At 70.6% G+C, this 109,524-nt stretch carries 123 protein-coding genes, 4 tRNA genes, 1 pseudogene and 1 riboswitch (2 of these 129 cut by a window edge); of the genes and pseudogenes, 29 read left to right on the top strand and 99 right to left on the bottom strand.

What is annotated here, in order from left to right:
* Window positions 1-368, bottom strand: the 5' portion of a protein-coding gene (gene tsaB / locus QEZ54_RS04945) for a tRNA (adenosine(37)-N6)-threonylcarbamoyltransferase complex dimerization subunit type 1 TsaB (RefSeq protein WP_281303249.1). The gene continues 346 nt to the left of window position 1, outside the view; only the first 368 of its 714 coding nucleotides appear in the window; the start codon lies at window positions 366-368; its stop codon lies off the left edge, out of view.
* A 96-nt stretch (window positions 369-464) separates the two neighbouring features.
* Here tsaB and alr point away from each other — a divergent pair, with 96 nt between their 5' ends.
* From alr to tsaE, 3 genes are read left to right on the top strand one after another with little or no spacing between them, the layout of a single operon-like run.
* Window positions 465-1,604, top strand: coding sequence for an alanine racemase (gene alr, locus QEZ54_RS04940; protein WP_281303248.1), 1,140 nt, complete (start codon window positions 465-467; stop codon window positions 1,602-1,604).
* Window positions 1,601-2,758 (top strand): alpha/beta hydrolase, encoded by a 1,158-nt coding sequence (locus QEZ54_RS04935; RefSeq protein ID WP_281303247.1) that lies wholly within the window; start codon window positions 1,601-1,603, stop codon window positions 2,756-2,758. The genes alr and QEZ54_RS04935 overlap by 4 nt, the downstream gene beginning before the upstream one ends.
* Window positions 2,755-3,231: a tRNA (adenosine(37)-N6)-threonylcarbamoyltransferase complex ATPase subunit type 1 TsaE gene (gene tsaE / locus QEZ54_RS04930; RefSeq protein ID WP_281303246.1), complete on the top strand. Its 477-nt coding sequence runs from the start codon at window positions 2,755-2,757 to the stop codon at window positions 3,229-3,231. Before QEZ54_RS04935 ends, tsaE begins: the two co-directional genes overlap by 4 nt.
* A 178-nt stretch (window positions 3,232-3,409) precedes the next feature.
* Here the strand turns inward: tsaE and QEZ54_RS04925 are convergent, their stop codons facing one another.
* The 3 genes from QEZ54_RS04925 to QEZ54_RS04915 form a co-directional block, all read right to left on the bottom strand.
* On the bottom strand, window positions 3,410-4,309 hold the full coding sequence (locus tag QEZ54_RS04925; protein ID WP_281303245.1) for a hypothetical protein: 900 nt from the start codon (window positions 4,307-4,309) through the stop codon (window positions 3,410-3,412).
* Between the two features lie 155 nt (window positions 4,310-4,464).
* Window positions 4,465-5,907 (bottom strand): NAD(P)H-hydrate dehydratase, encoded by a 1,443-nt coding sequence (locus QEZ54_RS04920; protein ID WP_281303244.1) that lies wholly within the window; start codon window positions 5,905-5,907, stop codon window positions 4,465-4,467.
* Complete coding sequence (locus tag QEZ54_RS04915; RefSeq protein WP_281303243.1) at window positions 5,904-6,278, bottom strand: holo-ACP synthase; 375 nt, start codon at window positions 6,276-6,278, stop codon at window positions 5,904-5,906. Before QEZ54_RS04915 ends, QEZ54_RS04920 begins: the two co-directional genes overlap by 4 nt.
* A gap of 23 nt (window positions 6,279-6,301) precedes the next feature.
* On the opposite strand from QEZ54_RS04915, the gene QEZ54_RS04910 reads away from it, so the two are divergent.
* From QEZ54_RS04910 to QEZ54_RS04900, 3 genes are all read left to right on the top strand, one after another.
* The gene (locus tag QEZ54_RS04910) at window positions 6,302-7,906 is read left to right on the top strand and encodes an amidohydrolase (protein ID WP_281303242.1); all 1,605 of its coding nucleotides are present in this window, start codon (window positions 6,302-6,304) and stop codon (window positions 7,904-7,906) included.
* A gap of 278 nt (window positions 7,907-8,184) precedes the next feature.
* Window positions 8,185-8,526 (top strand): type VII secretion target, encoded by a 342-nt coding sequence (locus QEZ54_RS04905; RefSeq protein ID WP_281303241.1) that lies wholly within the window; start codon window positions 8,185-8,187, stop codon window positions 8,524-8,526.
* On the top strand, window positions 8,523-10,100 hold the full coding sequence (locus QEZ54_RS04900; RefSeq protein ID WP_281303240.1) for an alpha/beta hydrolase: 1,578 nt from the start codon (window positions 8,523-8,525) through the stop codon (window positions 10,098-10,100). The genes QEZ54_RS04905 and QEZ54_RS04900 overlap by 4 nt, the downstream gene beginning before the upstream one ends.
* Here the strand turns inward: QEZ54_RS04900 and glmS are convergent.
* The gene (gene glmS, locus QEZ54_RS04895; protein WP_281303239.1) at window positions 10,087-11,955 is read right to left on the bottom strand and encodes a glutamine--fructose-6-phosphate transaminase (isomerizing); all 1,869 of its coding nucleotides are present in this window, start codon (window positions 11,953-11,955) and stop codon (window positions 10,087-10,089) included. The two genes, QEZ54_RS04900 and glmS, sit on opposite strands and share 14 nt — an antisense overlap.
* Before the next feature lie 116 nt (window positions 11,956-12,071).
* Here glmS and QEZ54_RS04890 point away from each other — a divergent pair, with 116 nt between their 5' ends.
* Complete coding sequence (locus tag QEZ54_RS04890; protein ID WP_281303238.1) at window positions 12,072-12,872, top strand: hypothetical protein; 801 nt, start codon at window positions 12,072-12,074, stop codon at window positions 12,870-12,872.
* 54 nt (window positions 12,873-12,926) lie between these two features.
* Window positions 12,927-13,472: a hypothetical protein gene (locus tag QEZ54_RS04885; RefSeq protein ID WP_281303237.1), complete on the top strand. Its 546-nt coding sequence runs from the start codon at window positions 12,927-12,929 to the stop codon at window positions 13,470-13,472.
* Between the two features lie 67 nt (window positions 13,473-13,539).
* Here the strand turns inward: QEZ54_RS04885 and glmM are convergent, their stop codons facing one another.
* The 3 genes from glmM to rplM all read right to left on the bottom strand — a co-directional run bounded on the left by glmM (window position 13,540) and on the right by rplM (window position 15,987).
* Entirely contained in the window at window positions 13,540-14,892 is a 1,353-nt protein-coding gene (gene glmM, locus QEZ54_RS04880; RefSeq protein ID WP_281303236.1) for a phosphoglucosamine mutase, read from the bottom strand.
* 148 nt (window positions 14,893-15,040) lie between these two features.
* Window positions 15,041-15,523 (bottom strand): 30S ribosomal protein S9, encoded by a 483-nt coding sequence (rpsI, locus tag QEZ54_RS04875; RefSeq protein WP_281303235.1) that lies wholly within the window; start codon window positions 15,521-15,523, stop codon window positions 15,041-15,043.
* A 20-nt stretch (window positions 15,524-15,543) separates the two neighbouring features.
* Window positions 15,544-15,987: a 50S ribosomal protein L13 gene (gene rplM / locus QEZ54_RS04870; RefSeq protein WP_281303234.1), complete on the bottom strand. Its 444-nt coding sequence runs from the start codon at window positions 15,985-15,987 to the stop codon at window positions 15,544-15,546.
* Between the two features lie 347 nt (window positions 15,988-16,334).
* Between rplM and QEZ54_RS04865 the strand changes: the two genes are divergently transcribed.
* The 3 genes from QEZ54_RS04865 to QEZ54_RS04855 all read left to right on the top strand — a co-directional run bounded on the left by QEZ54_RS04865 (window position 16,335) and on the right by QEZ54_RS04855 (window position 19,138).
* A complete protein-coding gene (locus QEZ54_RS04865; RefSeq protein ID WP_281303233.1) occupies window positions 16,335-17,678 on the top strand; it encodes a nitrate/nitrite transporter in 1,344 nt (447 codons plus the stop codon).
* A gap of 294 nt (window positions 17,679-17,972) precedes the next feature.
* A complete protein-coding gene (locus tag QEZ54_RS04860) occupies window positions 17,973-18,566 on the top strand; it encodes a malonic semialdehyde reductase (protein WP_281303232.1) in 594 nt (197 codons plus the stop codon).
* A gap of 53 nt (window positions 18,567-18,619) precedes the next feature.
* The gene (locus QEZ54_RS04855) at window positions 18,620-19,138 is read left to right on the top strand and encodes a MarR family transcriptional regulator (RefSeq protein ID WP_281303231.1); all 519 of its coding nucleotides are present in this window, start codon (window positions 18,620-18,622) and stop codon (window positions 19,136-19,138) included.
* Here QEZ54_RS04855 and QEZ54_RS04850 read toward each other — a convergent pair.
* Together QEZ54_RS04850 and QEZ54_RS04845 are read right to left on the bottom strand one after the other, a co-directional pair.
* Entirely contained in the window at window positions 19,135-19,428 is a 294-nt protein-coding gene (locus QEZ54_RS04850; RefSeq protein ID WP_217395154.1) for a type II toxin-antitoxin system PemK/MazF family toxin, read from the bottom strand. The two genes, QEZ54_RS04855 and QEZ54_RS04850, sit on opposite strands and share 4 nt — an antisense overlap.
* A complete protein-coding gene (locus tag QEZ54_RS04845) occupies window positions 19,418-19,678 on the bottom strand; it encodes a DUF6364 family protein (protein ID WP_281303548.1) in 261 nt (86 codons plus the stop codon). The genes QEZ54_RS04850 and QEZ54_RS04845 overlap by 11 nt, the downstream gene beginning before the upstream one ends.
* Before the next feature lie 427 nt (window positions 19,679-20,105).
* Here QEZ54_RS04845 and QEZ54_RS04840 point away from each other — a divergent pair, with 427 nt between their 5' ends.
* The 5 genes from QEZ54_RS04840 to QEZ54_RS04820 all read left to right on the top strand — a co-directional run bounded on the left by QEZ54_RS04840 (window position 20,106) and on the right by QEZ54_RS04820 (window position 25,546).
* Window positions 20,106-20,519: a hypothetical protein gene (locus tag QEZ54_RS04840; RefSeq protein WP_281303230.1), complete on the top strand. Its 414-nt coding sequence runs from the start codon at window positions 20,106-20,108 to the stop codon at window positions 20,517-20,519.
* Window positions 20,520-20,662: 143 nt separating this feature from the next.
* Window positions 20,663-23,158, top strand: coding sequence for a nitrite reductase large subunit NirB (nirB, locus tag QEZ54_RS04835; RefSeq protein ID WP_281303229.1), 2,496 nt, complete (start codon window positions 20,663-20,665; stop codon window positions 23,156-23,158).
* 2 nt (window positions 23,159-23,160) lie between these two features.
* The gene (gene nirD / locus QEZ54_RS04830) at window positions 23,161-23,505 is read left to right on the top strand and encodes a nitrite reductase small subunit NirD (RefSeq protein WP_281303547.1); all 345 of its coding nucleotides are present in this window, start codon (window positions 23,161-23,163) and stop codon (window positions 23,503-23,505) included.
* Between the two features lie 43 nt (window positions 23,506-23,548).
* Window positions 23,549-24,634, top strand: coding sequence for a uroporphyrinogen-III synthase (locus QEZ54_RS04825; RefSeq protein ID WP_281303228.1), 1,086 nt, complete (start codon window positions 23,549-23,551; stop codon window positions 24,632-24,634).
* Window positions 24,635-24,661: 27 nt separating this feature from the next.
* Window positions 24,662-25,546, top strand: coding sequence for a hypothetical protein (locus tag QEZ54_RS04820; protein ID WP_281303227.1), 885 nt, complete (start codon window positions 24,662-24,664; stop codon window positions 25,544-25,546).
* Between the two features lie 90 nt (window positions 25,547-25,636).
* Here the strand turns inward: QEZ54_RS04820 and thiC are convergent, their stop codons facing one another.
* The 10 genes from thiC to QEZ54_RS04770 form a co-directional block, all read right to left on the bottom strand.
* Window positions 25,637-27,169: a phosphomethylpyrimidine synthase ThiC gene (thiC, locus tag QEZ54_RS04815; protein ID WP_281303226.1), complete on the bottom strand. Its 1,533-nt coding sequence runs from the start codon at window positions 27,167-27,169 to the stop codon at window positions 25,637-25,639.
* Window positions 27,166-27,975, bottom strand: a complete 810-nt coding sequence (gene thiD, locus QEZ54_RS04810; RefSeq protein WP_281303225.1) for a bifunctional hydroxymethylpyrimidine kinase/phosphomethylpyrimidine kinase — start codon at window positions 27,973-27,975, stop codon at window positions 27,166-27,168. Before thiD ends, thiC begins: the two co-directional genes overlap by 4 nt.
* Window positions 27,972-28,604 carry a thiamine phosphate synthase gene (locus tag QEZ54_RS04805; RefSeq protein ID WP_281303224.1) on the bottom strand — a complete coding sequence of 211 codons (633 nt, stop codon included), beginning with the start codon at window positions 28,602-28,604 and terminating at the stop codon, window positions 27,972-27,974. The genes thiD and QEZ54_RS04805 overlap by 4 nt, the downstream gene beginning before the upstream one ends.
* Window positions 28,598-29,368 (bottom strand): thiazole synthase, encoded by a 771-nt coding sequence (locus QEZ54_RS04800; RefSeq protein ID WP_281303223.1) that lies wholly within the window; start codon window positions 29,366-29,368, stop codon window positions 28,598-28,600. The genes QEZ54_RS04805 and QEZ54_RS04800 overlap by 7 nt, the downstream gene beginning before the upstream one ends.
* 1 nt (window position 29,369) lies before the next feature.
* Window positions 29,370-29,573 (bottom strand): sulfur carrier protein ThiS, encoded by a 204-nt coding sequence (thiS, locus tag QEZ54_RS04795; RefSeq protein WP_281303222.1) that lies wholly within the window; start codon window positions 29,571-29,573, stop codon window positions 29,370-29,372.
* Window positions 29,570-30,634 (bottom strand): glycine oxidase ThiO, encoded by a 1,065-nt coding sequence (gene thiO / locus QEZ54_RS04790; protein ID WP_281303221.1) that lies wholly within the window; start codon window positions 30,632-30,634, stop codon window positions 29,570-29,572. Before thiO ends, thiS begins: the two co-directional genes overlap by 4 nt.
* Window positions 30,628-30,738, bottom strand: a riboswitch (TPP riboswitch). (Overlaps the previous gene by 7 nt.)
* A 137-nt stretch (window positions 30,739-30,875) precedes the next feature.
* Window positions 30,876-31,292: a hypothetical protein gene (locus tag QEZ54_RS04785; RefSeq protein ID WP_281303220.1), complete on the bottom strand. Its 417-nt coding sequence runs from the start codon at window positions 31,290-31,292 to the stop codon at window positions 30,876-30,878.
* Between the two features lie 49 nt (window positions 31,293-31,341).
* Window positions 31,342-31,974 (bottom strand): thiamine phosphate synthase, encoded by a 633-nt coding sequence (gene thiE / locus QEZ54_RS04780; protein ID WP_281303546.1) that lies wholly within the window; start codon window positions 31,972-31,974, stop codon window positions 31,342-31,344.
* Window positions 31,975-32,112: 138 nt separating this feature from the next.
* Window positions 32,113-33,813 carry an ATP-binding cassette domain-containing protein gene (locus tag QEZ54_RS04775; protein WP_281303219.1) on the bottom strand — a complete coding sequence of 567 codons (1,701 nt, stop codon included), beginning with the start codon at window positions 33,811-33,813 and terminating at the stop codon, window positions 32,113-32,115.
* Between the two features lie 17 nt (window positions 33,814-33,830).
* The gene (locus tag QEZ54_RS04770; RefSeq protein ID WP_281303545.1) at window positions 33,831-34,511 is read right to left on the bottom strand and encodes a methyltransferase; all 681 of its coding nucleotides are present in this window, start codon (window positions 34,509-34,511) and stop codon (window positions 33,831-33,833) included.
* 133 nt (window positions 34,512-34,644) lie between these two features.
* Between QEZ54_RS04770 and QEZ54_RS04765 the strand changes: the two genes are divergently transcribed.
* On the top strand, window positions 34,645-36,402 hold the full coding sequence (locus QEZ54_RS04765; RefSeq protein WP_281303218.1) for a hypothetical protein: 1,758 nt from the start codon (window positions 34,645-34,647) through the stop codon (window positions 36,400-36,402).
* A gap of 105 nt (window positions 36,403-36,507) precedes the next feature.
* Here the strand turns inward: QEZ54_RS04765 and truA are convergent, their stop codons facing one another.
* From truA to QEZ54_RS04495, 54 genes are all read right to left on the bottom strand, one after another.
* Window positions 36,508-37,353, bottom strand: a complete 846-nt coding sequence (truA, locus tag QEZ54_RS04760) for a tRNA pseudouridine(38-40) synthase TruA (RefSeq protein WP_281303217.1) — start codon at window positions 37,351-37,353, stop codon at window positions 36,508-36,510.
* 88 nt (window positions 37,354-37,441) lie between these two features.
* A complete protein-coding gene (gene rplQ / locus QEZ54_RS04755) occupies window positions 37,442-37,933 on the bottom strand; it encodes a 50S ribosomal protein L17 (RefSeq protein WP_281303216.1) in 492 nt (163 codons plus the stop codon).
* Window positions 37,934-37,972: 39 nt separating this feature from the next.
* Window positions 37,973-38,995 (bottom strand): DNA-directed RNA polymerase subunit alpha, encoded by a 1,023-nt coding sequence (locus tag QEZ54_RS04750; protein ID WP_281303215.1) that lies wholly within the window; start codon window positions 38,993-38,995, stop codon window positions 37,973-37,975.
* Between the two features lie 94 nt (window positions 38,996-39,089).
* A complete protein-coding gene (rpsD, locus tag QEZ54_RS04745; RefSeq protein ID WP_217395172.1) occupies window positions 39,090-39,716 on the bottom strand; it encodes a 30S ribosomal protein S4 in 627 nt (208 codons plus the stop codon).
* 15 nt (window positions 39,717-39,731) lie between these two features.
* Entirely contained in the window at window positions 39,732-40,139 is a 408-nt protein-coding gene (gene rpsK, locus QEZ54_RS04740; protein ID WP_212827702.1) for a 30S ribosomal protein S11, read from the bottom strand.
* Between the two features lie 46 nt (window positions 40,140-40,185).
* Window positions 40,186-40,566 carry a 30S ribosomal protein S13 gene (rpsM, locus tag QEZ54_RS04735; protein ID WP_217395173.1) on the bottom strand — a complete coding sequence of 127 codons (381 nt, stop codon included), beginning with the start codon at window positions 40,564-40,566 and terminating at the stop codon, window positions 40,186-40,188.
* 185 nt (window positions 40,567-40,751) lie between these two features.
* On the bottom strand, window positions 40,752-40,865 hold the full coding sequence (gene rpmJ, locus QEZ54_RS04730; protein ID WP_020520458.1) for a 50S ribosomal protein L36: 114 nt from the start codon (window positions 40,863-40,865) through the stop codon (window positions 40,752-40,754).
* 81 nt (window positions 40,866-40,946) lie between these two features.
* Window positions 40,947-41,168 carry a translation initiation factor IF-1 gene (infA, locus tag QEZ54_RS04725; protein ID WP_007073013.1) on the bottom strand — a complete coding sequence of 74 codons (222 nt, stop codon included), beginning with the start codon at window positions 41,166-41,168 and terminating at the stop codon, window positions 40,947-40,949.
* A gap of 409 nt (window positions 41,169-41,577) precedes the next feature.
* Window positions 41,578-42,429 (bottom strand): type I methionyl aminopeptidase, encoded by an 852-nt coding sequence (gene map / locus QEZ54_RS04720; protein ID WP_281303214.1) that lies wholly within the window; start codon window positions 42,427-42,429, stop codon window positions 41,578-41,580.
* A gap of 249 nt (window positions 42,430-42,678) precedes the next feature.
* Window positions 42,679-43,332, bottom strand: a complete 654-nt coding sequence (locus QEZ54_RS04715; RefSeq protein ID WP_281303213.1) for an adenylate kinase — start codon at window positions 43,330-43,332, stop codon at window positions 42,679-42,681.
* 70 nt (window positions 43,333-43,402) lie between these two features.
* Window positions 43,403-44,731, bottom strand: coding sequence for a preprotein translocase subunit SecY (gene secY, locus QEZ54_RS04710; protein WP_281303212.1), 1,329 nt, complete (start codon window positions 44,729-44,731; stop codon window positions 43,403-43,405).
* 316 nt (window positions 44,732-45,047) lie between these two features.
* Window positions 45,048-45,491: a 50S ribosomal protein L15 gene (rplO, locus tag QEZ54_RS04705; protein WP_281303211.1), complete on the bottom strand. Its 444-nt coding sequence runs from the start codon at window positions 45,489-45,491 to the stop codon at window positions 45,048-45,050.
* Window positions 45,491-45,673, bottom strand: a complete 183-nt coding sequence (gene rpmD, locus QEZ54_RS04700; protein ID WP_212827711.1) for a 50S ribosomal protein L30 — start codon at window positions 45,671-45,673, stop codon at window positions 45,491-45,493. Before rpmD ends, rplO begins: the two co-directional genes overlap by 1 nt.
* A gap of 2 nt (window positions 45,674-45,675) precedes the next feature.
* A complete protein-coding gene (gene rpsE, locus QEZ54_RS04695; protein ID WP_281303210.1) occupies window positions 45,676-46,308 on the bottom strand; it encodes a 30S ribosomal protein S5 in 633 nt (210 codons plus the stop codon).
* 17 nt (window positions 46,309-46,325) lie between these two features.
* Window positions 46,326-46,703, bottom strand: a complete 378-nt coding sequence (gene rplR, locus QEZ54_RS04690) for a 50S ribosomal protein L18 (protein ID WP_348650516.1) — start codon at window positions 46,701-46,703, stop codon at window positions 46,326-46,328.
* 8 nt (window positions 46,704-46,711) lie between these two features.
* Window positions 46,712-47,263 (bottom strand): 50S ribosomal protein L6, encoded by a 552-nt coding sequence (rplF, locus tag QEZ54_RS04685; protein ID WP_281303208.1) that lies wholly within the window; start codon window positions 47,261-47,263, stop codon window positions 46,712-46,714.
* A 12-nt stretch (window positions 47,264-47,275) separates the two neighbouring features.
* Window positions 47,276-47,683 carry a 30S ribosomal protein S8 gene (gene rpsH / locus QEZ54_RS04680; protein WP_217395180.1) on the bottom strand — a complete coding sequence of 136 codons (408 nt, stop codon included), beginning with the start codon at window positions 47,681-47,683 and terminating at the stop codon, window positions 47,276-47,278.
* Window positions 47,684-47,753: 70 nt separating this feature from the next.
* The gene (locus tag QEZ54_RS04675; protein ID WP_155374087.1) at window positions 47,754-47,939 is read right to left on the bottom strand and encodes a type Z 30S ribosomal protein S14; all 186 of its coding nucleotides are present in this window, start codon (window positions 47,937-47,939) and stop codon (window positions 47,754-47,756) included.
* Window positions 47,940-47,941: 2 nt separating this feature from the next.
* Window positions 47,942-48,511, bottom strand: a complete 570-nt coding sequence (rplE, locus tag QEZ54_RS04670) for a 50S ribosomal protein L5 (protein WP_217395181.1) — start codon at window positions 48,509-48,511, stop codon at window positions 47,942-47,944.
* Entirely contained in the window at window positions 48,511-48,828 is a 318-nt protein-coding gene (gene rplX, locus QEZ54_RS04665) for a 50S ribosomal protein L24 (protein WP_281303207.1), read from the bottom strand. Before rplX ends, rplE begins: the two co-directional genes overlap by 1 nt.
* Entirely contained in the window at window positions 48,825-49,193 is a 369-nt protein-coding gene (gene rplN, locus QEZ54_RS04660; RefSeq protein ID WP_203741712.1) for a 50S ribosomal protein L14, read from the bottom strand. The genes rplX and rplN overlap by 4 nt, the downstream gene beginning before the upstream one ends.
* Window positions 49,194-49,348: 155 nt before the next feature.
* Entirely contained in the window at window positions 49,349-49,627 is a 279-nt protein-coding gene (gene rpsQ, locus QEZ54_RS04655) for a 30S ribosomal protein S17 (RefSeq protein ID WP_281303206.1), read from the bottom strand.
* Between the two features lie 5 nt (window positions 49,628-49,632).
* On the bottom strand, window positions 49,633-49,863 hold the full coding sequence (gene rpmC / locus QEZ54_RS04650; protein WP_281303544.1) for a 50S ribosomal protein L29: 231 nt from the start codon (window positions 49,861-49,863) through the stop codon (window positions 49,633-49,635).
* Window positions 49,860-50,285, bottom strand: coding sequence for a 50S ribosomal protein L16 (gene rplP, locus QEZ54_RS04645; protein WP_212827724.1), 426 nt, complete (start codon window positions 50,283-50,285; stop codon window positions 49,860-49,862). Before rplP ends, rpmC begins: the two co-directional genes overlap by 4 nt.
* Before the next feature lie 4 nt (window positions 50,286-50,289).
* Entirely contained in the window at window positions 50,290-51,120 is an 831-nt protein-coding gene (gene rpsC / locus QEZ54_RS04640; protein ID WP_281303205.1) for a 30S ribosomal protein S3, read from the bottom strand.
* The gene (rplV, locus tag QEZ54_RS04635; RefSeq protein WP_281303204.1) at window positions 51,120-51,632 is read right to left on the bottom strand and encodes a 50S ribosomal protein L22; all 513 of its coding nucleotides are present in this window, start codon (window positions 51,630-51,632) and stop codon (window positions 51,120-51,122) included. Before rplV ends, rpsC begins: the two co-directional genes overlap by 1 nt.
* A gap of 33 nt (window positions 51,633-51,665) precedes the next feature.
* Entirely contained in the window at window positions 51,666-51,947 is a 282-nt protein-coding gene (gene rpsS, locus QEZ54_RS04630) for a 30S ribosomal protein S19 (protein ID WP_212827730.1), read from the bottom strand.
* Between the two features lie 13 nt (window positions 51,948-51,960).
* Window positions 51,961-52,800 (bottom strand): 50S ribosomal protein L2, encoded by an 840-nt coding sequence (gene rplB, locus QEZ54_RS04625; protein ID WP_281303203.1) that lies wholly within the window; start codon window positions 52,798-52,800, stop codon window positions 51,961-51,963.
* Window positions 52,801-52,816: 16 nt separating this feature from the next.
* Complete coding sequence (rplW, locus tag QEZ54_RS04620) at window positions 52,817-53,119, bottom strand: 50S ribosomal protein L23 (RefSeq protein ID WP_212827732.1); 303 nt, start codon at window positions 53,117-53,119, stop codon at window positions 52,817-52,819.
* On the bottom strand, window positions 53,116-53,760 hold the full coding sequence (gene rplD / locus QEZ54_RS04615; RefSeq protein ID WP_281303202.1) for a 50S ribosomal protein L4: 645 nt from the start codon (window positions 53,758-53,760) through the stop codon (window positions 53,116-53,118). The genes rplW and rplD overlap by 4 nt, the downstream gene beginning before the upstream one ends.
* Window positions 53,757-54,419: a 50S ribosomal protein L3 gene (rplC, locus tag QEZ54_RS04610; RefSeq protein ID WP_281303201.1), complete on the bottom strand. Its 663-nt coding sequence runs from the start codon at window positions 54,417-54,419 to the stop codon at window positions 53,757-53,759. Before rplC ends, rplD begins: the two co-directional genes overlap by 4 nt.
* 13 nt (window positions 54,420-54,432) lie before the next feature.
* Complete coding sequence (gene rpsJ / locus QEZ54_RS04605) at window positions 54,433-54,741, bottom strand: 30S ribosomal protein S10 (protein WP_007073037.1); 309 nt, start codon at window positions 54,739-54,741, stop codon at window positions 54,433-54,435.
* Window positions 54,742-55,200: 459 nt separating this feature from the next.
* Entirely contained in the window at window positions 55,201-56,394 is a 1,194-nt protein-coding gene (tuf, locus tag QEZ54_RS04600) for an elongation factor Tu (protein ID WP_281303200.1), read from the bottom strand.
* Window positions 56,395-56,548: 154 nt separating this feature from the next.
* Window positions 56,549-58,645 carry an elongation factor G gene (gene fusA / locus QEZ54_RS04595; RefSeq protein ID WP_281303199.1) on the bottom strand — a complete coding sequence of 699 codons (2,097 nt, stop codon included), beginning with the start codon at window positions 58,643-58,645 and terminating at the stop codon, window positions 56,549-56,551.
* Window positions 58,646-58,732: 87 nt separating this feature from the next.
* Complete coding sequence (rpsG, locus tag QEZ54_RS04590; protein WP_281303198.1) at window positions 58,733-59,203, bottom strand: 30S ribosomal protein S7; 471 nt, start codon at window positions 59,201-59,203, stop codon at window positions 58,733-58,735.
* Window positions 59,203-59,586: a 30S ribosomal protein S12 gene (gene rpsL / locus QEZ54_RS04585; RefSeq protein WP_120317147.1), complete on the bottom strand. Its 384-nt coding sequence runs from the start codon at window positions 59,584-59,586 to the stop codon at window positions 59,203-59,205. Before rpsL ends, rpsG begins: the two co-directional genes overlap by 1 nt.
* Before the next feature lie 490 nt (window positions 59,587-60,076).
* Window positions 60,077-60,664, bottom strand: a complete 588-nt coding sequence (locus tag QEZ54_RS04580) for a hypothetical protein (RefSeq protein ID WP_281303197.1) — start codon at window positions 60,662-60,664, stop codon at window positions 60,077-60,079.
* 29 nt (window positions 60,665-60,693) lie between these two features.
* A complete protein-coding gene (locus QEZ54_RS04575) occupies window positions 60,694-61,044 on the bottom strand; it encodes a hypothetical protein (protein WP_281303196.1) in 351 nt (116 codons plus the stop codon).
* A gap of 79 nt (window positions 61,045-61,123) precedes the next feature.
* A complete protein-coding gene (locus QEZ54_RS04570) occupies window positions 61,124-65,026 on the bottom strand; it encodes a DNA-directed RNA polymerase subunit beta' (RefSeq protein ID WP_281303195.1) in 3,903 nt (1,300 codons plus the stop codon).
* A 95-nt stretch (window positions 65,027-65,121) separates the two neighbouring features.
* Window positions 65,122-68,553, bottom strand: coding sequence for a DNA-directed RNA polymerase subunit beta (locus QEZ54_RS04565; protein ID WP_281303194.1), 3,432 nt, complete (start codon window positions 68,551-68,553; stop codon window positions 65,122-65,124).
* Window positions 68,554-69,005: 452 nt separating this feature from the next.
* Complete coding sequence (gene rplL / locus QEZ54_RS04560; protein WP_212827753.1) at window positions 69,006-69,386, bottom strand: 50S ribosomal protein L7/L12; 381 nt, start codon at window positions 69,384-69,386, stop codon at window positions 69,006-69,008.
* 79 nt (window positions 69,387-69,465) lie between these two features.
* Window positions 69,466-70,002, bottom strand: a complete 537-nt coding sequence (gene rplJ / locus QEZ54_RS04555; RefSeq protein ID WP_281303193.1) for a 50S ribosomal protein L10 — start codon at window positions 70,000-70,002, stop codon at window positions 69,466-69,468.
* Window positions 70,003-70,358: 356 nt separating this feature from the next.
* Complete coding sequence (rplA, locus tag QEZ54_RS04550) at window positions 70,359-71,069, bottom strand: 50S ribosomal protein L1 (RefSeq protein ID WP_281303192.1); 711 nt, start codon at window positions 71,067-71,069, stop codon at window positions 70,359-70,361.
* Window positions 71,070-71,157: 88 nt separating this feature from the next.
* Window positions 71,158-71,589, bottom strand: coding sequence for a 50S ribosomal protein L11 (rplK, locus tag QEZ54_RS04545; protein ID WP_281303191.1), 432 nt, complete (start codon window positions 71,587-71,589; stop codon window positions 71,158-71,160).
* 233 nt (window positions 71,590-71,822) lie between these two features.
* Window positions 71,823-72,530: a transcription termination/antitermination protein NusG gene (gene nusG, locus QEZ54_RS04540; RefSeq protein WP_281303190.1), complete on the bottom strand. Its 708-nt coding sequence runs from the start codon at window positions 72,528-72,530 to the stop codon at window positions 71,823-71,825.
* Between the two features lie 24 nt (window positions 72,531-72,554).
* Window positions 72,555-72,959 carry a preprotein translocase subunit SecE gene (secE, locus tag QEZ54_RS04535; protein WP_281303189.1) on the bottom strand — a complete coding sequence of 135 codons (405 nt, stop codon included), beginning with the start codon at window positions 72,957-72,959 and terminating at the stop codon, window positions 72,555-72,557.
* Window positions 72,960-73,161: 202 nt separating this feature from the next.
* A tRNA-Trp gene (locus tag QEZ54_RS04530) sits at window positions 73,162-73,234 on the bottom strand.
* Between the two features lie 150 nt (window positions 73,235-73,384).
* Entirely contained in the window at window positions 73,385-73,792 is a 408-nt protein-coding gene (locus tag QEZ54_RS04525) for a MaoC family dehydratase (RefSeq protein WP_281303188.1), read from the bottom strand.
* A 1-nt stretch (window position 73,793) separates the two neighbouring features.
* Window positions 73,794-74,243, bottom strand: a complete 450-nt coding sequence (locus tag QEZ54_RS04520) for a MaoC family dehydratase N-terminal domain-containing protein (RefSeq protein WP_281303187.1) — start codon at window positions 74,241-74,243, stop codon at window positions 73,794-73,796.
* A gap of 77 nt (window positions 74,244-74,320) precedes the next feature.
* Complete coding sequence (gene rpmG / locus QEZ54_RS04515; RefSeq protein ID WP_018347744.1) at window positions 74,321-74,488, bottom strand: 50S ribosomal protein L33; 168 nt, start codon at window positions 74,486-74,488, stop codon at window positions 74,321-74,323.
* 173 nt (window positions 74,489-74,661) lie between these two features.
* Window positions 74,662-74,734, bottom strand: a tRNA-Met gene (locus QEZ54_RS04510).
* A gap of 40 nt (window positions 74,735-74,774) precedes the next feature.
* Window positions 74,775-74,847: transfer RNA gene (locus QEZ54_RS04505), tRNA-Thr, on the bottom strand.
* Between the two features lie 115 nt (window positions 74,848-74,962).
* Window positions 74,963-77,440 (bottom strand): bifunctional diguanylate cyclase/phosphodiesterase, encoded by a 2,478-nt coding sequence (locus tag QEZ54_RS04500; RefSeq protein ID WP_281303186.1) that lies wholly within the window; start codon window positions 77,438-77,440, stop codon window positions 74,963-74,965.
* 99 nt (window positions 77,441-77,539) lie between these two features.
* Window positions 77,540-77,770: a hypothetical protein gene (locus tag QEZ54_RS04495; protein ID WP_281303185.1), complete on the bottom strand. Its 231-nt coding sequence runs from the start codon at window positions 77,768-77,770 to the stop codon at window positions 77,540-77,542.
* A gap of 243 nt (window positions 77,771-78,013) precedes the next feature.
* Between QEZ54_RS04495 and QEZ54_RS04490 the strand changes: the two genes are divergently transcribed.
* From QEZ54_RS04490 to QEZ54_RS04480, 3 genes are all read left to right on the top strand, one after another.
* Entirely contained in the window at window positions 78,014-78,235 is a 222-nt protein-coding gene (locus tag QEZ54_RS04490) for a hypothetical protein (protein ID WP_281303184.1), read from the top strand.
* A gap of 121 nt (window positions 78,236-78,356) precedes the next feature.
* On the top strand, window positions 78,357-79,223 hold the full coding sequence (locus tag QEZ54_RS04485; protein ID WP_281303183.1) for an MEDS domain-containing protein: 867 nt from the start codon (window positions 78,357-78,359) through the stop codon (window positions 79,221-79,223).
* The gene (locus QEZ54_RS04480) at window positions 79,213-79,674 is read left to right on the top strand and encodes an ATP-binding protein (RefSeq protein WP_281303182.1); all 462 of its coding nucleotides are present in this window, start codon (window positions 79,213-79,215) and stop codon (window positions 79,672-79,674) included. The genes QEZ54_RS04485 and QEZ54_RS04480 overlap by 11 nt, the downstream gene beginning before the upstream one ends.
* A 115-nt stretch (window positions 79,675-79,789) precedes the next feature.
* Here QEZ54_RS04480 and QEZ54_RS04475 read toward each other — a convergent pair whose 3' ends face one another.
* The 4 genes from QEZ54_RS04475 to QEZ54_RS04460 all read right to left on the bottom strand — a co-directional run bounded on the left by QEZ54_RS04475 (window position 79,790) and on the right by QEZ54_RS04460 (window position 81,577).
* Window positions 79,790-79,969, bottom strand: a complete 180-nt coding sequence (locus tag QEZ54_RS04475) for a hypothetical protein (protein ID WP_281303181.1) — start codon at window positions 79,967-79,969, stop codon at window positions 79,790-79,792.
* A gap of 78 nt (window positions 79,970-80,047) precedes the next feature.
* On the bottom strand, window positions 80,048-80,296 hold the full coding sequence (locus QEZ54_RS04470; RefSeq protein WP_281303180.1) for a hypothetical protein: 249 nt from the start codon (window positions 80,294-80,296) through the stop codon (window positions 80,048-80,050).
* A 99-nt stretch (window positions 80,297-80,395) separates the two neighbouring features.
* Entirely contained in the window at window positions 80,396-80,833 is a 438-nt protein-coding gene (locus QEZ54_RS04465) for a hypothetical protein (RefSeq protein WP_281303179.1), read from the bottom strand.
* A 216-nt stretch (window positions 80,834-81,049) separates the two neighbouring features.
* Entirely contained in the window at window positions 81,050-81,577 is a 528-nt protein-coding gene (locus QEZ54_RS04460) for a hypothetical protein (protein WP_281303178.1), read from the bottom strand.
* A 337-nt stretch (window positions 81,578-81,914) separates the two neighbouring features.
* Here QEZ54_RS04460 and QEZ54_RS04455 point away from each other — a divergent pair.
* A pseudogene (locus tag QEZ54_RS04455) lies at window positions 81,915-82,067 on the top strand (integrase); the annotation flags it as partial.
* A gap of 1,425 nt (window positions 82,068-83,492) precedes the next feature.
* Here QEZ54_RS04455 and QEZ54_RS04450 read toward each other — a convergent pair.
* The 3 genes from QEZ54_RS04450 to QEZ54_RS04440 all read right to left on the bottom strand — a co-directional run bounded on the left by QEZ54_RS04450 (window position 83,493) and on the right by QEZ54_RS04440 (window position 84,647).
* Window positions 83,493-84,089: a hypothetical protein gene (locus QEZ54_RS04450; protein WP_281303177.1), complete on the bottom strand. Its 597-nt coding sequence runs from the start codon at window positions 84,087-84,089 to the stop codon at window positions 83,493-83,495.
* Window positions 84,077-84,316 (bottom strand): type II toxin-antitoxin system HicA family toxin, encoded by a 240-nt coding sequence (locus QEZ54_RS04445; protein ID WP_281303176.1) that lies wholly within the window; start codon window positions 84,314-84,316, stop codon window positions 84,077-84,079. The genes QEZ54_RS04450 and QEZ54_RS04445 overlap by 13 nt, the downstream gene beginning before the upstream one ends.
* A gap of 247 nt (window positions 84,317-84,563) precedes the next feature.
* Window positions 84,564-84,647: transfer RNA gene (locus QEZ54_RS04440), tRNA-Tyr, on the bottom strand.
* Window positions 84,648-84,775: 128 nt separating this feature from the next.
* On the opposite strand from QEZ54_RS04440, the gene QEZ54_RS04435 reads away from it, so the two are divergent.
* Window positions 84,776-85,267 (top strand): YajQ family cyclic di-GMP-binding protein, encoded by a 492-nt coding sequence (locus tag QEZ54_RS04435; protein WP_217395215.1) that lies wholly within the window; start codon window positions 84,776-84,778, stop codon window positions 85,265-85,267.
* 332 nt (window positions 85,268-85,599) lie between these two features.
* On the opposite strand, the gene htpX is transcribed toward QEZ54_RS04435, so the two are convergent.
* The 9 genes from htpX to QEZ54_RS04390 all read right to left on the bottom strand — a co-directional run bounded on the left by htpX (window position 85,600) and on the right by QEZ54_RS04390 (window position 94,406).
* On the bottom strand, window positions 85,600-86,478 hold the full coding sequence (gene htpX / locus QEZ54_RS04430; protein ID WP_281303175.1) for a zinc metalloprotease HtpX: 879 nt from the start codon (window positions 86,476-86,478) through the stop codon (window positions 85,600-85,602).
* 176 nt (window positions 86,479-86,654) lie between these two features.
* Window positions 86,655-88,166 carry a proton-conducting transporter membrane subunit gene (locus QEZ54_RS04425; protein WP_281303174.1) on the bottom strand — a complete coding sequence of 504 codons (1,512 nt, stop codon included), beginning with the start codon at window positions 88,164-88,166 and terminating at the stop codon, window positions 86,655-86,657.
* Entirely contained in the window at window positions 88,163-89,653 is a 1,491-nt protein-coding gene (locus QEZ54_RS04420; protein WP_281303173.1) for an NADH-quinone oxidoreductase subunit M, read from the bottom strand. Before QEZ54_RS04420 ends, QEZ54_RS04425 begins: the two co-directional genes overlap by 4 nt.
* Window positions 89,650-91,419, bottom strand: coding sequence for an NADH-quinone oxidoreductase subunit L (locus QEZ54_RS04415; RefSeq protein ID WP_281303172.1), 1,770 nt, complete (start codon window positions 91,417-91,419; stop codon window positions 89,650-89,652). Before QEZ54_RS04415 ends, QEZ54_RS04420 begins: the two co-directional genes overlap by 4 nt.
* A complete protein-coding gene (gene nuoK / locus QEZ54_RS04410) occupies window positions 91,416-91,766 on the bottom strand; it encodes an NADH-quinone oxidoreductase subunit NuoK (RefSeq protein ID WP_281303543.1) in 351 nt (116 codons plus the stop codon). Before nuoK ends, QEZ54_RS04415 begins: the two co-directional genes overlap by 4 nt.
* Window positions 91,766-92,263, bottom strand: a complete 498-nt coding sequence (locus QEZ54_RS04405) for an NADH-quinone oxidoreductase subunit J (protein ID WP_281303171.1) — start codon at window positions 92,261-92,263, stop codon at window positions 91,766-91,768. The genes nuoK and QEZ54_RS04405 overlap by 1 nt, the downstream gene beginning before the upstream one ends.
* Window positions 92,260-92,769 carry an NADH-quinone oxidoreductase subunit I gene (locus tag QEZ54_RS04400; protein ID WP_281303170.1) on the bottom strand — a complete coding sequence of 170 codons (510 nt, stop codon included), beginning with the start codon at window positions 92,767-92,769 and terminating at the stop codon, window positions 92,260-92,262. Before QEZ54_RS04400 ends, QEZ54_RS04405 begins: the two co-directional genes overlap by 4 nt.
* A gap of 123 nt (window positions 92,770-92,892) precedes the next feature.
* A complete protein-coding gene (locus tag QEZ54_RS04395; protein WP_281303169.1) occupies window positions 92,893-93,849 on the bottom strand; it encodes a complex I subunit 1 family protein in 957 nt (318 codons plus the stop codon).
* Window positions 93,846-94,406: an NADH-quinone oxidoreductase subunit C gene (locus tag QEZ54_RS04390; RefSeq protein ID WP_281303168.1), complete on the bottom strand. Its 561-nt coding sequence runs from the start codon at window positions 94,404-94,406 to the stop codon at window positions 93,846-93,848. The genes QEZ54_RS04395 and QEZ54_RS04390 overlap by 4 nt, the downstream gene beginning before the upstream one ends.
* A gap of 117 nt (window positions 94,407-94,523) precedes the next feature.
* Between QEZ54_RS04390 and QEZ54_RS04385 the strand changes: the two genes are divergently transcribed.
* Together QEZ54_RS04385 and QEZ54_RS04380 are read left to right on the top strand one after the other, a co-directional pair.
* Complete coding sequence (locus QEZ54_RS04385) at window positions 94,524-95,021, top strand: SigE family RNA polymerase sigma factor (protein WP_281303167.1); 498 nt, start codon at window positions 94,524-94,526, stop codon at window positions 95,019-95,021.
* A complete protein-coding gene (locus QEZ54_RS04380; RefSeq protein WP_281303166.1) occupies window positions 95,014-95,733 on the top strand; it encodes a hypothetical protein in 720 nt (239 codons plus the stop codon). Before QEZ54_RS04385 ends, QEZ54_RS04380 begins: the two co-directional genes overlap by 8 nt.
* 6 nt (window positions 95,734-95,739) lie before the next feature.
* Here QEZ54_RS04380 and QEZ54_RS04375 read toward each other — a convergent pair whose 3' ends face one another.
* The 3 genes from QEZ54_RS04375 to QEZ54_RS04365 form a co-directional block, all read right to left on the bottom strand.
* Window positions 95,740-96,261, bottom strand: coding sequence for an NADH-quinone oxidoreductase subunit B (locus QEZ54_RS04375; protein ID WP_281303165.1), 522 nt, complete (start codon window positions 96,259-96,261; stop codon window positions 95,740-95,742).
* 114 nt (window positions 96,262-96,375) lie between these two features.
* Window positions 96,376-97,356, bottom strand: coding sequence for a hypothetical protein (locus QEZ54_RS04370; RefSeq protein ID WP_281303164.1), 981 nt, complete (start codon window positions 97,354-97,356; stop codon window positions 96,376-96,378).
* A 168-nt stretch (window positions 97,357-97,524) separates the two neighbouring features.
* Window positions 97,525-98,958 carry an MFS transporter gene (locus QEZ54_RS04365; protein ID WP_281303163.1) on the bottom strand — a complete coding sequence of 478 codons (1,434 nt, stop codon included), beginning with the start codon at window positions 98,956-98,958 and terminating at the stop codon, window positions 97,525-97,527.
* A gap of 97 nt (window positions 98,959-99,055) precedes the next feature.
* Between QEZ54_RS04365 and QEZ54_RS04360 the strand changes: the two genes are divergently transcribed.
* Complete coding sequence (locus QEZ54_RS04360) at window positions 99,056-100,384, top strand: gamma-glutamyltransferase (protein WP_348650510.1); 1,329 nt, start codon at window positions 99,056-99,058, stop codon at window positions 100,382-100,384.
* A gap of 110 nt (window positions 100,385-100,494) precedes the next feature.
* Here QEZ54_RS04360 and QEZ54_RS04355 read toward each other — a convergent pair whose 3' ends face one another.
* A complete protein-coding gene (locus tag QEZ54_RS04355; RefSeq protein WP_281303161.1) occupies window positions 100,495-100,788 on the bottom strand; it encodes an MGMT family protein in 294 nt (97 codons plus the stop codon).
* A gap of 205 nt (window positions 100,789-100,993) precedes the next feature.
* Between QEZ54_RS04355 and proB the strand changes: the two genes are divergently transcribed.
* Window positions 100,994-102,124 carry a glutamate 5-kinase gene (gene proB, locus QEZ54_RS04350; protein WP_281303160.1) on the top strand — a complete coding sequence of 377 codons (1,131 nt, stop codon included), beginning with the start codon at window positions 100,994-100,996 and terminating at the stop codon, window positions 102,122-102,124.
* Between the two features lie 113 nt (window positions 102,125-102,237).
* The gene (locus QEZ54_RS04345; protein ID WP_281303542.1) at window positions 102,238-103,515 is read left to right on the top strand and encodes a glutamate-5-semialdehyde dehydrogenase; all 1,278 of its coding nucleotides are present in this window, start codon (window positions 102,238-102,240) and stop codon (window positions 103,513-103,515) included.
* Here QEZ54_RS04345 and QEZ54_RS04340 read toward each other — a convergent pair.
* Entirely contained in the window at window positions 103,512-104,339 is an 828-nt protein-coding gene (locus tag QEZ54_RS04340; RefSeq protein ID WP_281303159.1) for a prenyltransferase/squalene oxidase repeat-containing protein, read from the bottom strand. The genes QEZ54_RS04345 and QEZ54_RS04340 overlap by 4 nt on opposite strands.
* Window positions 104,340-104,705: 366 nt before the next feature.
* On the opposite strand from QEZ54_RS04340, the gene QEZ54_RS04335 reads away from it, so the two are divergent.
* Both QEZ54_RS04335 and QEZ54_RS04330 read left to right on the top strand, forming a co-directional pair.
* The gene (locus QEZ54_RS04335; protein WP_281303158.1) at window positions 104,706-104,960 is read left to right on the top strand and encodes a hypothetical protein; all 255 of its coding nucleotides are present in this window, start codon (window positions 104,706-104,708) and stop codon (window positions 104,958-104,960) included.
* Window positions 104,961-105,057: 97 nt separating this feature from the next.
* A complete protein-coding gene (locus QEZ54_RS04330) occupies window positions 105,058-105,498 on the top strand; it encodes a hypothetical protein (protein WP_281303157.1) in 441 nt (146 codons plus the stop codon).
* A 49-nt stretch (window positions 105,499-105,547) separates the two neighbouring features.
* Here the strand turns inward: QEZ54_RS04330 and moeZ are convergent, their stop codons facing one another.
* The 4 genes from moeZ to QEZ54_RS04310 all read right to left on the bottom strand — a co-directional run.
* Complete coding sequence (gene moeZ / locus QEZ54_RS04325; RefSeq protein ID WP_281303156.1) at window positions 105,548-106,729, bottom strand: adenylyltransferase/sulfurtransferase MoeZ; 1,182 nt, start codon at window positions 106,727-106,729, stop codon at window positions 105,548-105,550.
* A gap of 88 nt (window positions 106,730-106,817) precedes the next feature.
* The gene (locus QEZ54_RS04320; protein ID WP_281303155.1) at window positions 106,818-107,687 is read right to left on the bottom strand and encodes a DUF3152 domain-containing protein; all 870 of its coding nucleotides are present in this window, start codon (window positions 107,685-107,687) and stop codon (window positions 106,818-106,820) included.
* The gene (locus QEZ54_RS04315) at window positions 107,687-108,592 is read right to left on the bottom strand and encodes a DUF3152 domain-containing protein (protein ID WP_281303154.1); all 906 of its coding nucleotides are present in this window, start codon (window positions 108,590-108,592) and stop codon (window positions 107,687-107,689) included. The genes QEZ54_RS04320 and QEZ54_RS04315 overlap by 1 nt, the downstream gene beginning before the upstream one ends.
* 21 nt (window positions 108,593-108,613) lie before the next feature.
* Window positions 108,614-109,524: the 3' end of a hypothetical protein gene (locus tag QEZ54_RS04310; protein ID WP_281303153.1), read on the bottom strand. Its footprint extends 1,354 nt past the window's final position; 911 of the gene's 2,265 nt are visible here — the last part of the coding sequence; the start codon falls outside the window, past its right edge; the stop codon is at window positions 108,614-108,616.

Here is a 109,524-nt window from a genome sequence, read left to right as displayed (position 1 = left end):
TAGACCTCACGGCGCCGGGCGTCGGTCGCGACCAGTGCTTTTCCGCCGGTACGGGCGCCGAGCGCGTCGAGCGTGCACACGCCGTACGCCGGAATGCCGAGCCCGGCCTGGAACACCGCGGCCGTCATCAGCCCCACCCGCAGCCCGGTGAACGGCCCGGGGCCGACCCCGGCCACCACCGCACCCAGGTCGCGGGGCTTGACCCCGGCCTCGGCGAGCACCGCGTCGACCTGCGGCGCGAGCAGCTCGCCGTGCGCCCGCCCGTCCACCGCCGCCCGCGCACCCACCAGCCGGACCGCGTCCGAACCGACCTCCACCAGCGCCGCCGTCACCGCAGGCGTAGCCGTATCCACCACCAGCACCAACACCCCTCCACCCTACTGTCTCCGCCTTCGTGTCCCATTGAGCGCGGGGGTCGCTGTGCCGCCGGGGCGGGCGGGGTACTGCTGGGTAGGCTGGTACGCATGTGGCAGGCCGACGCACAGTCCCAGGTCCTGGTGGACCTCGACGCGATCAGCGCGAACGTGCGCACGCTGCGGTCGCGTACGACGGCCCGGGTCATGGCGGTGGTCAAGGGCGACGGATACGGCCACGGCATGGTCGCCTCCGCCCGCGCGGCCCTGGCCGGGGGCGCCGAGTGGCTCGGCGTGTGCACCCTCGAAGAGGCCTTCGCCCTGCGCGACGCGATGATCACGGCACCGGTCCTGTCCTGGCTGTGGCTGCCCGGCCAGCCGCTGGCCCGCGCCATCGAGCGCGACGTCGACCTCAGCGTCGCCGGGCGGACGCACCTGGCCGCGGTGCTCGGGGGCGCGCGCGAGTCCGGCCGCACCGCCCGCGTCCACCTCAAGATCGACACTGGCCTGTCCCGGGGCGGCGCCACCTCGCTGGAGTGGCCGCAGCTGGTCGAGGCCGCCGCCAAGGCGCAGGCCGACGGCCTGGTAGAGATCGTCGGCATCTGGAGCCACTTCGTCTACGCCGACGCGCCCGGCCACGAAACCACCGACCTGCAGCTGGCCGCGTTCACCGAGGCGCTCGACACGGCCCAGCGGCTCGGCGTCACGCCGCAGCTGCGCCACATCGCCAACTCCGCCGCGGTGCTGACCCGCCCCGACACCCACTTCGACCTGGTCCGCCCCGGCATCGCCGTGTACGGCCTGTCCCCCGTCGACGACCCCGCCATCCGGGCCGCGCTGCGCCCGGCGATGACCGCGCACGCCCGGGTGCTGCTGGCCAAGCGGCTGGCCGCCGGGCAGGGCATCTCGTACGGCCACACGTACACCACCAGCCGCGACACCACCGTGGCGCTGGTGCCGCTCGGCTACGCCGACGGCGTGCCCCGGCACGCCTCCAACAGCGGGCCGGTGCAGCTCAACGGCGCCCGGTTCACCATCTCCGGCCGGGTCTGCATGGACCAGTTCGTGGTCGACGTCGGCGACACCGAGGTGGCCATCGGCGACGAGGTCGTGCTGTTCGGGCCCGGTGACCGCGGCGAGCCGACCGCCGACGACTGGGCCGACGCCGTGGGCACCATCAACTACGAGATCGTCACCCGGTTCGGCAGCGTCCGGGTCCCCCGGGTCTACCGAGGTGGTTCCTCGTCATGAGCAGCACGTCTTCCCCTTCGGACGTCAAGACCGCCGGCAAGGCCGACAAGGCACCCTCCACCGGGCGCCGCCGCGCCGGGGTGATCGGCGCGGTCGTCGGCGTCGCCGCCGCCGGAGTCGCCGCGGGCATCGCCGTCGAGCGCCTGGTGGTGCGGCGGACCCAGAAGACCGAGACCGACCCGTACGCCAACGAGCCCTTCGGGCGGCTGCCGTACGACGAGTTCACCACCGTCACCACGGCCGACGGCACCGAACTGCACGTCGAGATCGTCGAACCGGTCGACGGCGTCGCCGTCGAGCTCCACCCGACCGACCCGACCGCCCCGACCCTCGTCTTCGTCCACGGCTTCTGCCTGGACCAGGGCACCTTCCACTTCCAGCGGCAGGCCCTGGACCGGCTCGGCGAGCACCGGATGGTCTTCTACGACCAGCCCGGCCACGGCCTCTCCGGCACCATGCCCGACGGCGAGTACGAGCTGCCCGCCCTCGGCGAGGCGCTGTACGACGTGATCAAGTCGACCGTCCCCACCGGCCCGATCGTCCTCGTCGGCCACTCCATGGGCGGCATGGCCATCATGGCCTTCGCCGAGCAGCACCCCGAGATGTTCGTCGACCGCGTCGTCGGCACGGTGCTCATCGCCACCTCCGGCGGCCAGATCGACGGCCAGGGCGGCTTCTACGGCCTGCCCGCCATCATCAACCGCACCAGCGGGCCGCTGCTCGGGCTGCTCACCGGGGCGGCCCGGATCACCGGCCCGATGATAGACAAGGCCCGGCAGGCCAGCACCGACCTCGCCTGGCTGCTCACCCGCCGGTACGGCTTCGGCGGCGACAAGCCCAGCCCGGCCCTGGTGTCGTACGTGGAGCAGATGAACTCGCGCACCACCACCGAGACCGTCGCCCGCTACCTGCGCACCATCAACAGCCACGCCCGCTACCCCGCGCTGCGCGCCCTCAACCGGGTGCCCGTGCTGGTCATCTGCGGCGACTGCGACATGATCACCCCGCAGGCGCACTCCGAGGAGATCTGCCGCCTGCTGCCGCACGCCAAGCTCGTGATCATCCCCGACAGCGGCCACGTGACCATGCTGGAGCACGCGCCCGAGGTCAACGCCGCGCTCATCGACTTCCTGGACGAGCTGGAGCAGAAATGATCCTTCCCACCGCCGACGACACCCGCGCCTTCGGCGTCCGCCTGGCCGAGGTGCTGCAGGCCGGCGACCTGGTGGTGCTCAGCGGACCGCTCGGCGCGGGCAAGACGGCGCTCGCCCAGGGCGTCGGCCAGGGCCTGCGCGTACAGGGCGCGGTCACCTCGCCGACCTTCGTCATCGCCCGCGTGCACCGGCCGGACCGGGCCGCCGGGGGCAGCCTGCCGATGGTGCACGTCGACGCGTACCGGCTGGGCGCCATGACCGACCCGCGCGCCCAGGTCGACGACCTCGACCTCGACGCGTCGGTCGACGACTCGGTCACGCTGGTGGAGTGGGGGGAGGGGATGGTCGAGCAGCTCGCCGACTCCCACCTCGAGGTACGCATCACCCGCCACCCCGACGACACCCGCGAGGTGGCCCTCATCCCCCACGGCGGCACCTGGCCCACCCGCCTCTCCACCCTCACCCCCGCCTGACCGCACCCGGGCAGTGCGGGCGCGCCACGCCACGATCACGCGCCACGCCACGCGCGGTGCCGCGCCAAGATCGGTGCAGTTTCGGGGAAAGTGCACGAATGCGGGCCAAGATTCCTGCACTTTCCCCGAAACTGCACACGCCCACGGCCCGGACCCACCCACCGCGCGTCGGCCGCGGTCATCGGTGCCAGCCGCGGACGGTGAGGGCGTGGGCGACCTCGGCGACGAAGCCCGCGAAGTCGGTGCGCAGGCGGTGGGCGGTGAGGTGCAGGACGATCCAGTCCTGGCCGACGAGGTCGTTGAGCCGCCGCCGGTCGCGGTGGAACTGGTCGGTCCGCGCGTGCCAGACGCCGTCGTACTCGACCGCGACCCGGTACCTCGGCCAGGCCAGATCCACCCGGGCGACGAAGCGGCCGGCGGCGTCGATGACGTGCTGGGTGACCGGGCGGGGTAGGCCCGCGAGCACCAGGCCGACGCGGGTGCGCGACTCCGGCGGCGACGCTGCTCCGCCGTCGGCCAGGCCGGTCACCGCCGCGAAGCGGCGCCCGCCCCGGCGTTCGAGCCGGCGCGCTGACTCCTCGGCCAGTTCGGCGGGCTTGACCGCGCCGAGTCCGAGCAGGGCGTCGACCTGGACCACGGCCTCGACGAGGTCGTACCACTGGGTTAGGTCCCAGCAGGTGCGCAGGGGCGAGGTGACGGTGAGCCGCGGGAACCCGACCACCTCGTCGTCGGCCATGTCCGCGGTGTGCACGCGGATGCCGTGCACCGGCCCGAAGCGGTGGCCGGGCGGGATGAGCACGTCGACCGGATCTCCGTCGGCGGGCTCCGGTCCGCCGTGGACCGCGGCGGCGGAGCGGCCGGCGATCACCGCCCGGGGCGGGAGCAGCCAGCGGACCGCGGCCCGGCACCGGGCCTCGTGCGAGAAGGTGGTGCGGGCGTCGGCGTAGACGCCGCGGAACAGCGGCCGCCACGCCTTGCTGCGCAGCTCGCCCCTGGTGAGGATGCCGGACGAGATGACCTCGGCGGCGGAGAAGATGTGCCCGACCAGTTGCTGCGGGCGCCTCGGAGTACGCGACACACCCCGTACCCTCCCCCGCCCGCCGTCCCCCCATCCACCCCTGTGGATAACCCCGCTGCAGTTTCGGGGAAAGTGCAGGAATCTTGGCCTGCATTCGAGCACTTTCCCCGAAACTGCACGGATCTTGGCCGCCCGCCCCGCGCGCCCGCGCGGGACTACCCGAGGAGGGCGGCGAGGGTGGGGCGGAGGGCGGCGGCGACGTCGGGCGAGGTGACGGGGCCGGAGCGGGCCGCTTCGCGACCGGCCAGGCCGTGCACGTACGCGGCCGCGACCGCCGCCCGTACCGCGGGCAGCCCGGCGGCCAGCAGCGAGCCGAGCAGCCCGGCCAGCACGTCCCCGGTGCCGCCGGTGGCCAGCGCGGGGCTGCCGGTCGGGTTGACCCACGCCTCCCCCGCCGGCCCGGCGACCACGGTCCGGTCGCCCTTCAGCAGCACCACCGAGCGGGTCCACGCGGCCAGCTTCTGCGCCGCCGCGACGCGGTCCGGCCCGGGGTCCTCCCCGGCCAGCCGCGCGTACTCCCGGTCGTGCGGGGTTAGCACCGTGGGGGCGTCGCGCCGCCGCAGCTCGCCGGACATGGTCCCGTCGACCAGCATGGTGATCGCGTCGGCGTCGAGCACCGCGGGCACGGGCGCGGCCAGCACCGACCGCAGCTCACCCTGTGCGCGCTCGTCGGTGCCGAGGCCGCTGCCGCAGGCCCAGGCCTGGACCCGGCCCGCGTCGGCGACCCGGGCCGAGCCGATCACGCTCGGATGCGCGGGTACGACGATCTGGTGCGCGGCTCCGGCGTAGCGGACCAGCCCGGTGGGTCCGGCGAGCGCCCCCGAGACCGACAGCAGCGCGGCGCCGGGGTACCCGGGCGAGCCGGTCGCGAGGCCGACCACGCCCCGGGTGTACTTGTCGGACCCGGCGTCGGCCCGCGGCCACCAGGCGGCGATGTCGGCGGCTTCGGCCACCCGCAGCGCCGGGTCGCCGTGCAGCCACGGCCGCAGCCCGATGTCGACCACCTCGACCTGGCCGGCGTACCCGGCGGCGGGGCCGACGACGTGGGCGGGCTTGAGGCAGCCGAACGTGACGGTGACGTCGGCGCGTACGGCGTTGCCGGGCACGTCGCCGGTGTCCACGTCGACCCCGGACGGGACGTCGACGGCGATGACCGGCGGCCGGGGGTCGAGCAGGGCCAGGCGCTCGACCAGCGTCAGGGCGCTGCCGCGCAGGGCGCCGGTGGCGCCGATGCCGACGAGCCCGTCCACGATCAGGTCGGTCCGGCCGGGCCAGTCGGTGACGGTGCGCCCGCCCGCGGCGCGCAGCGCGGCCAGCCCGCCCGCGTGGGCGCGGGCCGGGTCGGCGAGCAGCGCGCGGACGGACACGCCGAGGCGGGCCAGCATCGCGCCCGCGTGCAGGGCGTCGCCGCCGTTGTCGCCGGGGCCGACCAGGAGCAGCACGCTGGAGCCGTACACCCGGCCCTGGTCGCGCAGGGTGACCTGGCAGCGGCGCGCGAGCCCGGCGGCCGCCCGCAGCATCAGCGTGTCCGGCGGCAGCGTCGGGATGAGCGCCTGCTCGGCCGCCCTGACCTGCGCGACCCGGTACGCCGCCCTCACCGGCCCGCCTCCGCGATGACGAACGCCGAGGCGATGCCGCCGTCGTGCGACAGCGACAGGTGCCAGCGCTCGACGCCGCGCTCGGCGGCGACGGCGGCGACGGTACCGGTGACGGTCAGCCAGGGCCGCCCGTCGGGGTCGACGACCACCTCGCAGTCGTGCCACTGCATGCCCGCGGGCGCGCCGAGCGCCTTGGCCACGGCCTCCTTGGCCGCGAACCGGGCCGCCAGCGACTCCGGCGAGCGGGGGTTGCCCGAGCGCGTGGTCCGCTCGGCTTCCGTGAACAGCCGCTCCGTCAGCATCGGGGTGCGCCGCAGCGCCTGCGCGAAGCGTTCGACCAGGACCACGTCGTTGCCCACCGAGACAATCACGAACTGACCTTAAGGTCTGGGGTGTGGATCTGGTACTGCGTGGCGGCATCGTGTACGGCGGCAGCGGGGCGACGGCGGTGGCCGTGTCGGGCGGCAGGATCGCCGCGATCGGCTCCGACGAGCAGGTCTCGGCGCTGGCCGGGCGCGGCACCGAGGTGGTGGACCTCGGCGGCGGGCTGCTGCTGCCCGGCCTGCAGGACGCGCACGCGCACCCGGTGTTCGCCGGGCTGAACCTGCTGCGCTGCGAGTTGACCGAGCTGCAGGACCGGGCCGGCTACCTGGCGGCGGTCGCGGCGTACGCGGCGCGCACCGACGGGACGTGGATCATGGGGGCGGGCTGGTCGTACGACGCGTTCGGCGGGGCGCAGCCGTGCCGCCAGGACCTGGACGGCGTCGTCGCCGACCGGCCCGTCTACCTGGCCGTACGCGACGCGCACAGCGCCTGGTGCAACTCGCGGGCGCTCGCCCTGGCCGGGATCGACCGGCACACGCCCGACCCGGAGGGCGGCCGGATCGAGCGCGACCCCGACGGCGAGCCCACCGGCGTCCTGCACGAGAGCGCGATGGAGCTGGTCAGCTCGGTCGCCCCGCGCCCGGACGCGGCCGAGATCCGGCGGGCGCTGCTGCTGGCCCAGTCGCGGCTGCACTCGCTGGGCGTGACGGCGTGGCAGGACGCGATCGTGGGCGACTACGGCGGCTGGCCGGACTGCTTCGAGGCGTACCTGGCCGCCGACCGCGAGGGGCTGCTCACCGCGCGGGTGCGCGGCGCGCTGTGGTGGGAGCCGTCGCGCGGCCTGGAGCAGCTCGACGACCTGCGGCAACGCCGCGAGCTGGCGCGCGGCGGCGGGGCGCGGTTCCGCACCGAGACCGTCAAGATCATGCAGGACGGGGTGGCGGAGAACTTCACCGCCGCCATGCTCGACCCGTACCTGGACGGCTGCGGCTGCGCCACCGACCGGCGCGGCATCTCCCGGGTCGAGCCGGAGCACCTGCGCGAGATCGTCGGCCGGCTCGACCGCGACGGGTTCCAGGTGCACTTCCACGCCATCGGCGACCGGGCGGCGCGGGAGATCCTGGACGCGGTGGAGCCGGTGGCCGGGTCGCGGCTGCGGCACCACGTGGCGCACGTGCAGGTGGTGCACCCGGACGACGTGCCCCGGTTCGGGCGGCTGGGGGTGACCGTCACCATGCAGGCGCTGTGGGCGACGCACGAGCCGGCGATGGACGAGCTGACCATCCCGTTCCTGGGGCAGCCGCGGGCGAGCTGGCAGTACCCGTTCGGCGGCGTGTGGCGCAGCGGGGGGCGGCTGGCGGCGGGCAGTGACTGGCCGGTGTCCGACCCGGATCCGTTCAAGGCGATCCACGTGGCGGTCAACCGGGTCCCGCACGGCGTCGACGGGCCGCCGCTGGGGCCCGAGCAGGGGATCGAGCTGGAGACGGCGGTGCGGGCGTACACGGAGGGGTCGGCGTACGTGAACCACCTGGACGAGACGGGGGTGATCGCGGTGGGGCGGCTGGCGGACCTGGCGCTGCTGGACCGGGACCCGTTCGCGGGGCCGGTCACGGAGATCGGCGCGACCCGGGCAGTGCGCACCTGGGTCGAGGGCCGGCCGGTCCACGGCGCCTGACCTGCGGCCCGCACTCGCCCGCCCGCCCGCCCCGCCCGCCCCGGCCGCCCCGCCCGCCCGGCGCCACCCGCCTTTTATTGACACTGGCCTATCCAGAAGACAGAATCCCGAAATCCGTCCTCTAGATAGGCCAGCGTCAATGCCAAGCGGACCGGGGACAACGCCCTAGCAGGCACCGCCACTCGCGGCAAGGGTTGTGGACAAGTCTGTGGGTATCCCCGGAGTCGGTTATCCACAGGGGTGTGCGCAGGTCAGCGCCGCGCGGCAGCATCGCCGCCATGGATGTCGAGTTCGATGACGGGTACGCGCCGCAACCGGTCCGCGTCGACCCCCACGAGTTGGTCCGCATCGCCGGTCACCTGGCCGAGCTGGCGGCCGCCATGTCCGGCGACGTGGCCCGCACCGCCGACCTCACCGCCTCCCCCGACGGCTGGTCCGTCAGATCCGCCCAGGTCAGGCTCATGCACGAGGTCAACACCCACCTGAACGGGCTGAGCACCGCCCTCGACGGCTACGCCCGGCGGCTGCGCACCGCCAGCGCCGAGTACACCGGCCAGGACGAGCGGGCGGCGCGCGACGTCGCGGCGGCGGGCGGGGCGCGGATCGGGGCGGCCCGATGAACGTGACGTACGCGCAGTTGCTGGCGGCCGACCTGGACCTGTGGACACGCGGTGCCGCCGCGTGGCGGCGGCTGAGCCATCGCATCGACGACCACGCCGACGAGGTGTCCGCGCAGGTGACCCGCTTGGGCCAGGTGTGGACGGGCGGGATCGCGGCCCCGGCGGCCGAGGCCGCCTGCCGCACCATCGGCACCGGCCTGGCGGCGGTGCCGGGGGTGCTGCTGGAGGTGGACCAGCTGCTGTGCCGGCACGCCGAGCTGGTGCGCGCCCTCCAGCAGCGGGTACGGGTGCTGCTCGCCTCCCTGCGCGGCACCCCCGTGCGGGTCTCTCCCGAGGGCGAGGTGAGCCTGGACGTGGTGACAGTCAAACCCGACCCGGGCGAGGTCGCGTTCGCGAAGTGGGTGGCGGCGCAGCTGGCGGAGATCCTGCGCCGGGTGCGCGCCAGCGACGAGGAGACCGCGCGGCGGCTGATCGCGCTGGCGGTCGGCGCCCGCGACGGCTGGGCGACCAGTCCGGCCCCGCCCCCGCCGAGCGGGATCCTGCCGGTGGCGACGTGGTGGGCCGGCCTGGCCCCGGCGCAGCGTAACTGGCTGCTGGTGACGCAGCCGGACCTGGTCGGCGGCCTCGACGGGGTGCCCGTGGCGGCCCGGGACCGGGCCAACCGGCTGCGGCTGGACGCCGAGCTGGACCGGCTGCGGGCGGTCCTCGCCGCGCCGCATCCGCCCGAGGGGACCGACACCCGGGTGCGCACGCTGGAGGATCTGACCACGCGGCTGGAGCGGCAGGATCCCCGCGCCTACCTGCTCAACCTGGACGTGCGCGGGGACGGCCGGGCGGTGGTGGCCATCGGGGACCCCGACGTCGCCGACCACGTGGCGACGTACGTGCCGGGCAGCGGGGCGACGATCGACTCGGCCGAGAGCGAGCTGAACCGGGCCGCGGCGCTGCAGCTGCGGGCCACGGTCACCGCCCCGGAGCAGAGCACGTCGACGATCATGTGGCTGGGCTACGACCCGCCGGACGGGGTGGACGCGCTGCTGGAGAAGTCGGCCCGGACGGCCGCCCCCGACCTGGCCACGTTCCAGGACGGACTGGTCGGCACGCACGAGGGCGGGCCGGCGCACCGGACGGTGATCGGGCACTCGTACGGCTCGCTGGCCCTGGGCCTGGCCGACCGCGACGGCACCCTGGCCGCCGACGAGATCGTGGCCCTGGGCAGCCCCGGCATGGGCGTGGACAGCGCCGCCGAGCTGCGCGATCCGGCGCACGTGTGGGCGGCCACGGCGCGCAACGACGTGATCCTGGCGGCGAGTTCCAAGGGCGAGGTGGCCCTGGACGCGGTCGGCGGACCGGCCCTGATCGCCCTGGGGGCGGTCACCGACGCGGTGGTCCGCGGCAACGCCGACCTGTGGCACGGGGTGGACCCGTCGTCGGCGCAGTTCGGCGCCCGGGTGTTCGACGCCGGAGTGGGCCGCGATCCGCTCGCGGCCCACTCCGGCTACTTCGACAAGGCCAGCCCGGCGCTGGAGACGATGGCGCACATCGTCACCGGGACCGGCACTACTCCACCGTGACGGACTTGGCCAGGTTGCGCGGCTGGTCGACGTCGTGGCCGCGCGAGGCGGCGATCTCGGCGGCGAGCACCTGCAGCGGCACCGTGGTCACGAACGGGGCCAGCAGCGTGGGCGTGCGCGGCACCCGCACCAGCAGATCGGCGTACGGGACGACGGCCTCGTCGCCCTCCTCGGCGATCACGATGGTGCGGGCGCCGCGGGCGCGCACCTCCTGGATGTTGCTGACGACCTTGTCGTGCAGCACGCCGCGCCCGGCGGGCGAGGGCACTACGCACACGACCGGGGTGCCCTGGTCGATCAGCGCGATCGGACCGTGCTTGAGCTCGCCCGCGGCGAAGCCCTCGGCGTGCATGTAGGCCAGCTCCTTGAGCTTGAGCGCGCCCTCCAGCGCCACCGGGTAGCCGACGTGGCGGCCGATGAACAGCACCGTCGTGGCGGTGGCCAGCTCGCGGGCCAGCTCGCGGACGGGGTCCATGGTGCCGAGCACCTTCTCGATCTTGTCGGGCATCTCCTGCAGCTGCGCCACCACCGCGGCGACCTCGTCGGCGTACTTGACCCCGCGCACCTGGGCCAGGTGCAGGCCGACCAGGAAGCAGGCGGCGAGCTGGGTGAGGAACGCCTTGGTGGAGGCCACCGCGATCTCGGGGCCGCCGTGGGTGTAGAGCACCGCGTCGGACTCGCGCGGGATGGTCGAGCCGTTGGTGTTGCAGATGGCCAGCACGCGGGCCTTCTGCTCCTTCGCGTGGCGCAGTGCCATCAGCGTGTCCATCGTCTCGCCGGACTGCGAGATCGCCACGACCAGGGTGGACCGGTCGAGCACCGGGTCGCGGTAGCGGAACTCGCTGGCCAGCTCGACCTCGCACGGGATGCGCGTCCAGTGCTCGATGGCGTACTTCGCGACCAGGCCCGCGTGGTACGCGGTGCCGCAGGCGACGATGAAGATCTTGTCAACGTCGCGCAGGTCCTGGTCGGTCAGGCGCACCTCGTCGAGCATGATCTCGCCGGTCTCGCCGATGCGCCCGCGCAGCGTGTCGGCGACGACCTGCGGCTGCTCGGCGATCTCCTTGAGCATGAACCAGTCGTAGCCGCCCTTCTCCGCCGCCCGCGCGTCCCAGTCCACGTGGTAGTCGCGGCCCTGGGCCGGGTTCCCGTCGAAGTCGGTGATCTCGATGGCGTCGGCGGTGATCAGGACGACCTGGTCCTGGCCCAGCTCGACCGCCTCGCGGGTGTGCTCGATGAACGCGCTGACGTCGCTGGCCAGGAAGTTCTCACCGTCGCCGCGGCCGACCACGAGCGGGGAGTTGCGGCGCGCGCCGACCACCGCGCCGGGCGCCTGCTGGTCGACGGCGAGCAGCGTGAACGCGCCCTCCAGCTTGCCGCAGACCCGGCGCATCGCCTCGGCCAGCGCGGCCGGGCTGCCCGGCACCCCGGCGAGCTCGGCGGCGAGCAGGTGGGACACGCACTCGGTGTCGGTGTCGCTCAGGAACTCCACGCCGTCGGCCTGCAGCTGGGCGCGCAGGCGGGCGAAGTTCTCGATGATGCCGTTGTGGATCACGGCGATGCGGCCGTCGGCCGACAGGTGCGGGTGCGCGTTGCGGTCGGTCGGGCCGCCGTGGGTCGCCCAGCGGGTGTGCCCGATGCCGGCCAGCCCGGCCCGCAGCTCCGCCTCGGCCGACTCGGCCAGCGCCTTCTCCAGATTCGACAGCTTGCCGGCCTTCTTGGCCAGCAGCAGCCGACCGTCGGCGAGCACGGCCACGCCGGCCGAGTCATAGCCCCGGTATTCCAGGCGCCGCAGGCCGTCGACGACGACGCCCAGGGCCGACTGAGTTCCTACGTATCCCACGATCCCGCACATGACCGCCACCCTAGCGGAGTTTCGCTCATATTGCATGCTCGAAGTCGAGTCATTCACGCACACGTGATGATTGATCACGGACAGCAACCGCTGGTCGAGGCCGGTATCCTCTCCGCGTGACCGACCCCTCCTCCCCGCCTTCCGATCCCACCTCCCCACCGCCGGCCACCCCGCCCGCCAACCCCTGGCAGCCGCCGGGTGCGCCGTCCGCGTGGCAGCCCCCGCCGACCCCGGCCGCGGGCGGCTGGAACCCGCCCGGCGGATCCGCCGCCACCGGCGGCCAGCCCCCGGCCGCCCCCAGCCCGTGGGCGGCGCCCGGTGCCGCCGCGCCCGGGCCGTACCCGGGCCAGCCGGGGCCGTACCAGGCCCAGCCGGGGCCGTACCAGGGCCAACCCGGGCTGGGGCCGTACGCCACGGTTCCGACCTTCGCACCCGCACCCCCGTCCGCGCCGAAGAAGCGCAATACCGGCCTGATCGTCGGCATCGTCGTGGGCGTGGTGCTGCTCGTGGCGTGCCTGTGCGGCGTCGGCGTGTACGCGTTCAGCAAGCTGGCCGAGGCGGCCAACCAGGCCAACTCCGCAACGTACGACGACGACACCTACTGGGACGACGAGTACTGGGAGGAGCCCACGCCCGGACCGTCGCCCTCCTCCAGCCGGGCGCACGTGGTGGAGTACCGCGTCAACGGCAAGGGCACCGCGAAGATCAATTTCCAGACCGTGGCGGGGTACAACACCACCGTCGCGGCGATGCCCTGGACCAACCGCTGGACCAGCTACGGCCTGTACCTGCGAACCTCGGTGACGGCCACGGCGACCGGTCAGCAGCTCACCTGCGTGATCCTGATCGACGGCGAGGAGGTGGCCCGGCAGTCCGCCAAGGGCTCGGTCACCTGCATCCGCGATCTCGAAGTGTGACGGGTAGTAGGCACGAGGTCTGCGCCCCTGCGGGCCTCGGTCTACCATCCGCCCATGAGTTACCCCCCTCCGTACGACCCCAACCAGGCGCAGCCCCCGCAGCCCCCGCAGTACGGGCAGTACGGCGCGCCCGTCTCGCCGGTCCAGCAGCCGGTGAAGAAGAGCAACGCGGGCATGATCATCGGCATCATCGTCGGTGTCGTGCTGCTGCTGTGCGCGGCCTGCGGCGTCGCCGGCTGGTTCATCTACGACAAGGCCAGCGACAAGGCCCAGGAGATCGTCGACAGCCTCCCCAGCATGGGCGTGGAGACCGGCGCGCCGGGCGACTCGCACTCGGTCCGCTACACGGTCGAGGGCAGCGGCGAGGCCCTGATCACCTGGAACGCCGGCACCGGCGACCCGCAGAGCGAGACGGTGACCCTGCCCTGGTCCAAGACCCTCACCCTGGACCAGGACACCTTCGCCGTATCGGTGATGGCGTTCCGCCGCGGCACCGACGCCAAGCTCGACAGCTGCACGATCTCGATCGACGGCACCGAGAAGAAGCGGAACACCGGCTCCGACGTCACGGTGGTCTGCACCGCGATCTTCATGAGCTGAGACCGCGCATACGACGAAGCGGCGTGCCCCCGACCTCGGGGCACGCCGCTTTCACGACTCGTCGGAGTCAGCCCGCCAGCGGGCTGGCCGCGCGCACGTCGGCGGCGATACCCTCGGCGATCTTCTGCGCGGCCTCCTCGGTGGCCGCCTCGACCATGACCCGGACCAGCGGCTCGGTGCCCGAGGGCCGCAGCAGCACCCGGCCGGCTCCGGCCAGCTGCGCCTCGGCAGCCGCCACCGCGGCCAGGATCTCCGGCGCCTTCGCGACCGCCTTATCCGCCACCCGTACGTTGATCAGCACCTGCGGCAGCTTGGTCACCACCGCGGCCAGCCCGGCCAGCGAGGTGCCGCTCTGCGCCATCCGCGCCATCAGCCGCAGGCCGGTCAGCACCCCGTCGCCGGTGGTGGCGTGGTCGGTGAAGACCACGTGGCCGCTCTGCTCGCCGCCGAGGTTGAAGCCGCCGCTGCGCAGCTCCTCCAGCACGTACCGGTCGCCGACCTTGGCCTCGACCAGGGTGATGCCCGCCTCGCGCATCGCGATGCGCAGCCCGAGGTTGCTCATGACCGTCGCCACCAGCGTGTCGTCGACGAGGGTGCCCGCGTCGCGCATGGCCAGGGCCAGAATCGCCATGATCTCGTCGCCGTCGACCTCGGACCCGTTCGCGTCGACCGCCAGGCACCGGTCGGCGTCGCCGTCGACGGCGATGCCGAGGTCGGCGCCGTGCTCGACCACGGCCGCCTGCAGTGAGGCGAGGTGGGTGGCGCCGCACTCCTCATTGATGTTGAGGCCGTCCGGCTCCGCGTTGATCGCGACCACGTCGGCACCGGCCTGCCGGAACGCCTCCGGCGCGACGTCGCTCGCCGCGCCCTGCGCGCAGTCCACCACCACCTTGAGACCCGACAGCGAGTGCTCGGTCGCGTCGACCAGGTGCGAGGTGTAGTGGTCGGCGCCGTCGAGCAGGTCGTGCACCCGGCCGACGGCCGCGCCGGTGGGGCGCGTCCACGGCGCGCCGAGCGCCGCCTCGATGGCGTCCTCCTGCTCGTCGGTGAGCTTGTGCCCGCCCGCGGCGAAGAACTTGATGCCGTTGTCGGGCATCGGGTTGTGGCTGGCCGAGATCATCACGCCGAAGTCCGCCCGGACCTCGGCGGTGAGGAAGGCCACCCCGGGCGTGGGCAGCACGCCCACCCGCACCACGTTGGCACCGGCGCTGGCCAGGCCCGCGACCACCGCCGCCTCGAGCATCTCGCCACTGGCCCGCGGGTCGCGGCCCACCACCACCAGCGGCGGCTGCGTCCGGTCCGGGTCGGCCAGGTCGGCCAGGGTGTGCGCCGCGGCGACCGCGAGCGACAGGGCGAGTTCGGGGCTGAGGTCAGCGTTGGCGAGACCGCGTACGCCGTCGGTGCCGAAGAGGCGTGCCATCGGGGTGCCCTTTCTGACGGGGTGCGAAAGGCGAAAGGTTAGCTGAGACGGCTGATGGCCGAGAGCCCCGGACGAGTCAGGGGAAAGCGAACGGCCGGACACGCCAGCTGTCGTGCAGCAGCGTGCCCGGCCGTTCAGCGAAGATAGATCAACGCTTGGAGTACTGCGGGGCCTTACGGGCCTTCTTGAGACCGTACTTCTTGCTCTCCTTGACCCGAGCGTCACGGGTCAGGAAGCCGGCCTTCTTCAGCGCGGGGCGGTCGTCGAGGTCGAGCTCGCACAGCGCCCGGGCGATGGCCAGGCGCAGCGCGCCGGCCTGACCGGTGATGCCGCCGCCACGCAGGTTGGCGACCACGTCGAGGGTCTCGTTCTTCTCGGCGGTCACCAGCGGCTCACGCACCGACTGCTGCGCGACCTTGCTGGGGAAGTACTTCTCCAGCTCGCGGCCGTTGCACGTGATCTTGCCGGTGCCGGGGAGCAGACGCACCCGGACGATGGCCTCCTTGCGGCGGCCCACGGTCTGGATCGGCCGGTCACCCTTGAACTTCGGGGTGGCCTGGACCTTCGCGGCGACGACGACCGAGGCCTCAGCCTCGACATCGGCCTGGGTCGGCACAGAAGTGTCGGTCATGGTGATTCCTTCGTCCGCGCTCACTGCGCGATCTGCTTGATCTCGAACGGCACGGGCTGCTGCGCCGCGTGCGGGTGCTCCGCGCCAGCGTAGACCTTCAGCTTCGACAGAATCTGACGGCCCAGCTTGTTGTGGGGGATCATGCCCTTCACGGCCAGCTCGATCGCCTTCTCGGGGCGCTTGGTCAGCAGCTCCTCGTAGCCGACCTGCTTCAGACCACCCGGGTAACCGGAGTGCCGGTAAGCGATCTTGGTCGCGCGCTTGTTACCGGTCAGCGCCACCTTGCCGGCGTTGATGATGATCACAAAGTCGCCGGTGTCGACGTGCGGCGCGAAAGTCGGCTTGTGCTTACCGCGCAGGAGGTTGGCGGTGTGGGTGGCGAGCCGGCCCAGCACGACGTCAGAAGCGTCGATAACGTGCCACTGACGCTCGATCTCACCCGGCTTCGGGCTGTACGTACGCACAGGTCTACCTTGTCTCGTCGTAGGTCTGTGTGACCGCGGGCGTAACTGCCCACGACCAACGGATTCTGCGATTCCGGCCGACCACGAACGGGTCGGCGCGCGAACGACAAGCCTACCTGAGCATCAGGGATACCGGCTCGGCGCCACCTCTCGCACAACAGCCGCTAACGATACCCGTTGCCCCTGGGGCCGGTCAAAACGGGCCTGCCCTGCTGTGTTACCGGTCCTGATGTCCGTTTTAGCGGCCTGTCTTCACAGCACCCGACCGGCCAAGGTGCGGCGGGGTTCACATCCGCGGTTACCGCGGCGGAACAACACGGCAATCACACGTCCGTAACTTCATCGCCATGACCGCCATTGCCCCGGCGCCCGCCCCGGCCCGCGCCGCCGCACTCAGTCACTGGGACCCCGAGAACCCCGAGTTTTGGGCGTCCACCGGCCGCAGGGTCGCGCGCCGCAACCTGATCTTCTCGATCTTCGCCGAGCACCTGGGCTTCTCCGTGTGGACGCTCTGGAGCGTCGTGGTGGTGGCCCTGCCCGCCGCCCAGTTCCCCTACACGGTGGACCAGAAGTTCTGGCTGGTGGCGCTGCCGAACCTGATCGGCGCGCTGATGCGGCTGCCGTACACCTTCGCGGTCACCCGGTTCGGCGGCCGGACCTGGACCTCGATCAGCGCGGTGCTGCTGCTGATCCCGCTGGCCGGGCTGATCTTCGCGGTGACCGCGAAGCCCGCGTACTGGGTGGTCCTGGCCCTGGCCGCGACCGCCGGTCTGGGCGGCGGCAACTTCGCCTCCTCCATGACCAACATCTCCTTCTTCTTCCCGGAGAAGGAGAAGGGCGTGGCGCTGGGCCTCAACGCCGCGGGCGGCAACATCGGCATCAGCACCATGCAGCTGATCGTGCCGATCGTCCTCTCGGCCGGCCTCGTCTACGGCGGGCTGATGTGGGTGCCGCTGGTGCTGGCGGCCGCGGTCTGCGCCCGGCTGTTCATGAACAACCTCGCCGTGGCCCGCTCACCGCTGAAGGCCCAGTTCGCCACGGTCAAGCGGGCGCACACCTGGATCATGTCGTTCCTGTACATCGGGACCTTCGGCTCGTTCCTCGGCTACTCCGCCGCCTTCCCGCTGGTGCTCAAGCTGCAGTTCCCCGAGGCGCCGGTGGCGCACGTCGGTGCGGCCACCGTCACGCTGGCCTTCGCCGGGCCGCTGATCGGCTCGCTCACCCGGCCGCTGGGCGGCTGGCTGGCCGACCGGACGGGCGGGGCGAGGGTCACCGCCACCTGCTACATCCTGATGGGGCTCGGCTCGTACGGCGTGGTCACGTCGGTGTCGCGACACAGCATGGCGCTGTTCCTGACCTCGTTCCTGTTCCTGTTCGCCGCGGCGGGGGCGGGCAACGGGTCGACGTACCGGATGATCCCGGCGATCTTCGCGGCGACCTCGCCCGACCTGGCCACCGCCAAGCGGGAGTCGGCGGCGACCCTCGGTATCGCGGGGGCGATCGGCGCGGTGGGCGGCTTCTACCTGCCCCGGGCGATCAGCGACTCGATCAAGGCGACCGGCGGCATCAGCACCGCCTTCACCTGGTTCGCCGTGCTGTACGGCGTCTGCCTGGCCGTCACCTGGTGGTGCTACCTGCGCAAGCGCGTCCTGGCCACCCAGGCCCCCAGCCTGGCCCACGCCGGCATCTGACCCCTCCACCAGCCCCGCCCCGCCCCCCGCCCCGCCCCCCGCCCCGCCTTTCTATTGACGCTGGCCTATCCAGAAGACGGATTTCCAAGATTCGTCTTCTGGATAGGCCAGCGTCGATTCCAAGCCGGACGCGGGGCGGCAGGACGGGGGTCCGCTTCGGGGCCAGGGGTGACGTTGCGGTATACCAACAGTGGCGACCGACACACCCCCGAGGCTTGCGGAATAGTTGAATCTTCACCAAAGTTGGCACCAGTGGCTGCTCACAGCCGCAGACTGACTTCGGAGGAAAGACAGATGTCGCTCGTTCTCGACCAGCAGGCCCAGGATCTGCTGTTCCGCAGCGCCCGCACCGCCAACACGTTCACCGACGAGCCGGTGACCGACGAGCAGGTGCGCGCCATCTACGACCTGGTCAAGTACGCCCCCACCTCGCTGAACATGCAGCCGCTGCGGGTCGTGCTGGTGCGCTCGGCCGAGGCCCGCGCCCGCCTGGTCGAGCGGCTGGGCGACGGCAACAAGGCCAAGACCGCCGCGGCCCCGCTGACCGCGATCCTCGCCGCCGACACCGACTTCCACGACGAGTTCCACCGCACCTTCCCGCACGTGCCGGGCGTGCGCGACTGGTTCACCGGCGACGACGCGACCCGCGCCGAGGTCGCCCGGTTCAACGGGGCGCTGCAGGTGGGCTACTTCATCCTGGGCGTGCGCGCGGCCGGCCTGGCCGCCGGCCCGATGACCGGCTACGACGCCGAGGGCGTCAACAAGGACTTCTTCCCCGACGGCGCGCACAAGGTGCTGGCCGTGGTCAACATCGGCAAGCCGGGCGAGAACGCGTGGTTCGACCGCAGCCCGCGGCTGGACTACGACGATGTCGTAACGACGGCCTGATCCGAACGGACGAGGGGTGAGGGTAAGGCCCTCACCCCTCTAGGGTGGAGTACATGGCGACGACCGCTACCCCGACGACGAACGCCAACTGGCTGACCGAGCCCGAGCAAGCCGCCTGGCGCGCTTTCATCTACACCTCCAAGCTCGTGACCGCGGAGCTGGAGCGCGGAATGGCGCAGCACGGCCTCTCGGGCACCGACTACGGCGTGCTGGTGAGCCTGTCCGAGGCGCCGGGCCGGCGGATGCGCATGTCCGAGCTGTCCCAGTCGATGCTGCTGGAGAAGAGCCGGCTGTCGCACCAGATCACCCGGATGGAGCGGTCGGGCCTGGTCCGCCGGGAGAGCTGCGCCGACGACCGGCGCGGCCAGTACGCCGTGCTCACCGAGCAGGGCTGGGAGACCATCCAGAGGGTGGCCCCGCATCATGTGGCGCTGGTCCGGGCGATCTTCATCGACCGGCTGACGCCCGCGCAGCTCGCCACGTTGACCGAGCTGTTCGAGCCGCTGCACACGATGATGCGGGAGGCCTGCCCCAAGGAAGCGGAGGCTTGCGGCGACACCGAGGAGTGCTAGAGGTCCTGGATGATGCGCAGTGCTCGACCGACCCTGCGCATGGTGTCGGTGTCGGCGACATCGACCATGTCCGTGAACCACTTCTTCATCGGTGACGAAACCCGGTCGGGCATGATGACCAGTTCGCCCATGGGTACGGCCAGCGGGGAGTCGCGGAGTTCCTCCTCCTCGACCACCTCGGCCACGATCACGATGGGCACGTCGGTGCTGTTGTACACATCCGAGCTGATCACCAGCCCGAGCCGCTCCCGGGCTCCGTCGATGCGCCAGATCTCGCCTCTACGCAGCACGCCGCCCCCGTCCTGACAATTCCAGGCGTACCAGCTCCACTTCGCGCTCGTCGTCCAGCGCGTTCTTCTCCAGGCGGTCTATCCCGGCCCGGCGGACGACGTCCGCGTGGGCGGTGAACAGCTCCCGGAGTGCTTTCTCCCGGGCGGCCTGATCCATCCAGGCCGACAGTGACAATCCGTCGCGCTCTGCGTATCGGCGCGCCTCTTCAATCGTCTCGTCCGCGAAGGACAGGGTTACTTTGGCAGTCATGCCGATCAGATTACGCCCGGTGTGACCATCAGTCATCCTGTTCTTCGTGCCACGTAGGTGAGTGAGAATGCCTACTTCTGAGCACATTTACGCAGTGTGACGCCATCGTAACCGTTAGCACCTCGGTGGGGTAATCCACCGACCGGCCATGCCACTCCACTCACCTGGCCGGACCTGCCGGTCCATCGATCGATGGTCGACCAACAGGGTGGACGGACACAACGTGCGTGGGACTTAGCAGGTTCGAAACATACGGGACCCGGGAGCGAAACCCCCAGACCTCAGGATTTCGCACATGGTCGCACCCACCCCTACCGCTACCGCCGCCCCCGCGGCGGCTCCAGCGTCAGGATTCCGACAGGGTGAGACGCTCGCCATAGTAGATACGGCCCCACCTGTGGCCCAATGGGTTGCAGCAGATGGCACAATGACCACATTGGACGGTGCGGCGCGAGAGCGCGGCGCCGCCCGCAAGCCACCGCCGGGGGTAGGGACGGATCCGGCGGTGTCGGCCGAGCTGGCCTCCCGGCTCGGCCACACCGATGGCGGCACCGCCGACATCGGAGGCGTACGGTTCCGCGGGTCTCCCGCGGCACCGTACGCCGTCTTCGAGGAGCTGCGGCGCGCCACCGCTGGTGGAGCGGCGGACTTCGTCGGCGTCACGTGGGAGCGGGTGGACGCCGGTAAAGACGGGTCCATGTCCTGCCCACCGGCGGACCGGGCAGGCGCGTCGCGGCTCCTCGTCGCATCCGTCCCCTCCTCCACCGGTCGCACCCGCCTCGTCGCGGTCGAGCACCGGACCTCCCCCGTCGGCACCGCCTCCCGGCAATCGAGCCGGTGACCCATGCGCTGCCCCTTCCCGGCCCGAACCAGGGCCCGCGCCGTCGGCGCTAACCGTGCCACCGCCAGCCGCCCCGGACGCAAGGACGCGGTCGGCTGCTGGATGACGTGGCTGTCCCCCGCAGAGAGCGTGGAGGTGTCCGCATGAGCAGAAATCTTGTCGTCGCAGGCCACGGCATGGTGGCACAGCGATTCCTGGAGGCCTTCGCCGATCGCGGCCCCGACGGCTGGACCGTGACGGTCCTGGCCGAGGAGGACCGCCCCGCCTACGACCGGGTGCGCCTGTCGGCCTGGTTCGATTCGTACGACGCCGCCGACCTGGACCTGGGCGGGGCACCCGCCGGGGTCGAGCTGCGCCTGGGCCAGCCGGTGACCGCGATCGACCGCGACCGCCGCGTCGTGTCGACCCCGGCCGGCGAGACGCCGTACGACGTGCTGGTGCTGGCCACCGGCTCGCGCGCCTTCGTACCCCCGATCTCCGGGTCGGACCTGCCCGGCGTCTTCGTCTACCGCACGATCGAGGACCTGGAGCAGCTCAAGGAGTGGTCCACCGCGAACGGCCGCCGCGTCGGCGCGGTGCTCGGCGGGGGCCTGCTCGGCCTGGAGGCGGCCAACGCGCTGCGCCTGCTGGGCCTGGAGACCCACGTGGTCGAGTTCGCGCCCCGGCTGATGCCGCTGCAGGTCGACGAGGGCGGTGGCGCCGTGCTGAAGCGCCACATCGAAGGGCTCGGCGTCACCGTGCACACCGCGCGCGGCTGCGCGGGCCTGGAGGGCGGCCCGGACGGCGTCACCAGGATGCGCTTCAACGACGGCGGCGAGCTGGCCGTGGACGTGGTCGTGGTGGCCGCGGGCATCCGGCCGCGCGACGAGCTGGCCGAGGCGGCCGGGCTGGCCAAGGGGCCGCGCGGCGGCTTCCTGGTCGACGACGCCTGCGCGACCGCCGACCCGGCGATCTGGGCCATCGGCGAGTGCGCCTCGCTGAGCGTCGCGGGCGGCGACGGGGTCTGCTACGGCCTGGTCGCGCCCGGCTACGCGATGGCCGAGGTGGTCGCCGACCGGCTCACCGGCGGCGAGTCGAAGATGGCGCTGCCGGACACCTCCACCAAGCTCAAGCTGCTCGGCGTCGACGTGGCCAGCTTCGGCGCCCCGTTCGCGCCCGGCCTGGACGTGGTCGTCACCGACCAGGTCACCGGCGTCTACGCGAAGCTGCTGCTCACCGACGACGCGAAGACCCTGCTCGGCGGCATCCTCGTCGGCGACGCCAGCGCGTACCCGACGCTGCGGGCCAGCCTCGGCGGGCCGCTGCCCGCCGCGCCGCTGGCGATGCTGGCCCCCGCCGGTGAGGGCGGCGCCAAGATGGACCTGCCCGGCACCGCGCAGGTCTGCTCCTGCCACGCGGTCACCAAGGACCACGTCACCGACGCGATCGCGGGCGGCTGCGCCGACGTGGCCGGGCTGAAGACGTGCACCAAGGCCGGCACCGGCTGCGGCTCCTGCATCCCGCTGCTCAAGCAGCTGCTCGCGGCGGGCGGGGTGGCGCAGAGCAAGGCACTGTGCGAGCACTTCACGTACTCGCGGCAGGAGCTGTTCGACATCATCCGGGTGCGCCGGGTCACCTCGTTCTCGGAGCTGGTGAGCGAGTACGGCAGCGGCCGCGGCTGCGACATCTGCAAGCCCGCGATCGCCTCGATCCTGGCCACCACCAACCCCGGCTACATCCTCGACGGCGAGCAGGCGGCGCTGCAGGACACCAACGACCACTTCCTGGCCAACATCCAGCGGGACGGGACGTACTCGGTGGTGCCGCGCATCCCGGGTGGCGAGATCACGCCGGAGAAGCTGATCGTGATCGGCGAGGTGGCGCGGGACTTCGGGCTGTACACGAAGATCACCGGTGGGCAGCGGATCGACCTGTTCGGCGCCCGCGTCGAGCAGCTGCCGGTCATCTGGCAGCGGCTGGTCGACGCCGGGTTCGAGTCCGGCCACGCGTACGGCAAGGCGCTGCGCACCGTGAAGAGCTGCGTCGGCGAGACCTGGTGTCGGTACGGCGTGCAGGACTCGGTCGGCCTGGCCATCGACCTGGAGCTGCGCTACCGGGGCCTGCGCGCCCCGCACAAGCTCAAGTCCGCGGTCAGCGGCTGCGCCCGCGAGTGCGCCGAGGCCCGCAGCAAGGACTTCGGCATCATCGCCACCGAGAACGGCTGGAACCTGTACGTCGCCGGCAACGGCGGCTTCCGCCCGCGCCACGCCGACCTGTTCCTCACCGACCTGTCGACGCAGGACCTGGTCCGCTACATCGACCGGTTCCTCATGTACTACATCCGCACCGCCGACCGCCTCCAGCGCACCTCAGCGTGGCTGGAAGCGATGGACGGCGGCCTCGACCACCTGCGCGACGTCATCGTGGACGACTCGCTCGGGCTGTGCGCCGAACTGGACGCGCAGATGGCCCAGCACGTCACGGCGTACGCCGACGAGTGGCGGGCCACCCTGGACGACCCGGACCGCCTGGCCCGCTTCGTCTCGTTCGTCAACGCACCGGACACCCCCGACCCGGACATCAAGTTCGAGGTCGAGCGCGGGCAGAACGTCCCGACGCGCCAGGGCCCGGTGCCCGTCACCATCGGAGGTGCCCGGTGACCATCACGACCTCGACCGCGTACTGGACCACGGTGTGCGCATACGACCGGCTGCTGCCCGAGCGCGGCGTGGCCGCACTCGTCGACGGCGTCCAGGTCGCGATCTTCCGAACCTACGACGGCGACCTGTACGCGCTGGGCAACCGCGACCCGATCGGCGGCGCCCAGGTGATGTCGCGCGGCATCGTCGGTGACCGCGGCGGCGTGCCGACGGTCGCCTCCCCGCTGCACAAGCAGGTCTACGACCTGCGTACCGGCGAGTGCCTGGACCTGCCGGGCGTGCTCGTGCCGACCTACCCGGTGCGGTGCGAGGGCGGCCTGGTCGAGGTCCTGGTGGATCGGCTGTGAGCGCCTCAGATACCGGCGCCGCCACGGGGGACGGGGACGGGTCATGACCGAGCTGGCCGGGTTCACCGTCGGCGTCACCGCCGACCGGCGCCGGGACGAGCTGGCCGCGCTGCTGGAACGCCGCGGCGCCCGGGTGGTCATCGCCCCGGCGCTGCGGATCGTCCCGCTGCACGACGACTCGCAGCTGCGCGAGGCGACCCGGCGCTGCCTGGACTCACCACCGGACGTGGTGGTGGCCAACACCGGCATCGGCATGCGGGGCTGGCTGGAGGCCGCCGAGGGCTGGGGCCTGGCCGACCCGCTGCGCACGGTGCTGACCGGGGCGTACATCGTCGCCCGCGGCCCCAAGGCCCGTGGCGCCGTACGCGCCGCGGGCCTGCACGACCAGTGGTCGCCGGACTCCGAGAGCTGCGACGAGTGCCTGGCCCACCTGCTCAAGCGCGGGGTGGCCGGGCAGATCGTCGCGGTCCAGCTGCACGGCGACCAGCAGCCGGAGTTCTGCGCCGCGCTGCGCGCCGCCGGGGCCGAGGTCATCGAGGTGCCCGTGTACCGGTGGGCGCCGCCGCTGGACTCCGCGCCGCTGCACCGCCTGGTGGACCTGGTCTCGAACCGGCTCGTGGACGCCATCACCTTCACCTCGGCCCCGGCGGCGGGCGCGCTCATCGCCGCGGCCGGCGGCGGTGCCGACACCCTGCTCGACGCGCTGCGCCACGACGTCGTGGCCGCCTGCGTCGGCCCGGTCACCGCGGCGCCGCTGATCCGGCACAACATCCCGGTCATCGCCCCGGCCCGCGCCCGGCTCGGCGCGATGGTGCGCGCGATCGCCGACGAGCTGCCCCGGCGGGCGGTCACCCTCCAGGTCGCCGACCACGAGCTCACCCTGCGCGGGCACGCGGCGATGGTCGACGGCGAGCTGAAGCCGCTGGCCCCCGCACCGATGGCGGTGCTGCGGGCGCTGGCGTCGATGCCGGGCAAGGTCCGCTCGCGCGCCTCGCTGCTGCCCGCACTGCCGCGGGGCGCCGACGAGCACGCGGTCGAGATGGCGGTGGCGCGGCTGCGCGCCGGGTTGGGGGACCCCGCGTTCGTACAGACGGTGGTCAAAAGAGGCTACCGACTCCCGGTGGACTGACCGGCCCACCCGACGTATGGTCCCCGCGTGATGCGTTTCTGGGTACGGCAGTCGGCGGCCGGATTCGGCCTCGCCGCCCTCATCGCGGCGGCACAGTTCGGCGTCGTGTACGGCCTCAACGCGCTGCGCCTGGACCGCGAGTTCCTCGCCGGCACCGACAACGACTGGAACCTCCAGCTGAGCTGGGTGGCCTGGTTCGCGCTGTGCGCCACCGTCGGCGGGGCGACCTTCGCCGCCGGGCTGGCACAGCGGGAGGCCGGCCGCGTCGGGGCGGGCGTCCGGGTGCTCGCGGCGTGCACCGCCGCGCTCGGCGCCGCCACGGTCGCCCTGCCGCTGACGCTGCAACCCGCGCGGTACGCCGTCCTGCACGCCTCGTTCGACCCGCAGCTCACCGCCGCGCTCGCGGTCGGCGCGGGGGTCATCGCGGGGCTGCTGCTGTCGCTGTTCGTGGTGGCGCGCAGCCCGCTCAGCACCAACCTGTGGGCGTTCACCGCCGGGATGTGGGTGCTGGCCGTGGTGTCGTTCCTGGACACGGCCCAGTTCGGGCGCAACCGCGACTCGCTCGGCGACTACTACGACCCGATCCGGCTGGGCGTGCTCGACATCAGCTCGCTGCAGCCGATCCCCCGCGCCTCGTTCACCGCCCCGGCGCTGGCCCTGCTGGTGGCTCTGGTGTGCGGGCTGGCGGCCCGGCGGGCCGGGCGGTCGCGCACGCTGATCGCGCTGTCCGGCGCGACCGGGCCGCTGCTCATCGCCATCGCGTACGGGATCGGCGGGCCGGGCCTGTCCCGCTCACTGAGCTACCAGGCCGACGCGTACCTCGGCGCGATGATCGCGGTGGTGGTGGGCCTGCTCGTCACGACCGTCATAGCCCTGGCCCCCCGCCGTGCCCCCACCCGCCCCGCCTTCTGACCCACCCCGCCGTGCCACCCCACGCCGCGCCCGCCGCGCTCGCGGTGCCCGCCCCGCGCGGGCGGGGCGGGGCGGGGCGAGGACGGGGGGTCAGGCGAGCGGGAGGTAGACCTTGCCGCCGGACTCGACGAACTCGGCGGACTTGTCCGCCATGCCCTTGGCGGCGTACTCCTTCAGCTCGTGGCTGATGCGCATGGAGCAGAACTTCGGGCCGCACATCGAGCAGAAGTGGGCGGTCTTCGCGGCGGGCGCGGGCAGCGTCTCGTCGTGGTAGGCCCGCGCGGTGTCCGGGTCCAGGGCCAGGTTGAACTGGTCCTCCCAGCGGAACTCGAACCGCGCCTTCGACAGGGCGTCATCCCACGCCTGCGCCCCCGGGTGCCCCTTGGCCAGGTCGGCGGCGTGCGCCGCGATCTTGTACGCGATCACGCCCGCTTTCACGTCGTCGCGGTCCGGCAGCCCCAGGTGCTCCTTCGGCGTGACGTAGCACAGCATCGCCGTCCCCCACATGGCGATCATGGCGGCGCCGATGGCGCTGGTGATGTGGTCGTACGCCGGGGCGATGTCGGTGGTCAGCGGCCCGAGCGTGTAGAACGGCGCCTCGTGGCACCACTCCTGCTGCAGGTCCACGTTCTCCTTGATCTTGTGCATCGGCACGTGCCCCGGACCCTCGACCATGACCTGCACGTCGTAGCGCCACGCGATCTCGGTCAGCTCCCCGAGCGTACGCAGCTCGCCCAGCTGCGCCTCGTCGTTGGCGTCTGCGATCGACCCCGGTCGCAGCCCGTCGCCCAGCGAGAACGTGATGTCGTACTTCGCGAAGATCTCGCAGAGCTCCTCGAAGTGGGTGTAGAGGAAGTTCTCCCGGTGCCCGGCCAGGCACCACGCGGCCATGATCGAGCCGCCGCGCGACACGATGCCGGTGACCCGGTCGGCGGCCAGCGGCACGTAGCGCAGCAGCACGCCCGCGTGCACCGTCATGTAGTCGACGCCCTGCTCGGCCTGCTCGATGATGGTCTCGCGGTAGACCTCCCAGGTCAGTTTGAGCGGGTCGCCCTTGACCTTCTCCAGCGCCTGGTAGATGGGCACCGTCCCGATCGGCACCGCGGAGTTCCGCACGATCGCCTCGCGGGTCTCGTGGATGCGCGGGCCGGTGGACAGGTCCATCACCGTGTCGGCGCCCCACTTGGTGGCCCAGGTGAGCTTGTCGACCTCCTCGGCGACGTCGGAGGTGACCGCCGAGGTGCCGATGTTGGCGTTGACCTTCACCAGGAACGCCTTGCCGATGATCATCGGTTCGATCTCGGGGTGGTTGACGTTGGCGGGCAGTACGGCCCGCCCGGCGGCGATCTCGTCGCGGACGAACTCCGGGGTCACGCCCTCGCGGACGGCCACGAACTCCATCTCGGGGGTGACGATGCCGGCCCGCGCGCAGCCGAGCTGGGTGACGGGCGCGCCGTGCAGGCGCCGGTCCTCGACCCAGTTCGTACGCGGCAGGTCGGCGAAGACGCCGGGGCCGGAGGTGTCGTACAGCCGCACCGGGGTGCTGCCGTCGGTCAGCTCGACCTCCGCGAACGGCACCCGGATGTCCGGGCGCGAGCCTTCGACGTACACCTTGCGCCTCATGTTGTTGCCTCCTTGAGTCGGGGGAAGTGGTTCAGCGGGCCCGCCCCGCTGCCGATCCGCCAGTCCTGCGCGCCGAGCAGCGCCGCTCGCACGTACCGGTTCGCGTATGCGATCGAGTCCTCGACCGGGTAGCCCTGCGCCAGGCGCGCGGCGATCGCGGCCGAGAAGGTGCAGCCGGTGCCGTGGGTGTTGCCGGTCGGGATGCGCGGGGCGCGCATGAAGCGCGTGCCGTTGGCGGTCCACACCGCGTCGACCGACTCCGCGCCGCCGAGGTCGCCGCCGGTCACCACGACGCACTGCGGCCCTTGGGCGGCCAGCTGCGCGGCCGCGCCGGCCATGTCCGCGGGGGTGACCACCTGCCAGCCGACCAGCGCCGACGCCTCGTCCACATTGGGGGTGGCCACCGTCGCGTACGGCAGCAGCCGCTCGATCGCGCTGACGATGCCCAGCCGCCGCCCGGTCGAGGCGGTGAGCACCGGATCCAGCACCATGCGCGGCAGCTCGCCGTTGCGGGCGCGGGCGCGGATGTTGCCCGCGATCTCGCCGCTGGCCACCATGCCGATCTTGACCGCCGAGATGGGCAGGTCCTCCAGCACGGCGGCGAGCTGCGCGGCCACCACCGAGGCAGGCAGCGCGTGCACGTCGCTGATGGTCTTGGTGTTCTGCGAGGTAACCGCGGTGATCACGCTGGCGCCGTAGCAGTCGAGCGCCGCGAACGTCTTCAGGTCGGCCTGGATGCCCGCGCCGCCGCTGCTGTCCGACCCGGCGATGGTCAGCACGGTATGGGGGCTCTGGTGAGGGGTCATGCGATCACTGTCGCCCCGCGGCGGCCGGAGCCGTCGCACACCCCGTCCCACGCCGCGCACAATCTCGCGGTCGCCTCGGCGGGATCGTCGGCGCGCATGACCGCGCCCAGCACCGCCACCCCCGCCGCGCCCGCCTCCCGGCACGCCGCGACCTGCTCCGCAGTGGTCACCCCGCCGAGCGCGAGCACCGGCCGGTCCGCGATCCGGCACAGCCTGCGCAGCTCGGACAGGCCCAGCGCGGGGCCGTACCCCGGCTTGGTGCCGGTGGGCCAGACCGGTGAGACGGTGGCGTAGTCCGCGCCGCCCAGCCGGGCCAGTTCGGCCTCGCTGTGGCAGGAGCGGCCGAGCACGTGCGGTCGGCCCAGCGGCGCGACCGCACCGGCGCTCAGGTGCAGCGCCTCGCCTTCGAGCACGTCCTGGCCGCCCGCGATGAGCAGGCCGCCGACCGGGCGCAGCAGCGCCCGCAGCGCGTACGCCAGGTCGAGGCGGTGCGCCCGGGGCAGGTCCTTCTCCCGCAGCAGCACCTGCCGGGCCCCGCCCGCGACCGCCGCGGCGACCACGTCGGCCAGCGGCCGGGCCGCCTGCCCGCGATCGGTCACCACGACCACCCCGCGCACCGGGCTCACCATGACGGCAGGCCCTCGGCCGAGGTCGAGGCCAGCGCGTACCGGCGTACCGGGATGCGCCCGGCCTTCGCCGCGAGCCGTCCGCCGAGCACCGCGTGACGCATCGCGGCGGCCATCGCGGCCGGGTCCTGCGCCCGGGTGACGGCGCTGGCCAGCAGCACCGCGTCGCAGCCCAGCTCCATCGCGCGGGCGGCGTCGCTGGCCGTGCCGATCCCGGCGTCGAGGATGACCGGGCAGCTCACCGCCTCGCGGATCAGTTCGATGTGGTGCGAGTTGCTGATGCCCAGCCCGGACCCGATCGGGGCGCCCGCGGGCATCACCGCGGCGCAGCCCAGGTCGGCCAGGCGCCGGGCCAGCACCGGATCGTCGGTGGTGTACGGCAGCACGGTGAACCCGTCGCCGACCAGCCGCTCGGCCGCCCGCAGCAGCTCGACCGCGTCCGGCAGCAGCGTCCGGTCGTCCCCGATCACCTCGAGCTTGACCCAGTCGGTCTCGAACGCCTCGCGGGCCAGGTGCGCGGTGCGGACCGCGTCGGCGGCGGTGAAGCAGCCCGCCGTGTTCGGCAGCACCCGCACGCCGCAGCGCTCCAGCACGTCCATCAGCCCGGCCGGGGTGTTCGGGTCGATCCGGCGCAGCGCCACGGTGACCAGCTCGGTGCCGCCCGCCACCAGCGCCTGCTCCAGCGAGTGCAGGCTGGACGCACCGCCCGTGCCCAGGATCAGCCGCGAGCTGAACTCGACCCCGCCGAGGAGGAACCTGTCGTCCACCTCAGCCGCCCTGCACCGCGGTGAGCACCTCGACCCGGTCCCCGTCGACCAGGCGGTGCTGCGGCCAGTCGGCGCGGCGCACCACCTCGCCGTTGACGGCCACGGCGACTCCGCGCGGCGGCACGGGCAGGTTGCTCAGCAGCTCGGCGACGGTCTCGGTGTCGTCGGTCGGGCGGGGGACGTCGTTCACGACAACTGTGATCATCTGGCACCTCCGGCGGAAAGGCGTTGCGGCGTGAAGGGCGCCCACAGCAGGGGCAGCGCCCGCCCGTCCACCAGCTCGGCGACGGCGTGCGCGGTGTACGGGGCGGCCAGCACCCCGTGGCGGTAGTGCCCGGTCGCGACGAGCAGCCGGGGCGGGGCCGCCCCGTCGAGCTCGCCCACGATCGGGCCGTTGTCCGCGGTGCCGGGGCGGTGGCCCGTCGACACCTCGACCAGCGCGTGCTCGCCCAGCTCCGGCACCAGGTCGGTGGCGGCGCGCAGCAGGTCCCGGACGCCGCCGGCGGTGGCGTGCCCGTCGGCGCGCTCCTCGACCGTCGCCCCGACCAGCACCTCGCCGTCGGCGCGGGGGACGAGGTAGACGGCCCGGCCGTCGGCGTACCCCCGGATGACGTGGCGCAGCACCGCCGGGCCGCGCAGATGCAGGATCGTGCCCTGCACCGGCCGGACCGGCAGCCCGGCCAGCTCGGCGCTGGCGCAGCCCGCGGCCAGCACCACGATGTCGGCGCCGTCGTCGAGCCCGGCGAGCGAGGCGACCGCGACCGGGCGTACCGGCACCAGCGCGCGCAGCGCCGCGACGACCCGGCGCGGGTCGACCTGGTGGTCGGACTCGACCAGCACGCCGCGAGCCCGCGGATGCAGCAGCGGCTCCCGTTCGCGCAGCTGCTCGCTGTCCAGCGAGACGACCGGGGCGCCCAGCTCCCGCTGGTGGGTCCACAGCCGACGCAGTGCGGCCAGGTCGTCGGCGGTCAGCCCGACCTGCAGCGTCCCCTCGGTACGGTGCCCCAGGTCCCGCCCCGACGCCGCCGCCAGCTCCGCCGCGTACGCGGGCCAGCGGCGAGCGGACTCCAGCAGCAGCTCGGTCAGCTCGTGCTCGCCGAAGTAGGACTCCCCGACCGGGGCGAGCATGCCCGCGGCCACATGGGACGCACCGCTGCCGGGATCAGGGTCGTAGACGGTGACGTCGTGGCCGCGACGGAGGCACTCCCAGGCGACGGAGAGTCCGATGATGCCGCCGCCGACGACGGATACCCTGCGCGGAGTCATCCGCTTCTCCTCCCTGCGCCGGCATTATCCGGATCAGGTTCAACGGTCGGGAGCGAGTCAGCTCCCCTCTCAGCCCAGTTCACTGGGCTCCCGTGGGGCGTTCATGCGTTGTGTTGCGTGTGTGTTGCGTCAAGCTACCCGTGCGTTTCAGGCCAGCCGAGCGCAGCGTAACCCCGCCCGCACCGAGTGGCAACCACGTGTTCGTACGGCATCCAGACTCACCGATCATCCGATGTGGTTGTCACGGCAACGGCATCACCACCGGCTCGGCCGCCGGCACCGCGCGCCGGATCCGGGCCGCGATCAGGTCCAGTTCGGCCCGCACCCCGGTGACCGGCTGCTGCGGACACTGCCGGAACAAGGCCGTCACCTCTGCGAACGTCAGGCTGAGCGCCTGACGCACCGCGCTGCGCACCCGCACGTCGGCGCCGTCGGCGGGCGTGAACCGCAGGGCGAACAAGCCCTCCTCGGCGAGGATCGCCGCACGCTCCGCCTCGCTCAGTTCGTCGTCCACGTCCTGCAGCATGAAGCCGCAGGCGGCGCAGTGAGTCTCGGCACACCAGCGCAGCCCGCCGGACATGCTCAGGTAGCTGGACACCTCGCGGGCCGCCGAACCGCCGCAGTCGGGGCAGCGGACGCGGAGCGTCGCGCCGCTCACGGCCGCTCCCCCAGCTCGCTCCGGACCGGGTCGCTCACGGCCGAAGCGCTCACGGCCGGGTCGCGACGGCGGCGAGCAGGGCGGCGACGGCGGCGGCCGGGTCGGGGGCGTCGGAGACCGCGCCGATCACGGCGACGCCGTGGGCGCCGGCCGCGAGCAGGTCCGGCACGCGGGCGGCGGTCACGCCGCCGATCGCGATGATGGGGGTACCGGCGCACTGCCGCGCCACGGCCCGCAGCCCCTCCGGCCCGATCGACACCGGCAGGTCGTCCTTTGTGAACGTGGCGTAGCAGGGGCCGACGCCGAGGTAGTCGGCGCCGTCGCCGACCGCGCGCAGCGCCGTCGCGGGCACCCGGGCGGTCGCGCCGAGGATCGCCCCCGGGCCGAGCAGCCGCCGCGCGGCCGCCACCGGCAGGTCGTCCGCGCCGACGTGGCCGCCGCCCGCGCCCGCCGCGACACCGACGTGCAGCCGGTCGTTGACCAGCACCGGCACGCCGTGCGGGCGGCACAGGGCGACGATCTGCCCGGCCAGGTCGTAGCAGTAGCGGTCGGTCCAGTCGTCGGCCGGACGGAACTGGATCACGAGGTCCGGGGTGGCGACGCTCAGCGCCGCCCGCACGATCGCGACCGGGTCCCGCCCCGGCCTGCTGTCGGTCACCAGATGTAGCCGCCCCAACCCCATGCCGCACACGCTACCGCGCCCGCGGGTCGCTTCGGGATGGTGCAGTTTCCGGGAAACTGCGCGAATCTTGGTCAAGATTCCAGCACTTTCCCCGAAACTGCACCGCCCGCAGCGGACGTCAGCGGCGCGGCGGGCGCGTCAGCGGACGTCCCAGACGGGCTCGGGGGTCTCGACGACCTCGCCGTCGTTCTGGAAGACGAGGAAGCGGTCGAAGGAGCGGGTGAACCAGCGGTCGTGGGTGACCGCGACGACCGTGCCCTCGAATCCCTTCAAACCCTGCTCCAGGGCTTCGGCGCTGGCCAGGTCGAGGTTGTCGGTGGGCTCGTCGAGCAGCAGCAGGGTCACGCCGGACAGCTCCAGCAGCAGCACCAGGAATCGCGCCTGCTGCCCGCCGGAGAGGGTGCCGAAGCGCTGCTCGCCCGAAGTGGCCAGTTCGTACCGGTCGAGCACCTTGTAGGCGGCCTCGCGGGCCAGCGACGGCCGGTGCGCGTCGCCGCGCCACAGGATGTCGATCAGCTCCCGCCCGGCCAGGTCGGGCCGGTCGTGGGTCTGCGAGAAGTGCCCCGGCACGACCCGCGCCCCCAGCCGGCACCTGCCCTGGTGGGCGACCTTGGCGTGCTCGGCGCCGTCGGCCGAGCGCCCGGACGGGTCCTCGGCGCTCTGCGCCAGCAGGCGCAGGAAGTGCGACTTGCCGGTGCCGTTGGCGCCGAGCACGGCCAGGCGGTCGCCGTACCAGAGCTCCAGGTCGAAGGGGAAGGTGAGGTTGTCGAGTTCGAGCTGCTCGCACATGACGGCGCGCTTGCCGGTGCGGGCGCCGCGCAGCCGCATCTGGATCTGCTGGTCCTTGGGCGGCAGCGGCGGCGGGCCGTCCTCCTCGAACTTGCGCAGCCGCGTCTGCGCGGCCTGGTACCGCGAGGCCAGCCCGTCGTTGTACGCCGCCTTCTGCTTGTACATCAGCATCAGCGTGCGCAGCTTCTCGTGCTCCTCGTCCCAGCGGCGGCGGCGCTCCTCCATGCTGTCGTGCCGGGCCACCCGGGCCTCGTGCCACGAGGCGAAGTTGCCGGGGTGGGTCCAGGCGCCGCCGCCCTCGACCGCGACGACCCGGTCGGCGGTCTGGTTGAGCAGCTCCCGGTCGTGCGACACGTAGAGCACCGACTTCTTCGACTCGCGCAGCCGCTGCTCCAGCCAGCGCTTGGCGGGCACGTCGAGGAAGTTGTCCGGCTCGTCCAGCAGCAGCACCTCGTCGGTGCCGCGCAGCAGCAGCTCCAGCGCGAAGCGCTTCTGCTGGCCGCCCGACAGCGTCCGCACGGGCCGGTCGCGGGTCTCGTCCCAGGGCTTGTCCAGGATGAGCGTGGAGACGGTGTCGAACAGCACCTCGGCCTCGTAGCCGCCCGCCTCGCCGAACGCCGACAGCGCCTCGGCGTAGCGCAGCTGCGCCTGCTGGGCCGAGCTGGTGAGCCGCCCGCGCGACTCGGCCACGCGCATGGCCTGCTCGGTGCGGACCAGCTTCGCACCGGCCGCCTGCAGGCGCGGCTCGACCAGCGAGAACGCCAGCTCGGCCAGGGTGGCGTCGCCGCCGCCCGCCGCGCCGGTGGCCGCCGACGAGCCGTACATGCCGATGAACTGGCGCATCACGCCCAGGCCGCCGGCGCGCGCGATGCCGCCGACCGGCGTCGGCAGGTCGCCCGCGACCATCTTCAGCAGCGTCGTCTTGCCCGCCCCGTTCGGGCCGACCAGCGCGACCTTGGCGCCCTCCCCGACCCGGAACGAGACCTCGGAGAACAGCACCCGACCGTCGGGCAGCGTCCACGACACGCCCGAGACATCCACATAACCCACGCGGGAATCCTGCCTGATCAGGCGGCCTGTCGGCGAGTCACTTTCAGCACCCGGAAACCGGACCCGCTGGCGTGCCGCTCGGTGGGGAAGCCCTGCTCGTTGAGCCACTCCTGCAGCGAGTCGGCGCCCTTGTGCCTGCCCACCACAAGCCAGGCCACCCCGTCGGGGGCGAGCCGGGGCAGCCAGCGCAGCAGCAGCTCGTGCAGCTCGGGCTTGCCGATGCGGATCGGCGGGTTGGACCAGATCTGCGCGAACTCGACCGCCGCCGGCACCGCGTCCGGCTCGGCCACCCGCACCCGCGCCGACACGCCGAGCCGCTGCGCGTTGGCCTCGGTGAACTCGCGGGCGCGGGCGTTGACGTCGACCGCCCACACCTGCGCCGCCGGCGCCCGGCGGGCCAGCACCATCGTGATCGGCCCGTAACCGCAGCCCAGGTCGAGCAGGGCACCGGTGGTCCCGGCGGTCGGCAGGTCGCCCTTCTTGAGCAGTACGGTCGTGCCGATGTCCAGCCGGTCGGCGGAGAACACGCCGCCCGCCGAGGTCAGCGTGTACTCGTCGCCGCCGATGCTGAATCCGACCTCGCGCGGACGGACCGGCGCGCCCGGTTCCGCGGTGAAATAGTGCTCGCCCACCGGCTCATTCTCCCCCGAACGGACGGACCCCCGCGCCGCAGGGTTAAGTCCGCCTGTGTCGTCCATTACGCTGTGCGACATGGCTCACGGCTACGGGACTGGCGCAGGGGATTGGACACCGTCCTCCCGGCGCGACCCGCGCGACCGCGACCCCCTGGATCCGCGCGCACCAGGCGATACCGGGACGGGTCGGAACGGCATGCAGCGAGGGGGCACCCATGACGCAGAGTCACCGGACCGCGACCGTGGCGTAGGCCGCCGCCGCGCGCCCGAGGCGCCCGTCTCCGGCGCCGGCGCCCCCGACCGCTTCAACGGCTTCGTCGAGCGCAAGCCGCCACCGCCCGCCGGTGGCGCCCAGGACCGTTTCGGCACCCCGGACCGCACCAGCCGCACGTTCGGCCGCGACGCGGGCAGCCAGGACCGCTCCAGCACGTCGGGGCGCGGCACCCAGGACCGCACGCGCCTGTCGGACAGCGGCACTCCGGACCGCTCCGCCGGTCCCGGCCGCGGCACCCAGGACCGTTCCGGCACTCTCGGCCGCGGCACGCAGGACCGTTCCGGCACTCTCGGCCGCGGCACCCAGGACCGTTCCGGCGCCCTCGGCCGCGGCAGCCAGGACCGTGGCACGCAAGACCGTGGTGCGCAGGACCGTGGTGCGCAGGACCGTGGTGCGTCGGGCCGCGGCGCGTCGTTCGACCAGAGCCCGCCTCCGGCGCGCCCGGGCACCCCGAGCGTCGGCCCTGGCGGCTTCGAACCCGGTCGGCGCGGCGCCGAACCAGGGCTCGGACAGACCCCGCCGCCCGGCCCCGGGCGTCGACCCGGCCCCGGCGGGCCGGTGCCCGGCGAGCCGCCCGGCGCCCGCAACGGCGCGCTGACCCGCCCGCGCGGCGTCGGCGACCCGCCGCCGCCGGTGCAGGCCGGACGCGGCGCCACCGCGACGCCGCCGAGGCGCGGTGCCGAACCTCCCGCGCAGCGCCCCGGCACCCTGCCCGCACCCGTCTCACCCGGTCTGCCCGCGCGCGCCGGTGCCGTGCCGGGCGGCCGGACGGCCGCGCCCGCCAACCCGGCCAACCGGGTGCGGGTCACGCCGCCGCCGACCCGGCCGTCCGTCGCGCCGCCCCCGCCGCCGCCCCCGCCGCAGCGCGTCGGCGGCATCCGCCCGGCCGACACGGCGAGCCGGTTCCAGCGCCTGCCGATCAACCCGAACGTCTCCAGCCGCTGGAAGAAGACGCTGAGCGTGCTCGGCGTGGTCGCGGTGCTGGCCGCCTGCGCGGTCGGCTCGTTCCTGATGGTCCTCGACGAGAAGAACAGCAGCGGCGCGCAGGCCAACAGCTCCCCGCCGCCGACGGCGACCCCGGTCGACATCTCCTCCCGCGAGGTCGACGGCCAGCCGTTGAGCACGCAGGAGGTGTTCCCCGCCGCGAAGATCGTCATCGACGTGAACAAGCCGACCGAGGCGTACACGCTGATCAAGGCGCAGCCGCTGAAGGACTGCCGGGCCGCCACCAACGGCGAGATCACCAAGCTGATCGCCAAGCTGGGCTGCAGCCAGGTCGTGCGGGGCACGCTGCGCTCGCCCAACGGGCAGTACCTGGTCACCGGCGGCATCGTGAACCTGGACACCGTGGCCAGCGCCGAGCAGGCGTACGAGGCGATCAAGCCGATCGTCGACGCGGGCAAGGGCCGCTTCCTCGGCTACGCCCCCGACAGCAAGACCCGCCCGCTTGCCCTGTCCTCCACCCACGCCGGCTGGAACATCAAGGGCCACTACCTGGTCTACTGCGTGATCGCCCGCTCCGACGGCGACGAGATCGCGGTCGGCGACCCGTTCGCCAAGCAGATCCTGTACGACGTGATCGAGTTCTACCTGCGAGGCAAGGTCCTCGAGGACCGCGCCTACGACCCGATCGCCCCGTCCGGCACCCCCGACCCGGCCGCCGCCCCCTCCGCAGGCTGACGTTCCTGCAGTTTCGGGGAAAGTGCACGAATCGACGCCAAGATTCCCGCAGTTTCCCCGAAACTGCAGCGACCTCGCGAGCGCGGGGCGGGCGCGCGGGGCGGGTCAGTCCTCGGCGTCCGGCCCGGTGGGGCGGGCGCCCGCCGGGGTGCCGCGTAGCGCGCGGGTCTGCTCGGCGCGGGCGGCGAACTCGGCCGCATCCGGGTAGCCGACCGCCACCAGGTTCAGCCCGTGCGGCGGGGCCACCAGCACGTCGCTGGAGCGCTCGGTACGGGTCAGCAGCGACGCGGGCCAGTCCGGCTCCCGGCGGCCGTCCCCGACGGTCAGCATCGCGCCCACCAGGCTGCGCACCATCGCCTGGCAGAAGGCGTCGGCCTGCACCGTGGCCACCAGCACCCCGTCCGGGTCGCGCCGCCACGACATGGCGGTGATCTGGCGGATGGTGGTGGCGTGCTCCTTGCGCTTGCAGAACGCCGCGAAGTCGTGCTCGCCGCACAGCCCCGCCGCGGCCGCGTTGAGCCGGTCCAGGTCGAGCCGTCGCTGCCAGAACAGGGTGTCCAGGCGCCGCAGCGGGCTCGGACCGGCCTCGGCATCGCTGGCGCGGTACTCGTAGCGGCGCCACAGGGCCGAGAAGCGGGCGTCGAACTCCGGCGGCACGGCCGCGGCCCGCAGCACGCGCACATCGCCGGGCAGCAGCCCGGCCAGGCGGCGTACCAGGGTGGGCGCCAGGGCGGCCCAGCGCTCGTCGGGCAGGTCGACGTGGCAGACCTGGCCGGTGGCGTGCACCCCGGCGTCGGTACGCCCGGCGACGGTCAGGCCCGTCGGGTTGCCGGGCCCGGCGATCTTCTCCAGCTCGGCCAGCAGCACCCCGGCCACGGTGCGCCGTTCCGGCTGGACGGCCCAGCCGGAGAAGTCGGTGCCGTCGTACGCGACGTCGAGCCGTACTCTCATCGCCCCTTGCCCCTCCCTCAAACGGACCGAAGCTCCTCCCCCGGCCGCGTGGCGCGGCGGGAGAGGAGCTTCGGATCGGACGTACGCCTTACTTGTCGGCGTCGGTGTCGGCAGCCGACTCGTCGGCGGCCTCGCCGGACAGGACGGCGACCTTGTCCTCCTGAGCAGCCTTCTTGGCCTGGGCCTTGGCGGCCTTGGCCGGCGCGGCGGGCGCCGCCACCTCAAGCTCCTCGACCAGCTCGATGATCGCCATCGGAGCGGCGTCACCCTTGCGCGGGCCGGTCTTCACGATCCGGGTGTAACCGCCGTTGCGGTTGGCGTACCGCGGGGCGATCGTCTCGAACAGGGCCACGAAGGTGTCCCGCTCGCCGATCGTCTTGCGGACGTCACGCCGGGCCGCGAGGTCGTCCCGCTTGGCCTTGGTGATCAGACGCTCGGCCAGCGGGCGCAGCCGCTTGGCCTTGGTCTCGGTGGTGGTGATGCGCCCGTGCTTGAACAGCGACGTGGCCAGGTTGGCCAGGATCAGCTGCTCGTGCGCGGGGCTGCCCCCGAGGCGGGGACCCTTGGTGGGCGTGGGCATTGGTGCTCCTTGATGTCTTACCGAGCTGCCGAGGCAGGCTTACAGCTGCTCGGTCTCGCGGTAGTCGTCAGTGTCGTAGTCAGCCTCGCCGTAGGTGTCCACGACGTGCGCCGGGTCGAAGTTCGGAGCCGAGTCCTTCAGCCCCAGACCCATCCCGGCCAGCTTCATCTTGACCTCGTCGATCGACTTCTGCCCGAAGTTGCGGATGTCGAGCAGGTCCGCCTCGGTACGCCCGATGAGCTCACCAACGCTGTTGATGCCCTCGCGCTTGAGGCAGTTGTACGACCGGACGGTCAGGTCCAGCTCCTCGATCGGCAGTGCCAGGTCGGCAGCGAGCTGCGCGTCCTGCGGCGACGGGCCGATGTCGATGCCCTCGGCGGACTCGTCCAGCTCGCGGCACAGGCCGAAGAGCTCGACGAGGGTCGAGCCGGCCGAAGCCAGCGCGGTCCGCGGCGGGATGGAGGCCTTCGACTCGACGTCGATGATCAGACGGTCGAAGTCGGTGCGCTGCTCGACACGGGTCGCCTCGACCCGGTAGGTCACCTTGAGCACCGGCGAGTAGATCGAGTCGACCGGGATCCGGCCGATCTCGGCACCGGCGTTCTTGTTCTGCGCCGCCGTGACGTAGCCACGACCCCGCTCGACGGTCAGCTCCATGTCGAGCCGACCCTTGCCGTTCAGGGTGGCGAGCTTGAGGTCCGGGTTGTGCACGCTGACGCCAGCCGGGGGCTGGATGTCACCGGCGGTCACGTCGCCAGGGCCCTGCTTGCGCAGGTACATGCTGACCGGCTCGTCGTGCTCCGACGAGACGCACAGGTCCTTGACGTTCATGACCAGCTCGACCACGTCCTCCTTGACACCGGGGATCGTGGTGAACTCGTGCAGCACACCGTCGATCTTGATGCTGGTCACTGCCGCGCCCGGGATCGAGCTGAGCAGCGTACGACGCAGCGAGTTGCCGAGGGTGTAGCCGAACCCGGGCTCGAGCGGCTCGATGGTGAACCGGGAGCGGGTCTCGTTGATCGCCTCTTCGGTGAGAGTCGGTCGCTGAGAGATGAGCATCTGGTGATCTCCTATACGTTGGGCGCCCGCAATTTGACGCCACACGTGACGGGTCGGCCGGTGCGGCTGCTGCCGCACCGGCCATGAGCACTACTTACTTGGAGTAGAGCTCGACGATCAGCTGCTCCTGGACCTGGGTGTCGATCACCTGACGGGCCGGAAGCGAGTGGACCAGGACCTTGAACTGGCTGGGGATGACCTCCAGCCACGCCGGCACGCCGCGCGAGCCGGCCTCAGCCTGCGCCACGACGAACGGGGTGAGCTGGCGGGACTTGTCCCGCACCTCGACGATGTCGTGCTCGGTCACCCGGTACGACGGGATGTCGACCTTCTTGCCGTTGACCAGGAAGTGACCGTGCTTCACGACCTGACGGGCGTGGTCACGGGACTTGGCCAGGCCGGCCCGGTAGACGACGTTGTCCAGGCGCGACTCGAGGATCTGGAGCAGAACCTCACCGGTCTTGCCGGACTTGCGGTTGGCCTCTTCGTAGTAGCCGCGGAACTGCTTCTCCAGCACGCCGTAGATGCGGCGGGCCTTCTGCTTCTCACGAAGCTGCAGCAGGTACTCGGACTCCTTGGTGCGACCGCGGCCGTGCTGGCCGGGCGGGAAGGGGCGCGACTCGAACGGGCACTTCGGCCCATCGCACTTGCTGCCCTTGAGGAACAGCTTGACCTTCTCGCGACGGCAACGGCGGCAGTCTGCGCCGGTGTAACGAGCCATGTTTCTATATCTCCCTTAGACCCGGCGGCGCTTCGGCGGACGGCAACCGTTGTGCGGCTGCGGCGTGACGTCGGAGATCTGCCCGACCTCGAGACCGGCAGCGGTCAGCGAACGGATGGCGGTCTCACGACCGGAGCCCGGACCCTTGACGAACACGTCGACCTTGCGCATGCCGTGCTCCATCGCGCGGCGAGCGGCGGCCTCGGCGGCCAGCTGCGCGGCGAACGGGGTCGACTTGCGCGAGCCCTTGAAGCCGACCTGGCCGGCGGAGGCCCACGAGATCACAGCACCGGTCGGGTCCGTGATGGACACGATGGTGTTGTTGAACGTGCTCTTGATGTGCGCCTGCCCGTGGGAGACGTTCTTGCGTTCCTTGCGCCGGACCTTCTTTACAGCAGCCCCGGTGCGTGCCTTCGGTGGCATATCTTTATGCGCTCCTTCTAGATTCGGTTGCTACAGGCGCCCTGGATTACTTCTTGCCGGGCTTCTTCTTGCCGGCCACGGTGCGCTTCGGGCCCTTGCGGGTACGAGCGTTCGTGCGGGTGCGCTGCCCACGGACAGGCAGGCCCTTGCGGTGCCGGATGCCCTCGTAGCAACCGATCTCCACCTTGCGGCGGATGTCAGCGGCGACCTCGCGGCGCAGGTCGCCTTCAACCTTGAAGTTCGCTTCGATGTAGTCACGAAGCTGGACGACCTCTTCGTCAGTGAGGTCCTTCGCCCGCTTGTTCGGGTCGATGCCCGTGGCGGAGCACAGCTCCACCGAGCGGGTGCGGCCGATGCCGAAAATGTAGGTGAGCGCGATCTCTACCCGCTTCTCGCGGGGGAGATCGACGCCGACGAGACGTGCCATCTCTGGGCTGCTCCTCGTAAATCGCGGAGGTCTGCGCCCGATCCAACCCCCTCCTGCCCAGGAGGGGCCCCGGCCTCCGACCGGGGGTTGTTCCGCGCAGCTGTCCGACGAGTCGGAGCGTTCCCGCGGCTGGAACGAGCTATTGCTGGTGGTGCTGCAACTGCCTCAGCAGGCAGGGACTGGGATCAGCCCTGGCGCTGCTTGTGGCGCGGGTCGTCACAAATGATCATGACCCGGCCGTGCCGACGGATGACGCGGCACTTGTTGCAGATCTTCTTGACACTCGGCTTGACCTTCACGGCTCGCCTTTGCTGCTATTCCCACCCCGGGCGTCCCGGGGCAGGGAAAGACGGACACGGACTCACCCCGTGAGCCAGTGGTTACTTGTAGCGGTAGACGATCCGCCCGCGGGTGAGGTCGTACGGCGAGAGTTCGACGACGACTCGGTCCTCGGGCAGGATGCGAATGTAGTGCTGACGCATCTTGCCGCTGATGTGGGCCAAGACCTTGTGACCGTTTGCGAGCTCAACCCGGAACATTGCGTTCGGGAGCGGCTCGATAACTCGGCCCTCGATCTCGATGGCCCCGTCCTTCTTCGGCATGTCCTCCGCTACCTGACATAGGGTGAATGGGTCGGCCCACCTGGTCCATCACGACCGGGGATCCCGGCCGCGCCAGCCGCGGTTCCAACGGCTCCCGAAGCGCGGGAAGCACGAAGGAGTGGACGCGGTGCGCCGATTGGTCAGTCTACGCCCAGGTGGGCATCGATAACAAACCGCGGTGTCCCGACCCGCGGTCGGGTGTGTCGGATCTCATCCTCCCGCGGCGCCCCGGGGCCGTGGGTTGGTGCAGTTTCGGGGAAAGTGCGGGAATCTTGGCACTCAGTCGTGCACTTTCCCCGAAACTGCACCGCTCGGCGCCGTCGCGCCGGGCTGGCGCGCGGGGGTGAGCGCGGGGCGAGGGCGAGCGCGGGGCGGGGCGTGGGTGGGCGGGCGGGGCGGGGCCGGGGCCTCAGGCGGCGTGGGCGGTGAGGAGGTCGCCCAGGCGGTCGCGACCGCCGTCCTCGGCCGTCAGCACCCACACGCCGTCCTCGAACAGGCCGATCGAGTGCTCGACGTGGGCGGCGGCCGAGCCGTCGGTGGTGACCACGGTCCAGCCGTCCGACAGCTCAGCGGTGCGGGCCGAGCCCATCGTGATCATCGGCTCGATGGCCAGCGCCATGCCGGGGATCAGCTTCGGCCCGCGGCCGGGGCGGCCGTGGTTGTGGATGTGCGGCTCCTGGTGCATCTGGGTGCCGATGCCGTGCCCGCCGTAGCCCTTGACGATGCCGTACTTGCGGTGGGTCCCGGTGGCGCGCGCGTACGGCCCCCCGCCGTTGCGGATCGACGACTCGATCGCGTACGACACGTCGGTCAGCCGCCCCGTCCCGGCGCGCACCCCGCGCGCCGCCGCGGCGATGCCCGCCCACATCGAGTCCTCGGCCACCGCCGCCATCCGCAGCAGCTCGGGCCGGGTCTCGCCCACGCCGACGGTGATGGCGGCGTCGCCGTGCCAGCCGTTCAGGATCGCGCCGCAGTCGATCGAGATCAGGTCGCCCTCGGCCAGCACGTGCCGCGGACTCGGGATGGTGTGCACGACCTGCTCGTTCACCGAGGAGCAGATGGTGGCCGGGAAGCCGTGGTAGCCCTTGAACGACGGCACCGCGCCGTGCGACCGGATCACTTCCTCCGCGACGGCGTCCAGGTCGGCTGTGCTGATCCCGGGCTTGACCGCCTCACGGGTCGCCGCCAGCGCCGCCGCCACCACGAGCCCGGCGGCTCGCATCAGGCGCAGCTGCTCGGGAGTCTTGATCTCGATGTCCATGTGCTGCGGCCTTCGCCTTCCTGGTTGCCGTGCGCTCGCCGGGCCGGTGACCCTGCCTCGCCGTCTGGTACGCCTTGCCGTGCCTGTCGCCCTGCCGTGCCCGTTTCGCCTGGGCGGTCGAGCGACCGGAGGCCGGATGAGCCGCCTGCACGCGACAACGCCCGCGGGCACCGGGCCCGCGGGCGTTGAATCAAGCTGTGTTCCGGCGGGCGGTGAGCCCGCCGTCGGCGGGGATCACCCCCGCCAATGCTACGCGCTGAATGAGCGCAGCTCGTTGATGGCCCGCTCGGTGACGTCCTCCACCGGCCCGGTGGCGTCGATCCCGACGAGCTTGTTCTGGGCGCCGTAGTGGTCGACCAGCGGGGCGGTGTCGCGCGAGTAGACCTTGAGCCGCTCGGCGATGGTCTCCGCCTTGTCGTCGTCGCGCTGGTACAGCTCGCCGCCGCAGCGGTCGCAGACGCCCTCGTGCGACGACGGGTCGAACTCCACGTGCCAGATCTTCTTGCAGCCGTGGCAGGTGCGCCGGCCGGACAGGCGCCGGACCACCTCGTCGTTGTCGACGATCAGTTCCAGCACCAGGTCGAGCATCGCGCCGGTGTCAGCGAGGATCTTGTCCAGGGCCACGGCCTGCGGCACGGTGCGGGGGAAGCCGTCGAGCAGGAAGCCGTCGGCGGCGTCCGCCTCGGCCAGCCGACTGCGCACCATGTTGATGGTGACCTCGTCCGGGACCAGGCCGCCCGCGTCCATGTACCGCTTGGCCTCCAGGCCCAGCGGCGTGCCCTGCGAGACGTTGGCCCGGAAGATGTCGCCCGTCGAGATCTTCGGCACGGACAGGTGCGAGGCGATGAACTCCGCCTGCGTTCCCTTGCCCGCTCCCGGCGGACCCACCAGCACAAGCCTCATTACCGCACCTCACACACAAGGGCGAGCCGGTGGCGCGCGAACGCGCCACCGACCCGATGCGCCCGGATGATCATCGAAGGAATCCCTCGTAGCTTCGCTGCATCAGCTGGCTTTCGATCTGCTTGACCGTCTCCAGACCCACACCGACCATGATCAGCACCGCGGTGCCGCCGAAGGGGAAGTTCTGGTAGCTGGTCGCGTCCAGCCAGCGGAAGAACAGGTTCGGCAGGACGGCGATGATGCCGAGGTACAGCGCGCCGGGGAGGGTGATCCGGCTGAGGATGAAGTCGAGGTAGTCGGCGGTGGGCTTGCCCGGGCGGATACCCGGCACGAAGCCGCCGTACTTCTTCATGTTGTCCGCGATCTCGGTCGGGTTGAACGTGATCGAGACGTAGAAGTAGGTGAAGAAGATGATCAGGACGAAGTACAGCGCGATGTAGCTCCACGACGCCGGGCTCGCCAGGTAGCGGTCGACCCAGGTGTAGAAGGCGCTCGGGTTGTTCTTGTCCATGAACTGCAGCACCAGCGTCGGCAGGTAGAGCAGCGACGACGCGAAGATGACCGGGATGACACCCGCCTGGTTGACCTTCAGCGGGATGTACGTCGAGGTGCCGCCGTACATGCGCCGGCCGACCATGCGCTTGGCGTACTGCACCGGGATGCGGCGCTGCGCCTGCTCGATGTACACCACGAGCGCGATTACCACGACCACCAGGCCCAGCACGCCGAGGAAGGCGGGCCAGCCCTTCGACTTGACGAGGGTCCAGCCCTCGCTGGGGAGGCGGGCGGCGATCGAGGTGAAGATCAGGACGGACATGCCGTTGCCGACGCCGCGGTCGGTGATGAGCTCGCCCAGCCACATGACCACACCGGTGCCGGCGGTCATGGTGACCACCAGAGCCGTCAGGGTGGCCCACTCGGGCAGCGAGGTCTGCGGCACGATCGGCCACTGGTCGCAGGCGCCCTGGAACAGCTGGCCGGACTTGGCCAGCGCCACGAAGGCCGAGGACTGCAGCACCGCCAGACCCAGGGTCAGGTAGCGGGTGTACTGCGTGATCTTCGCCTGGCCGGACTGGCCCTCCTTGCGCAGCGCCTCGAGCCGCGGGATGACCACGGTGAGCAGCTGCAGGATGATCGACGCGGTGATGTACGGCATGATGCCGAGCGCGAAGACCGACAGGGACAGCAGTGCGCCGCCGGAGAAGAGGTTGAGCAGCGTGAAGACCCCGTTGTCGGCACCGGCTTCCATCGCCGTGATGCACTTCTGCACGTTCCCGTAGGAGACACCGGGGCTGGGCAGCGTGGCACCAAGTCGGTAGATCGCGATGATCCCGAGTGTGAATAGGATCTTCTTGCGCAGGTCAGGCGTCTTGAACGCACTGACGAAAGCGGAGAGCAACTTCATCCTCCTGCGCGCGGCACCGGGGGCCGGTGGGCTGATTAAGGGGCGGAACGGGTCTTTCAAGTTGTGGTATTGGCCGTTCGTCTACGGGCGGCCGCAACCGTGCCACGCGCATTCTACGCGTAGCTGGGATCGGACTCTAACAGTCCCAACCCTCAATGGTCAGGTCTGCGCCGCACATATCTGTGCCAGGCTACGACCTGCCCGTGCCAGCGTAGGCCCCCGCAGGCGGAATGCCCACCGGAAGAGGCCCATAGGCGAGCGTGGCGCCCGACCGCCGAAGCAGTCGGGCGCCACGTCCAACCCTGTCGTCCTACAGCTCCGTCGCGGAGCCGCCGGCGGCAGCGATCTTCTCCTTGGCGGAGGCGCTGAACGCGTGCGCCTTCACCTCGAGCTTCACGCCGCCCAGCTCACCGGTGCCCAGGACCTTGATCGGCTGACCCTTGCGGACCGCACCGGCCTCGGCCATCTCCAGCGGGCCGACCTGGCCGCCGTTGGGGAACAGCTCGGCGAGCCGGTCCAGGTTGACGACCTGGAACACGACCTTGAACTTGTTGCGGAAGCCCTTCAGCTTCGGCAGTCGCATGTGAATGGGCATCTGCCCACCCTCGAACGACGGCTTCACCTGGTAGCGGGCCTTCGTACCCTTGGTACCACGACCGGCGGTCTTGCCCTTGGAGCCCTCACCGCGACCCACGCGGGTCTTGGCGGTCTTGGACCCGGGCGCCGGGCGGAGGTGGTGAATCTTGATCGTCATTACTCGACCTCCTCGACCTTCACGAGGTGGTTGACGGCGAAGATCATGCCCCGAATCTCGGGACGGTCCTCTTTCACCACCACGTCGTTGATCCGCTTGAGCCCGAGCGAACGCAGCGACTCGCGCTGGTTGCGCTTGCACCCGATCTCAGACCGCAGCTGGGTGACCTTCAAACGTGCCATCGTTACGCACCCGCTCCCGCACGCGCGGCCAGCAGCGCGGCCGGCGCGACGTCCTCGACCGGCAGCCCGCGGCGAGCCGCGATGGCCTCCGGGGACTCCAGCATCTTGAGCGCGGCCACGGTCGCGTGCACGATGTTGATCGGGTTCGAGGAGCCGAGGCTCTTCGACAGCACGTCGTGGATGCCCACGCACTCGAGCACGGCGCGCACCGGACCACCGGCGATGACGCCGGTACCGGCGCTGGCCGGCTTCAGCAGCACCACACCGGCAGCCGCCTCACCCTGCACCGGGTGCGGGATGGTGCTGCCGATCCGGGGAACCCGGAAGAAGTGCTTCTTGGCCTCCTCGACACCCTTGGCGATAGCCGCGGGCACCTCCTTGGCCTTGCCGTAGCCGACGCCGACGTTGCCCTCGCCGTCACCGACGATGACCAGCGCGGTGAAGCTGAAGCGCCGACCGCCCTTGACGACCTTGGCCACGCGGTTGATCGTGACGACCCGCTCGAGGTGCGGGGTCTTCTCGACCGGGGCGTTGCCGCGGCCCTCGCCGCGACCGCGACGCTCGCCGCGACCGCGACCCTCGCCGCCGCCCTCAGTGTTACCGGAACCCGTGCCCCGGCGCTGTGGTCCTGGCATTATCCCAGCCACCTTTCCTAGAACTCGAGTCCGGCACCGCGAGCGGCGTCCGCCAGAGCCGCGATGCGGCCCCCGTAGCGGTTGCCACCGCGGTCGAAGACGACCTTGGTGATGCCGGCGGCCTTGGCCCGGTCGGCGATGAGCGCACCAACCTTGCCGGCGATGGCGCTCTTGTCGCCCTCGCCGCCACGGATGGACGCGTCCATGCTCGAAGCCGACGCCACGGTGTGACCCTTGGTGTCGTCCACGATCTGGACCCAGATGTGGCGCAGGCTACGGGTGACGACCAGGCGGGGACGCTCGGCCGTGCCGTTGAGGTTCCGGCGGATGCGGAAGTGGCGACGCGCCTTTCCGACGGCGCGCTTGGCACCGACACCGTTACGGCGCTTGAGCAGCGTGGCGCTCACTTCTTACCTGCCTTTCCAGCCTTACCGGCCTTACGACGGATGACCTCGCCCTGGTACTTGACGCCCTTGCCCTTGTACGGCTCCGGCGGACGGATCTTCCGGATGTTGGCCGCGACCTCACCGACAAGCTGCTTGTCGATGCCGGAGATGTGGAACAGCGTCGGCCGCTCCACCGCGAAGGTGATGCCCTCCGGCGGGTTGACGATCACGGGGTGCGAGAACCCGAGCGCGAACTCGAGGTCGGCGCCCTTGGCCGTGACGCGGTAACCCGTGCCGTTGATCTCCAGGCTCTTCTTGTAGCCCTCGGTGACGCCGACGATCATGTTGGCGACGAGGGTACGGGAGAGGCCGTGCAGCTCCTTGGCGCGGCGCTCGTCGTTCGGGCGGGTGACGAGCAGCTCGCCGCTCTCACCGCGCTCCGCGACGATCGGCTCGCTCAGCGTGTGCTCGAGCGTGCCCTTAGGGCCCTTGACCTTGACGGTCTGGCCGGTGATGGTGATCTCGACGCCGGAAGGCACCGGGATCGGCTTACGTCCGATTCGCGACATTGCAGACCTTCCTCACCAGACGTAGGCGAGGACTTCCCCACCCACCCCGCGCTTACGGGCCTGCCGGTCGGTGAGCAGCCCCTGAGACGTCGAAATGATCGCCACACCCAGGCCACCCAGCACTCGGGGCAGCTCCGGAGACTTGGCGTAAACCCGCAGGCCGGGCTTGGAGACTCGCCGGATGCCGGCCAGACTCCGCTCCCGGTTCGGGCCGAACTTCAGGTCGACGGTCAGGCTCTTGCCGACGGCGCCCTCAGTGGGCTCCTCCACGATCCAGTTGGCGATGTAACCCTCGGCCTTGAGGACCTCGGCGATGCTCGCCTTGATCTTCGAGTAGGGCATCGTCACCTTGTCGTGGTACGCCTGGTTGGCGTTGCGCAGACGCGTGAGCATGTCTGCAATCGGGTCGGTCATCGTCATTGTTTATCAGCCTTTCTCGCCGCGGTTCCCAGGTCAGTGCCGGGCCTACGGCGAAGGGGAAGCCTTGGATTTACCAGGAAGCCTTGGACACGCCGGGAAGCTCACCGCGGTGGGCCATCTCCCGAACACAGACACGGCAGAGCCCGAACTTGCGGTAGACGGCCTTCGGCCGGCCGCACTTCTGGCACCGGGTGTATGCGCGCACCGCGAACTTCGGCTTGGCCGCAGCCTTGATGATCAGCGCCTTCTTGGCCATGCTCAGTTCTCCTTGAACGGGAAGCCCAGGAGCTTGAGCAGCGCCCGGCCCTCATCGTCGGTCTTGGCAGTGGTCACCAGCGTGATGTCCATGCCGCGGACCGCGTCGATCCGGTCCTGGTCGATCTCGTGGAAAACCGACTGCTCGGTCAGACCGAAGGTGTAGTTGCCGTGCCCGTCGAGCTTGCGCCCGTCGAGACCGCGGAAGTCGCGGATACGGGGCAGCGCGATCGACAGCAGCCGGTCGAGGAACTCCCACATCCGGTCACCGCGCAGCGTCACCTTGACACCGATCGGCATACCCTCACGCAGCTTGAACTGCGCGATGGACTTGGTCGCCCGGCGGATCTGCGGCTTCTGGCCGGTGATCGCGGTGATGTCCTTGACGGCACCGTCGATCTTCTTCGAGTCACGGGCCGCCTCGCCGACGCCCATGTTGACCACGATCTTCACGAGGCCCGGCACCTGCATCGGGTTCGCGAAGCCGAACTGCTCGCGCAGCTGGCCGGCGATCTCGGCGCGGTACCGCTCCTTCAGACGCGGCATGCTCTTGGTCTCGGTCGCCGTCGACATCACAGCTCCTTGCCCGTACGACGCGAGATCCGGACCTTCACGCCGCTCTCGTCAACCTTGTAACCGACGCGGACGGGCTTGCCGTCCTCGAGCAGCATGACGTTGGAGACGTGGATAGCCGCCTCCTGGGTCACGATGCCGCCGGTCTTGGCACCACGCTGGGTGGTGCGGATCTTCTCGTGCTTGGTGATCCGGTTAACGCCTTCGACCAGGATCTTCTCGGTCCGGGGGTAGGCCGCGAGGACCGTACCCTCCTTGCCCTTGTCCTTGCCGGCGATGACCTTGACCTTGTCGCCCTTCTTGACCTTCATGGTCACAACACCTCCGGGGCAAGGCTGATGATCTTCATGAAGCGCTTGTCACGCAGCTCGCGGCCCACCGGGCCGAAGATGCGGGTTCCGCGCGGGTCGCCACCGTCCTTGATGATGACGGCGGCGTTCTCGTCGAACCGGATGTACGAGCCGTCCGGACGACGCCGCTCCTTGACGGTGCGGACGACGACCGCCTTGACGACGTCGCCCTTCTTCACACCGGCACCGGGGATGGCGTCCTTGACGGTGGCCACGATGACGTCGCCGATGCTCGCGTAGCGCCGACCCGAACCACCGAGAACGCGGATGCAGAGAATCTCCCGGGCACCCGTGTTGTCGGCGACTCGCAGTCGCGACTCCTGCTGGATCACGTCAACTCCTGTATGTCTGCCGGTTCTCCGCCCGTTCGGGGTCGAACGGGCGGAGCCTGGCGGAACTCGAACCTTCGGGGGCGCCCCGCGGGACGCCCCGTCCAGCTATCTGATCTTCGGCCGCTAGGCGGCCGGCGAACCTGCCGGAGGCAGGGTCACTTGGCCTTCTCGAGGATCTCCACCACGCGCCACCGCTTGGTGGCGGACAGCGGGCGGGTCTCCATGAGCAGCACCCGGTCGCCGATGCCGCACGCGTTCTGCTCGTCGTGCGCCTTCAGCTTCGCGGTACGGCGGAGAACCTTGCCGTACAGCGAGTGCTTGACCCGGTCCTCGACCGCCACGACGACGGTCTTGTCCATCTTGTCGCTGACGACCAGGCCCTCACGAACCTTACGCCGGTTGCGCTCGACAGCGCTCTCGTTGGTCTCGCTCATGTTCGTTACGCCACCTCAGTAGGCGCGGCCGAGAGCCCCAGCTCACGCTCGCGCATGATCGTGTAGATCCGGGCGATCTCCCGACGCACCACGTCCAGCCGACGGTTGTTGTCGAGCTGGCCGGTCGCGCCCTGCACGCGGAGGTTGAACAGCTCCGCCTTGGCCTCGCGCAGCTTGGTGACCAACTCCTCGCCGGAGAACTCTCGCAGCTCACCAGCCTTGGTGCCCGCCATCAGGACTCACCCACTTCGCGCTTCACGATTCGGCACTTCATCGGGAGCTTGTGGATCGCGCGGCGCATGGCCTCACGAGCAGTCTCCTCGTTCGGGAACGCCATCTCGAAGAGAATGCGCCCCGGCTTGACGTTCGCCACCCACCACTCGGGCGAGCCCTTACCGGAACCCATGCGGGTCTCAGCGGGCTTCTTGGTCAGGGCCTGGTCCGGGAAGACCGTGATCCAGACCTTGCCACCACGCTTGATGTGGCGGGTCATGGCGATACGTGCCGACTCGATCTGCCGGTTGGTGACGTACGCCGGCTCGAGCGCCTGAATGCCGAACTCGCCGAACACCACCCGGTTGCCGCCCTTGCTCCGACCGGAACGGTCGGGGTGATGCGGCTTGCGGAAGCCATTCGGAGGCTTACGCGGCATCAGCATTGGTTCAGCCCTCCTGCTCAACCGCCACGGCCGGAGCCGCGTCGGCGTTGTCCTTGGTGAGCTCCGCGGCGGCCGCACGGCCGGCCTCGGTACCCGCGGCAGTCGTGCCGGTCGCACCCGAACGGCCGCGGCGCGGACGCTCGGACCGCTCCCCGCCCCGCTCCTGGCGACGCGGGCGACCCGCGGACTCCGCCGGGGTCTCGCGACCCGGCACAGCGTCACCCTTGTAGATCCACACCTTCACGCCGATGCGGCCGAAGGTGGTACGCGCCTCGAAGAAGCCGTACTCGATGTTGGCGCGCAGCGTGTGCAGCGGCACCCGACCCTCGCGGTAGAACTCCGTGCGGCTCATCTCCGCGCCGCCGAGACGGCCGGAGACCTGCACGCGGATGCCCTTGACCATCGGGTTCTTCATCGCCGACTGGATCGCCTTGCGCATCGCCCGGCGGAACGCCACGCGGCCCGTGAGCTGCTCGGCGATGCCCTGCGACACCAGCTGCGCGTCCGACTCGGGGTTCTTCACCTCGAGGATGTTCAGCTGGACCTGCTTCTGGGTGAGCTTCTCCAGCTCGCCCCGCAGGCGGTCGGCCTCGGCGCCCTTGCGGCCGATGACGATGCCCGGCCGGGCGGTGTGGATGTCGATGCGCACCTTGTCACGGGTCCGCTCGATCTCGACCTTGCTGATGCCGGCGCGCTCCAGGCCCTTGGCCATCATGCGACGGATCTTGACGTCCTCGCCGATGTAGTCCTTGTAGAGCTTGTCGGCGTACCAGCGGGACTTCCAGTCGGTCGAGATGCCGAGCCGGAACCCAATCGGGTGAACCTTCTGACCCATTAGTTGGTCTCCTCCTGCTCGGCAACCGGGGCGTCGACGGCCTTCTTGGCCTTGGTGGCCTTCGTCGCCTTGGCCGGCGCGGCCTCGGCCGCCTCAGCCTTGGCCGGCGTCGCCTTCGCGGCGGCGGTGGCCTTGCGGGCCGGAGTCTTCGGCGCGACGGCCTCCACCTCGATGGTGATGTGGCACGTGCGCTTGCGGATCCGGTACGCCCGGCCCTGCGCCCGCGGCCGGAACCGCTTCAGCGTCGGGCCCTCGTCGACGTACGCCGCGCTGACCAGCAGCGCGTCCGGGTCGAGGCGCTCGTTGTTCTCGGCGTTCGCGATGGCGCTCGCCAGCACCTTGTAGACCGGCTCGCTCGCGGCCTGCGGCGCGAACTGCAGCACCGTCAGTGCCTCCTTCGCGGGCAGACCGCGAACGAGGTTGACCACACGGCGCGCCTTGGTGGCGGACAGGCGCACGTGGCGGGCGACCGCACGGGCGCCCGGCGCGGCCTGCGCGTCATTCGTTGGCATCGTGTTTCCCCTTGTTCCTTATGCGGTCCGCCGTCAGCGACGGCGGCTCTTCCGGTCGTCCTTCTCGTGACCCTTGAACGTGCGGGTCAGCGCGAACTCGCCGAGCTTGTGCCCGACCATCGCCTCCGACACGAAGACCGGGATGTGCTTGCGGCCGTCGTGCACGGCGATGGTGTGACCCAGCATGTCCGGCACGATGGTCGAGCGGCGCGACCAGGTCTTGATGACGTTCTTGGTGCCCTTCTCGTTCTGCGCTTCCACCTTCTTGAGCAGGTGGTCGTCGATGAACGGGCCCTTCTTAAGGCTGCGAGGCATGTGTCAGTCTCCCTTACCCGCGCTTGCGGTTCGCGTAGCGGCGGCGGACGATCAGCTTGTCGCTGGCCTGACCCTTCTTACGGGTACGGCCCTCGGGCTTACCCTGCGGGTTGACCGGGTGGCGACCGCCGGAGGTCTTGCCCTCACCACCACCGTGCGGGTGGTCGACCGGGTTCATGGCGACACCGCGGACGGTCGGGCGCTTGCCCTTCCACCGCATACGGCCGGCCTTGCCCCAGTTGATGTTCGACTGCTCGGCGTTGCCGATCTCGCCGATGGTGGCCCGGCAGCGCACGTCCACCTTGCGGATCTCGCCCGAGGGCATACGCAGCGTGGCGTAGTCCTCCTCGCGACCCAGCAGCTGGATGCCGACACCGGCCGAGCGGGCCATCTTGGCCCCGCCGCCCGGACGCAGCTCCACGCAGTGGATGGTGGTACCGACCGGGATGTTGCGCAGCGGCAGGTTGTTGCCCGGCTTGATGTCCGCGCCCGGACCCGACTCGATCGGGTCGCCCTGCTTCATGTCCTTCGGCGCGATGATGTAGCGCTTCTCGCCGTCGACGTAGTGCAGCAGCGCGATGCGCGCGGTGCGGTTGGGGTCGTACTCGATGTGCGCGACCTTCGCCGGCACGCCGTCCTTGTCCACCCGCTTGAAGTCGATCAGACGGTACTGACGCTTGTGGCCGCCACCCTGGTGCCGAGTGGTGATCCGGCCGTGCGCGTTGCGCCCGCCCTTCTTCGGCAGCGGAACGAGCAGCGACTTCTCCGGCGTCGACCGGGTGATCTCGGTGAAGTCGGCGACGCTGGAGCCACGGCGACCGGGCGTCGTCGGCTTGTACTTACGGATACCCATTGTCTTCTATAACCCTTCAGCTCACCGGTCCGCCGAAGGCTTCGATGCGGTCGCCGTCGGCGAGCTTCACCATCGCGCGCTTCGTAGCCTTGCGCTGACCCCAGCCGGTGCGGGTGCGCTTGCGCTTGCCCTCGCGGTTGAGCGTGTTCACGGTCAGCACCCGAACGTTGAAGATCTGCTGAATAGCGATCTTGATTTCGGTCTTGTTCGCGTCCGGGTGCACCAGGAAGGTGTACCAGTTGCGGTTGAGCTCGCCGTAGCTCTTCTCGGAGACCACCGGGGCGACGATGATGTCGCGCGGGTCGGCAATCGTCGTCACTTGGAACCCTCCTCTGCGGGCACGCCCAGGAACTCCTCGAGCGCGTCGGTGGTGAAGACCACCGCGTCGCTGTTGAGGACGTCATAGGTGTTCAGCTGGCCGGCCTCGAGCAGGTGCACCTGCGGCAGGTTGCGCAGGCTCACCCAGTTGACCTCGTCCTCGGCACCCAGCACGACGAGCACCTTGCGGGCCTCGCCGGCAGTCGCCTTGACCGTGGCCAGGGCGGCCTTGGTCGACGGGGTCTCGCCGTCGACGAACGCCGACACCACGTACACGAGGCCGTTGCGGGCCCGGTCCGACAGGGCACCGCGCAGCGCGGCGGCCTTCATCTTCTTCGGGGTCCGCTGGCTGTAGTCACGCGGCACGGGACCGTGCACGACGCCACCACCGGCGAACTGAGGCGCGCGGATCGAGCCCTGACGGGCGCGACCGGTGCCCTTCTGCTTGTACGGCTTCTTGCCGCCACCGGCGACCTCGCCGCGGCTCTTCGCCTTGTGCGTGCCCTGGCGCGCGGCGGCCAGCTGGGCCACCACGACCTGGTGCATCAGGGCGATGTTCGCCTGCACGTCGAAGACGTCGGCGGGCAGCTCGACCGAGCCGCTCTTGGCGCCCGCAGCGCTGATCACGTCAACCGTGCTCACTTCGCGGCACCACCCTTCTTCTTCAGCTTCGCGGCGGTACGCACGAGGATCAGCGCACCCTTCGGGCCCGGAATGGCGCCCCGCACGAGCAGCAGGTTGTTCTCGGTGTCCACCGCGTGCACGGTGAGGCCCTGCGCCGTGTAGCGCACGCCACCCATGCGACCCGCCATGCGGACGCCCTTGAACACGCGGCCCGGCGTGGCGCAGGCGCCGATCGAGCCGGGCGAGCGGTGCTTGCGCTCGACACCGTGGCTGGCCTTGAGGCCGTGGAAGCCGTGCCGCTTCATGACGCCGGCGAAGCCCTTGCCCTTGGTCTTGCCCGTGACGTCGATGGCCTGACCGGCCGCGAACGTGTCCACGGTGACTTCCTGACCGAGCTCGTACTCACCGGCGTCGGTGGTGCGGAGCTCGACGATGTGGCGGCGCGGCGCGACGTTCGCCTTGGCGAAGTGCCCGGCCTTCGGCTGGCTCACCTTGCGCGGGTTGATCGCGCCATAGGCCAGCTGGACGGCGGAGTAGCCGTCCTTGTCCGCGGTGCGGACCTGCGTGACGACGCACGGGCCGGCCTGAACCACAGTTACCGGGACTACCTTGTTGTTGTCCCAGACCTGGGTCATGCCGAGCTTGGCGCCCAGGATGCCCTTAACTTGCCTGTCCATCAGTGACCGGTCCCTACAGCTTGATCTCGATGTCGACGCCAGCCGGCAGATCGAGTCGCATGAGCGAGTCGACCGTCTTCGGGGTCGGGTCGATGATGTCGATCAGACGCTTGTGCGTGCGCATCTCGAAGTGCTCGCGCGAGTCCTTGTACTTGTGCGGCGAACGGATCACGCAGAAACGGTTGATCTCCGTGGGCAGTGGCACCGGGCCAGCAACCTGCGCCCCGGTGCGGGTCACCGTCTCGACGATCTTCCGCGCCGAGGAATCGACGACCTCGTGGTCGTAGGCCTTGAGCCGGATGCGGATCTTCTGTCCCGCCATGGTGGCTTCTGTTCCTTCTCTGATTGCGATCCCCGCCGGCGCAGTCTGCCGACGCACCGACCTTCTCCGACCCCCGCGGTCGGGCGTGTCGCGCGCTGACCCAGACTTTCGCCCTGGTGGGGGCTTTTCGCTTGGCTCAACGGGCATCACGCCCGATCACAGGAGCTTCCCGCCAGAGTCCCGCGCTCTCGACCCGAGGTCGTGATCCCGGATCGATGTCTGCGTTCCTCTGACGCCGCGCGACGCGGTGCACCCACACGAGGTGACCGCTCGCAACGCAACCTGTTCATTATGCCGTACCAGGTACGCCATTGTGAAATCAGGGTGCCAGGCCTCACTAAAACGGGCCCGACCTGCGTGTACAGAGAACACGGATGTCCCTTGGCGCGCCGTTCGGCGGCGCTGGCGGGCCGTGTTCATGGTTGCGGGCGCCCCGCCGAGGCGGGGCGCCCGCTCAGATCACTTGAGGATCTTGGTAACTCGGCCGGCGCCGACCGTGCGGCCACCCTCGCGGATCGCGAAGCGGAGGGTCTCCTCCATCGCGATCGGCTGGATGAGCTTCACGTTCATCTCGACGTTGTCGCCGGGCATGACCATCTCGGTGCCCTCGGGCAGCGTGACGACGCCGGTGACGTCCGTGGTCCGGAAGTAGAACTGCGGACGGTAGTTCTGGAAGAACGGGGTGTGGCGGCCGCCCTCCTCCTTGGAGAGGATGTAGACCGACGCCTCGAACTCGGTGTGCGGGGTGGTCGAGCCGGGCTTGACCACGACCATGCCGCGCTCGACGTCCTCGCGCTTGATGCCGCGCAGCAGCAGACCGACGTTCTCGCCAGCGCGAGCCTCGTCGAGCAGCTTGCGGAACATCTCGATGCCGGTGCAGGTGGTCTTCATCGACTTCTCGCGGATGCCGACGATCTCGACCTCCTCGTTCGGCTTGAGGATGCCACGCTCGGCACGACCGGTGACGACGGTGCCACGACCGGTGATCGTGAACACGTCCTCGATCGGCATGAGGAACGGCTTGTCGACCTCACGCTCGGGCTGCGGGATCGCGGCGTCGACCGCGTCCATCAGGCCCATGAGCGCCTCGGACCACTTGGCGTCGCCCTCGAGGGCCTTGAGCGCGGAGACCCGGACGACCGGCAGGTCGTCACCCGGGTACTCCTGGTTCGACAGCAGCTCGCGGATCTCGAGCTCGACGAGCTCCAGGAGCTCCTCGTCGTCGACCATGTCGCTCTTGTTCAGCGCCACGACGATGTAGGGAACGCCGACCTGACGCGCCAGCAGCACGTGCTCGCGGGTCTGGGGCATCGGGCCGTCGGTCGCGGCGACCACCAGGATCGCGCCGTCCATCTGGGCGGCACCGGTGATCATGTTCTTGATGTAGTCAGCGTGACCCGGGCAGTCAACGTGCGCGTAGTGCCGGTTCTCCGTCTGGTACTCGACGTGCGCGATGGAGATCGTGATACCACGAGCCTTCTCCTCCGGCGCCTTGTCGATCTCGTCGAACGGGGTGTACGGGTTGAGAGCCGGGAACTTGTCGTGCAGGACCTTAGTGATTGCCGCCGTCAGCGTCGTCTTACCGTGGTCGATGTGACCAATGGTGCCGATGTTGACGTGCGGCTTAGTCCGCTCGAACTTCGCCTTCGCCACTGGTGTCCTCCTGTGGACTGTTGGTTCGTTCGCCCGACGGCGCCAACTGGCGCTTAGGACCTTTGCCCGCCGGGGTCGCCGGCGCTCTTGCGTTCGCTGCAGCTGTACGAGCTCAGCGAGGATGGCGCCGGCCGAAGCCGGCGCCATCGTCACATCACTCGCCCGTTGCCTTAGCGATGATCTCCTTCGCGACGTTCGCGGGAACCTCGGCGTAGGAGTCGAATACCATGCTGTAGCTCGCCCGGCCCTGGGTCTTCGACCGCAGGTCGCCGACGTAGCCGAACATCTCCGACAGCGGCACCAGGGCGCGGACGACGCGGGCACCGCCGCGCTCCTCCATGGCCTGGATGATGCCGCGGCGGGAGTTCAGGTCGCCGATGACGTCACCCATGTTGTCCTCGGGGGTGACGACCTCGACTGCCATCATCGGCTCGAGGATGGCGGGGTCGGCCTTGCGGGCCGCCTCCTTCAGCGCCATCGAACCGGCGATCTTGAACGCCATCTCAGACGAGTCGACCTCGTGGTACTTGCCGTCGATCAGCGTCATCTTCACGCCGACCAGCGGGTAGCCCGCGAGCACGCCGTACTGCATGGCGTCCTGCGCGCCGGCGTCCACCGAGGGGATGAACTCCTTCGGGATGCGGCCACCGGTCACGGCGTTGACGAACTCGTAGCTCGCCGGCGCGTCCAGGGGCAGCGGCGCGAGCCCGATGATGACGCTCGCGTACTGGCCGGAGCCACCGGTCTGCTTCTTGTGGGTGTACTCGAGCTTCTCCACCGTGCGGCGGATGGTCTCGCGGTACGCCACCTGCGGCTTGCCGACGTTGGCCTCGACGCTGAACTCGCGCTTCATCCGGTCGACCAGGATCTCCAGGTGGAGCTCGCCCATGCCGGAGATGACGGTCTGGCCGGTCTCCTCGTCGAGCTTCACGCGGAAGGTCGGGTCCTCCTCGGCGAGCTTCTGGATCGCGGTGCCCAGCTTCTCCTGGTCGGCCTTCGTCTTCGGCTCGATGGCCACCGAGATGACCGGGTCCGGGAAGGTCATCGACTCCAGGATCACCGGGTTGGCCGGGTCCGACAGCGTGTCACCGGTGGTGGTCTGCTTGAGACCCTGCACGGCGATGATGTCACCGGCGCTCGCCGTCGCGCGCTCTTCGCGCTTGTTGGCGTGCATCTGGTAGATCTTGCCGACCCGCTCCTTGCGGTCCTTGGTCGAGTTGATCACCGGCGAGCCCGACTCGAGCGTGCCCGAGTAGACGCGCACGTAGGTCAGCTTGCCCAGGTGCTTGTCGGTCTGGATCTTGAAGGCCAGGCCGGAGAAGGGCTCCTTCGGGTCCGCGTGGCGGACCGCCGGGGTCTCCCCGTCCATCATCGTGCCGTCGATCGCCGGGATGTCCAGCGGCGAGGGCAGGAAGTCGACCACGGCGTCCAGCATCGGCTGCACGCCCTTGTTCTTGAAGGCGGAGCCGCAGACGACCGGGTTCAGCTTGTCGGCGATGGTGGCGCGACGGATCGCGGCCTTGAGCTCCTCGACCGTGAACTCGCCACCCTCGAGGTAGCGCTCCATGATCTCGTCGTCGGCCTCGGACAGCGTCTCGAGCAGCTTGACGCGCCACTCGTCGGCCTGCGCCTGCAGGTCGGCCGGGATCGCCTCGACGGCGTAGTCCTCACCCTTCTGGGTCTCGCCGCGCCAGGTCAGTGCGCGCATGCCCAGCAGGTCGACGACGCCGATGTGGTCGCCCTCGAGACCGATCGGGATCTGCAGCACCAGCGGCGTGGCGTTCAGCCGGGTGATCATCATGTCGACGCAGCGGAAGAAGTCCGCACCGGTGCGGTCCAGCTTGTTGACGAAGCACATACGCGGAACGTTGTACTTGTCAGCCTGGCGCCACACGTTCTCGGTCTGCGGCTCCACGCCGGCGACACCGTCGTACACGGCGACGGCGCCGTCGAGCACGCGCAGCGAACGCTCCACCTCGACGGTGAAGTCGACGTGGCCGGGCGTGTCGATGATCTGGATCGTGTGGCCCTTCCACTCACACTTGGTAGCAGCGGAGGTGATGGTGATACCACGCTCCTGCTCCTGCTCCATCCAGTCCATGACGGCCGCGCCCTCGTGGACCTCACCGATCTTGTGCGTGATACCGGTGTAGAACAGGATCCGCTCGGTAGTCGTGGTCTTACCGGCGTCGATGTGCGCCATGATGCCGATGTTGCGAGTCTTGGCGAGGGCGCTGTCTGCGGCGGCCACTTCACGATCCTTTCAGAAACGGGAAAGTCATCCCGAAAGTCAAGGTTGTGGAGCCGGCCCGGATTCCGGGACCGGCTCCACGGCAAATCACCAGCGGTAGTGCGCGAAGGCCTTGTTCGACTCGGCCATCTTGTGCGTGTCCTCGCGCCGCTTGACGGCGGCACCGAGGCCGTTGCTGGCGTCCAGCAGCTCGTTCATGAGCCGCTCGACCATCGTCTTCTCGCGGCGGGCGCGGGAGTAGGTGACCAGCCAGCGCAGACCCAGCGTGGTGGCCCGGGCCGGACGGACCTCGACCGGCACCTGGTAGGTCGCGCCACCGACACGGCGGCTGCGGACCTCGAGGGTCGGCTTCACGTTGTCCATGGCGCGCTTGAGCGTGACGACCGGGTCGGTGCCCGTCTTCTCGCGGCAGCCCTCCAGGGCGCCGTAGACGACACGCTCGGCGAGCTGGCGCTTGCCGTTGAGCAGGATCTTGTTCACCAGCTGGGTGACCAGCGGCGAGCTGTACACCGGGTCAGCGGCCAGCGGCCGGCGCGGCGCGGGGCCCTTACGCGGCATTACTTCTTCCCTTCCTTGACAAGCTTCGCACCGTAGCGGCTACGTGCCTGCTTGCGGTTGCGGACGCCCTGGGTGTCCAGCGAACCACGAATGATCTTGTAGCGCACGCCGGGCAGGTCCTTAACACGGCCGCCGCGGACGAGCACGATGGAGTGCTCCTGCAGGTTGTGGCCGACGCCGGGAATGTACGCGGTCACCTCGATCTGGCTGCTCAGCTTGACGCGAGCGACCTTCCGAAGCGCCGAGTTCGGCTTCTTGGGGGTCGTGGTGTACACACGCGTGCACACCCCGCGCCGCTGAGGACTCCCCTTCAGCGCCGGCGTCTTGGTCTTGCTCGTCTTCGCCTGGCGGCCCTTGCGGACCAGCTGCTGGATGGTGGGCACCGGGCTTCTCCGCTCCCTTTACGTTCTCTCCACGACCTTCGCCGTGGAAACTTATGTGGCCTAGGCCGCGTACACGGCCCGAACTGCTGCGCGATCGGTGCTGTCACGGTGTGATCCGGGACGCCACTCGACCCCCGCGGTCGGGCGTGTCGTCCGGCGCACGGGCCCGGCGGCTCGATTGCTCGAGCTGTCGGAGTCTGTCGTTGTCGTGGTGCCGCGGTCTGCGAGGCCTCGAAGGGTCCCGCTCCCCGCGTTCGGTGCACGCACGAGGGGCCCGGGGCATGCCCGGGCACGAGGGGAAAGAGTACCGAACCAAGGGCCGACTGGTCAAAACGGGGTGAGCCCACGCCCGTCGATGAACTCATCGCTGAATCATCGATGCCGGGAGAGCGCCCCCACTGAAACCAGATCCGTCTTCGACACGAACTCCGTTGACAGTCTACCTCCTCGCCCCTGGGGCCTCGCACGAGACGGCCCCCGGTGAGCGGAGTCACCGCGTCGGCGAGGCGCTCGGCACAGGTCGCGAGGTCGTGGGCGCGGGTTCCGGGGTCGCCGGTGTGTCGCCGCCGAGGACGAGCACCGTCGCCACCAGCACCCCGGTCAGCGCCAGGGCGATGCCCGCGGCGCCGCAGACGAGGCCGGAGACGGCCATGCCGCCGCCGGTGATCCTGGCCCGACCCGTCGCGGCCGCGGCCCGCATCTGCCGCCGGGCCACCACGCCCAGCACCACCGCGGCCGCGCCGAGCAGCACCGACAGGACGGTGAAGGCGCCCGCCACCAGCGCGCCCCAGCCGCCCTGGCTGCCGATCAGCCCCAGGCACCACACCACGAACGAGACCAGTACCGAGGCGACGCCGGCCAACAGGGCGCCGATGGCGACCCCGGAGACGCTCGACGGCGCGGGCAGCACCGCCACCGCGTACGGCGTGCCGGGGACCGGCTCGACGCGCGCCGGCGCGGGGTAGGCGACCGGCACCGGACCCGCCACGGGCGGCGGCGTCCACTGCGGCTGCGGCACAGGCGGCGGGACGGGCGGCTGTGCGGGCCACTGCGGGACCGGGGGCGGTTGCTGGCTCACACCGCGATCCTGCCATGGCCCGGCCCGGATCAGTCGACCGTGGGCGGGAAGTCCTGCCGGCCGAAGCGCACCCCGCGCAGCACCAGCATCACCGCCAGCGCCAGCGCGCTGAGCGCGGCCAGCGCGAGGCCGAGCCAGGCCAGCCGCTCGGCCCAGCGGACCCGGCCCGCGCCGGTGCGCCAGCCCTCGCCCGCGCGCAGGTCCGCCCGTGCCTGGCGGGCCAGCGCCAGCGCGATGGTGCCTGGCACCAGCCCGCCCAGGGCCAGGCCGGTCACGGCGGCCAGCAGGCCGAGGCCGAACGCCGCGGTGGCCTTGCTGTCGGCGACCGGCTCGGGGTCGGCCGGGTCGCGGCCGGTGAAAAGGATCGTGGCGTCACCCATGCCGTTACTAACGACACGGGTGACGCCACGATCACCGCTTGTTCAGTTCAGGGCCCGGCGAGCCGGGCCGACGCCCTCGCTACCGGTACGAGCCGAAGTCGAAGTCGTCCAGAGGCACCGCGACACCGCTGGCCGGCCCGAAGCCGTAGTCGGTCTCGCCGTACGAGGTCATGGAGTAGACCTTCGCCTTGGCCTCCTCGGTCGGCTCCACCCGGACGTTGCGGTACTTGCTGATGCCGGTACCCGCCGGGATGAGCTTTCCGATGATCACGTTCTCCTTGAGGCCGATGAGCGAGTCGCTGCGCGCGTTGATCGCCGCGTCGGTGAGCACCCGGGTCGTCTCCTGGAAGGAGGCGGCCGAGAGCCACGACTCGGTGGCCAGCGACGCCTTGGTGATACCCATCAGCACCGGGCGGCCGGCGGCGGGCTCGCCGCCCTCGGACACCAGGCGGCGGTTCTCACCCTCGAACTGCGCCCGGTCGACCAGGACACCCGGCAGGAACTCAGTGGCGCCCGAGTCGATGATCGTCACGCGCTTGAGCATCTGGCGGATGATGATCTCGATGTGCTTGTCGTGGATCATCACACCCTGCGAGCGGTAGACCTCCTGGACCTCGTTGGTCAGGTGGACCTGGACCGCGCGCGGGCCCATGATGCGCAGCAGCTCGTGCGGGTCGATGGTGCCCTCGGTGAGCTTCTCGCCGACCTCCACGTGCGAGCCGTCGTGCACCTTCAGCTTCACGCGGTTGGAGATCTTGTCGTGGACGATCTCGTCGCTGCCGTCGTCCGGCACGATGATGATCTTCTTCGACCGGTCCCCGGCCTCGATGCGGATGCGTCCCGGAGTGTCCGCGATCGGCGCCTTGCCCTTGGGCACGCGCGCCTCGAAGATCTCCTGCACACGCGGCAGACCCTGGGTGATGTCCTCACCCGAGGCCGCACCACCGGTGTGGAAGGTACGCATCGTCAGCTGCGTACCGGGCTCACCGATGGACTGGGCCGCGATGATGCCGACCGCCTCGCCGACGTCGACCAGCTTGCCCGCGGGCAGCGACCGGCCGTAGCACAGCGCGCAGACGCCGAGCTTGCTCTCGCAGGTGAGCACGCTGCGCACGCGCACCGTCTCGATCCCCGCGCGGACCAGCGCGTCGACCACGATCGAGTTGAGGTCGGTGCCCCGCGCCGCGACGAGCTTGCCGGACGGGTCCGACATGTCCTCGGCCAGCGTACGGGCGTGCGCCCCGGTCTCGGCGTGCTCGTGCACGTGCAGCGGCGAGTTGGGGTCGCCCGGGGTCCGGGCGCCGATCACCATCGGGATGGCGCGGTCGGTGCCGCAGTCGTCCTCGCGGATGATCACGTCCTGCGACACGTCCACCAGACGACGGGTCAGGTAACCCGAGTCGGCGGTACGCAGCGCGGTGTCGGCCAGACCCTTGCGGGCACCGTGCGTAGAGATGAAGTACTCCAGCACGCTCAGGCCCTCGCGGTACGAGGACTTGATCGGCCGCGGGATGATCTCGCCCTTGGGGTTGGCCACCAGACCACGGATCGCCGCGATCTGACGCAGCTGCAGCATGTTGCCTCGCGCGCCGGAGTGGATCATGCGCCACAGCGGGTTCTCCTGCGGCAGCGCCGTGTCCAGCTCCTTGGCCAGCTCGGTGGTCGCCTTGGTCCACAGCTCGATCAGCTCGCTGCGGCGCTCCTCGGCGGTCATGAGACCGCGCTGGTAGGACTTGTCGATCCGCTCGGCGTCCTTCTCGTACCGCTCCAGGATCTGGCCCTTGCGCGGCGGCGAGATGACGTCCTCCATGCCGATGGTCACGCCCGACCAGGTGGCCCAGTGGAAACCGGCCTCCTTGAGCGCGTCCAGCGTCGCGGCGAGAGCCACCTTCGGGTAGCGCTCGGCCAGGTCGTTGACGATGCCCGACAGCTGGCTCTTGCGCACCTCGTGGTTGACGAAGCGGTAGCCCACCGGGAGGGTCTCGTTGAACAGGACCCGGCCCAGAGTGGTGTCCATCAGCAGGGTGTCGCCCGGCTCCCAGCCCTCCGGCGCGGTCCAGGCCTCCGCCGACGGGCCGTTGTCGACCGACGTGACGTCGCGCAGGCGGATCCGCACCGGCGCCTGCAGGTGCAGCTCGCCGTTGTCGAACGCCATCATCGCCTCGGCCTCGGAGCTGAACACCCGGCCCTCGCCCAGCATGCCGCTGCGCTGGTGGGTCAGGTGGTACAGCCCGATGATCATGTCCTGGGTGGGCATGGTCACCGGCTTGCCGTCGGCCGGCTTGAGGATGTTGTTGCTCGACAGCATCAGGATGCGCGCCTCGGCCTGGGCCTCGGCGGACAGCGGCACGTGCACGGCCATCTGGTCACCGTCGAAGTCCGCGTTGAAGGCGGTGCAGACGAGCGGGTGGATCTGGATGGCCTTGCCCTCGACCAGCTGCGGCTCGAACGCCTGGATGCCCAGACGGTGCAGCGTGGGCGCGCGGTTGAGCAGCACCGGGTGCTCGGTGATGACCTCTTCCAGCACGTCCCACACGACCGGGCGCTGACGCTCGACCATGCGCTTGGCCGACTTGATGTTCTGGGCGTGGTTCAGGTCGACCAGCCGCTTCATCACGAACGGCTTGAACAGCTCCAGCGCCATCTGCTTGGGCAGACCGCACTGGTGCAGCTTCAGCCGCGGGCCGACGACGATGACGGAACGGCCCGAGTAGTCCACGCGCTTGCCGAGCAGGTTCTGGCGGAACCGGCCCTGCTTGCCCTTGAGCATGTCCGACAGCGACTTGAGCGGGCGGTTGCCCGGACCGGTCACCGGACGGCCGCGGCGGCCGTTGTCGAACAGCGCGTCGACCGCCTCCTGCAGCATCCGCTTCTCGTTGTTCACGATGATCTCGGGCGCGCCGAGGTCGATCAGACGCTTGAGGCGGTTGTTGCGGTTGATGACGCGGCGGTACAGGTCGTTCAGGTCGGAGGTCGCGAAGCGGCCGCCGTCCAGCTGCACCATCGGGCGCAGGTCCGGCGGGATGACCGGCACGCAGTCGAGCACCATGCCCAGCGGCGAGTTGCCGGTGGACAGGAACGCGGCCACGACCTTGAGCCGCTTGAGCGCGCGCAGCTTGCGCTGCCCCTTGCCCGAGCGGATGGTCTCGCGCAGGAACTCGGCCTCGGCCTCCAGGTCCATGTTCTGGACCAGGGCCTTGATCGCCTCGGCACCCATGCCGCCGGTGAAGTACTCGCCGAAGCGGTCGCGCAGCTCGCGGTAGAGCAGCTCGTCGGTGACCAGCTGCTTGGAGTCGAGCTTGCGGAACGTGTCCAGCACCTCGTCCAGGCGGTCGATCTCGCGCTGCGCCTTGTCGCGGATCTGGCGCATCTCGCGCTCGCCGGCCTCCTTGACCTTGCGGCGCACGTCGGCCTTGGCGCCCTCGGCCTCCAGCTCGGCCAGGTCGGCCTCGAGCTTGACCGCGCGCTTCTCGACCTCGGCGTCACGGGCGTTCTCGGCCTGGCGCTTCTCGGCGAAGATCTCGTTCTCGACGGTGCTCATGTCGCGGTGGCGCGCCTCGGCGTCCACGCTCGTGATCACGTACGAGGCGAAGTAGATGATCTTCTCAAGGTCCTTCGGCGCCAGGTCCAGCAGGTAGCCCAGCCGGCTCGGCACGCCCTTGAAGTACCAGATGTGGGTGACGGCGGCCGCGAGCTCGATGTGGCCCATGCGCTCACGGCGCACCTTGGACCGGGTCACCTCGACGCCGCAGCGCTCACAGACGATGCCCTTGAACCGGACCCGCTTGTACTTGCCGCAGTAGCACTCCCAGTCCCGCTGCGGACCGAAGATCTTCTCGCAGAAGAGTCCGTCCTTCTCGGGCTTCAGGGTGCGGTAGTTGATGGTCTCGGGCTTCTTCACCTCGCCGTGCGACCAGCGCCGGATGTCCTCAGCGCCCGCCAGGCCGATTCGAAGCTCATCGAAGAAGTTAACGTCGAGCACGTTGTAAATCCCTCTTTGCTCGTGTCTTCGTCAGGATCAGTTGATGGGGAAAGTGATCCCCGGGGCGGTCTGACCAGCCCCGGGGATCGCCTTCATCAGACTTCCTCGACGCTGCTCGGCTCACGCCGGGACAGATCGATGCCGAGCTCCTCCGCGGCCCGGAACACCTCGTCGTCGGTCTCGCGCATCTCCAGGGCCACACCGTCGCTGCTCAGCACCTCGACGTTCAGGCACAGCGACTGCAGTTCCTTGAGAAGCACCTTGAACGACTCCGGGATGCCCGGCTCGGGGATGTTCTCGCCCTTGACGATGGCCTCGTAGACCTTGACGCGGCCCAGGACGTCGTCGGACTTGATGGTCAGCAGCTCCTGCAGCGCGTAGGCCGCGCCGTAGGCCTGCATGGCCCAGCACTCCATCTCGCCGAACCGCTGGCCACCGAACTGCGCCTTACCACCCAGCGGCTGCTGCGTGATCATCGAGTACGGGCCGGTCGACCGAGCGTGGATCTTGTCGTCGACCAGGTGGTTCAGCTTCAGGATGTACATGTAGCCGACCGAGATCGGGTCCGGCAGCGGCTCGCCCGACCGGCCGTCGAACAGCTTCGCCTTGCCCGACTCGCCGATCAGCTGCAGCCCGTCCCGGTTGGGCAGGGTGCTGCTGAGCAGGCCGGCGATCTCGTCGTCGTGCGCGCCGTCGAAGACCGGGGTCGCCACGTTGGTGTTGGCCTCGGCCTCGTGCGCCCCGATGGAGCGCAGCGCCTTCTTCCACTCCGCGTCGTCGCCCTCGACCTTCCAGCCGGTCTTGGCGACCCACCCGAGGTGGACCTCCAGCACCTGGCCGATGTTCATACGGCCCGGCACGCCCAGCGGGTTCAGCACGATGTCGACCGGGCTGCCGTCCTCCAGGAACGGCATGTCCTCGACCGGCAGGATCTTGGAGATGACGCCCTTGTTGCCGTGGCGGCCGGCGAGCTTGTCACCATCCTGGATCTTGCGCTTCTGGGCCACGTACACCCGGACCAGCTCGTTGACGCCCGGGGGCAGCTCGTCGCCGTCCTCGCGCGAGAACGTGCGCACGCCGATGACCGTGCCGGTCTCGCCGTGGGGCACCTTCAGCGAGGTGTCGCGCACCTCGCGCGCCTTCTCGCCGAAGATCGCGCGCAGCAGCCGCTCCTCCGGGGTCAGCTCGGTCTCACCCTTGGGCGTGACCTTGCCGACCAGGATGTCGCCCGGCACGACCTCGGCACCGATGCGGATGATGCCGCGCTCGTCGAGGTCGGCCAGCATCTCCTCGGAGACGTTCGGGATGTCCCGGGTGATCTCCTCGGGGCCCAGCTTGGTGTCGCGGGCGTCGACCTCGTGCTCCTCGATGTGGATCGAGGTGAGCACGTCCTCCTGCACCAGGCGCTGGGACAGGATGATCGCGTCCTCGTAGTTGTGGCCCTCCCACGGCATGAAGGCGACCAGCAGGTTGCGGCCGAGCGCCATCTCACCGTTGTCGGTGCAGGGACCGTCGGCGATGACCTGGCCGGCCTCGACGCGGGCACCCTCCAGCACCGTCGGCTTCTGGTTCACGCAGGAACCCGAGTTCGACCGACGGAACTTGTGCAGCAGGTACGTGCGGCGGAAGCCGTCGTCCTGGTGCACCGTGATGTAGTCGGCGCACAGGTCCTCGACCACGCCGCCCACCTCGGCCACGACCACGTCACCGGCGTCGGTGGCGGCACGGTACTCCATACCCGTACCCACCAGCGGAGCCTCGGCCTTGACCAGCGGCACCGCCTGACGCTGCATGTTCGCGCCCATGAGCGCGCGGTTGGCGTCGTCGTGCTCGAGGAACGGGATCATCGCGGTCGCGACGGACACCATCTGCCGCGGCGACACGTCCATGTAGTCGACCTGCGCCGGCGGCACGTAGTCGACCTCACCGCCCTTCCGGCGGACCAGGACGCGGTCCTCGGCGAAGGAGCCGTCGCCCATCAGCACGGCGTTGGCCTGCGCCTTGACGAACCGGTCCTCCTCGTCCGCGGTCAGGTAGTCGATCTGGTCGGTGACCCGGCCCTCGACGACCTTGCGGTACGGCGTCTCGACGAAGCCGAACGGGTTGACCCGCGCGAACGTCGAGAGCGCGCCGATCAGACCGATGTTCGGGCCTTCCGGCGTCTCGATCGGGCACATCCGGCCGTAGTGCGACGGGTGCACGTCGCGGACCTCGAAGCCGGCGCGGTCACGCGACAGACCACCCGGGCCGAGCGCCGACAGGCGGCGACGGTGGGTCAGACCCGCGAGCGGGTTGGTCTGGTCCATGAACTGCGACAGCTGCGACGTACCGAAGAACTCCTTGATCGCAGCCACCACGGGGCGGATGTTGATCAGGGTCTGCGGCGTGATCGCCTCGACGTCCTGCGTGGTCATGCGCTCGCGCACCACGCGCTCCATGCGGGAGAGGCCGACCCGAACCTGGTTCTGGATCAGCTCGCCGACGGTGCGCAGGCGGCGGTTGCCGAAGTGGTCGATGTCGTCGGCCTCGTAGCCCTCCTCGCCCGCGTGCAGGCGGGCCAGGTACTCCACGGTGGCGACGATGTCGTCCTCGGTCAGCGTGCCGGTGGTGATCGGGACGTTGACTTCCAGCTTCTTGTTGAACTTGTACCGGCCGACCTTGGCTACGTCATACCGCTTCGGGTTGAAGAAGAGGTTGTCGAGCAGGGTCTGGGCGTTCTCCCGGGTCGGCGGCTCCCCAGGGCGCAGCTTGCGGTAGATGTCGAGCAGCGCCTCGTCCTGGCCGGCGATGTGGTCCTTCTCCAGCGTGGTCATGAGCAGCTCGGACCAGCCGAACCGCTCACGGATCTGGTCGTTGGTCCAGCCGATGGCCTTGAGCAGGACGGTGACCGCCTGGCGGCGCTTGCGGTCGATGCGGACACCGACGGTGTCGCGCTTGTCGATGTCGAACTCCAGCCAGGCACCCCGGCTCGGGATGACCTTGACGCTGGAGAGGTCGCGGTCGGAGGTCTTGTCCGGCTCCTTGGCGAAGTACACGCCAGGAGAGCGGACGAGCTGGCTGACCACGATGCGCTCGGTGCCGTTGATGATGAAGGTGCCCTTGGGCGTCATCATCGGGAAGTCACCCATGAACACGGTCTGGCTCTTGATCTCGCCAGTCGAGTTGTTGGTGAATTCCGCGGTGACGAACAGCGGCGCGCAGTAGGTGAGGTCCTTCTCCTTGCACTCCTCGATGGAGGCCTTGACCTCGTCGAAGCGAGGGTCGGAGAAGCTGAGCGACATGGTGCCGGAGAAGTCCTCGATCGGGCTGATCTCCTCGAGGATCTCCGCGAGGCCCGAGCGGGCGTCGGCGAGATCCACCGAACGGGTCTGCCAGGACTCATTGCCGACAAGCCAGTCGAAAGACTCGGTTTGAATAGCGAGCAGGTTTGGTACTTCGAGGTGTTCGGTGATCCTGCCGAACGAGATACGGCGAGGAGCGAACGCGCTCGACGATCGACTGGTCTTCGCAGGGCGGGAGGCTGCCAAGATACGTCCTTCCGAGGACCGGTGGTGCAACGGCCGTTACGCGAGCATCCCGACGACCCCTGACCAGCATCCGGCATCGGACATTCTGGGCACGGGAAAAGTCGAAGGGCAGCGCAAACTAGCAGTGTAGCCGAAGCACAGACCGCTGTCGAGTCTCAAAGGCAGGCTTCCGCAGAACGTGGTCCAGAGCACCTTCAGATCGGTGTCGCCACGCTCCGCACTCCTGCCGCTACTAACTCGGAAGGTCGTACTGAAGAAAGACTGCCTGGCGTCGCGGTCACAGTCAAGACCCGACGGCTGGTTCCAGTGTCACGTACGGCGTCAACTATGCAACGGAACGCCTATCCGCGCAGCCAGAAGCGCAAGAGGCGGGCACCCTGTCGGGTGCCCGCCTCTCGACGAGCGCATCTGCGCGGTAGACCGCGTTCCGCCAGGCGGGACGCGGCGCCGGATCACTTGAGGGTGATCTTGGCGCCCTCGGCCTCGAGCTTCGCCTTGGCCTTCTCGGCGGTCTCCTTGTTGACCTTCTCGAGGATCGCCTTGGGGGCGGCCTCGACGACGTCCTTGGCCTCCTTCAGGCCCAGGCCGGTCAGCTCGCGCACGACCTTGATGACCTGGATCTTCTTGCCACCGTCGCTGTCGAGGACGACGTCGAACTCGTCCTTCTCCTCCGGCGCCTCGGCGACGACGGCCGGGCCGACCGGGCCGGCCATGACCGGGGCGGCAGCCTTGACGTCGAAGGTGTCCTCGAACTGCTTCACGAACTCGGACAGCTCGATCAGGGTCATCTCCTTGAACGCGGCAAGGAGGTCGTCGGTGCTCAGCTTCGCCATGTCAGGCGTCCTTTCGTACTGGGTTCATCGGCTGCGGCAGGACGCCGCGAGCAGAAATTGGGACAGAAGGCGACGACGCTCACGCGTCGGCGCCCTCCTTCTCGCGCTTGTCCTGCAGAGCGGCGGCCGTGCGAACGACCTTCACCAGCGGCGCCTGGAACAGGGCCGCGGCGTTGCCCATGGTTGCCTTCATCGCGCCGGCCAGCTTGGACAGCAGCACCTCGCGGGACTCCAGGTCGGCGAGCTTGCCGACCTCGGCGGCCGAGATGGCCTTGCCCTCGAAGACGCCGCCCTTGATGACGAGCAGCGGGTTGGCCTTGGCGAAGTCGCGCAGGCCCTTGGCCGCCTCGACGACATCGCCGGAGACGAAGGCGAGCGCGGTAGGACCGGTGAACAGAGCGTCGAGACCGGTCAGACCGGCGTTGGTCGCGGCGATCTTCGCGAGCGTGTTCTTGGCGACGGTGTACTCGGCACCGCCCATCGAACGACGCAGCTCGGTCAGCTGCTTCACGGTCAGGCCGCGGTACTCGGTGAGCACCGTGGCGCCAGACTCCTGGAAGCGCTTGGTGAGCTCCGCGACGCTGCCGGCCTTGTCGGCACGGATCTTGTCCGCCATGTCCCCTCCTCTCTCGTACTCCAGGCTGGCCTGTCGGGGACCCTGGGCGCGGCAGCGAATGGGAAAACGAAAACGCCCCGGCGCAGGGCGCACGGGGCTTCACACGGCTCGGGGCCGTTCAAAGACTCACCGTTCTTCCCTGCGCGGGCCGCCCGTTCACCCGCTCGTTGCCGAGCGGCGGGACCTTCGATCGCCCGGATCTCCCGGACGATGACCAGCGGTCTTTGGGTGGAACTGTTACGACGACTGTACGTGACCGGGTATCGGCCCACCAAATCGGGTCGGTGTGACGTACCCCGGAAAGGCTCCGGCGCCGCCCGCGTGGTGCGGGCGGCGCCGGAGCGGAGCGAGGCGGATCAGGCCTCGGTCTCCAGGAAGTTGCGCGTCACGTTCGGGTCGACCGGGATGCCCGGGCCCATCGTGGTGGTGACGAACACCTTCTTGAGGTACTTGCCCTTGGCCGCGGACGGCTTGGACCGCAGCACCTCGTCCAGGACGGCGGCGTAGTTCTCGACCAGCTGCTCCTCCGAGAACGAGGCCTTGCCGATGATCAGGTGCAGGTTCGAGTGCTTGTCCACCCGGAAGGTGATCTTTCCACCCTTGATGTCGCCGACCGCCTTCGCGACGTCCATCGTCACCGTGCCGGTCTTCGGGTTCGGCATGAGACCGCGCGGGCCCAGGATCCGCGCGATACGGCCGATCTTGGCCATCTGGTCCGGCGTCGCGATCGCGGCGTCGAAGTCCAGCCAGCCTTCCTGAATCCGGGCCACCAGCTCGTCGGTGCCCACGGCGTCGGCACCGGCGGCGGTCGCCTCGGCGGCCTTCTCGCCGGAGGCGAAGACGATGACGCGGGCGGTCTTACCGGTGCCGTGCGGCAGGTTGACCACGCCGCGGACCATCTGGTCCGCCTTGCGGGGGTCGACGCCGAGGCGCATCGCGACCTCGACCGTGGCGTCGAACTTCACCTTGGTGGTGTCCTTGGCGAGCTTGATCGCCTCGAGCGGGCCGTACAGCTTGCTGCGGTCCACCTGCTCGAAGGACTTGTTGTAGGTCTTGCCGTGCTTCATTTCTCAGATCTCCTGTGGTTGTGTCGAGCCCGTGCCGGGCCCTCCCACGAAATGGGGTCACCGTCGGCGCGTACGCCGTACGACGGCGTCAGTCCTTGACGGTGATGCCCATCGACCGAGCGGTGCCGGCGATGATCCGCTCGGCCATCTCGATGTCGTTGGCGTTCAGGTCGGACATCTTCTTCTCGGCGATCTCGCGCAGCTGGGCGCGGGTGACCGAACCGACCTTGGTGGTGTGCGGGACGCCGGAGCCCTTGGGCACGCCGGCGGCCTTGATCAGGAGACGGGCGGCGGGCGGCGTCTTCAGGATGAACGTGAACGAACGGTCCTCGTACACGCTGATCTGCGCCGGGACGATGTCACCGCGCTGCGACTCGGTCTGGGCGTTGTACGCCTTGCAGAACTCCATGATGTTCACGCCGTGCTGACCCAGCGCCGGACCCACCGGCGGAGCCGGGGTGGCCTGGCCGGCCTTCAGCTGCAGCGTGAACGTCTTGACGAGTTTCTTCTTCGGAGGCATGTCTACTTCCTGGGACTTGTCGACCCGGCATCGAACGCCGGATCAGGGTGGTTTACACCGGACCGGCCGGTGCGAGAGCGCGCACGGTCAGCGCGCGGCACAGGCCGGACGTTCAAGGCTACCGCATACTGGTACGCGCCTATCCACCGAGGTGGGTGTGACCGCGCACGCCGTACCGCGGACGCAGAACGCGGCGGGGGCCGAGGGCCACCCGCCGCGTCCGCAGCACTTCGTCAGATCTTGGCGACCTGGTTGAAGTTCAGCTCGACCGGGGTCTCCCGGCCGAAGATCGAGACCAGCACCTTGAGCTTCTGCTGGTCGGCGTTGATCTCGCTGATCGTCGCCGGCAGCGAGGCGAACGCGCCGTCGGTCACCGTGACCGAGTCGCCGACCTCGAAGTCGAGCACCCTGATCTCGGCCTTGACCTTCTTCTGCGCGCCCGGCTGCTCCACCGACGGCAGCAGCCACTTCAACACCTCGTCGAGGCTGAGCGGCGCGGGCCGGTCGGCGCGGTCGGTGGCACCCACGAAGCCGGTCACCCCGGGCGTGTTGCGCACGCACGAGTACGACTCGGGCGTGAGGTCCATCCGGACCAGCAGGTAGCCGGGGAAGACCTTGCTCTGCACCTGGGTGCGCTTGCCGTTCTTGACCTCGACCTCTTCGCGGGTCGGCACCTCGACCTGGAAGATGAACTCCTCCATGTCGAGGCTCGTGATCCGGGTCTCGAGGTTGGTCTTGACCTTGTTCTCGTAACCGGCGTACGAGTGCACGACATACCAGTCGCCCGGAGCGAACCGGAGCTTCTGGCGCAGCTCCGCGGCCGGGTCGAACTCGTCCTCAGCGTGCTCCGCCGCCCCGCTCGGCACCGGCTCGTCGGACACCGCGACCGCGGAGGTCAGCTCGGTGTCGTCGGACTGGGCCGTCTCGTCGTACTCAGGCACGTAGCTCGCTCACTTCCGTATTTGTTACTTGGCGTTGTGATCGCCGAACACGAACAGGACACCCTTGGCGTACAGGTAGTCGAGGCCGGTCACGATCGCCATGATGGCGGTCACGAACAGGAGCACGACGGCCGTGTAGGTGAGCAGCTCGTTGCGGGTCGGCCAGATGACCTTACGCAGCTCGGCCACGACCTCACGGACAAAACGTCCGATTCGACCGAAGAAACCGACCTTCTCGGTCGCATCCGCCTTCTTCGCCGCGCGAGCGCCCTTGCCGTCCGTGACCGGGCGGGCCTTGGTGGCCGTGCCGCGTCCGCCGCCGACGGCAGCGTCCTCGTCGGTCAGAGCGTCATCGTCGACAGCGTCGTCGAACACGTCGTCAACGTGCTCGGCCGCGGCGTCCTCGCCACGTCGGTTGCTCTCGGCCACTGCGCCCTACTTCCATCTCGCGGGGTGGTGTCGGATCCGTGCAGGGACACGGGCCCGTGTGCCCTCGCTGTCGAGAGGCACCTGTCACGCTGGCCCCTGCCCCAGTGGGGCCGAGAGGGCCATACGACCCATGGTGCACCGCCGGACGTACCGGCGGCCAGTAACCCACGGATCGCCCACCGAGGCCGGTAGGCCGAAGCCGCAGGGGCGACAGGACTCGAACCTGCAACCTGCGGTTTTGGAGACCGCTGCGCTGCCAATTGCGCCACACCCCTGTGCGGGAAAGTCATCTGAACGGCGCTTGTAGCTCACCGTCAGAGGTCACTAACCCCACGGCGGACCAGTGTACGGGTATCCGGGCGAGTGAGCCAACTGGGCTCCACCCTTTTTTGTCCGGCCTGGTCCGCCACCCGTCGAACGGCCGGTCAGACCTGCCGGATCACTACCCTGGCCTGCGCCAACACCTTCTCGCCGCCGCACGTGGCGGTCAGGTCGAAGGTGACCAGACCGTCCTCGCTGACCGACTTGATCACCGCGGTGAAGTCGACCGAGGTTCCCCCGTCCGTGTCGGGCACCGGCACCGGACGGGTGAAGCGGACACCGATGTCGAGCACCGCGTCGGCCCGGCCCACCCAGTTGGTGACCGCGCGGCCCGCCAGCGCCATCGTGTACATGCCGTGCGCGATCACGCCCGGCAGGCCCACCCCTTCGGCGGTGCGCTGGCTCCAGTGGATCGGGTTGAAGTCCCCCGACGCCCCGGCGTAGCGGACCAGGTCCGCCCGGGTGACCCGGAAGGTCTGCTGGGGCAGCTGCTGCCCTGTCTCGTACGCCATCTCACTCACCGTGCCCTCGGACGACCAGCTTGCACACGACCGTGACCACCGGCTCGCCCGCCGGCGTGGACAGCTCCGCCCGGGTGGTGAGGAAGTCGTGCCCGCCGCGGTGCGTGATGTCGTCGATGCTGCTCACCACCACCAGCTCGTCGCCGGCCACGATCGGGCGGCGGTAGCTGAAGCGCTGGTCGCCGTGGACCACGCGGCTGTAGTCCATCCCCAGCTCGGGGTCGGTGACGATCTGCTCCATCGCGGCGAAGCTCAGGATGATCGGGAAGGTGGGCGGCGCGACCACGTCGCGGTAGCCGGCCGCGTGCGCGGCCGCCACGTCGTGGTAGAGGTCGTCCGGGGCGCCGATCGCGTCGGCGAACTCCCGGATCTTCTCGCGCCCCACCTGGTAGGGCTCGGTCGGCGGGTAGGTCCGACCGATGAACGACTGATCCATCGGCATACCGGTGAACCTATGCCAGCAGGGGGCGGCCCTGACGGGCCACCCCCTGCTCGAAGATCTGTTGAGACCGGTTCGCGTTATCGGGTCTCGCGGTGCGCGGTGTGCTTGCCGCAGCGCGGGCAGAACTTCTTCAGCTCAATCCGATCCGGGTCGTTACGCCGGTTCTTCTTGGTGATGTAGTTCCGCTCCTTGCAGTCCACGCACGCCATGGTGATCTTTGGACGTACGTCAGTCGCCTTGGCCACGGGAGTGCCTTTCTGAAACAGCTGCTTTGATTACCGGCATATCAGGATAGACGGCGCCCGTCCTGATCTGCAAAAGGGCCACCAGTGGCGATCCTTACACCGCTCGACCAGCGTGGCTTGTGCCTGGCCTGGTCGCGCACCCCGCCGGCGACTGGCGCCTGGGTGTCTATGCGTAGCGATGGCCGGACTTGAACCGGCGACACAGCGATTATGAGTCGCTTGCTCTGCCAACTGAGCTACACCGCTGAGGCGAGCCCTGTCGGAAGATGATCCGACAGGCCGGTCGAGCCCCCTTACGGAATCGAACCGTAGACCTTCTCCTTACCATGGAGACGCTCTGCCGACTGAGCTAAGGGGGCGTGCTCACTGCCTGGTGGTTTCCCACCTCGCCGCGCGCCTTGGTAAGAGTACACAACATCGGGCCGTGGCGGAAATCGGGTTCGGTGTGGCGCGCGACAACCTCGTCGGCCGTGGTCAGCCGACCGCGCGCAGGCGGCGGACCTCGCCCAGCGGGGTCGGCTCGGCGTCGGTCTGCGCGCCCAGCCACGCCTCCAGCCGCTCGTACGGCAGCGGACGGCTGAACAGGAAGCCCTGGCCGATGTCGCAGCCGATCTCCTCCAGCAGCTCCAGCGTCAGCTCGCTCTCCACGCCCTCGGCGACCACGGCCAGCCCGAAGTGCCGGGAGATGTCCACCACGGCCCGCACGATCGCCAGGTCACCCGGGTCGGTCGCCATCCCCTGTACGAACGAGCGGTCCACCTTCACCTCGTGCACCGGCAGCCGCCGCAGGTACGACAGCGACGAGTAGCCGGTGCCGAAGTCGTCGACGGACAGGTGCACGCCCAGGTCGTACAGCCGGCGCAGGGTGGGCAGCAGGCGGTCGACGCCGTCCACCACCCCGTCCTCGGTGATCTCCAGGGTCAGCCGGTCGGGTGACACCCCGAACTCCTGCAGCAGGTCGTCGACGCGCTGCGGGAACGACGGGTCGACCAGCGTGCGCGGCGACAGGTTCACCGCCACCGACAGCGGCCGCCCGGCGTCGACCCACTGGCGCGCCCGGCGCAGGCCCTCCCGCAGCACCACGTCGGTCAGGCGGCTCAGCTGGCCGGTGTGCTCGGCCACCGCCACGAAGTCCTCCGGCGCCACCGCGCCGTGGGTCGGGTGCTCCCAGCGGGCCAGGCACTCGACGCCGACCAGGCGGCGGTCGCGCAGCGACACCTTCGGCTGGAAGAACACCTCGAGCTCGTCGTTGTCCAGGGCCCGGCGCAGGTCGCCGGCCAGCCCGAGCCGCCGCACCGAGCGCGACTCCAGCGCCAGGTCGAACAGCTGGACCCCGCTGGCCAGCCCTTTGGCCGCGTGGGTCGCCACATCGGCCCGCTGCAGCAGGGCGGCGGGGTCCGAGCCGTGCTCGGGGTGCAGGGCGATGCCCACCGCCGTGTCGACGTCCAGGGTCAGCGAGCCGAAAGTCATCGGGTCCTGCAGCTGGGCGCGCAGCTCGGTCGCCAGATCCACCGCGGCGTCGGCGTTGGGCAGGCGCAGCGTCACCACGAACTCGTCGCCGCCGGTCCGGCCCACCAGTGCCGCGGGCGGCGCCAGCGAGCGGATCCGGGTGGCCACCTCGGCCAGCAGCTGGTCGCCCGCGGCGTGCCCGAGCGAGTCGTTGACGTCGCGCAGGCCGTCGACGTCGAACATCAGCAGGGCCACGACCTCGCCCGGGGCGCGCACCCGGACCGCCTCCTCCAGCGCCTGGCTCACCCGGCGCCGGTTGGGCAGCGCGGTCAGCGCGTCGTGGTACGCGTCGAAGCGCAGGCGGTCGACCAGCCGGTTGTTCTCCACCGCGACCGCGGCGTGCGCGGCGATGGTCTCCAGCAGCCGGACGTCGGCCTCGTTGAACTGGGCGATCTCCCCGAGCCGGCCGGCCGCCTCGAGCGTGCCGATGATGGCCGACCCGGCGCGCAGCGGCACCACGATGGCGTCCTTGACGCCCGTCTCGCGCAGCTCGGTCCGCAGCTGGTCGTCGCCGAGCCGGGCGCCCGCGGCGACCGTGGCCCCGGTCTCCACCGCCCGCTTGCGCATCGCGGCCGGCACGCTGGCGATGTCGAGCAGGCCGTTGTCGTCGGCCCGGGCGCTGAGCAGGACCTCCGGGTGCCGGCCCTGGGCCGGCAGCCACAGCGTCGCGTACTCGGCCTGCAGCAGCCGCTGCACCCGGCCCAGCAGCGCGTCCGGCAGCGTGCCGTCGTGCGGGGTGTCGGACATGGCGCGGGTCAGGTCGTAGATCTCGGTCAGCGTCTGGTGCTGGCGCAGCGAGCGCGCATACGACCGGTACGCCACGACGAAGCAGCTGAGCAGCGCGAACAGCAGCAGCATCGCCCACAGGGTCTGCTGCAGCACGAGCAGCACCACGAGGCCGATCATGGTGTTGACCAGCGCGACGACGATGCCGGACAGCGGCGTGCTCATGTCCTTGCCGGGGATCCGTCCCTGGACCAGGGTGATCACGCCGAGGACGCCGACGAGCGAGACGAACAGCGCGGTCATCACGGCGGCGGCCAGCGCCAGCCAGGTGTTGCCGGACTTGGCGTCCAGCGGGCCCAGGGCCACCAGCATCACGCCGGCCATCGCGCTGGACACGCCCACCAGGGCGATGTTGAACGCCGCCTTGACGAAGGCGACCCGGCGGCGCAGCTGGATGATCAGCGCGGCCAGCAGCCGCGTGGCGACGACGATCACCGGCGGCAGGTAGTACAGCGAGAGCAGGAAGGGGATCTCGATGGGTGTGACGAGGAAGGCGTGTCGCCGCACCTCGAACGAGAGCGGCGACATGTCGGCGATGACGAAGATCGCCAGGAAGGCGAGCGCCAGCACCCACTGCCAGATCCCGTGGACCCTCGGCTCCAGGTCACCGGTCTTGATCTGCAGCAGCGCGGTCAGCCCGAGAGTGATCAAGCACATCGGGCCGGTGATCAGCCAGGCCAATTCCGGCGACCGTCGGGCGACCCGTGCCGTCCTCGTCACTGCAGCCTCGCCCTCACCCGAAACGCCGACCTACGGTCAGCCCCAGCTGTAGTCCCGCTCCAGCCGCAGCATCGTGGTGTCGGCCGGATCCACGATGGATGCCGCAGGCTCCGCCGCGTCGGCCGCCTCGTCCGCGATGACAAAACCCCATTGGTAGTCGGCGCCCCACTGGTAGTCATCTCCGGTCTCCACGTCCGCGGTGGCGGACAGCGCGACGAGCGCGAGAGCGCCGCTGAGCACCCAGCGCCCAACGTTCTTAGCTCTCATCTCTGACTCCTGCTGGCGAGGTCCGAATAACTCAACAGGATCGTGCCACATGCGCCCAGCACGGCGAAAGCCTGCACGGCGTGCCACGCCGCGTAACACGCGGAACTATAGCCGTTTGGAGGGGATTCGGAACCCAACCGATCCGATAAACACCCACCGAGGGAGCATGGCTCCCACACTTTACGTCGTCGGCGCCGCCCCGGAAAGCTTCACCACCCATTCGAACGTGTGTACGATACGCCCATGATGCGTCTGGTCGAGCACCGCTGGAACGGCACCACCACGAGTTACGCACGTCAGGACGTGTTTCTGCGGGTCAACCCCGCCGGGCCCTGGGAGGTGGAGCACCGCCGCCACGGCCGGTCGGTGATGCGGGAGTACGCCACCGAGACCGAGGCCCGCCGGGTCGCCGACGGCCTGTGCGCGCTCGGCCAGTGGCGCAACCTGGAGCACCTGCACCGCTGACCCGCGCCTTCGGGCACGCGATCCGGCTCGCGGAGTTTGACCGGCCTCCACCCTGGGTAGCTCGGTGGCACCCTTGATACCGGGTTACCGTGTTGCCCACAAAGTGGGTAGAGGAGGGCCGGTGAGCGGAACGTCCGTGGAGGACCTTCGGCCAGGCGACCATGCCTGCCTGACGTTCTCCGACAGCGACGAGCGGCTGGACATCGTCGCCGCCTTCGTGCGCGACGGGCTGCGCGCCGGGGAGAAGGTCGTCTGCCTCACCGAGTCGCTGAGCCCGTCCGCGCTGGCCGAGGAGCTCACCAGCCGCGGCTTCGCGCCGCAGGCCGACGGCACCGGGCCGCTGCACATCCTGGGCGCCGGCGAGTTCTTCGTCCCCGAGGGCGAGTTCGACTCGGGCCGCGCGATCGGCGCGCTGCGGGCGCAGATCGAGCTGGCCGACCGCACCGGCTACCACGGGCTGCGGGTCACCAGCGACATGTGCTGGGCGCTGCGCCCCTTCAACGGGGCCGCCCGGCTCATGGAGTACGAGTCGCAGCTGACCCGGATCCTGGCCCAGGAGAACGCGACCGCGGTCTGCCAGTACGACCGGCAGTGCTTCGACACCGTCACGCTGGCCACCGCGGCCGAGGCGCACGGCGCCACGGTCGCCGCGATCACGTACCACGACGACCCCATGCTGCGGATCTGCCGCCAGCACGTGCCGACGGGCGTGCGGGTCGCCGGCGAGATCGACTACCGGGCGGCCGAGCCGCTCACCCGGGCGATGACCGAGGCACTCGCCCTCGACGACCACATCGACGTCAACCTGACCCGGCTCGTCTTCCTCGACACCGTCGCCGCCGGTGTGATCGTGCAGTCGGCGGTCGGGCTCACCAGCGCACAGCGGATGACGGTGCGCTGCGCGGGCATGCCATACAAGATCCTGTCCGCGCTGGGCCTGCGGGACATCGCCGGCGTCACCCTGATGGCCGTAGCGCATGGTGACTGACCAACCCGCGCGCGACCGGCCGGGCAGCACGCCACGGCCCGCGCAGCGACGGCTCCTGCTGGATCTGCCGTTCGCCGAATCGGAGCTGGTGGGGCTGCGAGCCGCCGTCGCCGCCCACGCCAGCGAGGCGGGTATGCCCGACGCGCGCGTCGACGTCCTCGTCTTCATCGCGTACGAGCTGGCCACCAACGCGGTCCGGCACGGCGGCGGGCACGGGCGGCTGCGGCTGTGGGACGACGGCCAGGCCATCGCCTGCCAGGTCATCGACACCGGCAGCGGACCGTCGCTGGAGGCGCTGCGGGCGCAGCGGCCGGGGCCGGGGGCGACCGGCGGGCGGGGGCTGTGGCTGGTGCGCACCTTCTCCGACAGCGTCGAGGTCGACGTACGCGACAGCCCCGAGGGCGGCGCGGAGATCACCGCCCTGGTCCCGTACACCGCCGACCCCGAGTGACCGCCCCGCCGCGCCGACACGCGCCACGCGTCACGCGTCAAGATCACGGCAGTTTCGGGGAAAGTGCTGGAATCTTGGCGGTGATTCGCGCAGTTTCCCCGAAACTGCAGCCGGGTCAGCCGTGGTCGATGCGGATGAACTCCGCGCCGTAGTTGACTGACCGGATCTCCGCGACCCGCGGGTCCGGATCGATGGTCTCCACCAGTTGCGACGGGTGGACGCGGTCGGGCAGAGCGCGCCACTTCTCCGTGGGCGCCCGCTCATGAGATACGCGGTCATCGTCGTACGCGGTCATGTTCGAACGGTAGCTGCCGCGCGCACCGACCCGCATGCCACTCGAATGCGCCGATGCCGACCCCGCTGCCGGCGGCGGTCAGGCGCGCTCGCCGGACTCCGAGTCCCACAGCTGCACGGCGTCGCCGAGGAACTCGTGCACGTATCCGCAGTGCGTGCAGATCAAGCCGAGCGACGACTTGTTGGCCCAGGCCATGTCCAGGAACTCCAGCGCACCGGTGTTCAGCTTGATGGAGCGGCTGGTGAACAGTCCGCCCTGGCAGACGACGCAGCGGAACACGTCGCCATTGATCGTCGCGACGTACGGCGGGCGGCTGAACAGGCTCATGCGGGGCACGGTAGGCGGCTCCCGCAACCGGAACGCCCGCCGGAGGCGGTCGCGAGAGAGCAGGTCAAGCCGCGGGTACGCCCCGGAGAGCGGAGGCGGCTACTCGTACAGGCGCAGATGCCTCCGGATCAGCAGCAGCGCGACCAGGCAGACCGGCAGGCTGCACGCCGCGAGGTAGACGATGTCCATCGGCGCGAAGGTGCCCGCTTCACGCACCAGGTCCGGACGGCTCGGCACGTACTCCACGAGCATCGTCGGACCGACGTCGCGGGCCTCGCTGCGGCTGGTCCACAACCTGGTGCGGTGGTGCTCCGGGCCCGGCAGTTCCACCGTGATGAACGGTCCCCCCTTGCCGGTGGCGACGTCGACGACGACGGCCCGGACTGGGACGGCGTTCGCGTTGAGCCAGAACCCTTCGGCCAGGGTGTACAGGGCGAAACCCGGGCACAGCAGCAGGAACCCGGTGATGAGCACCCTGGCCACGCGGGCCGAGGACCACGGCCGGCCGGTGTCCATGATCGGTTCGTAGACGGGCACGGCCCGGATGCTGCCACACCGGCGCGACTTCGACGCGGGCCGGCGGACTGCCGCGGCGGCACTCGGCGGAGCCCCGCCGGGCCGACACGAAAGAGCCCCTGACCAGTGGTCAGGGGCTCTGCTGCTGCGTGTGGCGGATAGACGATTCGAATCCCTGTAGCTTTCGCGACGGATTCACAGGCAGCTCGTGTAGGTATCCTGACCAGCCCATACGACCTAGTCGACGCTCCTGACACGAACCTTGACCAGTAGTGCCGCAAAAAGCGCCGCGATCATCGCAAGGAGCATCACCAGAGTGCCCCACCCTGTTTTGAGGTAGAACTGGTAATTCGTTTCCTGATAGCCCGCCACGCGGGCATTGAGGACAGTCAGACCAACGACAATTGCCGAGGCCACTGCGAGCGCGCTGAGGATGAAGAGCTGCCAGCTCGCGGCCGCCCGAGACCTCATCCAGCCGGTCAGAGCACGAATGACTGGCAGCCCGACCGCCAATAGAGCGGCCAGAAGCACGACCCAGCCGAGCAGGCCGCTGTAGTCCAAGGTGAATTCATTACCCGGGCACCTGGTCCACGCAGTACAGCTGTCCGACAACCCGGGCGGGACAACGAACCGGCCCTCTCGGAGATCGACCACGTAAGTCGTCAGGAACGTGGATCCGACGAGGGCCAGCCCGGCAACGGCGCCCAGCGCATCGGCAGGAAGTAGCGACGTACCACGGAATCGAGTCCTCAATGATTCGTTCACCTGTCTTCTCCTTTGCTCCCTGCTTGCGCTGGTGCAGGTGACCCGGGTGGCTTTGAAGCTGTGTCGATCTCCGCGTGTGGGGATTATAAGACGCTGGATCAAGGCCCTACGTTGCTAAGCGTGCGATGACGGCCGGTGCACTCGTCATGCGGCTTGCCGCGCCAGCGACTCGGGTCCGGATCGTCGGTCTCAGCCGTGCGTGCGGTCTCGACGAGCGATCGCGGCCCGTGCCGGTCAACGTGGGCGAAGACTCCTGCCCAGGTGCAGCCATACCGCTCAACCAATCGCGTGACGCCCTCCAGCATAGGACCGACCCGCCCTGCCTGAGTTTGGGGCTGACGCCGGGGTCACGCCGACCCAGGTCGCCGAGTGGGCGGGCGACTCGGTGCGGGTGCTGCTCAAGGTCTACGCCAAGTGCATCGACGGGCAGGAGGAGTTGGCGCTGCGCCGCATCCGGGCGGCGCTCAAGGGCACCGACGACGTTCCCTGATCTTGGCGGAGAACTTTGCCGCATATTTGCCGCAGACAGCGGGATACAGCTGTCACGGCTGGACCGACACGAACGAGCCCCTGACCGGATTTCGCCCGGTCAGGGGCTCGTTCTGCTGTTGGTGGCGGGTAGAGGATTCGAACCTCAGACAACAAGAGCGGGTGGCTCCGCTTGCCGGAGGCACCCGCTCTTGACGCACTCAACCCGTAGCGGGCTTCACGCGTGTGATGGATGCTCATAAGCAACGAAGCGATCTCGAGCCGTCACCGGCCAACCACTCGCTCGTTGTGCAGAGCACCTAGGGGGTGTGCTATCCAAGCACAACCCAGATGACCCAGCCAATGACTATGGTCATCACGCAGAGGCGGATGGTCCGGCCCCAGCTCGCCAAAGCAAACCGGACCATCCGCAACATGCCGGTGATTAGCACCAGCTTCCAGTTTTCCAGCAGACTCCCTTTCTCTCACTGACGGAGCTAAGCGCGGTGCCCAGCTTTCCGTTCCTTGCGTAGCAACGAGCGAACTCCCCCTTCGGTAACGGTCGAAGAAGCAGTGACTCGGAGTACTGACGAGCAAGCCCGCCCATGAGTTACGGCCTGATCGAAAAAGCGTGGATCGGCATAACGACGAGCGAGGCCCGCCTCATGCACAACACACGTAGTACTTACGAGCCAGCATGTGCTTGGGATACGGCCTAGGCCGGAGACATCTGCACCATCCGGCAGCGCCAGCCTCTAACCCGCTGCTTCGATCAACCGAGCCACCACGCAGCTCACTGCTGCCATCGGCATCTGTCGAAACTTTCCTTACGAGGTCAAGGCGGCCGCAAGCGGCCGCGCCGGGCCAGGGCGCCAGGGCCGCCGCGCTCTGCCTCCGGCCCGCGCGCGGCCCGCGCCCGCCCGGCAGGCCGACACGGGACGCCTGACCACGTCAGAAGATCGACCGCGCCACGGCGAACATTTCAGCAGGTGAGCGCCCGATCAACGCGGCTGATGATCGACCAGCCGACCCCTGGCGCCGCTGGTCGACCGCGATGGTGGCCACGGCGACAGCCGAACAAAGGTCCGTTTAACGCGAAAGATGATGTTGGCAGAGGAAGAGAATAAGATTTTTTCGGATGCCCGTCGCAGACCAGGCCGCGCCTCCCGCGACGCCGCCACACCCGAACACCAGGGCTTCCTAAGACCTTGGGGTTCCACCCCAAACCCCGACCGACCTCAGGGATCGGCAAGATCCCCTCGGCCAGTCGCCACAGGTAAGCGCAGGCCGGGGCCACTCCGTGCCGACACTCCAAGATTTTTCTAAACGCTTCGCAGAAAAATCTTGAAGCCTCGTCGGCACTACGGACCCCGTCCTGCGCTTAGGCAGAGCCCGCCAGTCCGAGGGGATCACGGCTCAGCTCGCAACTGAGCAGGGCATCCGCAAGTCAAGCTGCGTCAGCAGATCCCCTTGTTGGTGACCAACTTCTCGGCGACAACTTGCGTGCACGGGGAACGTACTCGACGGGACCAGAGCTTCGCTCAGCCTTCGGCGCGATCTCACGACTCTGAGTGCTTCGCTCAGCCTTTGGTCGAATCTCACGACTCTGAGCGTCCTGGGGAACCAGCTGACCAACCCGCGCCGGTGACATGGCCACCAAGACGGCAGTGTCACGGATCGAGTAATGATGGTCGACAACGAGTTTCGCCGCCATGGCCTGTGACGCTTTGAGCACATGACTCAACATTGACTCAATGAGTTGACGCTGACGGCGCAAATCGGCTGCTTCTTCGTCAAGAGAATCGTCGCCGGTATGAATGTCCCAATCCAGTTGCAGTTCATCTTCGGCTTCATCTGGCAGGTCAGCGGCAAGCACGATGACTTCCCGGATATACCGTTCGAGGGCATGAAGGCTACGTGCAAAAGTGTGGGCTCCTTGCAGCCCTTCGACCTCTGCCAGCCAGTACCGAGGGTCGCCTGGATCCCGGCGGACTACGACCCGGTAGACACGTGCCTCGCTTGTATTCGCCATCAGATCAGCCACCCTTCACCAAACACTGGCGCCAGTTGCCGCTCGATAGCACTGAGCGTTCCAATCGGTACGTCTCGGCTATGCATGGCAACCACCGTCTTGGCCGTTGCCACGACCCGTCCCTGGCTGTCCACCTTCGTCGCCTCGTACGTCGCATGGGAGCCCTTGGTGCGCACGTGGTATCCACCGAGTTCCTTGATGCGCTGGACCACCGCGCGCGCCGTCATGGTTCTACCCATGAAGCGTAAGTCTAGCGACTAGACACTTCAACTGTCTAGTCGCTAGACAGTTTAGCGATCACGGTGAGCTTATGGCGCGATGTAGCCGCAAGTCGGGTTCCCCACGTTCGCGATGATCTTGGAGCGATGCGTTCCCGTCATGTTCCCGTGGACTGCCGCAGACCGCTGGACCCAGCCGGACCCACTGGGAACGAAGACAGAACACGGCCCTGACCGTTGTTGCTGGTCAGAGCCGTGTTCTTGCTGTTGGTGGCGGGTAGAGGATTCGAACCTCTGTAGCTTTCGCGACGGATTTACAGTCCGCTCCCATTGGCCGCTCGGGCAACCCGCCTGGTACAGCGTTGCCAGCGCCGCCCTGGGGCAGCGTGGCTCGATAAGGATAGCGGTACGGAGCCCCGGATGTGCAACCGGGTCGGACCATGAGCACAGCGCGCCGCCGGATCTGCTAAAACGGAACGCATGGCAGCTAACCCGTCCTTCGACATCGTCAGCAAGGTAGATCGGCAGGAGGTGGACAACGCGCTGAACCAGACCGAGAAGGAGCTGGCGCAGCGGTTCGACTTCCGCGACACGGGAGCCTCCATCGCCTGGTCCGGCGAGAACGTCGCCCTGGAGGCCAACTCCGAGGAGCGGGTGAAGGCCGCGCTGGACGTCTTCAAGGAGAAGCTGATCAAGCGGAACATCTCCCTGAAGTCGCTGGACGCGGGCGACCCGAAGGCCTCTGGGAAGACGTACAAGATCGACTGCAAGATCGTGCAGGGTATCGACTCGGAGAAGGCCAAGGCGATCTCCAAGAAGATCCGCGATGAGGGGCCCAAGGGCGTGCAGGCGCAGATCCAGGGCGACCAGCTTCGCGTCACCGGCAAGAAGAAGGACGACCTCCAGGAGGTCATCACCCTGCTCAAGGGTGGCGACTTCGGGGTCGCCCTGCAGTTCACGAACTACCGGTAGCGCCCGTTCCGACACTCAGGGGGCTCCGGCGGCATCCCGCTCGCCGGTGCCCCCTGTCGCGTCGTCGCCTCACGAGCGGCGCCGGACGAGAAACAGGACGCCGGCGACGGGGATGAGCAGGCACGCCACGAACTCGTAGCTGTTGAGGTTCTCGAGCACGGGCCAGAGGATACGGTCGCCGCACCATACGCGCTGGCCCGGGCAGCTGTGAAGATCGCCGCCCCCGGTCTTTTCGCGGAGCCTGGCTCCACGTCTCGACCGGAAACGGCGATCTTGGCCCCGGAAGGCGGCGGCGCCGCCCACCTGGCCAGTCGGGCGGGTGGGCGGGTGCGTCAGCGCATGTACTGGATCGGGCCGGAGTTGGCGGCCATGGCCTCCAGGCGGCGGACGCGCTCCTCCATCGGCGGGTGGGTGGAGAACAGGGAGGCGATGCCGCCGCCCCGCAGCGGGTTGTCGATCATCAGGTGGGCGGAGCTGGCGAGCTGGCCCTCGGCGGGCAGCGGCAGCTGCTGCACCCCCAGGTGGATCTTCTTGAGGGCGCTGGCGAGCGCCAGCGGGTCGTTGGTCAGCTGCGCGCCGGAGGCGTCGGCCTGGAACTCGCGGCTGCGGCTGATCGCCATCTGGATGATCGAGGCCGCCAGCGGGCCCAGGATCAGCATCATGAGCATGGCCAGCGGGTTCACGCCGTCCTCGTCGTCGCCTCCGCCGATGGGCAGGAACCAGGCCAGGTTGGCCAGCATGGTGATGATGCCCGCCAGGGCGCCCGCCACGCTGGAGATGAGGATGTCGCGGTTGTAGACGTGCGACAACTCGTGACCGATGACGGCCCGCAGCTCGCGGTAGTCGAGGATGCGGGTGATGCCCTCGGTCACGGCGACCGCGGCGTGCTGCGGGTTACGGCCGGTGGCGAAGGCGTTGGGCTGCATGGTGGGGCTGACGTACAGGCGGGGCATGGGCTGGCCGGCCTGCTGGGACAGCTCCCGCACCATCTGGTAGAGCTGCGGGAACTCCGCCTCGCTGACCGGTTGCGCGTGCATCGAGCGCAGCGCCAGCTTGTCGGAGAAGAAGTAGCTGACACCGTTCATGACCAGCGAGATGAGCACCGCGATGACCAGGCCGCCGCTGCCGCCGAGCCAGTAGCCGACCGCGAGGATCATCGCCGTCAGCAGGCCGAGCAGCGCCGCCGTCTTGAGGCCGTTGTGGCTGTGCATCCATTCCCTCCACGTCTGGCGCGGTGGGTGACCGCGCAACTGGTCCAACCGGTGGTTACCCGGTGGCCTTCCCGTTACGCGCTGTGAGTCGACTGAAAGAAATTCCAGCCGACTCCAAGGTAGGACCAATTGCCCCCGTTACAGAGCGTATGTCCGGCTCGCTGCGCGGAGTTCCATCACCGCCAGGCGCTGACCGCCGTGTACAGCAGCTGCGGCGCCACTGTGAGCACCACGCCGACCGCCACAGCCAGGGTCAGCGCCGCGGTCGGCGCCCAGCTGGGCCGGGTCACCGCCGCGCCGTCACCGCCCCGGTACAGGGCGGCCACCGGGCGCCAGTAGACGGCCAGGCCCGCGACGGAGACCAGGGCTACCAGCATCGCCAGGCGGTACGAGTCGACCCCGACCAGCGCCTGCAGCACGGTGATCTTCGCGAACAGCCCGGCCAGCACCGGCGGCAGTCCGGCCAGCCCGATCAGCGCGAACGCGAACCCGGCCGCGCGCCACGGCGCCCGGCGGCCCAGCCCGCGCAGGTCGTCGAGGCTGCCGCCGTCGGCCTCGCCGGGCCGCAGCGCCACCACGGCGGCGAACGCGGCGACCTCCAGGACCACGAAGAACACCGCGTACGCCAGGGCGGCGTCCAGCAGGCCGACCGCCGGCCCCAGGACCGCCAGGCCGGACAGCCCGCCCAGCGGGGCCAGCACGAACCCGGCCTGCGCCACCGACGACCAGGCCAGCAGGCGGACGGTACGCCGCTGGCGCAGCGCGCCGAGCGTGCCGAGCACCATCGACAGGGCCGCGAGCATCGCCAGCGCCACCCCGGCGGCGATGAACATGCCGCGGTCCGGCCCGGACGGCCCGTTCTGCAGCACGCCCTGCACCACGATCAGGATCGCGGCCACGCCGCCGAGCTTGGAGGCGGTGGACAGGAACGCCGCGACCGGCACCGGGGCGCCGTCGTAGGTGGTGGGCGCCCAGGCGTGCAGCGGGGCGGCGGCGACCTTGAAGCCGAGGCCGACCAGCACCAGCACCAGCCCCGTCAGCGCCACCGGATGCCACTCGCCGGGGACCGGCTCGGGCACCGAGGTCAGGCCGCGCAGCTGCACCGTGCCGGTGGCCAGGTACAGCAGGGCCGCGCCCAGCAGACTCACCGCGGTGGCCACGACGCTGTTGGCGAAGAAGGTGACCGAGGCGGCCGAGGCGTCGGACTGGCGCCGCCGGTGCAGCGCGACCAGGACGTACAGCGGGACGGTCAGGGTCTCCAGGGCCACGATCAGGGTGACCAGGTCACCGGCGCCGGCCAGGGCGACGCCGCCGGTCATGGCGGCGGCCAGCAGGAAGACGGCCTCACCGACCGGTGCCTCCCCGTCGCGCAGCGCCGGGGCCCACAGCAGCAGCGCGGCGGCGGTCAGGGCGACCACCACCACGGCGACGAGTCTGGCCCGGCCGTCGTAGACGTACGCGCAGTCGACGGGGAAGATCGCGTCGCCGCCGGTGGACGTGCCAGCGCAGAACACGCTGCCCGCGCGGCTGACCGGGGTGGCCACCGCCGCCGCGAGCGTCACCAGCGTGCCGAGCAGCGCCACCGCGTACGGCACGCGCCAGCGCCCCGGTGCGAGCAGGTCCGAGACCAGCGCCAGCAGCGCGGTGGCCGCGGCGGCCAGCAGGGGCGTCAGCGGGGTCCACGTCACGGCGCCACTCCTGCGGTAAGGGCGTCGACCGCACCGGCCGACGCGGTCAGCACCAGCCCCGGCAGTACGCCGATCAGCAGCGCCAGCAGCACCAGCGGCGCCCAGGCGACCAGCTCGGGCACGCGCGCCTCGGCGGCACCGGCCAGCGCCGGGGCGGCCGGGCCGTGGCTGACCCGGCGCAGCAGCCGCAGCAGGTACGCCGCGGTCAGCGCGCCGCCGATCGCGGCCAGCACCGCCAGCACCAGCCAGCCGGTGCCGCCCAGCCGCACGGCGGCGACCACGGCGAACGCCTCGCCCCAGAACCCGGCCAGACCCGGCAGGCCGAGGCTGCCCAGGGCGGCCAGGCCGAGGATGCCCGCGAGCCACGGCTGGCGCTCGCGCAGCCCGCCGAGGTCGCCGAGCAGTCCGGTGTGCGTCCGGTCCTTGATCGCCCCGGCGAGGAAGAACAGCAGGCCGGTCAGCACGCCGTGCGCGATGTTGCCGATCAGGGCGGCCTGCACGCCGATGGCGCTGCCCGCGGCCCCGGCGGCGATGCCGAGCAGCACGAAGCCCATGTGCCCGACCGACGAGTACGCGATGAGCCGCTTCAGCTCCGTCTGCCGCAGGCACACCAGCGACCCGACCAGGATGGCGGTGACGGCCAGCGCGCCGAGTACCAGCGCGAAGTGCGCGGCGCCCTGCGGGGTGACGCCGAGGCCGACCCGGATCAGCCCGTACGTGCCCATCTTCAGCAGCACCCCGGCCAGGATCACGCTGCCGACGGTCGGCGCCTCGGTGTGCGCGTCGGGCAGCCAGGTGTGCAGCGGCCAGAGCGGGCTCTTGACCGCGAAGGCGAGCGCGAACAGGCCGAAGATCCACAGCTGGGCGGTGCGGCCGAGGGTGGGCTGGGCGGTCAGCGATACCAGGTCGGCGGTGTTGGTCTGGACGACCACCGCGACCACGCCGACCAGCAGCAGCACCGAACCGGCCAGGGTGTAGAGCGCGAACTTCAGCGCGGCCGCGCGCCGGGCCGGGCCGCCCCAGCCCGCGATGACCGCCGCCATCGGCAGCAGCACCACCTCGAAGGCGAGGAAGAACAGCACCAGGTTCAGGGCCAGGAACGTGCCGAGGATGCCGACCTCGATCACCAGCAGCAGCGCCGCCAGCAGGTGCGCCCGCTCCGGGCGCTGCCACAGCAGGAAGCCGCAGCACAGCAGGGTCAGCAGGGCGGTGAGCACCACCAGGGGGTACGAGATCCCGTCCACGCCCAGCTGCAGCCGCAGGTGCAGCGCGGGCACCCAGGGCAGGTCCGCCTGGTGCCACGGATGCACCCCGCGCCCGGCCGCGGCGGGTGCCCGGTCGAAGCCCAGCGGCACGGCCAGCAGCAGCGTCAGCGCGGACACGGCGGTGGCCGCGACCAGCCCGGCCCGGCCGCGCAGCGCGGCAGCCAGCACCGCCCCGGCCAGGGGAACCGCCAACAATCCGATCAACAGAAGAGGATCGCTCATCCGAACATCACCGCCGTCACCGTCACGACCACCGCGCCGAGCAGGACCGCCGCCAGCGCGCGCGGCAGCGGCGCGCGATGCCAGGCGACGACCTCGCCGCCGGCCGAGACCGTGGCCCGGCCCAGGCCGTTCACCGCGCCGTCGACCCCGGCGGTGTCGATCGCGGTGACCGCGCGCGCCAGCGCCCGCACCGGCCGCACCACCAGCGCGTCCTGCACCGCGTCGAGGCCCAGGCCGCTCGCCAGGAACGGTCCGACACCGCCCAGCACCCGGGCTGGGTCGCCCTGGTCGGCGCGGCGCCAGCCCCACCAGGCGGCGAGGACGCCGAGCACGGCCAGGACCAGCGGCAGCAGCACCGCGACGTCGAGGTGGATCAGGCCGGAGGTGGTCAGCAGCACGCCGACGCCGAGCCCGGCCGACGGGATCGCCAGCAGCACCAGCGGGCCGCGCAGCCACCAGCTCGACTCGTGCGCGTGCGCGGTGTGCTCGCTGCCCCGGCCGAAGAAGACACGCAGCCAGGCGCGGGTGGCGTACCAGGCGGTCAGCGCGACGCCGACCAGCGCGACCGTCCACAGCGCCGGCTGCTCGTGCAGCGAACCGACGACGGCCTCCTTGCTGAAGAAGCCGACCAGCGGCGGCAGCCCCGCCAGCGAGCCGAGGCCGATCGTCATGGTCCAGAACGTCCACGGCATCGGCCTGCGCAGCGCGCCCATCCGCGACATCAGGTTGCTGCCGACCGCGTGGATCACCGACCCGGCGCCCAGGAACAGCAGCGCCTTGAACGCGGCGTGCGCGAGCAGGTGGAACAGGGCCGCGTCGATCGCGCCGACCGACAGCGCCGCCATCATGTAGCCCAGCTGCGACACCGTCGACCAGGCCAGCACCCGCTTGAGGTCGTCGGCGGCGGTGGCGGCCAGCGCCCCGAGCAGCAGCGTGATCGCGGCGCTGGCGCCGAGCACGATCCGCGCGGTGGGCGCGGCCTCGAACACCGGGTACAGACGGGCGACGACGTACACCCCGGCGGCGACCATGGTCGCGGCGTGGATCAGGGCCGAGATCGGGGTCGGGCCGGCCATCGCGTCGGGCAGCCAGGTGTGCAGCGGGAACTGGGCGCTCTTGCCGAACACGCCCGCCAGCAGCAGCAGCGCCGCCGCGGTGACCGTGCCGGTGCCCATCGTCGGGACCGCCGCCAGCACCTTGGTGAGCTGGAAGCTGCCGGCGTGCACCCCGAGCAGGGCGATGCCGAGCAGGAAGCCCACGTCGCCGACCCGGGTCACCAGGAAGGCTTTGACGGCGGCGCGCGGTGCCTCGGGCAGGGTGCGGTCGTGCGCGATCAGCAGGTACGAGCAGGCGCCCATGACCTCCCAGCCGACCAGCAGCAGGATCAGGTCCCCGGAGCAGACCACGGTCAGCATCGCCGCCGTGAAGATCGAGATCTGGGCCGCGTACGGCCCGTAGCGCTCATCCCCGTGCAGGTAGCCGTTGGAGTACACCTGCACGCACAGCGCCACCACGGCCACCGCCAGCGCCACCAGCAGCGCCCGCGTGTCCAGCAGCGACGTCAGCGTGACCGACAGGTCGCCGAAGCCGACCCAGGTGCGGGCCTGCTCGCCGGTCGTCCCGCGCGCCAGCAGCGCCACCACCGCGATCAGGCTCGCGGCCGCGCCCGCGATGCCCAGCGCCGCCGCCACGGGCCGGTTGCGCATCGGCACCAGCAGCCCGACCAGGCCGCACAGCAGCGGGGCCAGCACCAGCAGCTCGGTCATCGCGTCGGCTCCTCGTCGAGCACGGGCGCGGGCGCCGGGTCGGGCTCGGGCTCCTCGTCCAGCGGCACCTGGTCCAGGTTGATGTCGCGGCGCAGCCGGAACAGCCGCAGCACCAGCGCCAGGCCGACGCCGACCTCGGCGGCCGCCAGCACGATCACGAACAGGGTGAACACCTGGCCGGTCACCTTCGGGCGCAGCACGTCGCCGGTCACCAGGACCAGGTTGACCGCGTTGAGCATCAGCTCGACCGACATCAGCACCAGCACCGCGTTGCGCCGCCGCAGCACGCCGTACGTGCCGAGGCCGAACAGCAGGGCGGCGGTCAGCAGCGGGATCACCGGGCGGATCATCGGGTGCTCTCCCGCCGCGACAGCACGATCGCGCCCACCAGCGCCGCCAGCAGCAGCACCGACAGCACCTCGAACGGCAGCACCCAGTCGTCGAAGATCGCGGTGCCCAGCTTCTGCGCGGTGCCCGCGCCCGGCGCCGGCACGGTCAGCCTCCCGAACGCGGCGGCGAACAGCCCGGCCAGGCCCAGCCCGGCGGCGGCGCCGACCAGCAGCGCGGGCAGCAGCGGGCGGTCCAGGTCGGGGCTGGGCCCGATCGGGGCGCGGGTCAGCATCACCGCGAACAGCAGCAGCACCACCACGGCGCCGACGTAGATGAGCACCTGCACCCAGGCCGCGAACTCGGCGCCCAGGAGCAGGAACTCGACCGCGACCGCGCCGAGCGCGACGACCAGCCACAGCCCGGCCCGGACCAGCTGCTTCGTGCTCACCACGGCGACCCCGCCCGCCACCGCCAGCAGCCCCGCCACGGCGAGCGCGACGTCCAGCAGCGTCACGCGGTGCCTGCCCGCTTGGCCACGGCGGTCTCCTCCTTCGACGGCTCACCGTTGGGGTCGTGCGGCGGCGGAGGCGGCACGGTGGCCATCCACTCGCCGAGGCGGTCCTTGTCGTGCAGCAGGTCGCGGATGTCGTACTCGGCGTACTCGAACTCCGGCGACCAGTAGAGGGCGTCGAACGGGCACACCTCGATGCAGATCCCGCAGTACATGCACAGCGAGAAGTCGATGTCGAAGCGGTCGAGGACGTTGCGCTGGCGCGGGCGGGCCGCGCCCGGCACCACGACCTCTTCCTTGTGCGAGTCGATGTAGATGCACCAGTCGGGGCACTCGCGCGAGCAGAGCATGCAGACCGTGCAGTTCTCCTCCCGCAGCGCGATCACGCCGCGCGAGCGCGGCGGCAGTTCGGGAGCCACATCCGGATACTGCTGCGTGATGCTCGGCGAGACGAGCGTCTTGAGCGTGACGGCCAGGCCCTTGCCCAATCCCGCGCCAGGAATGCTCATACGCACCATCCTGCCGTGTCCCCGCCCCCCGCGCGAGTAGGAGCCCCCACTGCCCTCGCAGGCGGCGTTAGGAAGGGACCCTTCTACTACGGATTCCGATAAGAAGGGTCCCTTCCTTACCTCTCACTGGAGGGCGACGCGGACGGCGGCGGTGAGGATCAGCTGCGCCAGCGCCACCGGGACCAGGATCAGCCAGCACAGCCGCTGCAGCTGGTCCTCGCGCAGGCGCGGCCAGGCCACCCGCAGCCAGATGACGACGAAGGCGACCAGGGCCGTCTTCAGCAGCATCCAGAGCCAGCCCACCGAGTCCGCCCACGGGCCGTGCCACCCGCCGAGGAACAGGGCGGCGGTCAGCGCCGAGATGACGACGATGCCGACGTACTCGGCGAGCAGGAAGAAGGCGAAGCGCAGGCCGGTGTACTCGGTGAGGTAGCCGAAGACCAGTTCGGAGTCGGCGATCGGCATGTCGAACGGGGGGCGGCGGATCTCGGCCAGGCCCGCCACGAAGAAGACCAGCATCGCCGGCAGCTGCCACAGCAGCCACCAGGGCCGCCACGACGCGACGATCTGCGGCAGGCTCAGCGATCCGGCCGCCATCGCCACGCTGGCGGCGGCGAGCACGAACGGCAGCTCGTACCCGAGCAGCTGGGCCGCCGCCCGCAGGCCGCCGATCAGCGCGTACTTGTTCGCCGAGGCCCAGGCGGCCATCAGCACCGCGACCACGCCGACGCCGACGATCGCGAGCACGAAGAACAGGCCGACGTCGAGGGGCTGGCCGACCAGGTCGCCGGGGCCGAGCGGGATCACCAGCAGCACCAGCAGGTACGGCAGCAGCGCCACCGCCGGGGCCAGCCGGAACACCGGCCCGTCTGCCTCGCGGGGGGTCAGGTCCTCCTTCTGCGCGAACTTGACCCCGTCGGCGATCAGCTGCGCCCAGCCGTGGAACGCACCCGCGTACATCGGCCCGAGCCGGGCCTGCATGTGCGCCATCACCTTGTGCTCGGTCTGGCCCACCAGCAGCGGCAGCGTCAGGAACGCCACCGCCACCAGCGCCACGCGCAGCACGATCTCCCACGTCATGAGGCCGGTCCCCACTCCCCCGGCGCGGGCACGCCGGGCGGGCGGACCGCCTGGCGCTTGGTGCCGGTCTCGGATTCGCCGGGTTCCTTGGCCCCGGGCCACGGCTTGGCGACCCGGCTGGCCAGCACGAAGCTCTTGCGCAGCGGATGGCCCTCGAACTCCGGCGGCAGCAGCAGCGGCGCCAGCTCGCCGGGGAAGCCGATGCCGAACATCTCGAACGTCTCGCGCTCGTGCCAGGCCGCGCCGGGGTACACCGGCACGGCCGAGGCCAGGCTCGGCGCGTCGGCGGGCACCCGGGTGCGCAGCAGCACCCCGTGCCGCCCGGCGGTCGACCACAGGTGCGCCACCACGTCGTACCCGGCGTCGAGTTCGTCCACGGCGGACAGCCAGTCGAAGAAGTCGCAGCCCAGCCCGTCGCGGGCGGCCGCCAGGGCGACCGGCCACGCCTGCGGCGGCACGTCGACGACGGCCCGCGCGTACGGCCCGCCGCCGGACACGCCCGCCTGCGCCCCCTCGACCAGGCGCGTCAGGTGGGCCCCGATCTCCTCCGGCGTCATGCCCGGCATCCTATGCCCGCGAGGGCCGACCGCTCGACCACTCGCGCACGACCGCGGTTGTCCGCCCCCGCTACGCTGCACGCGCCCGCCCGCAGAACCCGCCTCAGGAGCCGCCTCGTGACCGGACACCGCGACTTCGCGGAGTTCTACGGCGCGGTGTTCCACCGGCTCGCGACCTCGCTCTACGTGCACACCCGCGACCTGGCCGAGGCGCAGGACGTGGTGCAGGAGGCGATGGTCCGGGCGCTGGCGCACTGGCCGCGCATCCGGGACGATCAGCCCGAGGCGTGGGTGCGGCGCACCGCGTGGAACCTCGCGACCAGCCGCTGGCGCCGGCTGCGGCGCGGCTTCGAACTGGTCACCCGCGGCCGGATCGAGGAGACCACGGCCGGGCCCGAGCCCGACCGCGTCGCCATCGTCGCCGCGCTGGCGCTGCTGCCCGAGCGGCAGCGGCAGGCGGTGATCCTGCACTACCTGGAGGACCTGCCGGTGTCGCAGGTCGCCGAGATCATCGGGGTGGCCGAGGGGACGGTCAAGTCCTGGCTGCACCGGGCCCGGACCACCCTGGCCGAGCAGCTGTCCGGCTACCGCGCGGAGGAGGCGGACCGTGTCTGATCGCGACCCGCTGCGCGACGCGCTGGCCGGGACCGCCGACGCGGTGCGGCCGTACCTGAACCCGCCGGGCGTCGAGGCGGCCCGCCGTACGCTGCGGCGCCGCCGCCAGGTCCGGCCGGTCCTCGCGGCCGTGGTCAGCCTGCTCGCCGCACTGGGGCTGAGCACGTTCGTGCCCGGCCGCGGCGGCCCGCCCGCGGTGGACCCGACCGCCCCGCCGAACCCCACGACGAGCCCCCCGGCCAGCCCTTCAGCGTCGGCCGCGCCGTCCGGGACGCCCAGCCCATCGGTCACGGCGAGCGCCGTGAACGGCGGCGCGCAGGTGCCCGGCTCGCCGCAGCCCAAGGGCTCCCCGCGCTGCGTCAAACGGGGCGAGGTCTGGGTCGACTGGGTCAGCTCGTACGACATCGTGATCAGCGCGAGGCAGGAATGGGAGCCGTTCCACCACATCTGCCCCGGCGAGACGATCCGGGTCTTCTGGGTCTGGTACGTCTACGAGCCCGACGGGTCGCAGAAGCTCTACGACTCGCAGGTCTTCCAGCTCACGTACGCGAAGCCCAGCGTCGACACCGGCGTGGCGGTCGAGGGCTGCCGCGGCGACTTCTACGTGGTCAAGGGCGGCCGGGCGGTCCGCCAGACCATCCCCGCCGGCGATCGGAAGGCCTACGGCGGCGACGCGGTCTACACCACGCTCTTCGACAACCCGTGCGGCTAGGCCCGCTCAGCGGCCGGGGTTGACCGGCGGGGCGGTCAGTGCCGCCACGTCGGGCCGGTGCACACCGCCGAACCCCGACTGCTCGGCCGCGATCTTCTCCTGCAGGCGCAGGATGCCGTGCAGCAGCGCCTCGGGGCGGGGCGGGCAGCCGGGGACGTACACGTCCACCGGGATGATCTGGTCGACGCCCTTGGTCACCGAGTACGAGTCCCAGTACGGCCCGCCGCAGTTGCTGCACGCCCCGAACGAGATGACGTACTTCGGCTCGGGCATCTGGTCGTACAGCCGCTTGATGGCCGGGGCCATCTTGTCGGTGACCGTGCCCGACACCACCATCAGGTCGGCCTGGCGCGGCCCGTGCGCGAACGGGATCACGCCCAGGCGCATGAAGTCGTGGCGGCTCATGCTGCTGGCGATGAACTCGATGGCGCAGCAGGCCAGGCCGAAGTTGAACACCCACAGCGAGTAGCGCCGACCCCAGTTCAGCACGAACTTGATCGGGTCTCCGAGCACCGAGGGCAGGGCCATGCGCTCAGCCTAGACCTCTGCGGGGCCTGGGCCACAGACCTGGCGGCGGAGTTAAGAAGGGGCCCTTCTGCTACGTGAAGCGATAAGAAGGGGCCCTTCCTTACCCCTGGAGGGTCAGTGGGCCGGCGCCACGTAACCCAGCCAGGCGTCCACCTCCTGCTGGGTCAGGATGCGATCTACCCGCGCCTGCGCCGTGATCGGGAAGCGGCGCCCCGGCCGCCAGTGGCGGCTGTAGCGCGGCGCGTCCAGCACCACGATCCGGGTGCCGCTGATCGCCGGGATGTCGGCCGGGCCGGTCTCGTTGCGCAGCACCGCACCCGTGGCGTCGGCGAGCTGGAAGAAGTCGTCCACGTGCTCCAGCTCGGAGCTGTCCGGGCCGAAGCGCATCGCGTTGACCCAGCGCTGGTCCGGCCGCCGCCCCTCGACCAGGCCCGCGCCGATCATGGCGTCGGCCAGCAGCACCTGGAGCTGGAAGTTGTCGGCCACGCCGCCCACCCACACCATCGCCCCGTGGCGGCTGGGCCGGTGCACGACCAGGACGTGCTCGTCGATGATCCGCAGCGCCAGGATGAGCCGCATGAACGCGGGCGCCGCCGAGTGCAGCGGGTCGACCTGCGCCATCCACGCGGCCCGGTCACCCAGCTGGGCGCGCGCCGACTCGTGCTGCAGGCAGGCCACCGCGGCCAGCGCCCAGTGCGGGCCGTCCCGCCAGGCCGCCAGCAGCGGCATCGCGGGCACCGGGCCGATGGCCGCGCCGAGCATCCCGGTCGCCACCGTCATCCCGGCCTGGTCGCGCTCGGGCAGCGGGCGCCCGGCGAAGCGGGCCAGCCAGGTGTCGAGGAAGGCGTGGGTACCGGTCAGCGCGCCGTTCAGCCGCTCCAGCACGATCCGGGTCAGCGGGCCCGGGTCGGCGCCCAGCTCCACCATCGCCCCGGCGGCGGTGGCGGCGTTGGCGGCGACGAACGGCAGCGGCGCCGCCCCGATCGCCGGGGCCAGGTACGCCACCGCCGGGGTCAGCTCCGCGGGCGGCACCTGCTGCGCGGCGCGCACCAGCGGCGCGACGGCCGACAGCGCCGCCATCGGGTCCTGCCCCATGACAAGCCGGTGAAACCCCTGCACCTGCTGCGCGAACACCCGACCTGCCCTCCTGCGGTGCGGGCTCTGCGGCCTTGATCGACGTCATCCTCCGCCTTCGCTCCGGATGACGTCGAGCGGCCCGCAACCGCCCGCACCTGGTTTTGTGGTGGTGCGGGCGGTGTGGCCTCAATCGGCGTCGTACGGCGTGGTCGTGCCGGGTGACGTCGAACGGCCGGCAACCGTCCGCACCTTGGTTTTTGCTGGTGCGGACTGCGTGGCGGCGGGCATGTCGCCCAGGTCGTAGCCGCGCAGCAGCACCAGTGCGATGCCCACGATAAGACCCGGCACAACAGTGAACCCGAGCAGGACTCCGGTACGCGCGGAGTCGGTCTGCGTCACCGTCATGCCCGCGGTGGTGGAGATGTAGCCGAAGGCCTGCAGCACGATGCCGAAGATGAACGGGCCGAGCGCCAGGCCCAGGGTCTCCCCCGCGGTCCACACGCCGGTGAACACGCCCGCCTGCCGCTTGCCGGTGCGGGCGGTGTCGTACGCGATGCAGTCGGGCAGCATGGCCAGGCCGAACAGCTGCTGGCCGGCGTAGCCGAAGCCGATCACGGCGATGATGGCGTAGACCGCCCAGTTCGGCAGCACCGGCGCCGCGACCAGCACCAGCGTCGCCACGGTCAGCGTGATCGAGGCGACCACGTACCCCTTGAGCTTGCCCAGCCGCTCGCCGACCCGGCGCCAGAACGGCATGACCACCAGCGCGGGGCTGACCACCACGACGAACAGGGTGGTCGTCGTGCCGGGGTCGCCGAGCACGTGCCGGGCGAAGTACTCGACGCCGCCGAGCATGCAGGCCACGCCGGTGGCCTGGACCACGAAGCAGGCGACCAGCACCCGGAACGGCCGGTTCGCGGCGACCACCTTGAGCTGCACCCGCAGCGACGGCTCGCTGGCGGTGATGACGCCGGTGGGCGCCTTGGCGGTGCTGAAGAACGCGAAGCAGGTGCCGGCGACCATGATCGCGGCGACGAACAGGCCCATCCAGCGGTATCCGGGGACGCCGCCGCCGGTGGAGTCGCGGATGATCGGCGCCAGCGCGCCGGAGACCAGGATCGAGGTGGCCAGCAGCGCGACGCGCCAGGTCATCAGCCGGGTGCGCTCGTCGGGCGAGGAGGTCATCTCGGCGGGCATCGCCACGTACGGCACCTGGAAGAAGCCGAACGCGGTCGCGGTGAGCAGGAACATCACCACCACGTAGAGCCCCGAGTAGGCGGAGATCCCGAGCGGGGCGGCGAAGATCCCCGCGAACAGCGCGGCCATGCCGAGTCCGGCGAACAGCAGGTACGGCCGGCGCGCGCCCCAGCGGGTCTGGGTGCGGTCGGAGATCCGGCCCACCAGCGGGTTGAGCACCACGTCCCAGGCCTTGGGCAGCAGCACCAGCAGCCCCGCCAGGCCCGCGGCCACCCCCAGGGTGTCGGTCAGGTACGGCAGCAGCAGCAGGCCGGGCACCGTGCCGAACGCCCCCGTGGTCAGCGACCCGAGGGAATATCCGACCCGAACATGCGTGGGAAGCGCTTCGCCCGGAGCCTCCATCACCTCCACACTGGATGTCATGAGGGCGGATGGTACGGGAGGCAGTTGAATGCGGGTACCTGCCGGTGTGGCGGCGGGCCATCCGGCCACCGCTGAAGTAGGCCTTCGGATACTCCGAATGGGCGGTTCGGCTGCCGACGCGGCGGTCGCGGCGGTGCTCGCGGCGTGCGTCGGCGAGACCGTGTTCACCGGCCTGAGCGGTGGCGGATTCGCCACTTACTACGAATCTTCGACAGGGCGCGTCTCCTGCCTTGATTTCTTCGTCTCCATGCCGGGTCTGGACGGTGATCGTAAAGCGGGGTCGATGCGGCCGATCGCGGTCACCTTCGGCGAGGTGCCGCTGCCGTACGAGATCGGCGGAGCCTCCGTGGCCGTGCCCGGAGTGCCCGCCGGGTGTGGCGAGATTCACGCCCGCTGGGGCGCGCTGTCCTGGTCCGACGTCGTCGCGCCGGCGGTGGGACTGGCCCGCACCGGAGTGCCCATCCCCGAGGCGCACGCGGTCACCCTGCCCTCGCTGGTGCAGGCGATGCTGATCGACCAGGGCACCACCGCGTACGCCCCCGGCGGGCGGCTGCTGCGCGGCGGTGAGCTGCTGTTCCACGCCGGGCTCGCCGACGCGCTGAGCCTCATCGCCGAGCAGGGCCCGTCGGTCTGCTACACCGGCGAGATCGGCCAGAGCATGGTCGAGGCGGTACGCGCCGACGGCGGGTCGCTCGGGCCGCTGGACCTGGCGTCGTACCGGGTGATCGACCGCGAGGTTAACGCCGCGCAGCTCGGCGGCTGCACCGTGCTCGGCCGCGCCGACCTCAACCGCGTCATCGACACCATCCGGTCGCTGCCCGCCGACCTGGCCGGCCTCGACCGCGGCGCCCGCGCCGTCACCCTGGCCAACGCGCTCGACCTGCCCCGCCGCCTGGACAAGCTCGGCGACACCACCAACGTCACCGCCGTCGACGAGGCCGGCAACGCCTGCGTGGTCACCACCACCCTCGGCCTCGGCTCCGGCATCTGGCTGCCCGGCCTCGGCGTCCACCTCAACTCGATGCTCGGCGAGGGCGAGCTGATCAGCGGCGAGCTGGCGCCCGGCGAGCGGATGGGCTCGATGATGTGCCCGCTGGTCGTGCTCGACCACGGCAACCTGCGGCTGGCGGTCGGCTCCGCGGGCGGCTCCCGGATCCGCTCGGCGCTGCTGAACACGCTGGTCGGCGTACTGATCGAGGACCTGGACACGGCGGCGGCCGTCGACGCCGCCCGGCTGCACCCGCTCGACGACATCGTCCACGTGGAACCGTCGTACCCGGCCGACCAGGCCGCCGCCCTCACCGCCGCCGGCTACACCGTCAACCGCTGGCCCGCCCTGAACCACTACTTCGGCGGCGTCTCCGCCATCGGCCCCACCGGCCCCGCCGCCGACCCCCGCCGAGGCGGCTCCGCCCTCCCCCTCTAACCCCCCGCCTGGTTGATCATGAACTTATGGCACGGCTCGACGGCGTGTCCTGGGCACAGCTTCCTGATCGACATGCCTTGCCCGGAGGCGTCGCGTCGAATTGCGGCGCGTCAGTTGATGTGTCCCTGAGCGACGTGATCGCCCCGGAAGGTCACGCCTTCTTCCTGAAGGCGGCGACGGGCCTCGTTCTCGTGGCCGGGGGGCAGTCGGCCGCCCGCGCCCACCACCCGGTGCCAGGGCACTCCACCGCCGTGGCGCGCCATGATCGTGCCGACCCGCCGGGCCGAGTTGCGACCCGACTCGTCCGCCAGAGCGTCCGCGACCGCGCCGTAGGTCATCACCCGCCCGAGTGGAATCTGCTCAACGAACCGCAGCACCGCTTCGGTGTACTCCTCGGGCGTCATGGCGCTCAGGCTAGTTCGCCGACCGCTTCCAGTCCCGCGCCGTCCCGAGTCGATCAGGAAGCTGTGCACGCGACACACCGTCGAACCGTGCCACAAGTTCATGATCAACGCGGCGGGGGGTGGTGGTGGGGGGCGGTGGGGCGGGGGGCGCCAGTGGGTGGGATGGGGAGGGGGGTGGGTGCGGGTCGGTGGGCAGAATGGGGGGATGCGGGACGTGGTCACGCGGGCTAAGCGCGTGGTGGTGAAGGTGGGGTCGTCGTCGTTGACGACGGCTGCCGGGGGGTTGGATCCGGGGCGGTTGGGCGCGCTGGTGGCGGCGGTCGCCGCGGCGGAGCGGCCGGAGGGCGGGGCGCGGCGGGAGGTCGTGCTGGTGTCGTCCGGGGCGATCGCGGCCGGGCTGGCGCCGCTGGGGTTGAGCCGACGACCGCGGGATCTGGCCACGCAGCAGGCTGCCGCCAGTGTGGGGCAGGGGCGGCTGATGCACGCGTACACGGAGGAGTTCGGGCGGCACGGGCGGACCGTGGGCCAGGTGCTGCTGACCGTGGACGACGTGACCCGGCGGGCGCACTACCGCAACGCGTACCGCACGCTGCGCAAACTGCTCGACATGAACGCCGTGCCGATCATCAACGAGAACGACACCGTCGCCACCGAGGAGATCCGGTTCGGCGACAACGACCGGCTGGCCGCGCTGGTGGCCGCGCTGGTCCAGGCGGACCTGCTGGTGCTGCTCTCGGACGTGGACGCGCTGTACACCGGCCACCCGTCGCACCCGGATTCGCGGCGCGTCGACGAGGTCGCCGACTTCGCGCGGCTGCGTACGTTCGACGTGAGCCAGGCGGGCAGTGCCGGGGTCGGCACCGGCGGCATGGTGACCAAGGTCGAGGCCGCCCGGATCGCCAGCGACGCGGGTATCCCGGTGGTGCTCACGGCTGCGCCCATGGCCGCCGCGGCCCTGCGCGGCGAGTCGGTGGGCACGCTCTTCCACGCCGCGGGGGTACGGGCCACCGCCCGCCTGCACTGGCTCGCCCACGCCACCACCGCCCGCGGCCGCCTGCACCTGGACCCGGGCGCGGTCTCGGCGGTGGTCGAGCGTCGCGCCTCCCTCCTACCGGCCGGCATCACCGCCGTGGACGGCGCCTTCACCGCCGGTGATCCGGTCGACCTGGTGGACACCGGCGGCCGCGCGGTCGCCCGCGGGCTGGTCAACTACGACGCCCTGGAGCTGCCCGGCCTGCTCGGCCGCTCGACGGGTGAGCTGGCCGCCACGCTGGGCCCCGCCTACGAGCGCGAGGTGATCCACCGCGACGACCTCGTCCTCCTCCCGGCGGGATGAGGAAGGGCGCCTTCGTCGGCTCGGCCGGCGAGCCGAGCAGCAACACGGTTCGCATTACGTAGTAGGAGGGCCCCTTCTTGCCGGCCCGGCGCGCTGGGGCGCAGGGCGGGCGGCTGGGCTGGGCGAGTTACGGAGAGGCTGGACGCATGAGCGTGATCGAGCAGGCGGGGCGGGCCCGGGAGGCGGCCACGGTGCTGGCGACGGTGTCGCGGGCGGTGAAGGACGCGGCGCTGCTGGCGATGGCCGACGCGCTGTCGTCGCGTACCCCCGAGATCCTCGCGGCCAACAAGCTGGACGTGGCGGCGGCGCGCGAGCAGGGCACGCCGGAGTCGACCGTGGACCGGCTGGCGCTGAACGAGGCGCGCCTGGCCGGGATGGCCGACGGGCTGCGCCAGATCGCAGGGCTGCCGGACCCGGTCGGTGAGGTGGTCCGGGGCGGCACGCTGGCCAACGGGCTGCAGGTGCGGCAGCTGCGGGTGCCGTTCGGCGTGGTCGGCATCATCTACGAGGCGCGGCCGAACGTGACCGCCGACGCGGCGGGCCTGACCCTCAAGTCGGGCAACGCGGTGCTGCTGCGCGGCTCGGGCTCGGCGGCGCGCTCCAACGCGGCGATCGTGGTGGTGCTGCGCGACGCGCTGGCCGCGGCCGGGTTGCCTGCCGACGCGGTGCAGCTGGTCGACTCGGCCACCCGCGAGACGGTCAAGGAGCTGATGCGCGCCCGCGGCCTGGTCGACGTGCTGATCCCGCGCGGCGGGGCGTCGCTGATCCGCACCGTGGTCGAGGAGTCGTCGGTGCCGGTGATCGAGACCGGGGTGGGCAACTGCCACATCTACGTCGACGAGACCGCCGACCTGGACATGGCGCTGAAGATCCTGCTCAACGCGAAGGTGCAGCGGCCGTCGGTGTGCAACGCGGCCGAGTCGCTGCTGGTGCACGCGGCGGTGGCCGACACGTTCCTGCCCCGGGCCCTGGCGGCGCTGCGCGAGCAGGGCGTGACGGTGCACGGTTCCCCCGAGATCGTCGCGTACGACGACACCGTCGTCCCCGCGACCGAGGACGACTGGGGCACCGAGTACCTGGCGCTGGAGCTGTCGGCGCGGGTGGTGGCGTCGCTGGACGAGGCGGTGGCGCACATCCGCCGCTACGGCTCGGGCCACTCCGAGGCGATCATCACGACCTCGCTGCCCGCCGCGAGCCGGTTCACCGCGCACGTGGACGCGGCGGCGGTGCTGGTCAACGCGTCGACCCGGTTCGTCGACGGCGGCGAGCTGGGCTTCGGCGCCGAGATCGGCATCTCCACCCAGAAGCTGCACGCGCGCGGCCCGATGGGCCTGCCGGAGCTCACCAGCACCAAGTTCGTGATCACCGGCGAGGGGCAGGTGCGCGGCTAGCGGATCGCGCGGATGACGTTCAGGGTGAGGTGCACGTCGAACGCGTCACCCTGTTCGGAGTCCCAGCCGCCGTCGGTGCGCTGCGTCTCGGCCAGCCGCTTCTTGGCCGCGATCATGGTCCAGTCGTCGGCCGAGACGCCGACCCGGCGCAGCGAGGCGGCCATCGCGGCCGCGTCGACCGGCGCCATCCGGGGCAGCCGCTCGCCGAGCACCGACTGCATCCTGGCTGCCTCGTAGAACATGTCCTGCCGGTACATCACCGCGGCGCCCAGCCAGCCGGTCATCAGGTACGACGGCCAGGTGCCGTCGCTGTTCAGGCTGTTCTTGATGAACTCGGCGCCCCGCGCGGTGCACTCGGCGTACGGGATGGGCGTGTCGTCGCCGTAGGGCAGCGTGGCCCGGAAGTCGAGCCCGGACACGGTCAGCCAGAAGGTGGCGTTCGCGGTCAGGTAGAGGGTGGCCTCGGGGTCGCCGGGCTGCGCCCACTCGGGCGCCTCGGGGGCGAGCTCCTTGACCTCCTGCCAGCTGCCGTCGGCCGCCTGACGCCGGCCCAGCCACGCCAGCGCCTGCTGAGCCGCCGGGCGGCCGAGCGCGCCGAGGTCGTCGAGCTGGTCGATGCGGAAGCAGGTGACGTCGATCGACGGGATCTTGCCCCGGGCCGAGGTCGGCCAGCCGCCGCCGGGAAGTTGACCGGCTTCCATGGCCGAGATGACGTCCTCGCTCGGCATCACGCCGGTACGCAGGTACGACAGGCGTGCCCGGTCCACCGGGTCGCCTTTCTTCACCACGAAACCGATTGCCGCGTCGAGATCAACCACGATCATCAAGGGTACGTGGCGACCTGGATCACGACCTCAGCAGGTCGGTCAAGGTCAACAGAACTCGCGGTCGGAATAGGCCGCGTTCAGTGCCACAAAAGCAGGACAGATAGATCAGACATCTGTCGCCGAACCGCAACTTTCGCATTCAGGATCAAACCTGGAGGCATGCCCTAGTCGTCCGCTCTTCGAACCACCCGGATGCCGTCACCGCCATTGCCGACGCCGAGCCGCAGACATCTGAGGAAAGTTATCCACAGCCCCGCTTGAGTCCACTGTGGACCACTAGAGTCGGCCCAAATGGGTGGCGGCCAGCGGATGGTCCCCGCAGGCCGCCTGAGATCCCACTCGGCATCCATCTCAGGAGGGCAAGTGAGAACCGACCCCAAGCTACGCCATCGACCCAGCCGGATCGCACGAAGCATCGCGATCGTCGCCGCAGCCGCGCTCGGCGCGACCGCCCTGCCGTCCACGTCTACCGCCGCGTCCTTCCCGGGCGTCAGCCTCGGCGCGACGAGCGGTTACTCCAGCAAGGTCGACATGAGCTGGAAGGCCGCGCGGAACTGGATCTACATCTGCGGCAGCAACGCGTTCCCGAGGTACGCAAAAATTGTCTATACCTTCTAATCGAGTTCGATGGAGCGTGGCGGCCCTAGCCGCCACGCTCCACCTCATCTGCCTGATTGCAGGCTGCTCCCCACCCGGTCGATCCGGGCCGCTTTACGTGGGCGATGGTCGCGGCCTGTCCGGCGGCTCGCGGGACCCCGGCACAGTGATCTCGTTCGGAGCGTCCAAGGTCCGAAACCCGACCGACGAACCGCTGACCGTGACCGGGATATCGCTCCGTGGGTCGAACACCCAGGACGGAGTCACCGTCACCGACGTCTACGTCCTGGATTTGACCGGCATCACCGACACCGCCGGGTTGGCCAACGGCTTCCCGCCGCCGAGCCAGGCGACCGATCCGTTCGTACCGGCCGAAGGGGCAGTCCTCAGCCCCAACACCTGGTACCAGATCCTGTTCGTCATCCACGTCGAAAAACCCGGCATCTGGACGTTCTCGGACGTCGAGATCAGTTACGAGGCGAATGGCGAGAAGTTCGTCGCCACGGCGCCCGACGGACTGCGGATTTGCGCGCCTCGAACGGTCGACTGCAGCCAGTGACCGCGACTGCGGGAGGCAGACAGAAGGCCCGCCTCCCGCAGTCGTCGGCTCAGTAGCTGGGCAGGCTCGGGTCGATGGTCTTGACCCAGGCCAGCACGCCGCCCTGGACGTGCACGGCGTCCTTGAACCCGGCCGCCTTCAGCGCCGCGAGCGCCTCGGCCGACCGCACGCCCGACTTGCAGTGCAGCACGATCTGCTTGTCCTGCGGCAGCGTGGCCAGGGCCTCGCCGGACAGGATCTCGCCCTTGGGGATGAGCACGCTGCCCGGGATGCGCACGATCTCGTACTCAGCCGGCTCGCGGACGTCGACCAGCAGGAAGTCCTTCTCGGCGTCCTGCCACTCCTTGAGCTCGCGGGCGGTGATGGTCGCGTCGACCACCGCCTCCTGCGCCTCGACGGAGACCGCGCCGCAGAAGTCCTCGTAGTCCTCCAGCAGCTGGGTGACGGTCGGGTTCTCGCCGCAGAGCGCGCAGGCCGGGTCCTTGCGGACCTTGATCTTGCGGTACGTCATCTCCAGGGCGTCGTACACCATCAGCGAGCCCACCAGCGGCTCGCCGACGCCGGCGAGCAGCTTGATCGCCTCGGTGACCTGGATCGCGCCGATGCTCGCGCACAGCACGCCCAGCACGCCGCCCTCGGCGCACGACGGGACCATGCCGGGCGGCGGCGGCTCCGGGTAGAGGCAGCGGTAGCAGGGGCCGTGCTCGGCCCAGAACACGCTGGCCTGCCCGTCGAACCGGTAGATCGAGCCCCACACGTACGGCTTGCCCAGCAGCACCGCGGCGTCGTTGACCAGGTAGCGCGTGGCGAAGTTGTCCGTGCCGTCGACGATCAGGTCGTACTGCCCGAAGATGTCGAAGACGTTGTCCCGGTCGATCGCGGTGTTGTGGATCACCACGTTCACGTACGGGTTGATCTCGCGGACGCTGGCCGCGGCCGACTCGGCCTTCGGGCGGCCGATGTCCGACTGGCCGTGGATGATCTGGCGCTGCAGGTTGGACTCGTCGACGGTGTCGAACTCGACGATGCCCAGCGTCCCCACACCCGCGGCGGCCAGGTACATCAGCGCGGGCGAGCCGAGACCACCGGCACCCACGCACAGCACCTTGGCGTTCTTGAGCCGCTTCTGCCCGGCAACCCCGACGTCCGGGATGATCAGGTGACGGCTGTAGCGGCGGATCTCGTCCACCGAGAGCGACTCGGCGGGTTCCACCAGCGGCGGCAATGACATGACCACATTCTCGCTCGCCCTACCCGCCGACCGCCATGATCGACCATCTCCCGGACTGCGAGGTGTGTCACGCCGCTGGCCTGGCGCGTCAGGGAATAGCGGGACCTCGATAGAGCTGGCCGGTACGGTACGGCCACGCGTACGGCAGGCAGCCCCGCAGGCCGGTCGACTGCTGCATCATCACCGGCGCGTCCAGGCCGGCCCCCGGGCAGTCCTCGTGGCCGAACCCGAGCTGGTGGCCCACCTCGTGGTTGAGCGCGAACGCCCGGTAGTCGCCCAGCGGGGCGCCGTAGCCGGGCACAGCGGTCAGCCAGCGGCTCAGGTTGATGATCACCTGACCGGGCAGGCGGCAGGAGACGAACCCGTCGGTGTACAGCCCGCCGGCCGCGCACATCTTCTTCGACGTCTGCGCGCTGGCCAGGTACACCGTGAACTCGGCGGTGGCCTTCTCGGCGACCCGCTGGAACCGGTACACCCCGCCGCTGGTCCAGCCGCGCGCGTCGCCCAGGATCGCCTCGACCTCGCCGCCGAACGGTGCCGCCTGCTGCTCGGTCCCCTGCTCGACGGCGACCCGGAACTTGCGCACGGTGCCCTTGGCGCCGAGCACCTTGCCGGTGCCGCCCACGTACGCGAACTTGCCGGTGCCGCTGGCGGGGACCCCGGCCGGATCGGCGGGGGTGCCCTCCTCGCGTCCGGTGGGCCCCGGCGCGGCGGACGGAGCCGGCGTGCCGGTGGCGGCGGCGGCGCTGGGCGCGGCCGGGCCGTCGAGCAGCAGCCCGTCCGAGCCGCGGGCGAGGTCGATGCCGACCAGGCCGACCACCACGCCGAGCAGCGACAACACGATGATCAGGTTCCGGCGGCGGCGCGCCCGGATCTGCGCCCGGCGCCGGGCGCGGAAGCCAGCGCCGTCGTCGGGGTCCTGCCGCCGGGCCGGGTACGTCTCCAGGTCGGGATACATCAGGCCACCGACGGTCCGGCGTAGCGCTTGCCGTCGACGTACGGCCAGGGGTTGGCGATGCACCCCTTGAGCCCCAGCGTCTGCTGCTGCATCGTCGGGGCGAGCTTGCCCGCACCCGGGCAGCCCTCGTGGTAGTGGCCCAGCTCGTGGCCGACCTCGTGGTTGATCACGTAGTTGCGGTAGAGGTGCAGCTCGATGTGCTTGCTGAGGTAGTCGGGCACCGAGCCGCGCCAGCGGTTCAGGTTGATCACCACCCGCCCCGGCAGGCGGCACGAGGTGTAGGAGACGCCGTTCATGCGGGTGTCCATGCCGCCCTGGGCGCACAGCTTGCGCGTCGTCTCACCGGTCGCGAGATAGACCGTGAACTGGTACGACGACCCCGCCGCGACCCGCTGCAGCCGGAACTGCTTACCGGCGATCCAGCTTCGCGGGTCGCCCAGCGTCTCGTCGATCATGCGGGTGAACTCGGGCAGCTCGTCCTTGGCCACGTTGGACTCGGCCGCCACCCGGAACCGCTTGATGTTGCCCGCGGTCCCCATCACCTTCCCGGTGCTGCTCGCGTAGGTCCAGGTCCCCGGCCCGGAGGCGGGCGTCGGACCGTCCATCTGGTACACCGGCTCGGGCGAGGGCGACGGACTGGGCGAGGGCGACGGCGAGGCAGCCGCGCTCGGCGACGCCGGGGTGGCCGCGACCGGCCGGGTGGGCGGCGGCTCCGGGGCACCGCGCAGCAGGTCGATGCCGACCAGCACGGCCGCCCCGAGCAGCAGGCACAGCACGGCGGTACGGCGGCGGCGCTGCCGCATCCGGGCCCGGGCGAGCCGTCCTGCCTCGGCCCGTGACGCCCGTACGGCCGTCGTGTCGGTGTCCCAGTTGCGGGCGGCACGGGGCGAGGGGGCGGTGCGCATCGTGACAGCCTGCCATATCCGCTACGGCAGTAGTGCCGCGAGCCTTCGGTTGACCGCGCTGAGGGTGGCCCGGACGACCGCGCGCCGGGGATCTCCCGACACCAGTGCCGACCCGGCCAGCTGCTCCACCCAGCCGCCGCAGACCAGCAGCACCACCACGACCGCCACCTCGCAGCTGCCCATCGGCACGATCGTCGCCTGCTCGACGAAGCACCGTCCGGACTCGCCGGTCGTGGTGCCCTCCCGCAGCAGGTCGTCGATGGCGACGGCGGTCGCGGCGGCGCACAGGCGCAGCACGTACGCGTCGACGGCGGGGCCGCTGGCCACGCCGGTCGCCTGGCGGGCGCCGGTGTTCAGCCGCACCTCGACCGTGGCGTCCAGGCCGAAGGTGCTGGTCTGGACGTGCTCGATGATGGCGCGCGGACCCTGGTCGCGCTCGGTGTGCAGCGGCGGCGGGGACGCGGTCTGGGGCAGCTCGGGTTCGCTGTTCACCGCCCGCAGGGCGGGCGCGCGTTCACTGCTGCGCAGCTCGCCGGGGGCGCGGCGGGGCACGCTCACCGGATGGCGGCGGCGCGGCTCGCGGGCCGGCGGGTCGGCCAGCGGGTCGTGCGTGCCGGTCAGGCCGGGCGGCGGCGCGGCGCCGGCGCCGGAGCGCGGCGCGGGCAGGGTGGCCGTCTGCGCGGCCGGCTCGGCGGCCTGCGCGGCGGGGCGGGGCAGCAGCCCGCCCGCCGGGGCGGCGTCGATGCCCATCTGCTCCTGCAGCATCCGGGCGACCATCCGGCTGATCGCGGCCGGATCGGCCCCTTCGGCCAGGTCCAGCCGCAGGTGGTGGGCGCCGGTGGCGGTGGTGCGCAGGGCCGCGTCGCGTACGCCCGCGACGCCGCGCACCGCCTTCAGCACCGCGTCCACATCGAAGCCGTCCGGGCGCTGCT

Source organism: Catellatospora sp. KI3 (genome assembly GCF_029948125.1).
Classification (GTDB): Bacteria; Actinomycetota; Actinomycetes; order Mycobacteriales; family Micromonosporaceae; genus Catellatospora.
The sequence above is the reverse complement of the archived record's forward strand: the minus strand, read 5'-3'. Positions and strand labels throughout refer to the sequence as shown.

What these genes read in the sequence shown, in the direction of transcription:
- alr (WP_281303248.1), top strand. Translation starts at nt 465, where the DNA reads ATGTGGCAGGCCGACGCACAGTCCCAGGTCCTGGTGGACCTCGACGCG.
- QEZ54_RS04935 (WP_281303247.1), top strand. Translation starts at nt 1,601, where the DNA reads ATGAGCAGCACGTCTTCCCCTTCGGACGTCAAGACCGCCGGCAAGGCC.
- tsaE (WP_281303246.1), top strand. Translation starts at nt 2,755, where the DNA reads ATGATCCTTCCCACCGCCGACGACACCCGCGCCTTCGGCGTCCGCCTG.
- QEZ54_RS04905 (WP_281303241.1), top strand. Translation starts at nt 8,185, where the DNA reads ATGGATGTCGAGTTCGATGACGGGTACGCGCCGCAACCGGTCCGCGTC.
- QEZ54_RS04900 (WP_281303240.1), top strand. Translation starts at nt 8,523, where the DNA reads ATGAACGTGACGTACGCGCAGTTGCTGGCGGCCGACCTGGACCTGTGG.
- glmS (WP_281303239.1), bottom strand. Translation starts at nt 11,955, where the DNA reads ATGTGCGGGATCGTGGGATACGTAGGAACTCAGTCGGCCCTGGGCGTC.
- QEZ54_RS04885 (WP_281303237.1), top strand. Translation starts at nt 12,927, where the DNA reads ATGAGTTACCCCCCTCCGTACGACCCCAACCAGGCGCAGCCCCCGCAG.
- glmM (WP_281303236.1), bottom strand. Translation starts at nt 14,892, where the DNA reads ATGGCACGCCTCTTCGGCACCGACGGCGTACGCGGTCTCGCCAACGCT.
- rpsI (WP_281303235.1), bottom strand. Translation starts at nt 15,523, where the DNA reads ATGACCGACACTTCTGTGCCGACCCAGGCCGATGTCGAGGCTGAGGCC.
- QEZ54_RS04865 (WP_281303233.1), top strand. Translation starts at nt 16,335, where the DNA reads ATGACCGCCATTGCCCCGGCGCCCGCCCCGGCCCGCGCCGCCGCACTC.
- QEZ54_RS04860 (WP_281303232.1), top strand. Translation starts at nt 17,973, where the DNA reads ATGTCGCTCGTTCTCGACCAGCAGGCCCAGGATCTGCTGTTCCGCAGC.
- QEZ54_RS04855 (WP_281303231.1), top strand. Translation starts at nt 18,620, where the DNA reads ATGGCGACGACCGCTACCCCGACGACGAACGCCAACTGGCTGACCGAG.
- QEZ54_RS04845 (WP_281303548.1), bottom strand. Translation starts at nt 19,678, where the DNA reads ATGACTGCCAAAGTAACCCTGTCCTTCGCGGACGAGACGATTGAAGAG.
- QEZ54_RS04840 (WP_281303230.1), top strand. Translation starts at nt 20,106, where the DNA reads ATGACCACATTGGACGGTGCGGCGCGAGAGCGCGGCGCCGCCCGCAAG.
- nirB (WP_281303229.1), top strand. Translation starts at nt 20,663, where the DNA reads ATGAGCAGAAATCTTGTCGTCGCAGGCCACGGCATGGTGGCACAGCGA.
- QEZ54_RS04825 (WP_281303228.1), top strand. Translation starts at nt 23,549, where the DNA reads ATGACCGAGCTGGCCGGGTTCACCGTCGGCGTCACCGCCGACCGGCGC.
- thiC (WP_281303226.1), bottom strand. Translation starts at nt 27,169, where the DNA reads ATGAGGCGCAAGGTGTACGTCGAAGGCTCGCGCCCGGACATCCGGGTG.
- thiD (WP_281303225.1), bottom strand. Translation starts at nt 27,975, where the DNA reads ATGACCCCTCACCAGAGCCCCCATACCGTGCTGACCATCGCCGGGTCG.
- QEZ54_RS04805 (WP_281303224.1), bottom strand. Translation starts at nt 28,604, where the DNA reads ATGGTGAGCCCGGTGCGCGGGGTGGTCGTGGTGACCGATCGCGGGCAG.
- thiS (WP_281303222.1), bottom strand. Translation starts at nt 29,573, where the DNA reads ATGATCACAGTTGTCGTGAACGACGTCCCCCGCCCGACCGACGACACC.
- thiO (WP_281303221.1), bottom strand. Translation starts at nt 30,634, where the DNA reads ATGACTCCGCGCAGGGTATCCGTCGTCGGCGGCGGCATCATCGGACTC.
- thiE (WP_281303546.1), bottom strand. Translation starts at nt 31,974, where the DNA reads ATGGGGTTGGGGCGGCTACATCTGGTGACCGACAGCAGGCCGGGGCGG.
- QEZ54_RS04770 (WP_281303545.1), bottom strand. Translation starts at nt 34,511, where the DNA reads ATGGACGACACAGGCGGACTTAACCCTGCGGCGCGGGGGTCCGTCCGT.
- QEZ54_RS04765 (WP_281303218.1), top strand. Translation starts at nt 34,645, where the DNA reads ATGCAGCGAGGGGGCACCCATGACGCAGAGTCACCGGACCGCGACCGT.
- truA (WP_281303217.1), bottom strand. Translation starts at nt 37,353, where the DNA reads ATGAGAGTACGGCTCGACGTCGCGTACGACGGCACCGACTTCTCCGGC.
- rplQ (WP_281303216.1), bottom strand. Translation starts at nt 37,933, where the DNA reads ATGCCCACGCCCACCAAGGGTCCCCGCCTCGGGGGCAGCCCCGCGCAC.
- QEZ54_RS04750 (WP_281303215.1), bottom strand. Translation starts at nt 38,995, where the DNA reads ATGCTCATCTCTCAGCGACCGACTCTCACCGAAGAGGCGATCAACGAG.
- rpsD (WP_217395172.1), bottom strand. Translation starts at nt 39,716, where the DNA reads ATGGCTCGTTACACCGGCGCAGACTGCCGCCGTTGCCGTCGCGAGAAG.
- rpsK (WP_212827702.1), bottom strand. Translation starts at nt 40,139, where the DNA reads ATGCCACCGAAGGCACGCACCGGGGCTGCTGTAAAGAAGGTCCGGCGC.
- rpsM (WP_217395173.1), bottom strand. Translation starts at nt 40,566, where the DNA reads ATGGCACGTCTCGTCGGCGTCGATCTCCCCCGCGAGAAGCGGGTAGAG.
- infA (WP_007073013.1), bottom strand. Translation starts at nt 41,168, where the DNA reads ATGCCGAAGAAGGACGGGGCCATCGAGATCGAGGGCCGAGTTATCGAG.
- map (WP_281303214.1), bottom strand. Translation starts at nt 42,429, where the DNA reads ATGGACATCGAGATCAAGACTCCCGAGCAGCTGCGCCTGATGCGAGCC.
- QEZ54_RS04715 (WP_281303213.1), bottom strand. Translation starts at nt 43,332, where the DNA reads ATGAGGCTTGTGCTGGTGGGTCCGCCGGGAGCGGGCAAGGGAACGCAG.
- rplO (WP_281303211.1), bottom strand. Translation starts at nt 45,491, where the DNA reads ATGACGATCAAGATTCACCACCTCCGCCCGGCGCCCGGGTCCAAGACC.
- rpmD (WP_212827711.1), bottom strand. Translation starts at nt 45,673, where the DNA reads ATGGCACGTTTGAAGGTCACCCAGCTGCGGTCTGAGATCGGGTGCAAG.
- rpsE (WP_281303210.1), bottom strand. Translation starts at nt 46,308, where the DNA reads ATGCCAGGACCACAGCGCCGGGGCACGGGTTCCGGTAACACTGAGGGC.
- rplF (WP_281303208.1), bottom strand. Translation starts at nt 47,263, where the DNA reads ATGTCGCGAATCGGACGTAAGCCGATCCCGGTGCCTTCCGGCGTCGAG.
- rpsH (WP_217395180.1), bottom strand. Translation starts at nt 47,683, where the DNA reads ATGACGATGACCGACCCGATTGCAGACATGCTCACGCGTCTGCGCAAC.
- QEZ54_RS04675 (WP_155374087.1), bottom strand. Translation starts at nt 47,939, where the DNA reads ATGGCCAAGAAGGCGCTGATCATCAAGGCTGCGGCCAAGCCGAAGTTC.
- rplE (WP_217395181.1), bottom strand. Translation starts at nt 48,511, where the DNA reads ATGTCGACGGCGACCGAGACCAAGAGCATGCCGCGTCTGAAGGAGCGG.
- rpsQ (WP_281303206.1), bottom strand. Translation starts at nt 49,627, where the DNA reads ATGAGCGAGACCAACGAGAGCGCTGTCGAGCGCAACCGGCGTAAGGTT.
- rplP (WP_212827724.1), bottom strand. Translation starts at nt 50,285, where the DNA reads ATGCTGATGCCGCGTAAGCCTCCGAATGGCTTCCGCAAGCCGCATCAC.
- rpsC (WP_281303205.1), bottom strand. Translation starts at nt 51,120, where the DNA reads ATGGGTCAGAAGGTTCACCCGATTGGGTTCCGGCTCGGCATCTCGACC.
- rplV (WP_281303204.1), bottom strand. Translation starts at nt 51,632, where the DNA reads ATGCCAACGAATGACGCGCAGGCCGCGCCGGGCGCCCGTGCGGTCGCC.
- rpsS (WP_212827730.1), bottom strand. Translation starts at nt 51,947, where the DNA reads ATGCCTCGCAGCCTTAAGAAGGGCCCGTTCATCGACGACCACCTGCTC.
- rplB (WP_281303203.1), bottom strand. Translation starts at nt 52,800, where the DNA reads ATGGGTATCCGTAAGTACAAGCCGACGACGCCCGGTCGCCGTGGCTCC.
- rplC (WP_281303201.1), bottom strand. Translation starts at nt 54,419, where the DNA reads ATGGACAGGCAAGTTAAGGGCATCCTGGGCGCCAAGCTCGGCATGACC.
- rpsJ (WP_007073037.1), bottom strand. Translation starts at nt 54,741, where the DNA reads ATGGCGGGACAGAAGATCCGCATCCGGCTCAAGGCCTACGACCACGAG.
- rpsG (WP_281303198.1), bottom strand. Translation starts at nt 59,203, where the DNA reads ATGCCGCGTAAGGGCCCCGCGCCGCGCCGGCCGCTGGCCGCTGACCCG.
- QEZ54_RS04575 (WP_281303196.1), bottom strand. Translation starts at nt 61,044, where the DNA reads ATGGGTGACGCCACGATCCTTTTCACCGGCCGCGACCCGGCCGACCCC.
- rplL (WP_212827753.1), bottom strand. Translation starts at nt 69,386, where the DNA reads ATGGCGAAGCTGAGCACCGACGACCTCCTTGCCGCGTTCAAGGAGATG.
- rplJ (WP_281303193.1), bottom strand. Translation starts at nt 70,002, where the DNA reads ATGGCGGACAAGATCCGTGCCGACAAGGCCGGCAGCGTCGCGGAGCTC.
- rplA (WP_281303192.1), bottom strand. Translation starts at nt 71,069, where the DNA reads ATGAAGCACGGCAAGACCTACAACAAGTCCTTCGAGCAGGTGGACCGC.
- rplK (WP_281303191.1), bottom strand. Translation starts at nt 71,589, where the DNA reads ATGCCTCCGAAGAAGAAACTCGTCAAGACGTTCACGCTGCAGCTGAAG.
- QEZ54_RS04525 (WP_281303188.1), bottom strand. Translation starts at nt 73,792, where the DNA reads ATGGCGTACGAGACAGGGCAGCAGCTGCCCCAGCAGACCTTCCGGGTC.
- QEZ54_RS04520 (WP_281303187.1), bottom strand. Translation starts at nt 74,243, where the DNA reads ATGCCGATGGATCAGTCGTTCATCGGTCGGACCTACCCGCCGACCGAG.
- QEZ54_RS04500 (WP_281303186.1), bottom strand. Translation starts at nt 77,440, where the DNA reads ATGTGCTTGATCACTCTCGGGCTGACCGCGCTGCTGCAGATCAAGACC.
- QEZ54_RS04495 (WP_281303185.1), bottom strand. Translation starts at nt 77,770, where the DNA reads ATGAGAGCTAAGAACGTTGGGCGCTGGGTGCTCAGCGGCGCTCTCGCG.
- QEZ54_RS04490 (WP_281303184.1), top strand. Translation starts at nt 78,014, where the DNA reads ATGATGCGTCTGGTCGAGCACCGCTGGAACGGCACCACCACGAGTTAC.
- QEZ54_RS04480 (WP_281303182.1), top strand. Translation starts at nt 79,213, where the DNA reads ATGGTGACTGACCAACCCGCGCGCGACCGGCCGGGCAGCACGCCACGG.
- QEZ54_RS04475 (WP_281303181.1), bottom strand. Translation starts at nt 79,969, where the DNA reads ATGACCGCGTACGACGATGACCGCGTATCTCATGAGCGGGCGCCCACG.
- QEZ54_RS04470 (WP_281303180.1), bottom strand. Translation starts at nt 80,296, where the DNA reads ATGAGCCTGTTCAGCCGCCCGCCGTACGTCGCGACGATCAATGGCGAC.
- QEZ54_RS04445 (WP_281303176.1), bottom strand. Translation starts at nt 84,316, where the DNA reads ATGGGTAGAACCATGACGGCGCGCGCGGTGGTCCAGCGCATCAAGGAA.
- QEZ54_RS04435 (WP_217395215.1), top strand. Translation starts at nt 84,776, where the DNA reads ATGGCAGCTAACCCGTCCTTCGACATCGTCAGCAAGGTAGATCGGCAG.
- htpX (WP_281303175.1), bottom strand. Translation starts at nt 86,478, where the DNA reads ATGCACAGCCACAACGGCCTCAAGACGGCGGCGCTGCTCGGCCTGCTG.
- QEZ54_RS04420 (WP_281303173.1), bottom strand. Translation starts at nt 89,653, where the DNA reads ATGAGCGATCCTCTTCTGTTGATCGGATTGTTGGCGGTTCCCCTGGCC.
- QEZ54_RS04415 (WP_281303172.1), bottom strand. Translation starts at nt 91,419, where the DNA reads ATGACCGAGCTGCTGGTGCTGGCCCCGCTGCTGTGCGGCCTGGTCGGG.
- QEZ54_RS04400 (WP_281303170.1), bottom strand. Translation starts at nt 92,769, where the DNA reads ATGAGCATTCCTGGCGCGGGATTGGGCAAGGGCCTGGCCGTCACGCTC.
- QEZ54_RS04395 (WP_281303169.1), bottom strand. Translation starts at nt 93,849, where the DNA reads ATGACGTGGGAGATCGTGCTGCGCGTGGCGCTGGTGGCGGTGGCGTTC.
- QEZ54_RS04390 (WP_281303168.1), bottom strand. Translation starts at nt 94,406, where the DNA reads ATGACGCCGGAGGAGATCGGGGCCCACCTGACGCGCCTGGTCGAGGGG.
- QEZ54_RS04375 (WP_281303165.1), bottom strand. Translation starts at nt 96,261, where the DNA reads ATGGCCCTGCCCTCGGTGCTCGGAGACCCGATCAAGTTCGTGCTGAAC.
- QEZ54_RS04370 (WP_281303164.1), bottom strand. Translation starts at nt 97,356, where the DNA reads ATGGGGCAGGACCCGATGGCGGCGCTGTCGGCCGTCGCGCCGCTGGTG.
- QEZ54_RS04365 (WP_281303163.1), bottom strand. Translation starts at nt 98,958, where the DNA reads ATGACATCCAGTGTGGAGGTGATGGAGGCTCCGGGCGAAGCGCTTCCC.
- QEZ54_RS04360 (WP_348650510.1), top strand. Translation starts at nt 99,056, where the DNA reads ATGGGCGGTTCGGCTGCCGACGCGGCGGTCGCGGCGGTGCTCGCGGCG.
- QEZ54_RS04355 (WP_281303161.1), bottom strand. Translation starts at nt 100,788, where the DNA reads ATGACGCCCGAGGAGTACACCGAAGCGGTGCTGCGGTTCGTTGAGCAG.
- proB (WP_281303160.1), top strand. Translation starts at nt 100,994, where the DNA reads ATGCGGGACGTGGTCACGCGGGCTAAGCGCGTGGTGGTGAAGGTGGGG.
- QEZ54_RS04340 (WP_281303159.1), bottom strand. Translation starts at nt 104,339, where the DNA reads ATGATCGTGGTTGATCTCGACGCGGCAATCGGTTTCGTGGTGAAGAAA.
- moeZ (WP_281303156.1), bottom strand. Translation starts at nt 106,729, where the DNA reads ATGTCATTGCCGCCGCTGGTGGAACCCGCCGAGTCGCTCTCGGTGGAC.
- QEZ54_RS04320 (WP_281303155.1), bottom strand. Translation starts at nt 107,687, where the DNA reads ATGTATCCCGACCTGGAGACGTACCCGGCCCGGCGGCAGGACCCCGAC.
- QEZ54_RS04315 (WP_281303154.1), bottom strand. Translation starts at nt 108,592, where the DNA reads ATGCGCACCGCCCCCTCGCCCCGTGCCGCCCGCAACTGGGACACCGAC.